Below are 110,439 nucleotides of genomic sequence, written 5' to 3'. Positions count from 1 at the left end.
GCGCACGCGCTGAACGACCAGACCCCGGCTCGAATCGAACGAGGTGCGGAGGGCCTCGTGACGATGCTCGATGGTCTCCAGCGCCAGCCGCAGCGCGCGCGTGTCCAGCGCCCCTTCCATGCGGAACGCGACAGGCAGGTGGTACGCAGTGCCCCCGGGATTGGCCTGGTCCAGGTACCACAGGCGCTCCTGCGCGAACGACGCGCGCGTGCCTCCCTGGCGCGTGCCGCGCACCAGCGGTGGCGCGGCGGAGCGCAGGGCGTGCAGCCGCTGGAAGGCCCTCCAGACGTCGGCTTGCATCAGCATTGCTCCGCGCAGGCCCTGGCGCGCAGCCGGGCGAGGGTGAAGACGCGGATAGCCTGCAGGCTGCGGAAGTTGTCCATGACGATGTCCGGCGGGCTGACGCAGATGGCGAAGCGCCGCTCCAGGAAGTTCACGAGCCGGAACAGCCCCATCGAGTCGATGACCCCGCGAGAGATGAGGCTGTCCTCCTCGGTCAGCCCCGCGTCGCGCGAGCGGAAGAGGAACTCCTGGTCGATGTGGTCGCGGATGATTCGAGCGACCTGCTCCTCGGTAAAGTCCCCGATTGTCTGATTCACTGGCGTTCACTCCGGCTTCTGGGCATGGCACGCCCGTCGGGTCATCGACCCGTGAGTTGAACCTGCGTCATCGGGGCGGACTCACCCGAGCTCGCGCGCCCGCTCCTGGAGCCGTACCCGGTCCTTCTTCCCCGTCGTCGTCTTCGGCAAGGCGCGACATGGGTCGATGCGGGCGGGGACCATGTAGCGGGGCAGGTACTCCGCGCAGTGCATCCTGAGTTCTTGCGGGCTGATGGCGGACGCGGCACGGAGCACGACGAAGGCCCGCAGCTCGTTGCCGGTGAGCTCGTCGGGCAGCGTCACCGCCGCGCTCTCCTCCACGTCCGGATGCCGCAGCAGCACCTCCTCCACCGCGCTCAGCTCCACGCGGTGTCCTCGTACTTTCACCAGGTCGTCACGGCGCCCCAGGAAGTGGAGGACGCCCGCCTCGTCGCGCCGGGCGCGGTCGCCCGTCCGGTACGCGCGCGCCCGTCCCAGGAGTGGCCCCAGCACGGCCCGCGTGCGCTCCGGCATGCCCCAGTAGCCGCTCATCACGGTGGGGCCCGCCACGCACAGCTCCCCTTCGTCCCCCGGCCGCGCCTCCGCGCCGTCATCGCCGAGGAGGAACACCTCGTCCCCGCAGCACGCTTGTCCAATGGGCAGGCTCTCGGTGCCCGCCAGCTCGCGCGGCCCCACCGGCTGGAACGTGCACACGTTCGTCTCGGTGGGCCCGTAGAGGTTGAGGCAGCGCACGTGCGGCAGTGTCTGGACGAAGCGGCGCAAGTACTTCAGCGGGAAGACCTCGCCCGCGAAGAGCACGGTGCGCAGGGCTCGGAAGCCGTGGCGCCCCAGCTCGCCTCGCGCCACCAACTGCGTGAGCACCGAGGGCACGGAGTACCAGACGCTGATGTGCTGGGCCTCGATGAAGTCCGCCAGCTCGCGAGGAAAGACAGACAGCGCCGGCGGCACCAGGACGATGGCCGCGCCCCCCTTCACCGCCGCGAAGAGGTCGAGGATGGACAGGTCGAAGTGGAGGGGCGCGTGGCTCGACACGCGGTCCCCGGGCCGGATGTCCGCCTCGGCGTGGGCCCAGTCCACGAACGCGCGCGCGGCGCGGTGGCTGAGCATCACCCCCTTGGGCTGCCCGGTGGAGCCCGAGGTGTAGAGGATGTACGCCAGGTCCTCGGGCGAGCCTTCCACTGGGGAGGGCTCGCTTGTGTCGGGACCCGCGAGCGCCGCGTCCCACGAGAGGGTCGGCGGGCCGCCTGGCTCGGCGCGCCACTCCTGGGGCGTGGCCCCAACGAGGATGGCGCAGCGCAGGCTGCTCACGGAGCCCAGCGTGTCCATCCAGGCGGGCGTGGTGAGCACTCCGGACAGCTCGCAGTCGCGCGCGATGAACTCCAGCCGCCACGCGGGCGCGCTGCCATCCAAGGGCACGTAGGCGGCGCCAGCGCGCAGGATGCCCAACAGCCCCACCACGGCCTCCAGCGACTTGTCCAGGTGGAGGCCCACGCGATGGCCCCGTCCAATGCCGTGGGCTCTCAGCGTGCGCGCCAAGCGCCCGGCCGCCGCGTCCAACTCGCCGAACGTCAGGACGCGAAGGCCGTCGATGACGGCGGGCAGGTGGGCGAAAGCACGCGCGCTGTCTTCGAGCAACGGATACAGCATGCGTCCCCCTCTCGCCTCGTCAGAGGCCCATCATCCGAGCCACGAGGTCTCGCTGGATCTCCGAGGTGCCGGAGAAGATGCGACTCCCCAGCGCATCGCGCGCTTCCCGCTCCAACCCCGTCTCCGTGAGGTAGCCCTGGCCGCCGTGGACCTGCATCGCGTCCAGGCACGTCTGCACCCAGGCCTCGCTCACGTGGAGCTTCACCAGCGATGCTTCCAACATCGCGCTGCGGCCCTGCTGCTTGAGCCACGCGAAGCGGTACAGCAGCCCGCGCGCTGTCTCCAGGCGCAGCCGCATCTCCACCAGCTTGGTGGACACGGCCTGGAAGTCGCCGATGCGCCGCTCGAACTGCCGACGCTCGCGCGCGTGGCGCACGCAGCGCTCCAGGATTCGCTCCATCACGCCGAGCGCCGGGGCGAGGATGAGGCCGCGCTCGTACTCCATGAGCTGCGCGAACAAGGGCAGGCCCGCGCCCTCTTCACCCAGGCGCTGTGACACCGGAACCTCGCAGCCGTCCAGCCGCAGCTCGCCCATGCTCGCGGTCCTGAGCCCCATCTTCGAAACCGTGCGCTCCAGGTGGAGGCCCGGTTGCCCACGCTCCACCAGGAAGGCCGTCAGACCTTCGCGTCCCCGCGCGGGGTCCACCGTCGCGAAGACCACGGTCAGGTCCGCGACGGGCCCGTTGGTGACGAAGATTTTGCGGCCCTGGAGGACATAGCCCGCTCCGCGCCGGGTGGCCGTCGTGCGCAGCGCCGCCACGTCCGAGCCCGCCTCCGGCTCGGTCATCGCGTGGCTGCCCACGCGCACCCCGCGGGCCAGCGAGGGCAGGTAGCGCTCCTTCTGCTCCTCCGTGCCCACCAGGAGGATGGGCCACGCGCACGCCCACAGGTGCGCGCCCAACGCGAACCAGAGGCCGTTGTCTGTGCACCCCAGCCCCAAGCCCTCCATCGCCTGGACGGTGGTGAGCAGCGGCCGCTCGGCGCCTCCGTAGCGACGCGGGAGGGAAAGGCCGAGCACGCCGAACTCCGCGGCCCGCCGCCAGCCCTCGTGATTGAAGGTCCCGTCGCGGTCCAACGCCCCCACGTCGAAGGCGAGGCGCTCGCGGCCGAACGCGGCGGCGTCCGACTTCATCCGCGCGTCTTCGGGCGCCCACGCGAAGTCCATGGCTCAGCCTTCTCCTTGGGCGCGCGCCGCGTGGAAGGCCTTCCCTTGCAGCTGCGCCAGCATTGACGCGGGCACGGTGAAGTCGTCGAACCAGCGACCTCCGAAGGGGCGGGGGAGGGGCACGATCTGGTCGCTCGAGTGCGACAGGACGCGCCGGTTGTACGCGCGGATGTCGTCGCGCAGCGGAGCGGTCAGCGCACCATCCCGCGTCAGCGCTTGTTCCATCTCACCGAGCAGTGTCTCGGTTTCGGAGATGGCGGAGAGGATTCCCTGGCACACGCCGCGAGGGAGCACGCCCGCCTGTCCCTTGGCTTCCACGAGGCGAGCCACCGCGCCGTACGTGGCGTCCTGGAGCTGGCGCCGTGACAGCCAGCGCGTCTCGTAGTTCAGCCGCCGATGCCAGAGCGGCTCCACCAAGGCGCGCCGGTGCTCCTCCAGCGTGCGGTGGAAGAGGCGATAGCCATGGGGCTCGGGGTCCTCGAAGAAGCGCGAGCCCGGGTCCAGGAATGGCACCATGGGACACAGCAGGGGCAGCACACGCCGGCCCGGAAAGCGCTCCAGGAGGCCGATGCAGTAGTCCACTGTGTCGGAGATGGACTGCGGCGTCTGCTGGGGCATCCCGAGGAAGAACCAGATGAGGACGCCCGCGATACCCGCGTCGAGCGCGCGCGGAATCCACGCCTCCATCTGCTCCATCGTGTACGTCCCGCGCCCGGCCAGCTTGCTGATGACCGGGTCATGCGACTCGGGCGACAAGAGGATGTAGGTCTGACTGGCCTGACCCATCCGCCGCAGCGTGTCCTCGGGCGTGAGGTGGAACTGCTCGACGAAGAGCTGGCGGTAGCCGGCCTCGCGCACTGCATCCAGATACGCGTGGAAGCGCGGGCGCGTCTCCGAGTAGCACTGGAGCGCGTAGATGCCCGTCTGCGTGGCGGTGGGGCCCAGGGTGCGCAGCTCATCGACGACGCGCTGGTGGTGCTTCGGGATGAGCGTCTTCTTGACGCCCATGACCTGACGGAACGCCGAGCGCGATCCTCCACACCAACCACAGTCATACGCGCACCCGGTGTTGGGCAGCGTCATGATGAGCCGCGTCGCGGCCACGTCGCCGGGGGCGTCCCGGTAGAAGCCCCAGTCCACCGTGGCGTCGTTGGAGTCGCGGGCGGGCTTGTGCGCGAAGCCGGTGCGCTCGATGCGGCCCTGGCGCTTGAACAGGAGGTTGGGGATGCCCTCCAGGTTCCGCTCACCGCGCTGGATGCGCTCGACCAACCGCCGCGTGGGCTCCAGCGTGTCGTAGCCCTGCACCACGACGTCAATGGCCGGGTACTGGATGAGCTGCTCCGCGTAATACGTGGCGGAGATTCCTCCGCAGAGGATGATCGCCTCGGGATGGGCTCGCTTGATTCGGCCCGCCAGCTCGATGGCGCCGTGGCCGTGCGCCAGCCAGTGCAAGTCCACGCCGAAGACCGGGGCCTCCAGCCGCTCCAGGAGCCGGTCCACGTCCAGCGCCGGGTGCTGGAGCATCAGCGCCGCCACGTTGACGATGTCCACCGAGAGGCCGTGCGCGCGCAGGTGCTCCTTCAGCGCGAGGAAGCCAATCGGATACATCTCGTAGATGGACGTGACGTTGACGCTGTCGGAGTCGCTCAGATAGGCGAACAGCACGTCGTCCCGGTCGCGGAAATCATAGACACTCGGCGCGTGCAGCAGGAACAGGTCTGCTCGCAATGTGCTGAGTGGCTCGCTCATGAGCGGCGTTTCCGGCGCGGACCCAAAGGTATGTCTGGGAATGGTGGGGGTAGATACAGCCGGCGCCGAGAATGGCCGTGGAGCCCCGGAATGTCCTTCGTCCCCCGGTACTGGAATGGAGGGCTCTTCAGAACATAGGGGTATTTCTTATCTGTCTTGAATTTGCGACGTGGCGGCGCCGAGCGGGCTTCGCACGAAACACCACGGCCCGCCCCGGTTGAGTTCCGGAGGCGGGCCGCGGGGCTCGGCAGAGATAGCGCGCTCGGGTAGGCGCGCGTGGGGCTACTTGAAGGATGTCTCCAACTCACCTTCGGCACAGATGAGTTTCAGCCACTGCACGCCGGGCTTCGGGTCCTTCTTGAACAGACCGCCGCGGATGGAGTTCTGGTCGCCCGCCTCCAAGTTGCCCAGGACATAGTGGCTGCCGTCGGGCTTGCGCACGTCGCACTGGGTCCAGTCCTTCTCGCTCTGATTGAAGACCGTCACGCGGTCGCCATCGCCCACGGCGTACCCCTTGATCGCGGCGGGGCGAGCGGGCTCGGCGTAGAGGAACTCGGCCTCGCCCTGGACGCACTTGACGACGACGCGGTCACTGGCAGGCACCGGAGGGCTGGAGAACTTCACCTTCATCACGGTGTCGTCCGCGCCCGCGGCCACGCGGCCCACCTTGAAGAAGCGCTCGTCCGAGAAGCGCAGCATGCAGTCGGTCCACGCCTCCTCGGAGTTGTTGTGCATCGTGACGCGGACGAGTCCGGACGCCAGGGTTCCGCGCAGGCGCGGGGCGGGCTCCACGGCCTCGGCAGGCGGCGTGGGCGGGGCGGGCGGCGGAGGCTCCACCGCCACGGGGGCGGGAGCGGGGGCCGGAGCAGGCGCGGCGGCCGGGGCGGGAGCCGCCACGGGGGCGGGCTTGATGGCGCGCGCGAACTTCGCGCCGCTCTTGGTTGCGTCGGCGTTGAGGCGGACGAGGGCGCCCTTCACTTCCATGACGACCGCGGTGCCCACGGCCTTCGAGCCATTCGCATCGGCGAACAGCGTGACCTCGTCGCCCACGGTGGGGGCGTCCTTCGCGTCGACGTGCAGGAAGGGATTGCCCCCGTCGATGAAGAGCTTGACCGGCTTGGACTCCGCTTGGGCGGCGGTCGTGAACAACAGCAATGCGGCAAACAGTGCTTTCATCACACTCCCTGGAAGAGACGGTTGATCTGGCTCGGTTAGAAGAAACCGCCCGGCGAATCAAGAGGTCGGGTGGCCGCTTGCGTGGGCCTATCCCTCTCAGGAATTGGGGGCTGAGAAAATGGGCGCCCCGAAGGTGACTCCGTAGGGCAACCGCGCTCTCCACTGTCAGCAGATGCCAGACCCCGGGTGTTGCCGCAAGCCCCCCTGCCCGTGCTCCACCCTTGCCCGTTTCGTTCCAAGCGCGGGAGGACTGAGGCATGCACGCGGACGACGTGACGCAGCACGCGGTGGTGATCTCGGGAGGGGGCCCGACCGGGCTGATGCTGGCGGCGGAGCTGGCGTTGGCGCGGGTGGACGTGCTCATCGTCGAGCGGCGCGCCGGTCAGGAGGTCGTCGGCACCCGCTCGCGTGGGCTGCACGCGCGCAGCCTGGAGGTGCTCGACCAGCGCGGGGTCGTCGAGCGCTTCACCTCGCAAGGACAAACGGTCCAGAACGTCGCGTTCGGGCAGGCGCCGCTGGACCTCAGCGACTTTCCAACGCGTCACAACCACGGGCTCGCGCTCGTGCAGGAGCGCTTCGAGCGCATCCTGGCGGAGTGGGTGGGCGAGCTGGCGGTGCCCATGGCGCGAGGGTGCGAAGTGACGGGCTTCGCGCAGGATGACACCGGCGTCGACGTGACGTTGTCCGATGGCCGCGTGGTGCGTGCGAAGTACCTCGTCGGATGCGATGGGGGCCGCAGCCTCATCCGCAAGGCGGCAGGCATTGCGTTCCCGGGGTGGGACGCGTCGATCAGCTACCTCATCGCCGAGGTCGAGATGACCGGCACGCCGACCTTCGGCATTCGTCGGGACGAGAAGGGCACCTTCGCGATGGGCAAGCTGGAGGACGGGCGCGTGGGCGTGGTGCTGCGAGAGGAGCAGGTCTGCACGGCAGACGCGCCGACGCTCGAGACGTTGCGCCAGGGGCTCATCGCGCTCTACGGGACGGACTACGGCCTGCAACGCGCCACGTACCTCTCGCGCTTCACCGACATGACCCGGCAGGCGGCGTCCTACCGCAACGGGCGGGTGCTCCTGGCCGGCGACGCGGCCCACGTGCATTCTCCGATGGGCGGACAGGGGCTCAACCTCGGTGTGCAGGATGCCGTGAACCTGGGATGGAAGCTGGCCCAGGTGGTGCGCGGTGTCTCGCCGGACGACCTGCTCGACACGTACCAAGCCGAGCGACACCCCATCGCGGCCCGTGCGCTGCGGAAGACCCTGGCGCAGACCGCGCTGAGCCGCGGTGACGCGCGGATGGACGCCGTGCGGGAGACGCTGGCGGAGTTGCTGCGGATGGACGGGCCACGCAAGCAGTACGCGGCGATGATGTCGGGTCTGGACATCCACTACGACCTGGGCAACGGACATCCGTTGCTCGGGCGGCGCATGCCGGACCTCGACCTGATGACGGCCGAGGGGCCCCGGCGTGTGTTCCACCTGTTGCATGACGCGCGGCCGGTGCTGCTCGACTTCGACGAGCGTGGCCCACTCGATGTCGCGCCCTGGGCGGACCGGGTTCGCCGAGTCGCGGCGCGCTGCACGGGGGCGTGGGAACTCCCGGTGTTGGGGCTCGTGACGGCGCCGGCCGCGGTGCTGATTCGTCCGGACGGACACGTCGCGTGGGTCGGGGAGGGCACGGACCAGGGACTGCGTGCGGCCCTCACGCAATGGTTCGGGCCCCCGCGTTCAGCCGAGGCAACCTAGAGAGTGTCGTGGAGGTGGCGCATCACCCGCTCCCACAGGTGTGTGTTGAGGAGCGGGTCCACCACGTGATGGGGGGCGCCGCTGATGGCGAGCAGCTCGTGGTGCTTGCCCGCGCGGAAGAGCGCGTCCGACAGCTTGGAGTTGCCGCCGTCAAATCGGACCTGGTTGGAGGGGTGATGCCGCGTCGGGCGTTGTGCGGCCTCTGGCGTGAGCGCGCGGACTCAGTGCCCAGCCCCTGCTGGCTCGCTGAAGGCGATGTGCGGGCGCCTGCCCAAAGACGAACGGACGACGCCCAAGAAGTCCACGCGCTGGCGGACGTGCTGGCCGCCGGCGCGCTTGAGGCGCAGGCTCTACGGGGTACGGTTGAGTCTGGCGCGGATGAACGCGTCCACGGAGAACCGGCCGGGGCCGATGAGCAGCATCACCACGGAGATGGACAGGTACACCAGGGCCAGCTCGTAGCTCGCGCCGTGGCCCACGAACGGATCGCCGTTCGCCACCGCGTGGGTGAACACCGCGACGAGCATCGTGAAGAACAGCCCAAGGGACGCGAGCGGCACCAGCGCGCCGAGAATCCACGCCAGCCCGCCACCGAACTCGGAGAGCGCGGCCAGTGCCTGGAACAGCCCGGGCACCGGTGCCGTGGGCCCCATCCAGTGGAAGGGGTCCTGAATCTTGGACGAGCCATGCAGCACGAACGCGAGCCCGGCGACGACGCGCAACATCAGCAGCGCCACGCTCGCGGCATTGGATGGAGGAGCAGGGAAGACGGATGAGAGCTTCATGATGGGACCCAAAGGAGAGCTGTGTGGGGAGAAGTGAAACGCCCCGCCTCCATGTCACGCCATTGCAGTGCGCGCCAGGGGGCTGGAGCGATGTGTCAATCCGTTGGAAGGATTCCATCGAGTCGACGGTGCGGACAACGCGAGGCCTGCTTCCCGGCGTGCGAGGGGGCGTGCGTATACTCCGCCGCCATGACACGCGGCAGCTCCTGGCGCTGGTGGGTGGCCTCGTTCGTCTATTGGACGTTGTCGGGGTTGGCTGCCGCGAGCGAGGCGCACTCCGTGGGCGGCGGCGCCTGGAGCGATGTGTTGCGCACGTCGCTCGTGGCCCACGGTCTCTGGGCCCCGCTCACCTTGGTCGTCATCCAGTTGGGGCTGCGCTTCCCGTTCGAGCGCTCGCACCTCGTCCCCCGGCTCGTGCTGCACGCGGTGGGGGCGTTGCTTGCCTCGGTGGCGCGAGCCGCCGCCATCTACGCGCTCGATCCTTGGATTGGCTGGTACGCCCAGCGCCCGGACTTCTGGGACGTGCTGGAGCACTCGCTGCTCTACAACCCGTTCACCTACTTCACGGTGCTCGGCGTGGCGAACGCGCTCTACTACGCCGAGCAGGTGCGGCTGCGAGAAGGTCAGCTCGCTCGCGCGCAGCTCCATGTCCTCAAGGCGCAGCTGCACCCTCACTTCTTGTTCAACACGCTGCACTCCATCTCCGCGCTGGTTCATCGCAACCCCGATGGCAGTGAGCGGATGATTGCGCGGCTGAGCGACTTGCTGCGCAGCACGCTGGACGCCGCGACGCGTGAGGAGGTTCCGCTGCGCGAGGAGCTGCGCTCGCTCCAGCTCTACCTGGACATCCAAGGCGTGCGCTTCGCGGATCGGCTCACGGTGCATCGGGACATCGACCCGGACACACTGGGCGCGCATGTGCCTCACTTCCTGCTGCAACCGCTCGTGGAGAACGCCATTCAGCACGGCATCGCGCCGGGCTCCGAGCCGGGGACGGTGACGCTGGTTGCTCGCCGTGAAGGCTCCGAGCTGCGCCTCGAAGTGCGCGATGACGGCCTGGGGCTCAAGTCGCCGCCCGAAGCGCTCACCCGGTCTGGTGGTGGCAAGGGCCTGTGGCTCACCCGCGAGCGGCTCACGCAGTTGTACGGCCGAGACCACCGGCTGGAGCTGCGAGACGCCGAAGGGGGTGGCACCGAGGTTCTGCTCGCGTTGCCGTTCCGCGCGGAGACCTCCGCGTGAGCACGCCGATTCGCGTGGTCGTGGTGGACGACGAGCCCCTCGCGAGGGAGCGCCTGCGGGACCTCCTGGCGGAGACCTCGGACATGCAGGTCGTCGCGGAGTGCCGTGACGGCCACGAGGCCATCACGGCACTGGAGGATGAGCGACCGGACCTCGTCTTCCTGGACGTGCAGATGCCCGAGCCGGATGGCTTCGGAGTCATTCGAGCGGTCGCGCCGGAGCGGCTCCCTGAAATCATTTTCGTGACGGCGCATCGGGACTTCGCGGTCCAGGCCTTCGAGGCCAACGCGCTCGACTATCTGCTCAAGCCGTTCGACCGGGAGCGCTTCCAGCAGAGCCTCGCTCGGGCGCGAGAGCGACTGCGAGCCCGCGCCACCCAGCCGGACGCGGAGCTGCTCGCGCGCCTGGAGTCGTTGTCCCAACGGATGGCGCCGCCCGCCGAGCGGTACGTGAGCCGACTGGTGGCGAGGGTAGGGTGGCGGTTGCGCTTCGTCCGGGTCGAGGACATCGACTACCTGTCCTCCGAGGGGAACTACGTCTCGCTGCATGTGGGGAAGGAGTCCTACCTCGCACGGGAGACGCTCAACGCGTTGGAGTCGAAGCTGGACCCGAAGCGCTTCGTGCGCGCGCATCGCTCGTTCATCGTCCAGCTCGACCGGATTGAAGAAGTGGAGCCGCTGCCGCCCGGGGAGTTCGTGTTCGTCCTGCGGGATGGAACGAAGCTCACCTCGGGGCGCAGCTACCGTGCGCGCCTGCAGCGGGCGCTCGACCTGGCGCCCTGACGCAACGTCATCCCGTCCGGTCCACCGTCCATCCCGGACCCTCCACGGCTCATCACATCCTCATGGGGCTGCTCGCGCGTTCGAGCGACCTTGGTCGCGGCAAAGGAGCCGCGCATGAACGTGATTCGTGGAATGGGAGCGAAGGGGTCGTCCGTGGGTGCCCTGCTGGCCGGGGTGTTGATGAGCGTGTCGGGGGCCGCCTGGGCGCAGGGGCCATGGGACGAGGCCTGGGCGTCCGGCGAGGGCGTGGAGGCGCTGTCGCGCGGAGCATGCGAGCCGGGTGGTTCGCTTTTCGCGCCAGGGGAGATCTCCTTGCCGGAGCGCTCCGAGTATCGGCTGTCGCTCTCCGCGGACGGCCAGACGGCCTACTACCACGTGGACACGGCGGAGGCGCCCTATGGGACCATCTACGTCACGCACAAGGTGAATGGGCACTTCGGTCCGGGCGAGGTCGTGTCCTTCTCGGGCACCTTCCACGACTCGGATCCCTTCCTCTCGCCGGATGGGCAGTCGCTCTATTTCTCCTCCATGCGGCCGGTGGACGGCGTGGAGCGCGAGGACTTCGACCTCTGGGTGGTGCACCGCTCCGGCAAGGGGTGGGGCGCGCCTCAGCACCTGGGCAACACCGTGAACTCGCCTCGGCACGAGCTCTTCCCGAGCGTGACCGCGGACGGGACGGTGTACTTCGCGAGCGGCACCTTCGAGACGGACTTCGACATCTACCGCGCGCGCCGCCAGGGCACTGGGTACGCCGCGCCGGAGAACCTGGGCATGGGGGTGAACAGCCCGGACTTCTGGGAGTACAACCCGTGGGTCTCTCCGGACGGGAAGCTGCTCATCTTCGCGTCGCTGAATCGGCCGGGTGGGTATGGCCTGGGTGACCTCTACGTGAGCTTCAACCTCGCGGGCACGTGGACGCGGGCGCTGAACATGGGGCCGGCGGTGAACACGGAGAAGGACGAGTTCCACCCGACGCTGAGCCGCGACCTGCGTCGCCTCTACTTCGTGCGGCAGACGTGGAACCCGTTCACGCCCTCGGACTTCTACAGCCTCGACACGCGCTGCCTCCTGCGCTGAGCGCAGGAGGGGCTGCGGCGCTCTCGTCACCCAGGCCGGAGGGAGCGCCGCGAGAGGCGCGGGAAAGTCGCCTGCCATGCCTCACCTGGGACTGCTTCGCTTCTGAGGGGCAGTCCGAGCGTTCGTGTCCCGGCGGATGGCGCGAGCCTCGGCGGCGTACTCGCCGGGCGACTGTCCCACGACGGACTTGAAGTCTCGGATGAAGTGCGATTGGTCGAAGTAACCCAGGTGCAACGCGAGGCTCGCCATGTCCGGAGCGTCCTCGGCCTCGAGTCGCAGGGCGGCTTCATGGAGGCGGTAGCGTTGCAGGACCCACTTGGGGCTCACACCCACCGCTGCCTTGAACCGTCGCTGGAGCTGGCGCACCGGCAGGCCCGCGAGCGCGGCGACCTGCTCCATGCGCGTGATGTCCGGGTCTCTCGCCAGCCGCTCCACCAGGTCGCGCAGCAGGAGGATCTCCGCGGGCAGGTCGGGGATGCGCGCGAGGAGGAACTCCTCCGCCAGCGCCACGCATCGAAGGACCTCGGACTCCGCGAGGATGGCGTCGCGCAGTGCCTCTCCGGCCGGTCCGAACACGGGCCTCGCGCTGACGGTGCGATCGGTCAGGCGCGACAGCGGAGCCCCCAGGAACGGCTGGAACGCGGCGGGGCGGAACTTGATGCCGAAGACGCGATCCTGCCCGCTCAGCCGTCGGCGGAAGCGCCGCGTCTGCACGCCGGTGAGCTGGCCGCGACCTCGCTCGAAAATCCAATGGATGCACGGGTGCGGCAGCGTCTCGGCCTGGATGGCGGGCAGGCCCCGAAGGTCCCACCGGACGCTCCAGAAGTGCTCGATGAAGGGCGCCAGCGCGGGCGCGGGGTGGAAGCGCTCGTGGGAGATACGGTTCGCGGGCGCACGGCGCTGGAGGACGCCGCGCGGGGCGTCGAGGCGGGAACGACTCACTGCGCCGCATGGTAGGGAGGTGTCGTGTTTTTGCAATCCAGGTCGAGGACGCTCACCTATGTCCCGGCCCACGATTTCCAGCCCGCGTACGGTGTGGGCGGCGACTTTCTCCGCGAGGAAGGACTTCACGATGATGCAGCGAGCCACCGGCCCTTTTGACGTCAAGCTGACCCCGATGCCCCCCGAGGCGCAGGCCAGCGACTCGCCCGTGGGACGGCTGTGGCTCGACAAGCGCTTCCACGGTGAGCTGGACGCGACGAGCGTGGGACAGATGCTCGCGGTGCGCTCCGCCGTGGAGGGCTCGGCGGGCTATGTGGCGATGGAGTGCGTGACGGGAACGCTGAAGGGCCGCACCGGCACATTCTGTCTCCAGCACTCCGGGACGGCGGTGCGTGGCGAGACGTCGCTCATCATCACGGTGGTGCCGGACTCGGGCACGGGGGAACTGCGCGGGCTCTCGGGCTCGGTGAAGATCATCATCGAGAGCGGCGGCAAGCACTTCTACGACTTCGAGTACTCGCTGCCCGAGGTGCCCTGAGCGCGGTGACCCGGCTGCAACCCGTCATGGCGCCGCGCCAGCGAAGGGGGCGCGGCGCCACGGTGGGGAGGCGCGAGACTCCGCTACCGCCGTGAGTCGCGCCGGGCCTGCTGTCGTCGCCCCTGCGCGGTGCGGTGCGCCACCGTGTTGACCGAGCTGAAGCGCCGCTGCTTCTGCGCGCCACCCCGAGACTTCTGTCGCCGCACGTAGCCTGCCGGAGCGGCGGCCTTCTTGGCGCCGCGGACCCGTGAGGTCTTGGCCACCGAGGCCCGCCGGGTCGCCGTGGCCTTGCGCGCTGGAGCCTGCTTGCGCGCGGTCGCGGCTCGCTTGCCAGTCGCGCTCTTGCGGACCCGCGCCGCGGGCTTCGTGCTCGGTGCCGCGCGCTCCAGGAGCGCGAGCCTTGCCTCGAATCGTCCCAGGGCTTGTTGGAACAGCACCGCCTTGCGCCGGGTGTTCGCATTGCCCTGGGCCCTGCGGCCGCGTGTGGCGGGACGCTTGCCGCGCGCCTCCCCCATCAATCGCCGCGCCCGCAGCGCATAGCGGTCCTTCAGTCCCCGCGCCCGCTTCACCAGGGATTTGAGTTCCCGCTGCGTCAGTGCCGCCAGATTGCGTGGAGCGCTGGCGAGCACCAGCCGCATCTCCCGCTCGTTCATCAACGCCGTCGCCGAATCCCTCACGCCGCTCATGGGTGCCCCCCCTCCGAGACCTGCCTGTCCTCGCGAACGGTTGCCCCCACGCCCCAACCCGGCAAGGCGCTCCACCCAGCCGCCCGCTCCGTCGCCCCACCCCCGGGTGCGGGCCGCTGTGCCCTCCTGGGCAAATGTTTCCAAGGGCTTGCCCTGTCTCCGGGCCTCATCTCGATTTCTAAATCAGCGGGACACAACTGTTTGTCGGATATTTCGAGAATAGGAGTACCTCTCCCCACTTTGGGTGCGCCGCCATGAAAGTTCGCAACGACCTTCCGAAGCCCACCGTCTCCCGCTCCCCCGACACGAAGCCCGCGAGCGCCTCGGGGCAGGGGTCGTCCAAGGGCGTGGGATTCACCCAGGCGTCCAGCTTCGCGCCCCAGGCGCGCCCGGCCCCGGTGGCGCTGAAGAACACGCTCGCCGCGCCCCCGAAGCCGGGCCCCATCGCGCTCGACAGCGCGCAGGGCAAGGCGGCCATCCAGACGACGGTGGACTTCCTCCAGACGCAGAGCGCGCAGTCCGCGGGCCGGGGCATCGTCCCCACGCCCGTCCTCAGCGGGGCGGACTTCTCGCCGCGCACGGTGGAGCAGGACACGCTGGGCATGACGCACGTGCGGATGGACCGCGTCAGCGAGGGCACGCCTGTCTTCGGTGAGCAGGTCATCGGGCACCTGGCCAACGATGGCCGCGTGGAGAGCGTCACCGGAGACCTCTCCGCCATCCCGCCCGGGCTGGGCTCGTCCAAGACGAAGCTGTCCGCCGAGCAGGCGCTGGCCGTCGCACAGCGGGACTTCGCGGGCAAGACGGACCGCGCGCCGACCACCGAGCGCGTCCTCTTCAAGGCGAACGACGGCGCGTACCACGTCGCGTACCACGTGGAGCTGAGCAACACGACGGACGTGGGCCAGGGCAAGGACCCGCGCAAGATGAACTACCTGGTCGACGCCAACACCGGGAAGGTGCTGGAGCAGTTCAACCAGCTCGGCGGCTTCGAGGGCGTGCGCGGCAAGAAGGGCAAGCCCACCACGACCCCGACGACCCCGACGACCCCGTCGCAGCCCACGACGACGGGCAAGGCCGACGACACCACGCAGTACAGCGGCAAGGTGCGGATCGGCAGCACGAAGAACGCGGATGGCACGTACAGCCTGGAGGACAAGTCGCGTGGCCAGGGCGTGGTGACGCGCGACGCGCTCAACCGAGACCCGGAGTCCACCTCGACGAAGAACGCGCCCATCACCGACAACAACGACGTCTGGGGCGAGAAGACGGATCCCGCTCGCAACAAGGACGCGGTGGATGCGCAGTACGGAGCGCAGGCCACGTATGACTTCTACAAGGACGTGCTCGGCCGCGACTCCATCGACGGCAAGGGCGAGAAGCTCATCTCTGACGTGCACGTGGGCGACAAGTTCAACAACGCCTACTGGGACGGCGAGAAGATGAACTACGGCGATGGCGACGGCCAGACGTTCGGGTCGCTCACTACGCTGGACATCGCGGGCCACGAAATCACCCACGGCCTCACCGAGCGCACCGCCGGCCTCAAGTACCGGGGCGAGTCTGGCGCGCTCAACGAGGCGATGAGCGACATCCTCGGCACGGGCGTGGAGTGGCACGAGAGCAAGACGAACAGCGCGGTGAAGTTCGATTGGACGGTGGGCGAGGACACCTTCACGCCGAACAACGGCGACCCCACCGACGGCCTGCGTGACCTGAGCGACCCCACGAAGGACGGCCAGTCCCGCGACAACTACTCCAAGCTCTACACCGGCATGCAGGACAACGGCGGCGTGCACCTCAACTCGGGCATCGCGAACAACGCCTTCTATCTGCTGTCCGAGGGCGGGAAGAACCGCACCTCCGGCGTCGAGGTGAAGGACGGCATCGGCATCGAGAAGAGCCTGAAGGTCTTCTCTCGCGCGCTGACGTTCTACATGACGCCGAACACCAACTTCGCCCAGGCGAAGGAGGCCACCTTCAAGGCGGCCCAGGACCTCTACGGCAAGGACTCCCCGGAGGCGAAGAAGGTGCTGGAGAGCTGGAACGCGGTGGGCGTGAAGTAGTCGCCCCTCGGGGACGCGGCGAAGCTGGGCTCAGACGTCTTGCTCCCAGCTTGGCCGGACGCCATCGAGCCACGGGCGGAGCATCTGCCCCACGACCTCGATGGCGAGCCCCGTGCCCGTCCGCCGGAAGATGGCGTAGGGCGTGAACGACTCAAGGGGCGTCATGTCCTGGTGGCAGTCTTCGCGGGTGAACGCGGCGAAGAGCGGGATGGCCTCGCGGTTGTCGGGCCAGCTGAAGACATACCGCTGCGCCTCGGCCTCCCAGCGCTCCTCGCCCGGAGGCGTGGCGAAGTTGACGCCATCGTTCTCTTGGTCCCGAAACGCGGCGTCCGTGTCGGGCGTCTCGAGCTCGGAGAAGAGGAGCCGGTGGTGGACCGCGTCGTCTGCCTCGTCATTCCAATACTGCGCGACGAGGAGCGCGGCGGAGCGCAGGTGGGGATGCCTTTGAAAGTGGTCGAGCACCACCGGCTCGACCTGCGCCTTCAAGAGGTGCTCGCGCAGGGCCGCGGCCTTCGCGGGGGAGTACTTGAGGTGGTTCATGTCGTGCCCAGGCAGAGCGCCACCTGCTCGCGGCGTGCGTCGTCGGAGAGCCGGTGCATGTAGCACTCGAGGATGAGGGGTGTACCGTCCGCGCCGCGCTCTCGGGCCCAGGCGAGCCCGAAGGTGTCACGCGTCAGGGGATGATGCGCGTCCCGGTCCCCGGGATTGGCGGACACGTGCACCTCGTGGATGGAGGGATAGTCCTGGAGCCGCCGCCACACCGAATCTGGCAGCAGGCCACCGGCGCGTTGGATGTGCAGATGCGAGACATCCACCGCCAACCGCAGGCCCAGTGACATGGCCCGGTCAATCGCGGCCCCCGTGCCCAGCGCATAGCCTGGGTACATGGTCTCCACCGTCAGCGTTTGATACGCGCCGGCTTCCACCCGGTGCGCCCAGGGCTCGCGCGCGGGGTCCACGTCGCGCGGAGGGTGGACGGAGTCCGAGTCGACGCGGCACGCGGCATCAGAGGCCCAGACCTGCCGCCGCATCGCGCTCGGCGTGAAGCCATGGTGCGTGCGAAAGGGCACGCCCCGCTGGCGCAGGTCCTCCACGAATCCGTCGGTGGGGGCATTGCCGGGCGTGAGCTGGAGTCCGTCCGCGCCGAGCGCGAGCAGCGTCTCGGCGGCGTCATGCATGGGGCGACCTTGAAGACAACTCAACGCGAGGAGGAGCATGGTGCGCGGTGTCCGGTGGGCACGGCTTCGGAGCGAAGTGTCTCCGAAGTCGTGTCTCTTGCCCACGGCCTTCGCGCGGGGCGAACGCGACGCGTGCGGGCTCAGTGGGGCGAGGTTCCGGGGGCCTCGTCCGCGTGCTCGCCATGGGTGTACAGGGTCTGGAGCGCGTGGAGCAGCACGCGCGGGTCTCGCTCACCGGGGTAGACGGGAGGCGGCTCCTTCTCCAGCCCCAAGAGTGAGAACACCGCGGCCTGCGCGGAGCGCACCGAGTACTCCACGGTGAACACGACGTCCTTGGGCTGCTCGCAGAAGTTGCCGATGAAGGCGAGGTTCTCCCAGCCCTCCGGCACGACGTGCGGCCGGTCGGTGGGGCCGCGTGTGAGGAATTGGCTGGTGATGAAAGGCATCATGCAGGGGATGCTGTTCGCGCCGCGCAGAAGGGTGGGCAGCTCCTTCTGGAAGCCCAGGTGGTTGCACAGCTCGATGAACAGCTCCGCTCCCGAGCACTCCGACATGGCCTTCTGCACGAAGTTGCCCACGCGGTCCGGGAACAATCCGTAGCCCCAGAACACGGTGACGCCCGGTGGCTGGTGCCGGTAGTAGGGCTGGTGCGCGAGCACCACGGACATGAGCCAGTTCGAGTCCTTGACCGTCACCAGGCCGCCCTCGCCCGCGACGTTGCCGGTGAAGTCCTCCATGAGGCGGAAGAACAGCGGGTCCTGAAGTGTCACGGTGAACGAGGGCCACTTCGACTCGTCCACCCGCTCATCGAACACCGAGGGCCGGCCGAACTCGGGGCGCCCCTTCGCGATGCGCTCCCACAGCATCCACGAGCCGCCGTCGCGCCGGGTGCCCTCGCCCTGGGGCGGCGCGTTCATGGAACCGTAGCGCGTGCCCGAGGTCATCGACCCGTTGGTGACGAAGACGAGGTCGGACGCGTTGAGCGCGATGGTCCCGTCGCGTTGACCGCGGTGGAAGTGAATGCCGCTGACGCGCTGGCGGTCCCCCGCGGGCTGGAAGTCCAGGTCGCGCACCTCCATGCCCAGCTCGAAGTGCACGCCTTGCTGCTGGAGCCACGCCTGGAGCGGCAGCACGACCGAGTCGTACTGGTTGAACGGCGTGCGGTCCACGCCCGCCAGCGTGTTGATGCGGGGGAACTCGTGGACGAAGCGGTGCAGGTAGCGCCGGAACTCGACGGCGCTGTGCCACGGCTGGAACGCGAACATCGTGGCCCACATGAACCAGAACGTCGTCTGGAAGAAGCCGGGCGAGAAGCACTCGTCCACGCGCTTGCGGCCCAGGGACGCCTCGCTGCGCGCGATGATTTCAATGAGGTCCAGCCGGTCCTTGCGAGAGAACCCCATCTGCGTCACGTCGAGCTTGCGGCCGTGCTCCACGAGCCGGCAGTGGGACTCGGTGGGGTGCGCCTCGTTGAACTGGTCGATGTCGTCCTTCACCGATTGGCCAGGGCGGTCCAGGGATGGGATGAACGACAGCAGGTCGTAGGTGCACCGGTAGGAGAAGTTGAACATCCGGCCGCCGCGCAGGATGTAGCCGTTCTCGGGGGTGCCGCCGCCGTCCAGGCTGCCTCCCAGGATGGGGCTCTCTTCCAGGACGAAGACCTGCGCGCCGGGGAGCCCGCCCTCGCGAATCAGATAGGCCGCCGTGGCCATGCCCGCGATGCCGCCGCCGATGATGTAGGCCCTGCGCCCCGCCGCTGTCTTCCCCGCCATGTCGCACCCCCGTGTCCGATTGCCAGGAAAGGGTAGGGCTCCCATTCCTCGCGGGGCCTGTCCGGGCGAGCGGCGGAACAGGCGGTCGCTGTTATGGGAGCGGAAGACGCGGTGGACATCGACTCGGATTCCAGAGCAAGAGCCGGAGTGCCGGGCTCCCTGCTCACGATTACCGTCGTGTCATGAGCCTCACAGAGCCAATGCGGGAGACCCACACCATGCGAGCCAAGCGACAGGCGACCGCCGCCGCCGTCGAGCAGGACCCCCGTTGGGCGGCGGTCCGCGCCCGGGACGAGCACGCGGACGGGTCGTTCTTCTATTCCGTCCGGACCACGGGGGTGTACTGCCGCCCCTCGTGCGCCTCGCGTTCCGCGCATCCGCGGAACGTCGCGTTCCACGCCAGCGCGGCGGAGGCGGAGCGGGCCGGCTTCCGGCCCTGCAAGCGCTGCAAGCCGGACCAGCCTCCGCTCGCCGAGCGACAGGCGGCCCAGGTGGCCGAGCTGTGTCGGATGTTGGAGCGGAGCGAGGACACGCCTTCGCTGGAGTCGCTGGCCCAGCACGTGGGCCTGAGCGTCTTTCACACGCACCGCCTCTTCAAGGCGCTCACCGGCGTGACGCCCAAGGCGTATGCGCAGGCCTTCCGTGCGCGGCGCGTGCAGGAGGAGCTCCAGTCGCGCGACTCGGTGACGGAGGCCATCTATGGCGCGGGCTATGCCTCCTCGGGGCGCTTCTACGCTGATGCCCCCGCGATGCTCGGCATGACGCCCTCGCGGTATCGGACCGGTGGCGTGGACCTGGAGATCCGCTTCGCGATGGGGCGCTGCTCGCTGGGAGACGTGCTGGTCGCCGCCACCGAGCGCGGCGTCTGCGCCATCCTCCTGGGCGACGACCCCGAGGCCTTGCTCCATGACCTGGAGCAGCGCTTCCCTCGCGCTCGGCTCGTGGGCGCCGATGCCGCGTTCGAGGCGTGGGTCGCCACGGTGGTCGGCCTGGTGGAGAACCCGCGCGTGGGCGTCACGCTCCCGCTCGACATCCAGGGCACCGCGTTCCAGCGGCGCGTCTGGGAGGCGCTGCGGGCCATCCCCGTGGGGGAGACGGTGAGCTACGCGGACATCGCGAACGCCATCGGCGCCCCCAAGGCGGTCCGCGCCGTGGCCCGCGCCTGCGCGTCCAATGCGCTGGCGGTCGCCATTCCCTGCCACCGCGTCGTGCGCGCGGACGGAGACGTGTCGGGCTACCGCTGGGGGGTCGAGCGCAAGCGCGTGTTGCTCGCCCGCGAGGCCCGGTCATGAGCGCGCTGGCTTCACGCCTCACGCCCGCCCGAGACCTCTCGCACCGGGTCGCCGCGCTGGACTGGGCTCGCATCACCGCGGACCTGGATGCCCAGGGCGCCGCGCAGGTGGAGCGGTTGCTGGCACCCGCCGAGTGCGAGGCCCTCGCGGGGCTGTATCCGCGTGAGGACGTCTTCCGCAGCCGCGTGGTGATGGGGCGTCATGGCTTTGGCCGCGGCGAATACCAGTACTTCGCCCACCCGCTGCCGGACACCGTCGCACGGCTGCGCGAGAGCTTCTATCCGCGCCTCGTGCCCATCGCGAACCGCTGGCACACCGCGATGGGCGTGGACGTCCACTTCCCCGAATCCCACGCGGACTTCCTCGCGCGCTGCCACGCCGCGGGACAGCTCCGCCCGACGCCGCTGCTCCTGCGCTACGGCGAAGGGGATTACAACTGCCTGCACCAGGACCTCTACGGCGAGCACGTCTTCCCGCTCCAGGTGGCCGTGCTCCTCTCCGAGCCCGGGCGCGACTTCACCGGCGGGGAGTTCGTGATGACGGAGCAGCGCCCGCGCATGCAGTCGCGGCCCATGGTGCTCTCGCTCCGCCAGGGGGACGCCGTCGTCTTCGCCGTGCACCAGCGCCCCGTCCAGGGCACGCGCGGCGTCTACCGCGTGAACCTCCGTCACGGCGTCAGCCGCCTGCATTCGGGCGCGCGCCACACGGTGGGCATCATCTTCCACGACGCGACCTGACCGGCGTGCCGCCCTCCCTCCGCGCCGGTGGACTTGCGTGCTTATATTAGTGCTTATATATGTCCGTGACGGGAGCGGGGCTCCGCCCGCCTTCCGCACAGGAGCGCACGAAGATGCGTGGAGACCGAAGCGCGACGTGGTGGGTGGGAGTGCTCTCGCTGTCTGCCAGTGTCGCCTGGGGGCAGCCGGGGCCTCGGGCCGCGCAGCCAGGCGCGCGGGCGGAGCGCGCCGGGCCTCGGCCGCTCTCCGTCGCGGAGCGGAGTGCCGCGCTGGATGCCATTGTCGCGTCGCTGCGCGCGTCGTACGTCTTCCCGGAGAAGGTGCCCGGGCTCGTGGAGCGGCTGACCCAGGCGCGCAAGGCGGGGCGCTATGACGGCACGGACCCCGTGCGCTTGGGCGAGCTTGTCACCGAGGACCTCGTGGCGGCCTCGGGTGATCATCACCTGTACCTGGGCTTCGAGCCGCCGCGGTACGAGGACCTCCGAAAGGAGGCCGCTCGGGGCGAGAGCGCTGACGCGGAGTTCGCGTTCTGGCGTGAGCGGGCCGCGCGCGACCATCACGGTCTGGCCGAGCAGCGCATCCTCCCGGGCAACATCCGCTACCTGCGCATCTCCGCGTTCGAGTGGGTGCGCGACCAGACGGGCGCCGTCTATGACGAGGCCCTGCGCTTCTTGAAGGACGGCGACGCCGTCATCATCGACCTGCGCGGCAATGGCGGTGGCTCACACGGGGCGGTGCGCTACCTCGTCAGCCACTTCCTGGACGAGGACACGCTGGAGATGACGTTCCTCGAACGCTCGAAGCCGGACGAGCAGTCGCGCGCCTTGGGACACCTGCCGGCCGGACGGCTCAAGGGCAAGCCGCTGTATGTGTTGATTGACGGAGACGTCGCCTCGGCGGCGGAGGCCTTCGCCTACGACGTGCAGCAGTTCAAGCTGGGCGAGCTGGTGGGCGCGAAGACCATGGGCGCGGCCAACAACAACCAGTTCGTGCCCATCGCGCCGGGCTTCGTCTTGAGCGTGTCCATGGGGCGCCCGGTCCACGCCGTCAGCCACACCAACTGGGAAGGCGTGGGCATCACCCCGACCGTCGAGGCGATTCCCTTCCAGGCCCTGGAGGTGGCGCAGTCACTCGCGCTGAAGCGGCTGGCCCAGACCCCGGGTCTGTCCCCCGAGGTTCGCGCCGGGTACGCGTGGGCCCAGGCGGGCGCGGAGGCCCGGCTGCATCCCGTGGAGCTGACGACGGCGCGCATCCAGGAGCTCACCGGCCAGTACGGCGACATGGAGGTGAAGTGGCGCGAGGGCGCGATGTGGATGTCGCGTCCTGACCGCCCCCTGCGCCGGCTGGCGCCCATGACGGCGGACGGGTGGTTCACGGTGGATGGCGTGGACGCGCTGCGCGTGCACATCACGCCCAAGGCCGTGGAGACGCAGTGGCTGGGAGCGCCTGCTCCGCGCGTCTATCCGAGGACCTGACGGACGCGGCTCACGAGGCGGGGCGGAAGCGCATCACGCTCCACACGGCGTCGAGCGAGATGAGGCGCACGCCCTCGATGGAGTGCTTGGCGAGGTGGTTCCAGAGCACGTCCCGGTTGAGGTCCGTGTCGAGCTGCCCCGCCTTCGGATAGGCCGCCCAGGCGAGGCGGTCCGCCTTCGCGGCCTCGACGAGGGGCGCGCACTTCGCGTCGACCTCGGCCAGGGACTTGAAGAACACCAGGAGGCCCTCCGCCTTCGCGGACGGGGTGACGGCGACATCGCCCAGGTCGACGTTCGCGGGCTTGCCCACGACGCGCAGCTTCATGCCGTCCTTCAGGTTCAACTTCTTCGCGAGGCTCAAGGGACTCTCCTTCGCGCTACCGAGGCGCTCGCGCGCCATCATGCCGCGAAGCGCTCCTGGCGCGAGGAGATGTGCGAGGCCTCACGCCTCGCGCGGGAGGAGCAGGGACCACAGGCGCGTGTCGCGCAGGAGCAAGCCGCCCCACATGAAGGCCGCCAGGTAGAGGGGGAAGAGGGTGTGGCTGAACAGGGGATTGCTCAGCCTCACGTGGGTGGCGATGGCGCCCCCCAGAAATCCCGTGAGGTAGATGGCGCCGAGCACCGAGGTGCGAGGGAGGCAGTACAGCACCGTCCCCACGAGCACGAGCACGCCAATGGGTACCACCGCGCTCGCGTCGTAGCCCAGCTGCGTGGTGGCCGCGACGACGGGCGTCAGCTGGATGAGCTTGGTGATGCCGTCCATGAGAAGGAACGCCACCGCGAGTCCGCTCAGGACGCGCCCCGCCCACAGCTGCTTCTTCGAGTGGGTCTGCATGTACCGCTCCGTGTGTTGGGCCGGGAGTCATTCCCCGCCTTCATCACGGCAACGAGTGACCTGTCCGTGGATCGACACGCCCCGTGTCTTTTCTTCGAGTGGGCCCAAGTGCCTGGATTTCGAGGCCGGGGGTGATGCAGGGGCTACAGCGACCTGGGCTTGCGTGACGGGGGCGGCGGGGCGGGCGGGGTGAAGCCGCGCTCGCGCATCAAGGCATCGAGCGTCGCGTCATGGCCTCGGAAGGCGCGGTAGCCGTCGAAGGGGTCCACCGTGTTGCCCACGGCCAGGACGTGCGCGCGCAGTCGCTCCGCGACCTGGGGCACCTGGGCGCGGGGGGCCTTGAGGAACGCCTCGAAGGCATCGGCTGCCAGCACGTCCGCCCACAGGTAGCGGTAGTAGCCCGCCGCGTAGGCGTCACTGGAGAACACGTGCCCGAAGTGGGGCATGCGAAAGCGCATGCTGACCTCCGAGGGCGCGCCGAGCTGCTCGAGCGTCTCCCGCTCGAAGGCGGCGGGATTAATGGGGTCTCGGGTGTCCAGGTGCAGCTTCATCTCCACGAGCGCCGAGAGGAGGAAGTCGACCATGGCGCAGCCCTGGTTGAACGTGGCGGCCTTCTTGATTTTCGCCATCAGCGCCGCGGGCATCGGCTGGCCCGTGGTGGCGTGTCGCGCGAAGCGGTTGAGCACCTCGGGCGCGCCCACCCAGTGCTCGAAGAGCTTGGCGGGGAACTCGCTGTAGTCGCGCACCACGCGCGTGCCCGCGAGCGAGGGATAGGCCACGTCCGAGCTGAGCTCCTGCACCGCGTGACCGAACTCGTGGAAGAGCGTCTGGGCGTCGCGCCAGGCCAGGAGCGCGGGCGTGCCGGGCGCGGGCTTCACGAAGGGCATGCTGCTGGCCACGATGGACGTCACCTCGCCCCGGAAGCGCTCCTGGGTGCGAAAGGGCGTCGTCTGGCCTCCGTTGTATTTGCCCGGTCGGGCGTACGGGTCGAAGAAGAAGAGGCCCGCGGGCCGACCCGTCGCGCGGCGTGTCACGGTGAAGACGCGCACGTCCGGGTGATAGACGGGCACGCCCACCGCGGGCGCGAAGTCGAGCCCGAAGTACTCACCGGCCAGCCAGAACATCCCCTCGCGCAGCGTCTCCAACTGGAGATAGGGCTGAATCTCGGCCTCGTTCAGGTCGTACTTCTGCTTGCGCACCTTCTCCGCGTAATAGCGGGAGTCCCACGGGGCGATGGGCTCCTTCTGGCCCGAGCGCTCGGCGATGGCGCGCATGTCCGCCACCTCTTCGTGGACCCGCGCCACCGCGGGCTTCCACATCGTCTCCATCAGGTCGAGGGCCTTCTCGGGTGTCTTCACCATCGTCGGCGCGAGCTGCCGATGCGCGAAGGTCGGGTACCCCATGAGCCGTGCCTGCTCGGCGCGCAGGGAGAGCATCTCGGTGATGATCGCGTTGTTGTCATGCGCGTCGCCGTGGTCGCCGCGGTCGTTGTACGCGCGCCAGACCTTCTCGCGGAGGTCCCGTCGGTCCGAGTACGTGAGGAAGTCCGCCACCGAGGAGCGCGTGTTGGCGACGACCCACTGGCCCTTCTTGCCCTGGGACTCGGCCTCGGACGCCAGGCCCTTGCGCACGGAGTCCGGCAACCCGGCGAGGTCGTCCTCGCGGGTGAGCACCACGGACCGGGCCTCGTCCGCGAGCATGTTCTGGGTGAAGGTCGTGGAGAGCTGCGCGCGGCGCTGGTTGATGGCGGCCAGCCGCTGTCCGCTCGCCGAGTCGAGCAGGGCGCCCGAGTTCACGAAGTCCCGGTAGTAGACATCGACGAGCCGTTGCTGCTCCCGAGACAGCTCTGTCTTCTGGGCCGAGTCGTGGACCGCCTTCACGCGGGCAAAGAGCTGCGCGTTCCGCGACGGCTCATCCCAGAACGCCGAGAGCCTGGGCGCCATCTCTCGCTCCACGGCCTGGAACTCCGGCGTGGCCACGAACGAGGACCACGCATTGTAGACGCGGTACACCCGGTTGAACGCGCGGCCGGAGTCCTCCAGCGGGACGATGGTGTTCTCGAACGTGGGCGCCTCCGTCGAGTTCGCGATGGCATCCACCTCGCGGCGGTGGTCGTCCATCGCCACCTCGAACGCGGGACGGAACAGCTCCATCTTCACGCGGTCGAAGGGAGGCACCCCGTCCTGGGGCCCCGTCCAGGGCTCCAGCAGGGGATTCGACTCGGCCCGCGCGCTCAGCCCCAGGCCCAGCACCCAAAGACAGACGATTCTGTGAAAGGTCATGTTGACAGAATAGAAAGTGATATTGTTTCACAGCCATCGAATTGAATTCGGCAAGGAGCCCCGGGTGAGCACGCTGGACCGAATCGATCGTGAAATTCTGGCCGCCCTTCAGAACAATGCGCGGCTGTCCAACAAGGAGCTGGCGGCGCAGGTGGGGTTGGCGCCCTCGTCGTGCCTCACGCGCGTGCGCCGCCTGGAGACGGAGGGCGTCATCTCCGCGTACCGCGCGGACCTGGATGCGCGGAAGCTGGGGCTGGGGCTCCAGGCGCTCATCGCCGTGCAGCTCCGCCTCCACGTGGGCGAGGCGTTCGGGAGCATCGGGGACCACCTGCGCTCCCTGCCGGAGACCGTCGCCGTCTACTGCCTTGGCGGGACGACCGACTTCCTCGTGCACGTGGTGTGTCGGGATACCGAGCACCTGCGCATCCTGACCATCCAGTCCTTCACCAGCCGGCCCGAGGTGAGCCGCATCGAGACCTCGCTGGTGTTCTCGTTCTCGCGCTCGGGGCTGCCCGTGGAGCGCGGAGGCTGAGCCTCCACCTTCAGCGCCGGGAAGGCTTCTCGGGTGTCTGGGGAAACAGCCGCTCCGCCATGTGCGTCACGAAGGCCCGCACCTTGGGCGAGGGGTGCCGGCTGGCCGGCCAGAGGATGCGGTACGTGCCCACGTCTCGCGTGAAGTCCTCCAGCACGGAGACGAGCGTGCCCGCGCGGAGCTGGTCGCTCACGTTGTAGAGGGGCACGCATGTGACGCCCAGCCCCTGCTCGGCCATGAAGATCAACGGGTCGATCGTGGTCGCCACGATGGTGGTGGGCAGCTCCAGCTCGAGCCGCGTGCGTCCGCGCTTCAGGGGCCAGCGCGCCAGCTTGCCCGTGGAGGGGAAGCGGTGGAGCAGGCACGCGTGGGACTTCAGGTCGTCTGGCGTGCGTGGCGTGCCCTGCCGCGCGAAGTACGCTGGAGCCCCGACCACGCGATAGCCGAAGGTCCCCAGCGTGCGCATCATCAGCCGCGAGTCATCCGTGCCGCCGCTGCGGATGACGGCGTCGAAGCCCTCCTCGATGACGTCCACCAGCCGGTCGGTGAAGTCGAGCTCCAGCTCGATGTCGGGATAGGCGCGCATGAACTGGGTGATGGCGGAGAGCATCAGCGTGCCCGCCAGGGGCAGGCTGACGCGCAGCTTGCCGCGCGGCGCGGCGGTGGCCTGGGCCAGCTCCAACTCGGCGGCCTCTATCTCTCCGAAGATGCGCCGGCATCGATCCAGGAACAGCGCGCCCTCCGCGGTGAGCGTGATGCTCCGCGTGCTGCGATGAAACAGCCGCACCCCCAGGCGCTCCTCCAGCCGCGCCACGGCCTTGCCCACCGCCGAGGACGACACGCCCAGCTTGCGCCCCGCGACCGTGAAGCTCCGTGCCTCCGCCACCTGAACGAAGGCGCTCAGCGCCCCGAGGCTGTCCATTTGCCTGTGCTCCATTGCGGACATCTGTGTCCGATGTATTCGGAACCTTAATCGGATTCTCCAAAATGAGCGGGGCCTTAGGTTGTGTCGCGGCGGTCCTCTCCGGCCGCGCCTTCCTCGTGGAGACATCCGTGCATCCATCATCCGAGCGCTTCCCCTGGTCCGGGCTGTTGGCCCTGGCGATGGCGGGCTTCATCGTCATCCTCACCGAGGCCCTGCCCGCGGGCCTGCTCCCCCTCATGAGCGCGGACCTCGGCGTCCCCGAGTCCCTGGTGGGGCAGCTCGTCACGTCCTACGCGCTCGGCTCGCTGGTGACCGCCATCCCCGTGACGGCCGCGACCTCGGGCTGGCGGCGCAGGCCGTTGCTGCTCGCGGTCCTCGTGGGCTTCATCATCGTGAACACCGCCACCGCGCTGTCGCGGCACTTCGTCCTGACGCTCGTCACGCGGTTCGTCGCGGGCATGTTCGCGGGGCTCCTGTGGGCGCTGCTCGCGGGCTACGCGAGCCGCATGGTGTCCGAGCACCTGCGAGGCCGGGCCATCGCCGTGGCCATGGTGGGCGCGCCCATCGCCCTGTCGATGGGCATCCCCGCTGGAACGCTGCTGGGCGCGGTGATGGGGTGGCGCTCCACCTTCGGCGTGATGAGCGCGCTCACCGTGGGGCTCCTGGTCTGGGTGCTGGGCTCGGTCCCCGACTTCGCGGGGCAGGCGGCCGAGGCGCGGCTCCCCTTGCGCCGGGTGGCGGCCACGCCGGGGCTGAAGGCCGTGCTCTTCGTCACCTTCAGCTTCGTGCTCGCGCACAACATGCTCTACACGTACATCGCTCCGTTCCTGGCACCCTCCGGGCTCGCGGGACGGGTGGACGCCGTGCTGTTTGTCTTTGGACTCGCGGGCCTGCTGGGCATCTGGGGCGTGGGCGTGCTGATTGACCGTTGGCTGCGGGCGCTGGTGCTGGGCAGCACGCTGCTCTTCCTGGGCGCGGCCGTGTCGCTGGGCGTGAGCGGGGCCGTGGCGGTGGTGGCGTATGTCGCGGTGGCGGTGTGGGGCCTCGCGTTCGGCGGCGCGGCGACGTTGTTCCAGACGGCCTCGGCGAACACGGCGGGCAACGCCTCGGATGTGGCGCAGTCCATGGTGGTCACCGTGTGGGGGATGGCCATGGCGGGAGGTGGGCTGGTGGGGGGCGTGCTGATGGAGACCCTGGGCGTGGCCTCGCTCTCCTGGGGCGTGAGCGTCCTCCTGGTGTCCACGTTCCTGGTGACCTGGCGGGCCCGCGCCCACGGCTTCCCCGCCGCGTCGCGAGGGTGAGCGCCCCGCGCGCGGAGGGGCGTGTCACGGGGCCGCGAATTCGACCAGGATGGCGCGATGGTTCGAGCGGCCTTCGTTCAGGAGTACGGCCCAGGGCGCATGGCGCCCGAGATGCGGGCCGTGCTCGACGTCCTCCGCGCGCGCGATGTGCCCGTGGAGCCGTTCACCGCCAAGCGGCTGGAGCGCCGGCGGCTTCCGCTGTCGCGGGACACGTTGGTCGCGGGGGACGTGCCCACCGTGCTGTGCGCGCTGAAGCTCTTGGGCCTCGAGCCGCCGCCCACCCGGGACTATCCCTCCAGCCTGACGGCCCTGCTGTGTCGACGCGTGTGGCCGAGCACCGTCCGACAGCTGAAGGCCCAGGTGCTTCAAGGCTCGGCGGGGCCGGTTTTCGCGAAGCCCGGTGAGCGGCGCAAGCGCTTCACGGGCCACGTCTTCCGCGACGTGGACGACCTGCTCGCGCTGGAGAGCGCCTCGGCGAGCACGCCACTGTGGTGCTCCGAGGTGGTCGAGTGGCGCAGCGAGTTCCGTGTGTTCGTCATCCACGGCGTCATCGTGGGGGTGCGCCACTACGCGGGAGACCCCACCGTGCGCTTGGATGACGCGCGGGTGGCGGAGGCTGTCGCGACCCTGGCGTCGGCGGGGGAGGGCACGGCGGGGTACGCGGTGGACTTCGGTGTCCTGTCCACGGGCGAGACGGCGCTGGTGGAGTGGAACGATGGCTTCTCGCTCGGGGCCTATGGGCTGCCTCCAGAGGAGTACACCCGGCTCACGGTCGCGCGGTGGTGTGAGTTGATGGGTGCCTGACGCCGCGCGGGCGTGAAGGGATAGGCTGCGGCGCGTGGACCTGTTCCAGAACCGCATCTGGCTTCGCGAGGCACGCCGCCGCGCCCTGCATGCCTCGGGCTTCGGTTACTTTCGCGCGTGGATGAAGGGCGTGGTCGCGTTGGAGTCCCTGCGGTCCGAGCAGGACCTCGAACCGCTGGATGTCCTCCTCTCGTTCGGTCGGTATGCGCGGGCGCTCGCGCTCTTGCGCCGCGCGGGGCCGGAGGTTCCCTTCGAGGAGCGCATCGTTCGCGAGGCGGCCTGTCTCTGCCTGCTCGGGCAGGGCGCCGAGGCGCGAGACACCTTGGGACGCCTGCCGCGCCCGTGGGGCCTCGCGGCGAGCTGGCTCGCGCGACTGCGGGGATGGGAGGCGTTCGGCTCGGAGGACTTCGCGTGGTTGCTCTCCGCGCGCTTCGCGGTCCGGTGGCCTCTGGTGCCGGACGCTCGGCTCGAGGCGTGGCGCCGCGCCAACGTGTTGTGCGAGTGGGATGACGCGACGCCATCGGCTGAATGGCAAACGCGCTACTTCCCCCACGCACCGGACGTGGCCTTGTGGGCCGCGCTCCAGGAGGTCCGTGAGGGCCGAGCGGAGTGGGCTCGCGTGGTGCCCGCGTTGGAGCGGGCCACGCGCGCCTGGCCGGAGCTGTGGAGCGTTCTCGTGGTGGACCCCTGGTTCCAGCCCTTCGTCACCCCCCCGCGTCCCTTGCCCCCCGCCTTGCCCGCGCCGCTGCTGGAGACGCTGGGCCCCTGGCAGCTCCTGTCCGTGACGCCGGTCCGGGATGACGGCGGTGTGAGCATCCCGCTGGGGACGCACTGTCCGGAGCCGGCGGACTTCGAGGGGCACGGCTTGTTCACGCTGGAGGACGGCCAGGGGCCGCTGGACGCGCTCGACGCACGTGCGCGGTTGCCGCCCTGCCAGCTGCTGCTGGGGCGGCACGCGGACCGCTTCGACGGGCGCTATGACGAGGACGTGCTCGGCCCGCTGCGCGCACTGGCGCCTCGGGCCGAGCCCTCCTGGTTCTTCATTCACGACCTCCCGCACGACTTCGCGGACGAACTCGTGCTGGGGCAGGGCCGCTATGGCTTCCGCCGTTGGTCGCTCGACGGCGATGACCTCTCGGCCCTGCTGCGGCGCTTGGGCCGCCGGTCCGAGCCGCGCTTCCGGGCGCCGGAGTTCCAAGCGCGACTGCGGGGCCTGGACTGACGCGGCGCCGCGCGCTCAGAGGTACTCGTCCAGCCAGTCGAACATGCGCTGGTTGGCCACGGCCGAGGCGCCCTCCTGGCAGTGCAGAAGCCCCGTGTCCTCCTCGGTGAACAGCAGGTAGTCCTTGGGGCACGTCAGGGCGTCGAAGAGCTGCTTGGCCTGTCCGCGCGAGAAGGCCTCCGCGGTGCCGTCCATCACGAGCGTGCGGCAGCGGATGCGGTCCACGACGGGGACGTTGGTGAAGTCTCGCAGCTTGAAGAGCAGCTCCGATGGCGTGCGCGCGCCGTGCTTGTTCATCGAGTCCCGCATGTACCAGCGATACAGGAACACCGCGTCCATGAGCTGCGCCATCTTCGCATCGAAGGCCGCGGGGTCGCTGTCGAGCAGGGGGAGCAGGTCCGGGAACAGCTCACCGAACTGCGTGAACATCGCCTGGCCCCAATTGAGGACGCCGGGGTTGGGAATGAGAATCTTGATGCGCCGCTCGAAGGCCGCCGCGCGGGGCACGAGCGCGCCGCCCATGCTCCAGCCCAGGAGCGCGATGCGCCGAGGATCCACGCCCGCGATGCGCACGGCGAAGTCGATGACGGGCGTGATGACCTTCTCCCAGTCCGGACGGAAGGGCAGGCCCAGCTCGCGGATGGCCATGCCCTGGCCGGGCGCATGGACAATCAAGCAGTGGTAGCCGCGCGCCAGCGCCGCGTCGATGACGTACTTGGACTCCTCGGGCCACGCGTCCCGTCCCTGCTGGAAGACGAGCAGCGGCGCCATGGCGTGCGCGCACGGTGAGCGGAAGAAGTAGCCGGGCAGCCTGGTGCCTTCGTAGGGGATGCGCACCGCCACCGCCGGCAGCTTCAGCAGGGTGATGGCCTTGTTGTACGCCTCCACCGCCTTGCGCCCCGTCTCCACCACGCTGGGATGGCTCGGCTCGGGGTGGTGGATGAGCGCGGCGCGGTAGTAGTTGGCGGCGCGCAGGTACGCCTGCCCGGCGCTCAGCGGGTGACGGCCGGCGAGGCTCGCGTCGCCCATGGCGCGGATGCGGTCCGCGGTGCTGCTCCATTCCGTGGGCCAGCTCCAGTCGTCGCCGGCGTTGATGCGGTGGGCCGTGTCGAGCACCTCGCCCACGTCCGCCTGCGCGCTGTACGTCGCGGCCAGGAAGTGGAGGAGCTGGCTCTCCATGATGGGGTCCGCCAGCAATCCCAGCTCATACCAGGGCTGAGATGACGGGTCGGGCGCGTCGGCCGCGGACTGGGCGGGCGCGGCGCTGGCGGGCGCGCCTCGCAGCAGCGCGAGCCCTCCGGTGATGCCCAGGCCCGCGTGGAGCAGGGAACGGCGATTCATCGAGATACCCATGTGCTTCAACCTCCGACCACGGATGTTGGATTGTCAGGCACAAGCCATGTCTGTCTTGTGGCCGCTGACTCGAAAACCGCGCGCGCCCGCTTGTGTCACCGGCGGCTTCGCGGACGGGGCAGGAAATTCAGACATATGAATGTCTTGGATTGTTCGTGCAAAGGCATGCCCGAGCCGGTCCCGGCCTCACTCGAGCACGTCTGAGTTCAATCAGTTGATTTAATCATGTGGTTGAGGTGGTGGGATGTCAAGGCGGGGAGGGAGCATGGACTGGCCAACAGTCCGGCGACGCGTGGGGGGATGCAGGGGAGGGGAAAGGTCTAGCGTCCGACTTCGCGGGTCAGTCTCTGGCCTGGAGTCAACCGGAGGGAGGGAGTCCATGAGGGTGTCTGGGAGCCGTTCGGCCGTATTGACCGTCGTGGCGTGCCTGGGGTTGTGGGCGGGAGGGGCCGCCGGGCAGGAGGTCTCCCCCCGAGGGAAGACGAGCTACATGCCCGTGGACCAGACCGAGCCGTTCTCGGAGGTCATGGCGCGCATGAAGGCGGACAAGCCCAAGGTGGAGGCGCGCCACCAGCAGCTCCTGGTGCAGCGCTATGACCTGGGGAACAAGCCCGCCTCGGGTGTCACGATGTCGAAAGGCAAGCCCGTGCAAGAGGGCGTGCGGGTGAAGCTGCCGCCGGGCGTCACGTGGGACTCGCTCGCGGCGATGTCCCCCGAGGCCATCCGGGACAAGGGCGTGTTCCCGCCCGGGCTGATGCCCCTGCCGCATCCGAATCACCCGGAAGGCGGCATGCTCTTCCCCAAGTTCCACATCAACGAAATCAAGCAGCAGGAGGGCCGCGACCTGACGCGGTTCGACCTGGACTTTGACCTGCCGGACCACTTCCTGCCGGAGTTCCCGCCGCCCATCTTCCTCACCACGCGGCCGGACCTGGGGGACGTCTCGCAGGGCAAGCTCGTGACCCTCATGAACGTTCAGGACCTGTTCAATGGCATCCTGAATCCCAAGCAGTTGGAAGGACTCCGGCTGCTCGTCACGCCGTTTCCCCAACAGCAGTTCAACCAGACGGCGGACCGCCGCTCGGAGCTACCCAGCCGGGGCGTGTCGTGCTTCGACTGCCACGTGAATGGCCATACCAACGGGGCCACGCACCTGGTGGGGGACATCCGCCCGCAGGAGTTCCGGCACCGCATCGAGACGCCCACGCTGCGCGGGGTGAACATCCAGCGGCTGTTCGGCTCGCAGCGCGCGTTGAAGACGGTGGAGGACTTCACCGAGTTCGAGCAGCGCGCGGCCTACTTCGACGGCGACCCGGTCATCGCCACGAAGAAGGGCGTGAACATCCTGGAGCGCGGCAGCCAGGTGCACTTCATGGCCGAGGTGGAGGAGTTGTTCGACTTCCCGCCCGCGCCCAAGCTGCGCTTCGACGGGAAGTTGGATCCGAAGAAGGCCACGCCCGCGGAGGCGCGCGGCCAGGAGCTGTTCTTCGGCAAGGCCCAGTGCTCCGTGTGCCACACGGCGCCGTATTACACCGACAACCTGATGCACAACCTCCGGGCCGAGCGCTTCTACAAGCCGGTGCTCATCAACGGCGAGGTGATGGGCGCCGATGGCCCCATCAAGACGTTCCCGCTGCGCGGCATCCGCGACTCGCCGCCCTACCTGCATGACGGCCGCCTGTTGACGCTGGAGGACACGGTCGAGTTCTTCAACCTCATCCTGGAGACGCGGCTGACGGCGCAGGAGAAGAAGGACCTGGTGGCGTTCATGCGCGTGCTGTGAGCGCCGCCGCGCATCGCGCCGGTTGGTGCTTCCGGCGCGATGCCGCTTGCTGGGTGGAGCGCACACCCGCGTGGCCATCCCAGGTCGTGCACGGCCTGCCGGGATGTGCTCGTGGTTCACCCTCTCTTTGATGCCGTGGTGCGTGGAGATGTCGCCGCGGTCCGCACGTTGGCCGCTTCGTCCGTGGGAACCCCGCGGGTCCTCGACGCGCGCGACGAGAGCGGCGCCACCGCGCTGTTCCTCGCGTCGTGGACGGGGAAGCTCAAGAGCGTCGCGGCCCTGCTGGCGCGCGGCGCGAACCCGGACCTGACGGACTCCGGGGGCAACACCCCGCTGCACACGGCGGCGCGCAATGGGCATGACGACGGGGTCGCGGCGCGGCTCGCGGGCGGTGCCAATCCGCGCTTGCTCAACCAGGCGAAGGAGTCACCAGCGGACCGGGCTCGGAAGCAGGGCCACGCGTCCCTCGCCGCGAAGCTCAGTTGAGCTCGGCGCGCAGCCACGCCTTGAACGCGGTCACGTCCTCGCGCGCCGTCAGCGGGCGAGGGTGGACCACCCAGTAGCCGAAGTCATTCGGCACGGCCTGCTCGAAGGGTTGGATCAGCCGTCCACCCCGCAGGTCCTCCGACGCGAGCGTGAGGCGGCCCAGGGCCACGCCCAGTCCGGCCCGCGCCGCCTGGAGCACGAGGCTCGCGTCGTCGAAGCTCAGCCCCGGGCGGACCTCCACGCCCTCCGCTCCCGAGGCGTCCAGCCAGCGTCGCCAGCCGTCCTTTGGCGTGTCGTGCAGGAGCGGCAGGCGCGCGAGGTCCGAGGGCTTGCGCAGTCGCCGCGCGAGCGCGGGGCTGCACAGGGGACTGAGCGTCTCCTGTGACAGCAGCTCGGCCTTGAGGCCCGTCCATCGTCCCAGGCCGGAGCGGATGCCCAGGTCGAACCGCTCGTCGAGGAAGTCCCACAACTCGGCGGAGCTGCTCACGTGCAGCGTGATGTCGGGGTGGGCGCGGCGGAAGGACTCCAGGCGCGGCAGGAGCCAGCAGGTGGCGAAGGAGGGCAGGACGGTGAGGCGCAGCGGGCCTTGGTCGCGCTCGTGGAGGCGCGCGGTCGCCTCGGACATGCGGTCGAACGCGGGCGTCAGCTCGCGCAGGTACGCCGCGCCTCGGGCGGTGAGGCGCAGCGCGTGGCCTCGCCGCTCGAACAGCGTGACGCCGAGCCAGTCCTCCAACTGCCGCACCTGATGGCTGATGGCGGCCTGGGTGACGCACAGCTCGGCGGCGGCACGCGTGAAGCTGAGGTGCCGCGCTCCCGCCTCGAAGGCTCGGAGCGCGCCGAGTGGTGGCATGCGGCGCATGGTCGATGAACCCCGTTTATCGAGCGCGCGAGGATAGCTCGCTGGGGCTCCGCTCCGAAATGAGGTCTGTCTCTCGCGACGAAACGACGCACGTGCGCCGAGGGTACGCGGACATGATCTCCCCCGAAGGCTGGTTGCTGTTCATGGGCTACACGGTCCCCATGGTGTTCAGTCCCGGTCCGGGCAACACCGTGCTCGCCACGGCGGGTGGGCGCTTCGGCGTCCGGGGGACCCTGGCATTCTGGCTGGGCTTCGAGGTCGCCAACGTCGCCCTCTGCGTCCTCTACGGCCTGGGGCTGGGGCGCGTGCTGCACGGGGTGCCGTGGCTGTACCCGGTGCTGCACTGGGGCGGCGTGGTGTACCTGCTGTACCTCGCGTGGGGCTTCTTCCGCTCGTCAGCGGCGCCCGCGGAGGCGCGCGAGGCGCTCGGTCCGCCGGGCTTGGGCGAAGGGCTGCTCGCGGTGGCGCTCAACCCGAAGATCCACTCGATGGTCCTGGTGATGTTCTCGCAGTTCCTGGACCCCGCGCAGTCCCTGGGCGCGCAGGTGGCGCAGCTCACGGGGGCGTTCCTGGTCGTCTGCGTGGTGTGCCACTTCCCGTGGATCTACGGCGGCAAGCTCATCCTGGGGCGCTTCCACGGCGAGCGGGCCGTACGCCTCCAGGGCTGGACGTTCGGCGCGTGCATGCTGGCGGTCGCGGGCTACGTGGCGCTCGCGTGAGGGCGCGTCACCCGTGGGGGCCGAGGTTCGTCGGAACCTCCACCTGGCGGGTCCACACGTAGCGCTGGGCGAAGTCGCAGCCCAGTCCCGCGTGGGGACCCAGGTGGGCGTCATCCGCCACGAACATGGGCGCGAGTTCCGCCTCCGCCGCGCGGGCCCGAGCGGGCGTGGCCTGGGGCAGGCTGGTGACCTCGTACTCGAGCGTGGCCACACCGGTCTCCAGGTCCACGCTCACGCACGTCACCTTCGTGGTGTGCGAGCCGAGGAACCACTCGACCGCCGAGTAGCGGCCGGTCGCGGAGCCCTCGCCCGTGAACGAGAACGACGCCGCGAGGACGTCGCCCGGCTGGGGGCTGGGGTGCTCCAGGAAGAACGCCTGGGTGGCCTCGTGCGTGTGCGGCCGACTCGCGAGGTCTTCCAGGTAGCGCTCGTCCAGGACGGTGAAGCGGTCGGTTCCATCCGGCAGCGTGTCCCACTGGCCGAGCGTGGCCGGCTTCTGCTCCCGGAGCCACGGGCCCCAGAGCTTCAACCAATCCCCTCGCAGTCCGTCATGGCGCGGCAGCCCCCCGAAGTCGGCCCGGGACAAATCCTGGAGCACGGTGGCCGCGCGCGAGTCCTTGCCCGCCACCGCCGACACGCCCTTGTCGAGCAGGCTCAAGCCCCGCTCCGCCCCCGTGAAGGCCAGCGCCACCGTCGCCTGCGTCACCTGCTCGATGGACGGAAGCTGGAGGTCCGTCTTCGGGAGCGCGAGCTTCGGCGCGACCGCATCCTTGACTCGGGTAAACCATGACATGGGCGACCTCAGTGAAGTTCGGAGCGTCCAGCGGGCCTCCAATCAGTTATCGCGCCTTCGCGCCACGGGTTGCTTCCGACACAGTTGAACCGTTTCTGAGTCTGGAATGACCCGCCTCGCGGGTCGGGTATGGGGCTCGGATGAGAGGGAAAGGGGCCTCGCGAGGGGGCGCGTCGTGACCCTCAGCGCTGGGAGCTGAGGCACGCGGTGACCGCCGCGGCGAGGTTCGAGGCGCGCGGCTCCCCGACTCGAAATGACCAGAGGTTCGTGACGTACCCGAAGCCGACCCTGGCATCGGGGTCTGCGAAGGCAACGGAGCCGCCGGAGCCGGGGTGGCCAAACGACCCGGGCCCGACCCAAGGCATCGGTGGGCACGCTCGCCAGAACCCGAGCGCCATGTAGAAGGACCGGTTGGCCGGAACGTCGAGTCCGGGCGGCAGGCCATTCATCCGCGTCCTATCGGTCTGGACGACGGTCATCCGCTCGACGGTCGCCGGAGTCAGCAGTCGCACGCCATCGACGCTGCTCACGGTGGCCGCGTACATCCGGGCCAGCGAGCGCGCGTCCGAGAACATGTTCCCAAAGGGGAACTCCGCGGCGCGGAAGGCGCGCGTGTTCGCGTAGCCGGTGGAATGGTCGAACGCGCCGCCGAGCTGTCCGGCGCGGGCTTGCACGGAGTCGGGCCCCCACACGGCATTCATCCAGGCGATGACCGTGTCCCTGTCGAGGCCGGTGGTCTCGATCATCCCAGCGGTCATCTCCTCGAGGGTGAACGGCGCGGCGTACTCAATCCGAGCCACCCGTTCCTCTTGCTCCGCGGGGAGCCCAATCCATGCGCTCAGCCCGAGGGGGGCCGCGACCTCCTCGGCGAAGAAGGCGCCGAGCGAGTTGCCCGTGATGCGCCGCACGACCTCTCCGACGAGGAACCCGAAGGTCATGCTGTGGTAGACGTGTTCGGTTCCCGGCCGCCATTCCGGCTTCTGCGCTTCGAGTGCGCGGATGACCGGATGCCAGGCGCAGGCGTCCTCGAAGGTCAGCGGACCGTCGACGATGGGGAGGCCGGCTTGATGGGAGAGGAGCCAGCGCACGGGAATCTGCTCCTTGCCCGCAGCGCCGAACTCAGGCCAGTACTTGACCACCGGAGCATCCAGGTCGAGTTCGCCGCGCTGGGCGAGCAGATGGGCGCAGAGCGCTGTGGCACCCTTGGTCGTGGAGGCGACCAACGCGAGGGTGTCCGGGCTCCACGCGCGGTGGGCCTCGCGGTCCGCGAAGCCTCCCCACACATCGACGACGGGCCGGCCGTCCCTGTAGACACAGCACGCCGCGCCGACCTCGCCCGGGGAGCCCGCGAAGTTCGCGCGGAAGGCATCGGCCACGCGTCCCCAGCCATCCTCGACGTGACCCTGCATGACGGTCCCACTTGCCGTGTTCAGCATGCTGTCTGTCCTTTCGGATGAGATGAAAACGAAATGCTCGCGCCATGCCGCGGCATGGTGGGCGGTGCCTGACGAACGGGTGGAGTCCCCGTGCGGATGTTCGTGATGGAGGTGAGGGGTGCTGCCGCCATCGCCGGCCCGAGCGTCGCGTTGGCTCGGTGCGGGTGCGTGATGGGCCTGGCTTGACGGGCGAGTGCTGCCTGGGAACGACGTGCGGGCGCGCTATCCGGCCTGTCTCGAGTCGGCTTCGGCGGCGCGAGAGATGGCGAGGGTCAGCCGCTCTCGCTCCCGGAGGATCCATGCCCCCTTGGGGTAGTTCCGGACGAACGCCTCGATGAACTCCACCGGATCCTCCCCGACGATGTGTCGGATGGGGGTGTGGTTCGCCGCGCTCTGTTCGAACAGGTCGACGAGGTCCGCGTACATCGCGGTGCCGTCTCCACCCGTTCCAAAGTAGGTCAGGTATCGCTCCAGGGCGTCGACAGCCAGGCGGTAGCTCTCAGGGAGCTGCTTCACGCGCGCCTTGTATTCTCGCCATGGCTTCTTGTCGCCAATCACAGTCGCGATGAATTCTGAGATGAGCATGTCATTGACCTCCTGGATGGAGTTGTTGGAGCCGCGCCGCGAGGAAGCCCCAGGTCTTCCAGAACTCCTCGAGGTATTCCTGTCCCTGCGTGTTGAGCGAGTAGACCTTGCGAGGGGGGCCCTTCTCCGAGGGGACCTTCTCCACATCGACCAGGCCGCGCTGTTCGACTCGGACGAGCAGGGCGTAGACGGTGCCCTCCGCGATGTCGGAGAAGCCCAGCTCCTTCAGCCGCGCCGTGATCTCGTAGCCATACGCGGGCCGCAGGGACAGGAGCGCGAGGACGATGCCCTCCAGGATTCCCTTCAGCATCTCTGTCATCTGCTTGCCCACAGCTCGCTCCCCATCTACTTAGCGCTGCTTAGTACTCGGTACTTAGTAGCACCGAGTACTGGGGATGGCAAGTGGGCCTGCCGGGGGGGCTAGACCTTGTCTGTCGAGCGCCTCGCCCAAGGACCCTTTTCGCTCAGCATCTCGGGCTTGAGAATGACCGTGAGCAAGCGCAGCGGTGCTGCCCATCGATGCGGCATGCGGTGTCCCCCCGGCACGTGGCCCGCAAGAGCGCAGGCCGAGTCGGAAATGCCAGAGGGCACCGCGGTCCATCACGTCCACTGCTCGACGTCCGTGGGGAGACCGACGTCGAGCGCTGGGATGATGCTCAGCCCGGGATGGAGCCGGCCACCTGGCGCGTGGTGACGTTGATGCGGTTCCACACGTTGATGGTGGCGATGGCCAGGACGATGCCCGACAGCGCGGTCGCATCGAAGTGGCGGGCGGCCTCGTCCCAGACCTCGTCGGACACCGGATCCGCTCGGTCGCTCAGCCGGGTGGCGGCCTCGGTGAGGGCCAGCGCGGCGCGCTCGGCGTCGGTGAAGTAGGGGGCTTCACGCCACGCGGCCACGGTGAAGATGCGCTCGTCGGTCTCGCCCTCCTTCTTGAGGAAGCGCGCGTGCATCTCCACGCAGAGGCTGCATCCGTTGATTTGACTGGCTCGCAGTGAAAGCAACTCGCTCAACCGGCGTGAGATGCCGGCCTTCTCGACGGTGGCGGACAGGGACAGCAGGGCCTTCATGGCCTCGGGGTGCATGAAAACCGGGTTCTTCATTCGCGCGTTCATGAGGTGTTTCCTCCTGGGTTCAAGTGGCTTCGGGTGTATGACGCGCGGCCAAAAAGGAGTGTGACCGGTGACTGCACATCTGGCTCTGGCGACTCGATTCGAGGAGCAGCGAGGACACCTTCGGTCCGTGGCGTTCCGCATGCTTGGCGGGATGAGCGAGGCGGATGACGCCGTCCAGGAGGCGTGGCTCCACGCGAGCCGCGCGGACACCCAGGACGTGCAGAACCTGGGGGGCTGGCTGACGACGGTGGTCGCGCGCGTGTGCCTGGACCAGCTCCGTGCGCGCAAGTCGCGGCCGGAGGATCCGGTGGGCGCGCAGGTGCCCGTGACGGTCGCGGGGGCGTCCAACCGCGCCGGCCCCGAGGAAGAGGCGCTCCAGGCGGATGCCGTGGGGCTCGCGCTGCTGGTGGTCCTGGAGACGCTGGAGCCCGCCGAGCGCGTGGCCTTCGTGCTCCACGACATGTTCGATGTCTCCTTCGATGACATCGCCACCATTGTCGGGCGCTCGGTGGTGGCCACGCGCCAGCTCGCGAGTCGCGCACGGCGGCGCGTGAAAGGGGCGGAGGATATTTCCGCGGACGACCTCGCGAGCCAGCGAAGCGTGGTGGACGCGTTCCTCGCCGCACTGCGAGCCAACGACCTCGATGGCGTGCTCGCCGTGTTGGATCCCGAGGTCGTCGTGTGCGCGGACCGCGAGTCGTTGCCGCCGGGGGCGGCGCTGGAGCTGCGCGGGGCGCGTGCCGCCGCGATGCAGTCCATTGCCCTGTCGCGTGGGGCGAAGGCCGCGCGGGTGGCGCTCATCGAGGGCGCCGTGGGCCTCGTCGTGGCGCCGCTCGGCCGGCTGTACCGGATCCTCCGCTTCACTCAGTCGGGCGGACGCATCACGCGCATCGACGTCATCGGAGAGGTTGCGGACCTGCACGCGCTCACCGTGTCGACGCTGGACGCCTGAGCCCTCGGCTCAGCGTGAAGTGGGCCGGAGGAAGGACTGGGCGTGTCGCGCGCACCAGTCCGCGAAGGGGCGAGGTTTGCGGCCCAGCAGGCGCTCCACCGTGTCCGTGCGGACGCCGACGCGGTCCGAGCGCATCCGCGTAAAGGTGTCGAGGATGGCCTCGGCCAGTGCCGGCGGCGCGCCCTGGGGGAAGCGGGACCTCACGGCGTCCTCGGGGGAGGCCGCCTCGCGCACCTCGATGTCGCGGCCAAGCGCCCGGGCGAGGATGCGGACCTGCTCGGCGACGGTGAGCACCTCGTCACCCGTGAGGACGTACGCCTGGCCGTCATGTCCATCCTCGGTCAGCACGCGCGCGGCGACGGCCGCGACGTCCGCGGGGTCGATGAGCGCGTATCGGCCTGGGCCAATCGGATCGAACACGAAGCCCGCCTCGCGGATGGACGGCGCCCACTCGAAGGCGTTGGTCATGAATCCCCCCGGCCGGAGAATCGTGGCGGGCAGGCCCGCGTCGCGCACGAGCTGCTCGCGCGCGTGGTGCCAGCGCCCCATGGCGGGCACTGGGTCTCCGAGGACGTTGATGGAGGACATGAACACCACACGCCGCACGCCCACGGCCTTCGCGGCACGCAGCGCGTTCGCGGCCAGCTCGACCCCGATTCCCTGCGTGAGCAGGAACAGCGTGTCGACGCCGGCGAAGGCGGGCGGCAGGCTCTCGGGGAGACCCAGGTCCCCCACCACGCGCGCGGCCCGCTCGGGCAGCCCCGCCGCGCGGACAGGGTCTCTCACCAGGAGGCGTTGCCGCGCGCCGCGCGCATCGAGTTCCCGAACCAACTCCCGTCCAACATTGCCCGTGGCCCCAGTGACCAGAATCATCGAGGACGCTCTCGTTCGTTAGCTGGCTAGCGAGGAAAATGGTAGCCGGCTATTGAATGGCCGTCAATCGGCGTGCCTGCGGTACGCTCGCGCCGGTTCCCCACCGTGAGTCGCGATGTCCGAGTTCCTCGACCTGCACAGCAAGACGACGAAGGCGCTCCGGGCCGTGGCCGAGGTGGCCATGCGGCGCCACGGCCTGCACCTGGGACAGAACCTGTTGCTCGCGATGCTGTGGGAGCAGGACGGCCGGACGCCGGGGGAGGTGGCCTCGGCGCTGCATGTCGCGACGCCCACGGTGGTGAAGATGGCCACGCGCATGGCGGCGGCCGGGCTGCTCACCCGGCGCCCGGATGCGAGGGATCAACGCCTCGTCCGCCTCTGGCTCACCGAAGCGGGGCGTGAGCTGAAGGAGCCCGTGGAGGCCGAGCGTCAGCGCCTGGAGGCCCTCGTCACCCAGGGCCTCACCGCGACCGAGCGCAAGCACCTGTTGAGCGCGCTCGCGAAGATTCATCGGTCCGCGAGCGCCCTGCTGGAGTCGCCCCCCGCGGCCTCGGACGACGACGAGGACGCCTGACGCCCCGCTGTGTTCGCGAGCGCTTCTCAGGCGCTGCGCGGAGGCCGGCCGTTCCCACTGCTTTCGTTCGCGGGCGCGATCGACGCGAACTTCGCGCCCGGCTTGCACCCCTTCGGAAGCAGGGCCTTGGGCATGAGGAGCAGGTAGCGGACCTCGCCTGCCGCCGCGCCTCTTCGCAGGGTGCGCTGAGGCTCTTGCGCGAAGCTCAGCGGCGCGATGCGCTCCGCCACGTCGAAACCTCGCGAGCCGCAGAAGCGGAGATGATCCGCGTTGACGTGGCGATGCCGCGCCTGGGCGCCCGGCGCGTCGAGCAGGAGCTGGAGCCCCAGCAAGGGCACGGAGTATCGCGAGGTGCGGTGATAGGCCGCTCCCAGCCGGGGGGCGCGCAGCCTCACGGCGCACAGCCCCTTGGGCAGGGCATCGACGAAGAACGCCTCGCGCCAGTCGTCCACGGCGGCGACCCTCTTCAGTCGCGCCTCCCACTTCGCTCAGGCCGTGGCCTTGCCGGATTCGAGCACCGTTTCCACCGAGAACCTGGGCGTCTTGCGCAAGGGCTGGGCGTCCACCCACTTGCGGACGGCCATCGCCTCCTTGGGCTGGAGGAACCAGTACGACGCGAACCGCGCCTCGACCGCCTTGCGGACATACTCGGTCATGCTGCGCGCCACGGTGACCGCGGAGCCCTCTTCGCCCGCGCTCGCGGCCACGACGCGCGCCTCGTCGACGCCCTGGCTTGCGGCTCCTCGCCTGGCCTCATCCAGAAGAGGAGATGGCGAGCGTGGCGCCCCAGGCAGCGGTCGGCAAAGACCGGCGGGAGGCGAGGAGGCCGCGAGTGGACTGAGCGGGGTTACCCTCTACGGGGCTCCCTGGCTCTCCCGCTCCAGCCTGTCCAGCATCTTCGCCTTGGACTCCTCCAGGGTGGCGGTGAAGCTTTCGAGCCCCGGGTTCGAGAGGGCATGTCAGACCGGTGATGTGCAATCTCCTCGGCGGGGGCGAGCGGCTCTGGGGAAGGCGGACCCCTCCGACCCGCAGCGCCACGACATGACGCCTTGGAGGCTTGGGACTTGGAAACCCCTGGACGCAGATTCGGAAGCGCCGTGGTCATCGGCAGCAGCATGGCGGGGCTCCTGAGCGCGCGGGCGCTCGCGGACCACTTCGACAAGGTGACGCTGGTGGAGCGTGATGTCCGGGTGGAGGGGCCCGCCGCGCGCAAAGGTGTTCCCCAAGGGCCGCACATCCATGTGCTGCTGGACACGGGCCGGCGCATCCTCGACAAGTACTTCCCGGACCTGTTCGAGCAACTCCAGGTCCAGGGCGCCGAGTTCATCGACTCGAGTGGAGACCTCGCCTGGCACCACTTCGGGGTGTGGAAGCTGCGCCGCACCAGCGGCATCCCCGGGCTGCTGTGCAGCCGGCCCCTGCTCGAGTGGAACGTCCTTCGCCGGGTGAAGACGCAGCCCAACGTCGCGGTGCGCGAGGGCTGCTCCATCGAAGGGCTCATCTCCGACGAGAAGGGCACGGGGCGCATCACGGGCGTCCGGGTCAAGACACCCCAGGGCGAGGAGTCGTGGGAGGCGGACCTCGTCGTGGATGCCAGTGGCCGGGGCTCGCGGATGCCTCAGTGGTTGGAAGCCATCGGCTACGCGCGCCCGGAGGAAGAGCAGGTCATCGTGGACCTTTCCTACACGACGTGCCTGCACGAGCCGCCGCCCCACTTCCAAAAGGAATGGAAGGCGCTCTTCCTCTATCCAAGTCCTCCCAAGGCCTGGCGCGCGGGTTTCATTTCACACGTCGAAGGAGGCCGGTGGCTCGTCACCCTCAATGGCTACTTCGGGGAGCACGCGCCCACCGAGTACGCGGGGTTCCTCGAGTACGCGCGCTCACTGACGCGTCCGGACCTGTACAACTACCTGAAAGAGGCCACGCCGATAGGGCCCATCTCTCAGCACAAGGTGAAGGACTGCCGGTGGCGGCACTACGAGAAGCTGCCCCGCTTTCCCGAGGGGCTGGTCATCCTGGGAGACGCCGCGTGTGCCTTCAACCCCCTCTACGGGCAAGGCATGTCGGTGGCGGGGCTTGGCGCCGAGCTGCTGGACACCTGCCTCCGCGAGCAGGCGGAACGAGGCGATCTCTCGGGCCTGGCGCAGCGCTTCCGCGAGCAGCTGCCTGAAGTCATCCGGCTCCCGTGGCTGTTGGGCACGAGCATGGACTTGCTGTATCCGCAGGCCGTCGGGAAGCGGACCTTCGGGCTGGGCTTGCTGCACTGGTACATCCTGCGGCTGATGGAGCGCACGTCGACCGACGCACACGTCCATCGCCAGTTCTACCGGATACTGCACCTGCACGCGGGGATGGAGGCGGTTCTCCAGCCCTCCGTGGCCTTGCCCGTGTTGGGCCATGGCGTCATGTCGCTCCTCCGCCCTCTCGAGCGGCTGGCGAATACCGAGACACGGCCTCCCCCTCTCACGCGCCCAAGCCCTGTCCCGGTCCAGAGGTCCACGGGGTAGCTGCCACGGCCCGGGCCCTCGATGCGTCAGGGGGCGCGGGGCCATGGCGGCAGCGCGGGCGCGCTCGCGCGCTTCGGGACGTGGCACCCAGGAACTCGTTGCTGGCCTCGGCCAAGTCGACCGCGCGGGCGTCCACCCAGCGCTGCAAGGAGTTGCAGGCCATCACGGCGGGAACGGCGACGAGCAGACCGAAGGCCGCGCGGGTGGCGCTGGCGGCGGGCGCCGTGGGCCTCGTGGTTGCTCCGCGCGGACGGCTGTATCGGATCCTGCGCTTCACGCTGGCGGCCGGGCGCATCACGCGCATCGACGTCATCGGAGAGACCGCGGACCTGCACGCGCTCACCGTGTCCACGCTGGACGCCTGAGCGCGAGCCCGGCGGGTCAGCCTGGAGTGGGCGCGCGGAGCGCCTGGGCGTTTCGCGCGCACCAGTCCGCGAGTGCCCTGCTGGAGTGCGCCCCCGCCGCCTCGGACGACGACGAGGACTCCTGACGCTCGGCTGCGTCAGCGTGGCCTCAGACGCTGCGCGGCGGTCGGCAATACCAGCTGATATCGTCCGCGGGGGCTATCGAGTCGAACTTCGCGCCTGGCGTGCACCCCGCGGGCACCAGGGCCTTGGGCATGAGGAGCTGGTAGCGGACCTCACCGGGAGCTGTGTCCTTTCGCAAGGTGTGTTCGGGCTCTTGCGCGAAGCTCAGCGGCGCGATGTCGTCCGCCAGGTCGAATCCTCGCGAGCGACAGAAGCGGAGATGATCCGCGTTGACGTGGTGATGCAGCGCCTGGGCACCCGGAGCGTCGAGCAGGAGCTGGAGCCCGAGCAAGGGCACGCCATTGCGAGTGGTGGAGTGAAATGCCACTCCCAGGCGGGTTGCACGCAGCCTCACGGCGCACAGTCCAGAGGGCAGCGCATCGAGGAAGAACGCCTCCCGCCAGTCATCCCATCCGGCCATCTCCCGCAGTCTGGCTTCTAACTTGGCCTGAGCGGCGGGCTTGCCTGTGGCGAGCACGGTCGCGATGGCGCGCGCCAACGCTGCGCAATCCGTGGTTGGCGCGCCCGCCGCGGTGGCGAGGAGCCTGCGGCGCTTCGGAGGGAGCCACTCGATGAGCTGCGTGCGCAACGCCTCCTCGCTCGGGGCCATCTCCACGGCCTCGATCTCCACCGAGAACTTGGGCGTCTTGCGCAGTGGCTGGGCATCCACCCATTGGCGGACGGCTTGCGCCTCTTCGGGATGCGTGAACCAGTGCGACGCGAACCGCGCCTCGACCGCCTTGCGGGTGTACTCGGCCATGCTTTGCGCCACGGTGACCGCGGAGTCCTCCTCTCCGGCGCTGGCGGCCACCACGCGGGCCTCGTCGATTCCCTGGCTCGCCTCGTGGAGGAGGAAGGCCATGGCATGGTCGTTGTGCACGTCCACAATCATCGCGCGTGCTTCCGGCGCGAAGGTGTAGCTGTCGCTGTCCTGGAACCATGAGCCTTGGATGACGGCGACTGCGCCGCTGTGGTCGGAGCCGTCAGTGGCGCGCCAGGTGATGTTCTGTTCCGAGAGGTGATTGAAGAAGTTCTTGCTGTGGGCAGGGCGCTTGGAGTTGGAGCCCCGAGACAGTCTCCCCCGCGGCTCCACCGTGATGTTCTCCAGATTCCGCAGCTTGGTGATCCACATCGACAGGTCGCGCAATGCCTCCTCGTCGTGGTCGGGCGGCGAGGCTGGGGGAGACTCGGACATGGTGGGCCTCTTCCTGGTTCTCGGAGAAGTCCGAGAGGCGTCTGGGAAGACAGCACAAGTGCACATGTGGCACCAACCACCGCCCGCTTTGGCCTTATGCTGCGCGCCTCCTCCGCGCGTCGTCCCTCGTTCCACTCGAGTCCCGCATGCCGCCTCCTTCCCTGACCCTCGCTGCCCTCGCCGAGTTCTCCACCCTGGAGCGTTTGCTTCTGGACTCGGGCCTGGAGGCGCTCGAGGAGGCCCTGGACACGCTGCTCGCGCGCGTCCTCCCGGACGATGACCCTTGGGTCAGCCCTCGTGCCGCGAGCGTCCTTCGCCGCGCCCTCGCGCTCGATGCCGACTTCGTCCGCGACCATCCGGAGGCGCTGTTCCAATGTCTCTACAATCGTCTGCGCTGGTTCGATGCTCCCGAGGCCGCTTCACACTTTGAAGAAGGCGCGGTGGGGCCGTGGAGCGATCCAGGTGCGCGCGTCTGGAAGCTCGCGGAGCACTGGCGACAGCAATGGGAGGCCCCGTCCGAAGTGAAGCCCTGGTTGGAGGCCCTGCGGCCCCTGCCCGGACGTCTGGAGGGACATGAGCGGGATCTCCGCCACGAGGCCCACGTGCTGTGCGTGGCCTTCAATCCCTCCGGGACGCGGTTGGCGACGGGCTCGTGGGAGGACACTCAGAACGTCCATCTCTGGGACGTCGCCACGGGCACCTGCGTGCGCACGCTGGCGGGCCACGAGGCCGAGGTGCGCAGCGTGGCCTGGAGTCCGGATGGAACGCGGCTGGCATCCGGCTCGCGTGACCACGACGCGCGCATCTGGGACGTGGAGACCGGCGCCCTGCTGCATTCCCTGACGCGGCAAGAGGGGCAGGTGACCTCGGTCGCCTTCAGCCCGGATGGCCGCTGGCTCGCCGTGGCGAACCTCGGGTGGCGGGTGCGCCTGGTCGAGGTGGCCACGGGCAGGGTGGCGCACACGCTGTCGGGGCATGAGCAGTCCGTGCTGACCGTGGCGTTCCATCCGTCCGGGCGTTGGCTGGCCTCGGGCGGCTCGGATGACACCGCGCGCATCTGGGATGTGGAGACCGGCGCGCAGGTGGCGCGCATCTCCGTGGGCACCATCGTGCGGGACGCGGCCTTCAGTCCGGACGGAGCGTGGCTCGCGCTCAGCACCGTGGACGGAGTCACCCGGGTGGAGACGCAGGGGTGGACGCATCAGCCTCTGGGGCAGGGGCTCGGCCCGGCGTCCTCGGCCTCGTGGCTCGACGCGAAGCGCTTGGGCGTGTTCGTCCATGGCCGGCTGGACGAGGTCGATGCGCTGAGCGGCGAGGTGCTGCGGACCCAAGCGGTTCCCCCGCAAAAGGTCGAGCGTCATGCCGCGTTCCATCCAGATGGCGAGCGCTTCGCGTTGACCTCGGCCGACTTCCGGGTGGTGCTCAGCGATTGGAATGCGCGCGCCGCTCCCCGTCTGCTGGCCGAACAGGAGCCGGTGCAGGAGTTGTCGGGGCGCGCCGGCGCGCCCTATGGCATCGCGCGGTTGCGCAGGTCCACGCATGTCTTTGATTCACGAGGGCAGAGCAGGCCCCTTCCTCTGGATGCGCGGACCGCGTTCATGCTGCCCTGGGATGTGAGCCCGGATGGCCGCTATCTGGCGTGTCCGCTCTCCACCGTGAGCAAGCCGCCCCCCTTCCGGCCTGGGGTGCGGCTCCTCGATGCGCGGACGCTGGAGCCCGCGCAGGTCCTCTCCGCGCCGCCCGTGGCCCGCGAGGACAGAGGCCCGGTGCTCGATTCGCTCCCCATGGCCTTCTCTCCGGACGGCAAGCTCTTCGTGGCCGCGGTCGAGGAGGAGCGCGCGCGGGTGTGGCGGGTGTCGGACGGCGCGCTGGTGCTCACGCTGCGTGGCCCGCCAGGGAACATCCAGCGCGTGAGCTTCACGCCCGACGGCACCCGCGTGGTGGTGCTCCATGACGAGAGCGGACATGTGTCGCTGCACGAGCTTCGGCATGGCACGACCCTCCTCGACACCGAGGCCGTGGTGGAGCCGGATCCGGTGTATGCCATCGCGGCGCGGTCGCCCAGCTTCGCGGTGGGCCGCGAGTCAGGGGAGCTCGTCCTGCTCGATGCGGCCACGGGCACCCAGCGGACCCTCGCCGTATCGGACGAGGCCCTCACGGGCCTGGCCCTGTCTCCGGATGGCACGCGTGGGGTGTTTGCTTGCGCGGATGCCTCGGTGCGCGTCTTCGACGTCGCGACGGGCGCGGTGCTCCACGCTTTGCCCCATCCTGACGTCGTCTTCGGGGTGGCTGTGGTGGACTCGCGCGTCATCACCGTGTCGCAGGACCAGCACACGCGCTTCTTCGACCTGGCGAGCGGTGCGCTGCTCGCCGAGCTGCCGGGCCTGGCCACGCTCGAGGATGTGGTGGCCCAGCGCTACTGGGAGACGTTGGGCGATGCGCCCGTCGCGCTCCATCGGCCGATGGATGCCACGCCGCTCGTCCACTTCCCCGACGTCATGGAGGAGACGCTGCTCCTCCAGGATGGCTTGCTGCTCGCGCGGGGCCACACCCAGAAGGACTTCCTCTACGTGCTGCGGCTCCACGACCCGGCGATGTCGCGCGGGTGAGCCGCCTAGGCCTGGGCGCGGCGGGCCGAGCCTCTCGGGGCGCCGAGAGGAATCCCGGCGCGCTCTCGCAGCCGGCCGCCCACTCGGACGATGGCGTCAATGACAGGCAACAGCTCTCGCCCCAGCTCGGACAGGGAGTACTCGACCGAGGGGGGCGAGGTGGGGAGCACCGCCCGCTCGATGACGCACTTGGTCTCGAGCGCGCGCAGGCGCGAGGTCAGCACCTTGGGCGAGATGCCCGGGACATCCTTGAGCAGCTCACCGAAGCGGCGCGGCCCGCCGGAGAGCTGCCAGATGACGTTGGGTGTCCACAACCCACCGAGCAGGTCCATGCACGCACGCATGGGACAGCCCAAGGGCGGTGGTGGGGCATTGCTCTTGCGCACCTTGAGGGCCACGTCGACGCTCCGCGTACTTACCAAGTGGTGAGTGGATTCTGCGCCTTACCTTAGCATTGCAGCTATCCGTTGGTAACTCGTGGCGTTAGCTTCCCGCGCGCTGTTTTTGACCAACCACGAGGAATCGCGATGAAGCTCTATTTCGCTCCGGGTGCCTGTTCGCTCTCTCCGCACATCGTTGCTCGGGAGGCGGGCATCCCGCTCCAGCTCGAGAAGGTTGATACGAGGACCAAGACCATCAAGACCGAGGGGGACTTCTGGAAGGTGAACCCCAAGGGCTATGTGCCGGCGTTGGAGATCGAGCCCGGTCTGGTGCTCACCGAGGGACCGGCCATTGTTCAGTACCTGGCGGACCAGAAGCCCCAGGCGGGCCTCGTTCCCGCCGCGGGCACGCTCGAGCGCTATCGCGTCCAGGAGATGCTGGGCTACATCAACTCCGAGCTGCACAAGACGTACACCCCGCTGTTCTATCCGAACACGCCCGAGGCCCTGCGTGAGGAGCGCAAGGAATACCTGCGCAAGCGCTACTCGCTCATCGAGGAGCAGCTCGCGGGCAAGAACTTCCTGTTCGGCGACACGTTCACCATCGCGGACGCCTATCTCTTCGTCGTGACGACCTGGGCGGGTCACGTGAAGCTGAGCCTGGATGGCTTCCCCAACCTTCAGGCGTTCCAGGCGCGCGTCGCGGCGCGTCCCGCCGTGCGCGAGGCCCTGAAGGCCGAGGGGCTGGCGTAGTCCTTCGCTGCCCTCGGATAGGGGCCGCGTGTGGAGCGCGGCCCCTGTCAGCGCCGCCCGAAGAAGGCGGCTTGCAGGAAGCGCATCCCGGCGAAAATCTGCTCGACGCGCGGCTCGGAGAGCGAGCCGATGTAGGCCCCGAGCTGGGCCTTGTCGATGGCGGAGACCTGCGAGACCACCACCACGCTGGGCTTGGGCAGGTTGGCCTCACCCGGCTCGAGCAGGACGTTGCCGGGCTCGCTGGCGCGCTTGAGATTGGACGTCAGCGCGCAGACGACCACGCTGTGGATGCGCGAGTGATTGAGCACGTCGTCCTGAATCACCACGTGCGGATGCGCGATGCCGGGAATCGACCCGCGCGTCTCGTCGGATTCGACCCAGAAGACATCGCCGCGAAAGATGTCTCCGGGAACTCGCTCGGCTGACAGGGTGGGCTCCTCACGTCCGTTGCGCCGCATCAGAGCGGAGCCCCTGGGGCAGAGCAACCCACGATTGCGTCAGCGGGGCTCCCCGAGGTGTCGGAGGAAGAAGAGGCCCACGTCGTCGGCGTAGTAGCGGTCTGCGGGCGGCAGGGGCGAGTGTGGCTGGCCCGGCATGACGAGCAGGTCGAAGTGCTTGTCCGCTCGAATCAGCGCGTCCGCCATGCGCATCGTCGTGGAGAGCGAGGCGTTCACATCGCTCGTCCCGTGCATGAGCTTCAGCGGCCCCAGGAGCTTCCCCGCCAGCGCGAGGTTGGAGGCCGCCGCGTAGCCCTGGGGGTTGGCGCTTGGCAGGTTCATGTACGGCTCATTGATGATGGCCTCTTCCTCCATGGAACCTGGAGCGCCCGCGTAGCCCGCCTTGAAGAACTCCGGCGCCGTCAGCATGCCTCGCAGCGCGAAGTAGCCGCCCCAGGAGTGGCCATGGATGCCCACATGGTCCAGGTCCATCCAGGGGCGCGAGGCGGCGAGTTGCTTCAGTGCCGCCACGTAGTCTGGAATCTCGGTCTGGCCCACGCGACCGTAGTTCGCGTCTTGGAAGGCCTTGTCTCGGCCCGTGCCGCCGCGTGGATCCACCATCACCACGACGAAGCCCAGTTGGGCGAATCCCGCGCAGGACATCGTCATGGCGTTGCCCACGTACGTCCAGGGCAGCGAGAACATGAACGGGCCACCGTAGATGTACGCGAGCACGGGGTAGTGGCGCGAAGGGTCGAAGTCGCGTGGCTTGTAGATGACGCCGTGGAGTGGGGTGTGGCCATCGGCGGCCTCGACGATGACGCCCTCGGGCGGGCGGTACCCCAACGCCTCCACGTCGCTCGCGTCCGTCGTCGTGAGCCGGACGCGGACCCGTCCATCCGAGGTGGAGGCCAGCTCGCGCACGCGCGGCATCGTCCGGGTGGACCACGCGTCCAGGTAGAACTGGCGCGAGGGGGACAGCCAGACGAAGTGAGAGCCCTCGCCAGAAGACAGCCGCTTCAGCGCGCCGCCCTGCAGGCTGCCCCGGTAGAGCAGCTGCTCATACGTGGGGCCGGACAGCGAGGGGGCCAGCAGAAAGAGCGCGTCCGTCTTGGAATCCACGCCCACCACTTCGTGAACGGGGAACGCGCCGCGCGTCACCTGACGGAGCCTCCGGCCGTCGCTGTCGTGCCAATAGACGTGTCGCCAGCCGTCCTGCTCGGAGATCCACAGGAAGCCCTTGCCTCCGGGGAGGGGCGTCACGCGCTTCGCCCATCCGCCCACGGCGAGATCCAACCCCGCCACGAAGGTCTCCGGGCGCTCCTCGCGAACGAGCAGGCGGCGCTTGCCCGACACGGGGTTCACCGCCGTGAGGTCCAGTCGCTTCCCATCGCGGGACAGGTGGAGGAACAGCGCCTCGTTCCGGTCGGGCCACCAGCCCGCGAACCAATCGTAGGTCTCGCCCTCGACTGGCGGGATGTGGATGACCTGGCCCGAGCTGACGTCCACGACGTGCAGCTCCGACTTGAGCAGCGGCGTGCCCACCTTCGAGTAGGGCACCCAGGTGACCTTCTCCACCGCCGACGTGTAGTCCACCACCGGCAGCTTGTGGACCTCTCGCTGGTCCTCGCGCCACACGACCAGGAAGCGGCCGTCCTGCGACCACGGGGCCTCGGGGATGCGCCAAGCGAGGACCTCCTCTCCCGTCCGCTCCACCACGGCGTGCCCCGCGGCGTTGACCACGGCGAAGCCATTGCCGCGCTGGATGGCCGCCGCTCCGCCCTGAGCCGCGAGGAAGTGCTCGCGTGACAGCGCCCACGCACGCCGGTCCTCGGGGGCGAGCGGGGTCACCTGTCCGTTGGCCAGTGCCAACACGAAGCGCTGTTCGCCCAGGGCGAAGACGATGCCTTGCTCATCCGGTGTCAGCGCCACCTCGCGGAAGCGAAGCTCTGGGACGGGCTTGCCCAGAAGTCGGCCGAGCTGCGCGCGCAGCGACGCGGCTGACACGAGGGGGGTGACCTTGCCCGTCGTCGCGGACGCGAGCGCCCAGGTGCCCCCCGTCTTGCCCTCTCGCTCCCAGAAGACGACGCGCTCTCCGTCTCGGAGCCAGCGCGGTGTCACCAGGCTGTCGTGCAACTTCAGGGGGAACCGGCTCACCGCGAACGCGGTGTCCAGGCGCTCCTGAACGCTTGCGTCGGGCACGGCCGCGGAGGGCTCGGTGGTTCCCAAGAGCAGGAGCAGGAGCGAGACGGAGAGGGGGAGCATGCGATGAAGCTAGGAAGCCGAATCCTGAACCTCCAATATATTCTTCGCCGCTCATCCAGACGGAGAACGTCTCGATATGGAGTTTCGCCAACTTCAGCTCTTCGTCGCCGTGGCGGAGGAGCTGCACTTCGGACGGGCCGCCGCGCGCGTGGGCATGGCGCAGCCTCCCTTCAGCCAGCAGATTCGCCGCCTGGAGGCCGAGCTGGGCGTCACGCTGTTGGCGCGCACGAGCCGCCGCGTGGCGCTCACACCCGCGGGCAGTCGCCTGCTCGAGGAGGCGCGCACGTTGCTGGCGCGTCGCGCGGACGTCGTCGCCACCGTGCGCCGGGCCGCCCAGGGCGAGACGGGCACGCTGCGGGTGGGGTTCGCCGCGTCCTCCGCCTTCGGCATCCTGCCTGCCATCGTGTCCCGCTTCCGGCGCCGCTTCCCGGAAGTGAAGCTGGAGCTGGATGACCGCGAGAGCCTGAACGTGGGCATCGCGCTCCTCACGGGCGAGCTGGACGTGGCCATCGTCCGGACGCCCTTCCGCCACGAGGGCATCACGGTGGAGCGGCTGCTCAAGGAGCCGTTCTCGCTCGCGCTCCCTTCGGGCCATCCGCGCGCGCAACAGCAGGTCGTCACGCTCGCCTCGCTGGCCAACGAGCCCTTCGTCCTCTTTCCTCGCCACGCGGCCCCAGGACTGCACGACACCGTGACGAGCATGTGCCTGGCCGCGGGCTTCTCTCCGCGCATCGTCCAGGAGGCCAGCTCATGGCCCTCGGTCATCGGCATGGTGGAGGCGGGGCTGGGGCTCACGCTCGCGCCCCTGTCCGCCGAGGCCCTGCGTCCTCGGGGCGTGGTGTTCCGGCGACTGCGCGGCGCCACGGGCTTCGCGGAGCTCTCCGTGGCCTTCATGGGCACTCGGCCCACGCCCGCCGTGGCGAACTTCCGGGCCCTGGCCCATGAGTCCATCGCCCGACGCTCCCACCAAACATGACAGGAGGCTGACACTTCGTTGCGGCAGTCTCCGGCGCATGAAGAAACCAGCGGAAGTGGTGGAGGCGTACTTCGAGGCGTGGCGGACGCAAGACGAGCGGATGCTGCGAGAGACGCTCGCGCCCGAGGTGAACTTTGTGGGGGTGTTGGGGACCGCGGACGGCGCCGACGCGTGCGTGAAGGGGCTCGTCCACGGAATGTGGAAGCTGTCGCCCCAGGTGTCGGTGCTGCACCGCTTCGTGGATGGCGCCGAGGTGCTGACCTGGTTCGAGATCCATCCGGGCGGCGGAGCGCCGTTGCAGGTGGCGAACTGGAGTCACGTGGAGGAAGGCCGCATCACCCGCATTCGCGTCACCTTCGACCCGCGCTCTCTTCTGGAGAAGCGCTGACGGATGCGCTACGCGGGAGGCTCCACCGGTCCCCTTCCGGTGGCCGCCCCGAGGAGGCAGCGCATGCGCATCACGGTGACGAGCGTGATGGTGGACGACCAGGCCAAGGCCCTGAAGTTCTACACGGAGAAGCTGGGCTTCGTGCTGAAGGTGGACGTCCCCACGGGGGAGTACCGGTGGCTGACCGTCGTGTCCCCGGACGCGAGCGAGGGCACCCAGCTCCTCCTGGAGCCCATGGGCTTCGCGCCCGCGCGCGTGTACCAGAAGGCGCTGTTCGACGCGGGCATCCCGCTCACGCAGTTCGGCGTGGAGGACTGTCAGGCGGAGTACGAGCGGTTGGTGAAGCTCGGCGTGGTCTTCCGCGGTCCGCCTGTGTCCATGGGGCCGGTGGTCATCGCTTTGTTCGAGGACACCTGCGGCAATCTCATCCAGATGGCGCAGTTCCGCGGCTGAGCGGTGCGTCACATGTGAGGGATTGTCGTCGCGCGTCGCGGCTGGACGGGTTTTTCTGGGATGGATAGGGTTTGGCCTCCCTCGTCATCCCATGGAGTCTCCGCGATGAGCCTCGGCAGAAGAGGTTGTGAGAGTCGCTGGCTGGGTGCTGCTCTGGGCCTGTTGCTCCTGGGGGCCTGTGGCGCGCCGGAGTCTCGGCCCGCCACCCCAGCCGAGGTCGCGCGAGACGCGGTCGCGGGCGAGGTGGCGGTGGCCTTGTCGGTGCCACACGCCGCGCTGGCGAGCCGCGAGTCCGCGTGGGTGACGGTGACGCTCACCAACGTGTCCGGTTCACCGGTGCGCGTGTTGAAGCGGCACACCGTGGCGGGAGGGCTTCGCGAGGACCTGCTCTCCGTGACGGTGGACGGCGTGAGCGTGCCGTATCAGGGACGGCGCTACCACTGGGCTCCGCCTCGTGAGACGGACTTCCTGCGCCTGGAGCCGGGCGAGCAGGTGTCGCACGTCGTGGATATCGGCGCGGTCTATGACCTGTCCCGCACGGGGCACTACCGGCTGCGCTACCAGGCTCCTGCCGTGGAGCGCGCGAACGTCGCGGCCCTTCGCTCGGACGACCTGGAGGTAGACATCGCGGGACGCCCCTTCGTGGCGCCCTGGCGCGAGGCCCCTGGCACCGTCTCCGCGCAGGCGCTCACCACCAGCCACTGCGTGGAGCCGACGCATCCGGCCGCCACGCTCAATGCGGCGTTCTCCGCGGCGCGCGCCATGGCGGCGGATGGCCTTCAGTACTTCAACCTCTTCATCCCTCCCTCGCGTTACACGAACTGGTTTGGAACCACCACCAGCGCTCGGGTCGCGACCGTGAAGCGCCACTTCCAGTCCATCTCGGGCGCCTTCGAGACCCAGTCGGTGGTCATCGATTGCAGCTGCACCGACGCCGACTCCTATTCCTACGTCTACCCGAGCGACCCGTTTCGCATCTTCGTGTGTGGGCTCTTCTGGGCCGCGCCGACGTATGGCACGGACTCCAAGGGCGGGTTGCTCGTCCACGAGATGAGTCACTTCACCGCCGTCGCGGGGACCGATGAGTGGGCCACCGGGCAGACCGCCTGCAGGGCCTTGGCGACGTCCAACCCCACCAAGGCCATCGACAACGCGGACAGCCACGAGTACTTCGCGGAAGACCTCTCGCAGTAGCGCCGCGCGGGACCGGCGCGCTCACGGGTCGAATTGGAACGCGGTCTCCGCGATGGAGGCGCGCGTTCCGAACCGCTGGCAGAACGCGTTCAGCGCCGCATAGGGCGCCATGGACAGGACGCCGCGGAACTCCAGGTGCATCACCAGACAGTAGAGCGAGACCTCCAGGAAGCTCAGGTCTCGCTCCCGCGGCAGTGCGGCCAGCGCCGCGGGCGTGTTCTCTTCCAGCCACGCCAGCATGTTGAGCAGGGACTGGCGCTGCTTGGCGGGATGGGCTCCGCCCTCGCTCGCGCCTCCGGCCTTGGCCATCACGAGGGACACCTCGGTGGACATGGCCTGGAGGATCAGCTCCTGCGCATTGGCGGGGAGGGGCTCGGTGAGGTCCTCGGGCCAGACCACGCGCGGCGGGTTGCTCGCGCGCCGGCACAGCTCGCGGCAGATGTTGAGCGCGCCGAACCAGCTGCCCTGCTCCGTCTTCCAGGTGGGAATGCGCAGGGCCGGGTTGCCGCCGTAGTCCTTGACGTCCGAGGACATCAGGTCTCGCACCACATGGAGGGTGTGCGCGGTGCGTGTCTCCGCGGCGAAGACGCGAACGATGCGCGTGAAGTGGGAGCTGGAGCGGCCCATGAGGGTGGGCACCGCGGTGTCCGGGGATTGGAGCGTCATGGCGTGTGGGTCCGGGGTCAGGGGGCGGAAGGGCGGGGAGGGGGCTGACACTCGCCGGTGGTGTAGGGCCGCGTTCGGATGCACCAGGCCGGACGGCCCTCGTCGGTCCATGAGAGCTGGAGGTCCGTGGCGTCGCCCGCGGTCAGGGCTCCCGGCCAGTCCTCCACCCGCTGGAGTCCCCGGGCCTCGCTCCAGTGGTACAGCCCCACCGGGGCCCCGGGCTTCGCGCTGGCCAGCACGAGCGCGAGCGTGTGCTGGGGGCCGCAGGAGAGCTTCGCCACGTTGCGCTCGCCCGCGTAGACCGTGGTGGAGCGCAGGGCCTCGCCTTGCTCCAGCCAGTAGAACTCCAACTCGGAGTTCGCGTCCTCGGTGCGGGGTGTGCTGAGCAGGAACGCGGTCTCGTCGCACCACGGCTCCATCCAGCGGCGGCCCGGCAGGGACTGCGCGGCGCCCGTGCGCGTGTCCACGAGGAGCAGCTCCCCGGTCCGCTTCTGCACGCGCACCCGCTCGGCGCGAGGGCTGGCGGAAATCTCCCGGATGCCCGTGATGCGCGCGCCGCCCGCCACCAGCTCTCCGTCCTCGCCGCAGGAGGTGTTTTCCCAGTCGGCCCAGTCGCACGTGCGCTGAGAGAGATAGGTCGCGGGACCGACGGCGACGGTCCGTTTGGATTCGTGGCGGCGACATCCTCCCACCGCGAGGACTCCGCACGACACGAGGGCCCAGAGTCCCAGGGACGAACGCCATCGCTCGGTAGAATGCATGCGGCGCAGTCTAAGAGGGCGGCTGAGCGAAAGTCAGGGCGGGTCGCATTGACCCGCTCCACGCCCTGCGTCCTCAGCGCGTGGGCGAGGCGCGAAGCGCGGCGCGGGTCCGGCGTGCACGAGGCGTCTCACCCGTCTCTCGGCGGAAGACGCGCCGGAAGGCCGCGGGGTCCGCGTAGCCGACCTGGGCCGCGACTTCGTCCACCGAGCGCCGCGTGGTCTCCAGCAAGTGCACGGCCTGGGCGATGCGCAGGCGCTGCGCGAAGTGCTGCGGCGTGGTGCCCAGCGCGGAGCCGACCCTCCGTGCGAGCGTGCGCGGTGACGTGGCCGTGGCCCGTGCCATGTCGTGGACCGTCACCTGGCGCGCCAGGTTGGAGGTGACGAAGGACTCGAGCTGGCGCACCACGGGGTCCGCGCTGCGCAGGTGCTCCAGCACCATGTAGTGCGACTGCGACGCGCGCTCGTCCAGGACGAGGTACCGCGCCACCATGTGCGCGAGCGAGGGGCTCACCCGTCGAGCCAGGAGCGCGAGCAGGAGGTCGGAGTGCGCGAACGCCGAGCCCGCGGTGAGCACGTCGCCGGACTCGACCACCATGCGGTCCGTGCGCAGCGTCACGCGAGGGAAGCGCTGGGTGAACGTGGAGCCCAGCCACCACGTCGTCGTCGCCTGCTGCCCGTCGAGCACGCCCGCGGCCCCGAGCACGAAGGTCGCCGAGCACGACGCCGCGACGCGCACGCCCTTCGCCGCCGCGCGCGCGACGGACTCAACGCCGCGCACGATGTCGGGCCGCTCCAGCGCGGCGGTGATGGCCGGCGGGGTCGCCATCCCCAGGCCCGGCAGCACGAGCACGTCGTCCGAGTCCAGCGTGCGCGGGCTGAGCGCGCCATCCACCTCCAGCACTCGCTTCGTCGCGGTCCGGACCGGCTTGCCATCCATGGACACCAGCCGATGCCGAGGCGCCTGTCGGCCCTTGGGCAGGGCGACCAGCCCCGCGCGGGCGATGCGCGCCGCCGCGCCGACGATGTCGAGCGCGACGCCCACCGGACCATCGGCGACGCCGTCGAAGACGAGCTGTGTGAGGGTTCCGCCCATGTGGCAAGAATAGACCGAACAATGTCATTCCCGCCACTTGGCCAAAGTGCGCCGCGTGGCCACCATGGCGTGCATGACCGACGCGATGCGAGATGATCCACTCGATGACTTCGAGCGCCGTTCCATCACCCTGGAGGGCGCGACCCGGAATGTCTACGTCATGGGGACCGGGCCCGCGGTGATTGTCATGGCCGAGATGCCCGGCATCAGTCCCCACGTCGCGCGCTTCAGCCGCTGGGTGCGGGACGCGGGCTTCACCGTGTACATGCCGTCACTCTTCGGAAAGGACGGGGCCTATCCCCAGGCGGAGGAGGGCCTGGCGGTGATGCAGCGCGCGTGCGTGAGCGCCGAGTTCCGCGCCTTCGCGGCGAACGCGTCGAGCCCGGTGACGACGTGGCTCCGCGCGCTCGCGGCCCACGCGCATGCCGAGTGCGGTGGCCCGGGCGTGGGCGCCATCGGGATGTGCTTCACCGGCAACTTCGCGCTCTCCATGATGCTGGAGGCCCCGACGCTCGCCCCGGTGTTGTGCCAGCCCGCGCTGCCGATGAATGACCCGGGCGCGCTGGAGAGCCCACCCGAGGAGCTGGCGGCGGTGCGGTCTCGGCTCGAGCGAGAGAACCTGACGGTCCTCGCCTATCGCTTCGCGGGAGACCGTTTCTGCACGGCGCAGCGGTTCGCGGCGTATTCCGAGGCGCTCGGTGAGCGCTTCGTCGCGCGCGTGCTCCCCGACGAGGCCGCCCATCCCGAGCCGCCCCCCTTCTTCGCGCGGGTGGTGAAGAGCCCGCACAGCGTGGTCACCGCGCACCTGATTGATGCGGCCGGACAGCCGACCGTCGCCGCGCGGGATGAAATCCTCGCGTTCTTCGCCTCCCGGCTGAAGCCCTGAGCGCCTGTCGTGCAGGCGGCGGCGATGCGCGAGGCCTCGACGGATTCTCAGGCGCCTGCTCAAGCCGCCTGCCCAGAGCCCGCTGAGGGGGTCTGCTGACTCCCTTCAGGAGTGGGTTGGGCCCGGACGGCCCTTGAGCGTCGGGCGCGAGCGCCGCCTGGGAGATGGGGGACGCTGATGCGTGGGCGACACAAGGGGGCTCCCCTGTTGGGGGCCGTCGCGGTGCTGGTCCTGACGACGGGGTGCGGTGGTCCGTCGTCGGGGCAGCGAAGCGAAGAGCAAGAGGTCGCCGCGATGTACACCCTGCCGGATCCACTGGGCGAGCACGAGGGGACCTGGCTGGCCTGGCCTCACCCCTTCGAGTTCGGGGTGGACTATCGCGATGGGCTGGACCCGAGCTGGGTGGCCATGACGCGGGCCTTGGTGGCCAGCGAGAACGTCCACATCCTCGCCCATGACGCGGGGGAGGTCAGCCGCATCCAGGCGCTCCTGACCGCGCAGGGGGTGTCGCTCGCGCGGATCGATTTCACGACCCACGCCTTCGAGGATGTGTGGATCCGCGACTTCGGCCCCATCTACGTGCGTGACTCCGCGGGCAAGCCCACCATCGAGGGTTGGGGCTTCAATGGCTGGGGCGAGAAGCAGAACTTCGCGCTCAGCGCGGAGGTTCCGAAGGCGATTGCCCAGCAGCAGGCGTTGCCTTACGTCGACTTGCAGCGCGACATCGTGAATGAGGGCGGGGCCGTCGAGCTGGACGGGCACGGAACCCTCATGGCGACCCGCAGCTCGACGCTGAATCCGAACCGGAACCCGGGAATGACCCAGGAGCAGATGGAGGGCTTCTTCCGAAAGTACCTCGGAGTGACGCACTTCATCTGGCTGGATGGCGTCGCGGGGCTCGACATCACGGACATGCACATCGACGGGTTCGCCGTCTTCGCTCGCGACAACACGCTCGTCACGATGAGCGATGACGACCTCGCGGAGTGGGGCGTGCCCGACCAGGACATCGACACCCTTCATGCCGCGACGAGCGCCTCGGGCCAGCCGTACACGTTCGTGACGCTGCCCCTCACCGCGAAGAATGTGACGACCACGTGGGGGAAGCTGCTCGGGTACAAAGGGTCCTATGTGAACTACTACGTCGCCAACGCGGTGGTGTTGGTTCCGAACTACGCGGACCCCAATGATGGCGTCGCCAATGCCATCATCCAGAAGCTGTTCCCGGACAAGAAGGTCGTCGGCATCGACGTCCGAAATCTCTATGCCGAGGGCGGCATGGTGCATTGTGTGACGCAGCAGCAGCCTCGGTAGCGCCGCGAGCGCGGTTCGGCGGCTCCTTTCAACAGGCGCCGCGCGTTCGTGAGGGGGCCACGGCGAGCGGTGTGCCCTGTCCCGGTCGGTGTAGGCTGGCGAGCCGGCGCGAGCCTCCGTGGCTCGGGTCCCTCTCCCCCAGCGGTTCATCCGAGTCGAGGCATCCGTGACGACCGAATCCCCATTACGAACTGGTCGCGACCCTGACCGTCCATGATGGGCGGGAGAAGGTCCGGGATTACTACCGCGCCACCCGCGTCGCGTTTCCGGACCAGCACCACGAAATCATCGCGCTCCGGCACAGCGATGACGCCGTCATCGTGGAGTTCTGGCTGATGGGCACGCACCTGGGGCCGCTGGGCGCCATCCCTCCCACGGGCAGTCAGTTCCGGGTGCGGATGACCGCGTACTTCATCTTCGATGCGGCGGAGACGCTGGTGTGCGAGCGCGTCTATTTCGACTCGCTCAGCATGCTCAAGCAGCTCGTGGGCGGACTCGACATGAAGAACCCCAAGAACTGGGTCCTCGCGGCCCGGTGCCTCAAGGGACTCTTGTCCATGTCCGGCGAAGGCCCCGCCGAGTCGCTGCTGCGCACGACCCCACCCACGTTCGAGGACTGAGCGCGGGGCCCGGCGACACGCGGGGCGCTCGTCACTTGGGATACGACTCCGACGCGGCCTCCTTGCGCTCGCGCTCCGTGTCCGCTCGCTGCCTGCGCTCCAGGTCCCACCGCGCGCGGTCGTCGATGTCCTTCTGCTGCTGCGCGGGAAACTCCGTCAGGAGGAGCGGAGCGAGCTGCTCGAGCGTCTGCTTGAGCACGGGGAAGGACACCTCGTCCTTCACCACGAAGACCTTCCACGGGGCCGCCGTGCTGCTCCGGCTCAGATCGAACGCGACGTGGCCCGAGGGCTGCATCTCGGCCGGGACGCGGACGTAGACCGCCCTGCGCGCCGAGTCGAACCCGCAGGGCATGACCTTCACGCTCGCGTAGGAATACGGGCTGGGGCGCCGGCTGTGCGGCCCATACTCGAGCTCACACGCATTCAACGGCCGGAGCTGCTCCTGGAACGAAGCCAGCTCCGCCAGGTCCCCCACGTTCGTGGTGCGCAAGAAGCCCATCGGCGAGAGCCCAATCGACAGGCCGAGGGTGAGTGACACGGTGGCGCTGATGACTCCGAAGCCAATCAGGGCGCGCACGGCCCCGGAGGATTGGGGTGGGGGAGGAGTCGGTGATGACATGGTGCGCCGACGCTAGCGGAGCGCCTCGCGCTCGAACAATCCGCCCGCCGCTGGAGGGTGGGTGAAATTCATGTTTTATAGGTTAAATTTGACTTCGTGGACTTTTCGTCTTTTCTGTTCTAAGGATTCGAGAGTCCGTTCTGGCGATCCCGCGCCGGACGGATTGGATCCGCTTCAGGACAAGAGGAAGACACGCATGTTCAAGAGAGCAGCAGTGCTCGCGGTGAGCTGTGGTGTGCTTTTGACCGGTTGTGGCAAGGACGTGGAGCAGGAGAACCAGGAGATTGTTTCGAACCTGGTCAAGGCTGGCTTCCCGTCGGATGACGTCACGGTGGTGGATGGCGCGGTCTATGTGGGCGGTGACGCCCATGTGACGCTCGAGGCGTCTCGCGAGATGCTCCAGTCCGGCAAGGAGAGCCAGGAGCAATATCGGACCACCAACCTGGTGAGCAGCACCAAGACGAAGATTTGCGTCACCCCCACGGCCGCGTTCGCGAACATCAGCCTGTTCAGCACCGGCCTCAACCAGGCCATCAGCAGGTACAACGCGCTGGGGCTCACGTTCCAGTTGGCGCTCGGCCCGACCACGGGTTGCAGCGCGACCATCACGGCCCAGACCACAACGGGCGTGGGTGGCTCCTCCGGCTTCCCGTCGGGTGGCAACCCCTACGGGGCCATCAACATCGGCACCGGCCTGACGAGCTACAGCCAGGGCGTGAGCACGCACGTCATCATGCACGAGATTGGCCACACCATCGGCTTCCGCCACTCGGACTACTACAACCGCGCCATCAGCTGCGGCGGCACGGCGTCCAACGAGGGCACCGCGGGCGTCGGCGCCGTCCTCATCAATGGCACGCCGGCCACCGCCACGGTGGGCGGCTCGGTGATGAACTCCTGCTTCCGGAGCTCCGAGACGGGGACGTGGACCGGCACGGACATCACCGCGCTGACCACCCTGTACTGAGCCATGGTCGCCCGGCCCCCCAGTTCCCTGTTGGCACTGAGGGGGCCGCTCGTCGTGGGCGCCGCGTGGCTGGGCATCCTGGCCTGTGGTCACGCGGAGCCCGAGGAGCCAGCGGTCTGTTCGGAGGAGCCGCCCGCCGAAGTGAGCAGTCTGTGGCAGTGCGGCCCCACCCTCGACTTCACGCCCGTCAATCATTACGAGGGCGAGTTCGCTGACGTGGTGCAGGAGCGCGAGGACGCGGTCGTCTTGATTGATGGCCGCTGCACCGGGACGCTCATCGCCGCCGAGGCGGGCCCCGTGGTGTTGACCGCGGGGCACTGCGCGGGGCTCGGAGACAGGACGTTTCTTGTCTTCAACTTCGAGGATGACCCCGATGGCGACGCGCTGATGACAGGCGGAACCGTCATCGAGCAGTCGTCCGAGCCGGACTACGCACTCATCCAACCGGACACGCTGCCCGCGGCCACTCCAACTCCCCTGACGACACGCATCACCGAAGCGCTGGCCATCATCCAGCACCCGCGCGGCATGCCGAAGGTCATCGCCGAGGGCCGATTCCTCGGCGCGTGTCATCGCCAGCTCTATTACGGGGACCTGGACACCTTGGTCGGCAGCTCGGGCGCGGGTGTCCTCAACCGGCAGGGGTATGTGCTGGGCGTCCACACCGACGGCGACTGCGACGAGAAAGGCCACGGCTCCAATCGAGGCTGGACCGCGGAGGCCATCGTCGAGGCCTCGCCCTACCTCGTGCCCGGCGACCTCGCCGACCGCTGACCCCACGGCCGCTCCGCGCTGTGCCGGAGTTTGAAACACGAGCAAACATTGGATTCAGCGTGAAATTGACTTTCAAATCAACGCCTGGATAGCGTGCGCGCCGCCACCCTTGCCGGAGGAGTGCATGTCCACGTTGCGAGCCTTTGCCGCATGTGTCGCCGTGTCGTTGTGCGTTGTTGCTGCTCCCGCCTCGGCCGCCGCGTCCTTCCGAACCCTGTCTGTCACCACCCGCGATGGCGTGACGTTGCAGGGAAACGTCTTCACGCCGGACACGGCAGGACTGCATCCGGTCATCCTGTTCGTCACGAGCTGGGCGCTGCCCAACCTGGAGTATCTGGCGCAGGCGCAGCAGCTCGCGGACGCAGGCTACGTGGTGGCGTCGTATACGCCGCGCGGCTTCTACACCTCCGGGGGCGCCATCGACACGGCGGGGCCCAAGGACATCGGTGACCTGTCGGAGGTCATCGACTGGGTGCTCGCCAACACGCCGGCGGATGCCACGCGCCTTGGCGCGGCGGGGGTCTCGTATGGCGCGGGGCTGACCTTGATTGGCTCGGCGTTCGACTCGCGCATCCGGGCCGTGGCCGCGCTGAGCGCCTGGACCGACCTCTCGTACTCATTGTTCGCCAACCAGACGCGGCATCTGCAGAGCGCCGGCTTGCTGTGGTTGTCGGCGGAGCTGACGGGCCGCCCCTCGGCGGAGATGCGCCAGGTGTTGACGGACTTCTTCGCCAACGAGGCGCTGGACGGCGTGGTCGCGTATGCCCAGGTGCGTGGCGCCGCGACCTACCTGCCGCGCATCAACGCCAACCGCCCCGCCATCCTCATCGGGAACGCATACGGCGACAGCTTCTTCGCGCCGAACCAGCTCGGTGACTTCTTCACCCAGCTCACGGGGCCGAAGCGGCTGGAGCTGCGCCCGGGCGACCACGCCATCCCCGAGCTGACGGGCATCCTGGGCTTGCCCAACGACGCGTGGCTCAGCGTGCGCCGCTGGTTCGACCAGTACCTGCGCGGCGTGAACACGGGCATCGCGACCGAGCCTCCCGTGCAGCTGCTGGTGCGCGGGCAGGGCGCGTATGAGGCCTACCCGTCGTGGAGCGCCATCACGTCGAGCGCCGCGCGTTATCACCTGAGCGAGGTCCACTGGTGGAACCGCGAGGGCGACCTGCAGGCGGGGGCGCAGACGGGCTGGAGCGCGACCATCCTGGGCGGCGGTGACACGGTGGCCAACGGCGGCGTGGTGCTGCTGACCAACGGCGCCGAGGCCCTCACGGGCGAGCCGCCCAGCGCGTGGATTCCCGCGGTGGACCGCACGAACGCGGGCGTGTGGCAGTCGGACTGGCTGTCGAGCGCGCGCCGGGTTCGAGGCGCGGCGCACCTGCACCTGACCGTGACGCCGGGGCGCTCCGGACAGACGACGGTGGTGGCCTACCTCTACGACACGAACTGGGCGGGCACCGGCAGCCTCGTCACGCACGTGGCCGTCACCCTGCGCGACGTGGTGGCGGGCCAGCCGTACACCGTGGACGCGGACTTCCCGGCCACGGCCTATGACGTGCCGAGCGGCGACCGGCTCTCGCTGGTCATCGACACGGTGGATCCGCTCTACGCGGACAAGGCGCCGGCCCTCACCTCGGTGAAGTTCTCGTCGCCCGCGGGCAATCCGTCCTACGTGTCCGTGCCGCTGAAGTAGCGCGGCGCCTCTCCGGCGTGGGTGACCCTGCGGATGAACGCGAGCATCTGGTCGCACGTCGTCCGCAGGTCCATCCGCTCCTCCGCCATGCGCCGGGCCGCGCAGCCCATCTCCCGCAGCGTGTCCGGCCGCGCCACCAGGTCATCCAGCGCGCTGGCGAGCGCGGCGTAGTCGCCCACCGGCACGAGCCGACCATCGACTCCGTCGCGCACCAGCTCGCCCACGCCGCCCGTGGCGGTGGTGACGACCGCGAGGCCCGCGGCCTTCGCCTCGGCGATGGCCCACGAGGACATGTCCGCCAGCGTGGGGAGCACGAAGAGGTCCGCGGCCTGGGCCAGCTCGATGAGCTCCGGTGAGTTGGGCCGCACGCCCACGTGGAGGTGCACGCCCGGAGGTGTCGAGATGTCCGAGGACGTCACCAGGTCCAAGCGCCAGCCTCGCTGACGCGTCTCTCGGGCCCAACGCAAGAGCAGTTGCCCGCCTTTGCGTCCCAGGTCTCCTCCCACGAAGAGCAGCCGCACCACGCCGTCGCGCGGCTTGCGCTCGGGCGCGGGCCTCCACAGCGTGGTGTCGACGCTGGGCCAGAGCACGTGGACGCGCGTGTCGGGCACGCCGTACTCCTCCACCAGCGAGCGCTTGGTGAACGCCGAGAACGACAGCATGCCCTTGGCCACCGAGTACGTGCGGCGATGCAACGCGTGCTTCGCCGCGCCGAGCCAGCCGCCGTGCTGCGAGCGCATCCCGTAGTACCGAAGATAGTCCTCCAGGCCGCTCGGGGTGGCGTCCGTCGAGATGACGCTGGGCACGCGGCTCATGAAGTCGTGGGCCAGGTGCGCCATGCGCTGCGTGTGGACGACGGCGGCCCACACCGGCTCTTCGGCGGCGATGCGGTGGAGCGCGGCGCGGGCCCGAAGTCCACCTCTCAACGACAGGCGGGAGCGCACGAGGGGCAAGCGCTCCCACACGTCATCGACATGCTCGTCGATGGGCAGCCACACCGGGGTGATGTCGGTGCGCTCCGCCAAGGCGCGCTGGAGGTTCTGGAGGAAGACCGCGTTGCCGAGAGTCGTCTCGATGGCGAACACGATGCGCGGGGGCGATGTCGTCATGTGTCCGAGCCCCTCCCTGGGTGGGAATGGCGTGGTGAGTGCCCGCGGGGGCGCGGGCGGCGAGCGGAACGGTGACCGCGGTGCGTGGTGTCACCGGGGTGTTCGTATGGCCGGCACCGCGCGTGTGCGACAGGGGGTACGGGCGCGGTGGCGGGAACATAGGGATGCTTCGTTCGTGCCGCCGCCTAGGGGGTGGCGGAGCCGGTGAGCGGCGCGAGGGGCTCTGTCGTGGGCAGGACGTCCGAAGCGTGTCCCGCCAGAGGCGGCGCGAGGAGCCGGTAGAAGACAGGCGACGCGAGGTGGGTGAGGAGTGTCGAAGCGGACAGTCCCCAGATGATGACCGTCGCGAGCGGGCGCTGGACGTCCGAGCCCAGCCCTGTCGCGAGCGAGGCGGGGACGAGCCCCAGGATGGGGATGACGGAGGCCATCAGGATGGGGCGGAAGCGCTGGAGCCGGCCCTGGATGATGGCCTCGTCCAGAGGCACGCCCGTCATGCGCAGCGGGTGGATGGCGGACACCATCAGCAGTCCGTCCAGCAGGGCCACCGCGAAGAGCGTGGCGAAGCCGACGCCCGTGGAGACGTTGAGGTTCATGCCTCGCACGTACAGCGCGGTTGTCGCCCCCATGAAGGCGAAGGGAATGGGCATCAGGAGCACCAGGGCTGTTCGCGCCGAGCGGAAGGCCCACACCAGCACGACCAGGATGAGGCCCAGCGTGAGCGGGAAGAGCACGGCGAAGTGCTGCTTCGCGCGGGCGAGGTTCTCGAACATTCCGAGCCAGCCCACGCGGTAACCGGATGGCAACGGAATCTCCGTGGCGAAACGCGCTTGGGCCTCCGCCACGAAGCCGCCCTGGTCCCGCCCCACGATGTCGGTCCTCAGGGTGAGCCTCCGCCGCCCGTTCTCGCGCGCGATGAGGGTCTGCCCATCCACCACCTCGATGCGGGCCACCTGCGCCAGGGGAATGGCCACCCCCTCGCGCGTGTGGACGGGGAGGCGCCCCAGTGCCTCGGGGGAGTCGAGGTGCTCGCGCCAGAAGCGCGCGGTGATGTCGAAGCGGCGGTCCCCTTCGTAGAGCGCCCCCACCGGCTGTCCGCCGAGCCCCACGTCGATCATCCGCGTGACGTCCTCGATGCGCACGTTGTAGCGAGCGCAGAGGGCGCGGTCCGGCTCGATGATGACCTGGGGCTGGGGGCCTTCCTGTTCGATGCTCACATCGGTGGCGCCCGCGATGGACCGGAGCATCGCGCGGGTGCGCTCCGCCAGGGCTTGGAGCGTCCGTGGATCCTCCCCGCTCAACTCCACGGCGAGGTTGGCGGAGGTCCCGTTGGTGTCCTCCGTCACCGAGTCGATGATGGGCTGCGTGAAGTTGAACCGGGTGGAGGGGAACTCCGTCCGGAAGCGCCGGCCCAGCTCCGCCACCAGCGCCTGCTTCGAGGCGAACTGGTGGCGCCGCTCGGCGGGCTGGGGCCCCACCATGATTTCCAGTCGGCTGGGGGGGAAGGGGTCCGTGCCGCTGTCGTTGCGTCCCGCCTGCACGGAGATGAAGTCCACGTCCTCCAGCTCCAGCGCGAGGCTGCGCAGCCGCTTGCCGAACGCGGCGGATTGCTCCAGCGAGGTTCCCTCGGGGAAGTTGGCGCGAACCCAGATGACGCCTTCGTCCATGGGCGGCAGGAACTCCGTGCCGAGCCGGGGCACGACGAAGCCGACGCACAGCACGAACAGGCCGAGGGTCGCCGTCGCCACCTGCCAGCGATACCGCAGGAGCACCGCCAGGACGCGGCCATAGCCTCGCCGGAGTCGCTCGACGAGCGGGTTCTCCCACTCCGCATAGCCGTCCCGGAAGACGAAGGTGGCGAGCGTGGGGACCAGGAACAGGGCGAAGAGGAGCGCCCCGCAGAGGGTGAAGATCATCGTCAGCGCCATGGGGCGGAACAGCAGCCCCTCGATGCTCCCCAGGGTCAGCAGCGGCAGGTAGGCCGCGACGATGAGGATGACGGACAGGAGCAGGGGCCGTTCGACCTCCGCCGCGGCGTCGAGGACCGCGCGCAGGAGCGCCTCGGGTGGGCGCTCGCCCCGGAGGGCTGCCACGCGGCGGGCGATGCTCTCCGCCATGATGACCGTTCCGTCCACGACGATGCCGAAGTCGATGGCGCCCACCGACAGCAGCCCGATGGGAATGTGCGTGACGTGCATGAGCAGCAGCGCCACCAGCAGGGCGAACGGGATGGTGGCCGCGACGAGCAGCGCCATGGCGGGCCGGCCCAGGAAGAAGAGCAGCGCGAGGATGACGAAGGTGACCCCCAACAGGACGCTGTGCGTGACGGTGTAGAGCGTGCTGCGGACCAGGAAGGTCCGGTCGTAGAACGGTTGGAGGCGCACGCCCGCGGGCAGGCCGCCCTCGTTGAGCTCGGCGACCGCGCGCTGGACCTCCTCGAGCACCCGGGTCGTGTTCTCTCCGCGCCGCATGAGCACGATGCCCTCGACGCCCGAGTCGACCTGGTTGCGGCTGAAGATTCCGGAGGGCGCCCGGTGGTCGACCTGGACGGTCGCGACGTCCTTGAGCAGGACGGGCGTGCCGCCCACGTTCTTGATGAAGATGCCCTCCAGGTCCGAAAGCCCTTGAAGGGAGCCGCGCCCTCGCACGACGAACGCCATGCTGCCGCGGCGGATGACACTGCCGCCCGCGCTGGCGTTGTTCGCCTGGAGCGCCTCCACGACCTCCGCGATGGACACGTCATGGCGCCGAAGCTGCTCGGGCTCGAAGATGACCGCGTACTCCTTGGCGAGCCCTCCGAAGTTCGACACCTCGGCCACGCCGGGGGCTCGCAGCAGTCGCGGAATCACCACCCAGTCGTTGAGCGTGCGCAGGTCGACGAGGTCCTGGGGCCCCTCCCTCGCCAACTCGTAGCGGAACACCTCGCCGTAGGCCGTCGCGAGCGCGCCAAGCTCCGCGCTCGCGGACTCCGGCAAGGCCACGGCGGACAGGCGCTCCTGCACCCGCTGCCGGGCCCAGTAGCTCTCCGTCCCCTCCTCGAAGATGAGCTGCACGACCGACAGCCCGAAGATGGTGCGCGAGCGGAGGGTCTCCACCTGGGGGACGTTGCGCATCGCGGTCTCCATCGGAATCGTCACCTGGCGCTCCACCTCCTCGGGGGCGCGTCCCGGATACACGGTGACGATTTGAACCATCTGCGAAGAGATGTCGGGGTAGGCATCCACGCGTTGGTGCAGCAGGGCCCAGATGCCCAGCGACACGAGCACGAACGCCAGCGCCAACACCTGGGTGCGGAAGCGAAGGGCGAGCCGAAGCGCGAGCTGCATCATCGCTCGCCTCCGCGCACGGCCAGACTCTCCACGAGCGCGGGCTTGAGCAGGATGGCCCCGTCGCCCAGGAGGGACGTCCCCGGGCTCAACCCCGAGAGGATCTCCGTCTCCTCTCCTCGCGACTCTCCGAGGACCACGGGCGTGGGGGTCAGCTCTGCTCCCGGGCCGACCAGCACGTAGTCTGAGCGGTCCACGTGCAGCACGGCCGACGAAGGGATGAGCAGCGCCTCCCGCTGCTGGGTCCCCAGCCCGACTCGGGCGAACATCCCGGGCCTGAGCGAGGCCTCCGCGTCCAGGCCAATCACCACCCGCGCCGTCCGCTGCGTCGCCGAGACGGTGGGCAGGATGCGGCGCACGTTGGCGGTGATGGGGGGCTCGGGCCGCGCGAAGAAGCGAACCGTGGTCGTCTGGCCCTCGCGAACCTGGGCCAGTCGCAGCTCGGGCACCTCGGCGACGAGCCAGGCTCGTCCGGGCTCGCCCTGTCGCAAGAGTTCGGGCGCCAGCCCCACCTGCTCGAGTTGCCGCGTCAGGACCGCTTGTCGCCGCCGCGCCGTCTGGAGCGCGCCGCGTGCTTCGTGCAGCGCGCGCTCGGATTCGAGCTGGTGCTCGCGAAGGCTCGCCTCCTCGCCCGCCAACTCCCGAGCGGAGTCGGCGCCAACCTCCACGAGCCCTCGGAGCCGCGCGACGCTCTCGGTCTGGGCGCGCAGCCGGGCCGCTTCCAATTGCTCGCGGGCCTGGACCTGTCGCTCCTGGAACGCGACGTCGGCGTCTGCCTGGAGCAGCTCTCCGTAGGAGGACAACAGCTCGCTGGAGGCGAACTGCCAGGGCGTCTCCGCGCCCTCGCTCGGGAGGGGGAGGGAGGTCGCGAGCAGCGTCCCCGTGGCCTCGACGAGCGGCGCGGCGAGGGGCCGTGACCGCGCGGTGATTCGGCTCAGGTGTTGGACGAAGGGCCCGGTCGTCGGCACGCTCAGCGTCCCGCGCGCGGTGACCTGGACACCTGCCTGGGGCAGGGGGGCGGAGGAGGCCGCGGCGGGGGGCTTCGAGCCGAGCAAGAAGACGAACAAGGCGCCGAGCCCGCCCAGGGTGACGGCCCAGCTCACCGCGTCGCGCCTGCGGCCTCGCGCGGGGGAGGAGGGCGCGAGCCCGCGGGGATTGAACTCCGTTTCAGGTGTCGTCACGGTGGCCACTCCGTTCCCAGGAGGAAATGAAGTTGATGGAGCGCGCGCAGCAGCTCGGCGTTCGCGCTGATGTGCTCGCGCAGGGCGTCGCGGTAGGCCGCTTGGGCGTCGAGGACCTCGAGCAACGTCCTGCCGCCCAACTCGTACGCGCGCTCGACGCGCTGGTTCGCGCTCGCGGCGGACTCCAGGGCTTGCGCGTCCAGGGTCAGCACCACCTGTCGCGCCGTGGCGTAGGTGGCGAGCGCCTGCTCGACCTCCGCGCGCGCCTCGACGCGCGTGGACTCCAGGAGCAGCTCCGACTGGCGAACGGTGGCGCGCCCGCGCGCGATGGCGCCTTGATTGCGGTCGAGCAGCGGGAGCGACACCTCGAGCCCCGCGCCCCAGGCGTTCACGTCGGGAAAGCCGATGGCCTGTTGCTGAAACTGTCGCGTGTAGCCGGCGGTCACGCTGAGCGTGGGCCACGCGGCACGCTGCTCCCGGGTCAGCTCCGCGCGAGCCAGGGCGGACCGCCTCCGGGCCACGAGGAGAGCCGGGCGATGGGCCTCCGCCAACCGCAACGCGGTGTCGAGGTCCGGAGGGGGTGGCGCCTCGACGACCTCCAGGTTGCCCGAGGGCTCCACCTGGGCCGTGCTCCCCGTCGCACCCAACCGCGAGCGGAAGCGACTGAGCGCCGTCTCACGGGCCAGCTCCGCGAGGACGGCCCGGCGACTGCCGGCGAGCCGCGCCACGCGCGCGCGATCGACCTCGATGGCGCCTGCTCCGCCGAGCGCCACGCGCCGCTCGGTCACCGCCTCCAGCCGCTCCAACTGCGCGACCTCCGAGCGGGCCAGCTCGACGAGCTGCGCGGCTTGGAGCACGTCGTAGTACGCGGTGAGGGCTTCCTGGACGCGCTGTCGGGTGACGTCGTCGTACTCGGCGCGCGCGACGTCCACCCCGAGCCGCCCCGCCTCCTGCGCCGCCGCGCGCTTGCCGAAGAGGAGCGCATCGAGCGGATAGCTGACCTGGAGGTCGAGCTGGGGAGGCCCGCCTTGATGTGATTGCGCATCGAAGGGACTCCCAGGGAAGGGCAGCAGGGATTGGGTCACCGCGAGCGAGGGATTGGGCAGCAGGCCCGCTGTCACGGCCTCCCCCTGGGCCTGCTCGATGCCCTGCAAGGCGGCCTGGGTCTTCGGGTCGGCTTGCACGTAGGCGGGAAGGTCTCGGGGCGAGTCGATGCGAGAGGCCAGGGCTGGCGTCGCGCCCGTCTGCATCAAGAGCGGCGGTGCGCGCCCGAGCGACGTGGGCGTGGCCGCGGGATGCGGTGGAACGCAGCCAGTCCCCAGCAGGACGAGGCCGAGCCATCCCGCGAGGGCGTGGTGCGAGTCAGGCGGAGCGCCGGGGGGGCGCGGAGGTCGTCGGGTATCCACGGCCGCGCCTTGAGCAAGTCCCGCGCCGCCTCGCGACGCGCGGCTTCACGAGCGCGTGCGGGCGCACCCGTGCGTGGCATCCCCGCGAGACGCGGGACAGGGTTGCGTAGGGAACCGGCGGAATGCCTGGACGGCGAGGAGCGCTCGCCTCCGGCTCAGGCGCGGGCCTCCGCCGCGGGCAGCGACACGAGGAACATGGCCCCGGTGCCGCCGTCGCCCTGCTGACAGTGGATGCTGCCCCCGTGCAGCTCCACGATTTGTCGACAGAGGTACAGCCCGATCCCCGAGCCCCGGGTGCCCGTCTCCGTTCCGGGGCGGTGGTGCTCGACGCGAAAGAACTTGTCGAAGATGCGCTCGCGGAACTCTTCGGGGACGCCGGGGCCGCTGTCGGTGACGGTGATGCGCACGGTCCGTTGCCCACCCTGGCCCGGCGTGTCCACGCTCAGCACGACCTGACCCGAGGGGGGCGTGTACTTGAGGGCATTGGTCAGCAGGTTGTCCAACACCACGCGCAAGCGGACCGGATCCGCCCAGAACGTGGAGGGCGCTCCCGCCACGGTGAGCTCCACGCGGGGGCCGGCGTCCTCGGTCCGCGCGCGACAGCGGCGGACGCACTCGGTGGCCAGGTCCACGGGGGAGATTCGCTCCCGCGAGAGCTTGAGCTGTCCCGCCTCGATGCGAGTCAGGTCGAGGAACTCGTCCACCGTCTCCGCGAGCTGCTCCACGCCACCCAGCGAGGTCCGCACGAGCTCCTGGTTCCGGGGCGAGAGGGACGCGGCGGACTCCTGGAGCATGAGCAGCGTCATCCGCAAGGTGGTGAGCGGAGTGCCCAGCTCGTGCGAGGCCACGGCCACAAACTCGGCGCGCATCTCGTCCAGGCGCACGAGCTCGGTCACGTCATAGAGGAGCAGCAGCGCCGCGTCGCGCTCCGCGGAGAGTCCCGGCACGGGCACCACGCGCGGGAGCAGGCGGTGGACGCGCTCCTCCCGGGTGATGCGCAGGGCTCGGCCCAGGTCCGTCAGCGGCGCCGCGCCGCGAGGCGACGAGGCCAACGCCAGCACGGCGCGCGGATCGAAGCCGCTGAGCGTGAGCTCGTGGATGCTCGCGAGCGAGGGGATGCCCGAGGCGATGAGCAGCTCGCGCGCGCTGCGGTTCGTGGAGAGCACGCGGCCGGAGACGTCCAGCAGCACGACCGCGTCGGGCAGTGCCTCGAGCGTGGCCTCCAGGGCGGCCTTGGCGTGGAGGACCTCGCCCAGGTTCGAGCGGCGGAACTCCGCGAGGTCGGTCGCCATCTGGTTGAAGGCGCTCGCGAGCTGCCCCAGCTCATCGCCGGACTCCACGGGGATGGGCTCGCCAAACTCGCCGCGGCGGATGGTGTTCGCCCCGCGCGTCAATCGCCGCAGGGGGAGGATGACCGAGCGGGCCAGGTGGAGCGCCAACAGGGCGGAGGTGAGCAGCGCCACCACGGTGATGGTCAGCATCACGCGCCGCGCACGGATGGACTCTTCATGGGCGAAGCGGGCCACCTGCCGGGTCGCCTCGAAGTGGTGGTCGCGGATGCTCAGGGTCGTCGCGGCGGCATGTCGCAGCAGCGGGTTCGCCTCGCGGTGGTATCGGCCGAGCGCATCCGGGGCGCCGGCCCCGGCCGCGATGCGATTCGCCGCGGCGCGATAGGCCTCGACTTCTTCTCGCAAGAGGGTGGCGGCCTGTCGCTCGGGCCGCGTGGTGAGCAGCGCGGTCAGGCGCTCCAGGGCCCTGTCCGTGCTTTGGCGCTCGGGGCCCAGCGCGTGGTCGTCGCCGGTGAGTGCCAACAGGAGCGCGTCGTCCTCGCGCTCCAGCGCGCTGCCCATCCTCGCGGTGGCGGCGGTGGCCTCGTCGCTGTCCTTCACCGTGGCGCCCACCTCGCCGCTGAGTCGGGAGAGCGTGGCGAGCGTCCAGACGCTCGCGCTCACCGTGGTGAGCACGAGCAGGCCACACGCGACGAGGAACCGGGCGCGAAGGCCCCAGTGGCGAGGCATGGGCATGCGGTCCTCCTCAGACGAGCCCGTAGCGCTTGCGCTTGCGCTGAAGGGTGGTGGCGTCGATGCCCAGGACCCGCGCCGCGGCCTCCAGCGTGGGGACCTGCGCGATGATGGAGGCGATGTGCTCGCGCTCGAGCTCGTCGAGGCTCACCTTGTCCCCCACGCGCACGCGCGCCCCTCCGCCGCTCGCACGCGAGGCGACGAGCCCCAGGTCCCCGGGCCCCAGGGGGGCAGAGGCGCCGAGGATGGCGGCGCGCTCCACCGCGTTGCGCAGCTCGCGCAGGTTTCCCGGCCACGGGTGGCTCGCGATGGCCGCCTCGGCCTCCGGTGAGAACGCGAGCCCCGGCCGGCGCTGCTGCCGCGCGAAGAACGCCAGGTAGTGGCGCGCGAGCGGCACGACGTCCTCGGGGCGCTCGCGCAGGGCCGGCAGCGTGAGCATCAGCACGTTGATGCGATAGAGGAGGTCTTCCCGGAACCTCCCCGTGCGCGCCTCCTCCTCCAGCGGGCGATGCGTCGCGGCGAGGATGCGGACATGGGCCCTGCGCTCGCGCGCCTCGCCGAGCCGCTCATAGGTCCGGTCATTGAGGAAGCGCAGCAGGCGGGCCTGGGCGTCCGGCGACAGGTCGCCAATTTCATCCAGGAAGAGGGTGCCCCCTTCCGCCTCCTGCACCTTGCCCGCCACATCCGAGACGGCCCCCGTGAAGGCGCCGCGCCGGTGGCCGAACAGCACGCTGCTCATCAAGTCATTGGAGAGCGCCGGACAGTTCACGCTCACGAAGGGCGCCCCCGCGCGGGGGCTGTGCTCGTGAATCCAGCGGGCGAACACGTTCTTGCCCGTGCCGCTCTCCCCGCGAAGCAGGACCACCGAGTCCGCGGACGCCGCGCGCGCGGCGGTCTCCATGAAGCCGTGGAAGGGCGCGCTCTGCGAGGAGAAGACATGCCCGACGTCGCTGTCATCGAGCTGTTGCTCCAGCTCGACCACGCGCCGTCGCAGGCGCTGCGTGCGCAGCAGGCGGTCCGCCGCGAGCCGCACCTGCTCCGGCGTGAAGGGCTTGGGCAGGTAGTCCGCCGCGCCGCGCTTCATCGCCTCCACCGCGCTCTCGAAGGTCGCGAACGCGGTGATGACCACGATCCCCGCGTCGGGCTGCCGGCGCAGCAACTCGGGGAGCACGTCGAGCCCGGACTCGGCGCCCAGCCACAGGTCGAGGAAGATGACGTCGAACCGCCCTCGCTCCATCGCTTCGAGCGCGGCGCCGGTGGTGCCGACCCCGAGCACCCGCCCGCCCGCTGCCTCGAGGCACAGCCGGAGGGACTGACGGACACCCGTGTCGTCGTCCACCACCAGCGCGGTCCAGGGAACATCGTGTCGCTCGGGAGGGGACATGGGCGGCCAGCCTAGCGTGGGGGGACAGGCGTCAGAAGCAACGCGGAGGACGAGGCCTGGGCGGGCCTCGTGATTCTCGCAAGCCCTGCGCCAGCGGGACACGGCCCGCGCCGCCACCCGTGAGGCGTCGACGCGCGGCAGACCTCGGCCCCGGGTCGAGCCTGCATTTTGCCGGCTCCGGCGCGGCGCGAATGCGGCGGAATGCCTGGACGCGCGGAGGCCGCACCCAAGGGGAGGCGCTGGCACGTGCATCGCAAGGCGGGGCGGCGTGAGTCGCTCTTCGTCCAACACCTTCGGCGAGTCGAACGCCGCGCTCGAGTCGAGCCGGGCTCCGGGCTGGGTGGATCTGCTCATCGTCGCGGGCCTGGTGGGGGCCTTGTACGGTCTGACGCGGACCGTTCAGGAGTGGACGGGCGCGCTGCGTCCGACGGTGGACATCGACCTGTCCCCCACGGCCCTGCCTCGCTACGCCTTCTTCTCGCTGTGCCGGGGGCTCATCGCCTACGTCTTCTCGCTGGGGTTCACCCTCGCGTATGGCTACTGGGCCGCGAAGGACGCGCGGGCCGAGCGCGTGCTGTTGCCGCTGCTCGACATCCTCCAAAGCATCCCCGTGCTCGGCTTCATGCCGGGGCTCGTGCTGGCCCTCGTCGCCGCCTTTCCTCGGAGCAACGTGGGGCTGGAGCTTGCCGCGGTGGTGATGATCTTCACCGGGCAGGCGTGGAACATGACGTTCAGCTACTACCACTCGCTGCGCTCGGTGCCGCAGGAGCAGCGCGAGGCCGCCACCGTCTATCGCTTCAATGGCTGGCAACGCCTGCGCTGGGTGGAGCTGCCCTTCGCGACCATCGGCCTCGTGTGGAACAGCATGATGAGCATGGCGGGGGGCTGGTTCTTCCTGATGATCAACGAGGCCTTCGTCCTGGGGGACCGGGATTTCCGCCTGCCTGGGCTGGGCTCGTACATGAGCGTGGCCGTCGCGCGCGGGGACTCGGCGGCCATGGCGTGGGCGGTCCTCGCCATGACCGCGATGATTGTCTTGTTGGATCAACTCCTCTGGCGCCCGGTGGTCGTCTGGGCGCAGAAGTTTCGCACGGAGGAGGGCGGCGAGGTGGCCCAGATGGGCTCCTGGTTCCTCACCCTCTTGCGCCGCTCGACGCTGGTCGCGGCGCTGAAGCAGGCCGGGCGGCGGCGCGCGCAGGACTCCGCTCCCGCGCGCCCGAGCGTGATGCTCCGGGCCGGCCGGCGGTTGTCTCCCCGCCTGCCGAGGCAAGTGTCCCACGTGCTGCTCGTCGTCCTCGTGCTCGCTCTCCTCGTGGGAGCGGGGCGCCTGATGCTCATCCTCCGGGATGTCCCGCTGGCGCATTGGGGGGACACGTTGGGCAAGGCGCTGCTCACGCTGGGCCGCGTGCTGCTGGCCACCTGCCTGGGGACGGTGTGGGCGGTGCCCGCGGGGCTGGCCATTGGCCTGTCACCGAGACTGTCTCGGCTGCTCCAGCCCGTGATTCAGGTGGTGGCGTCCTTCCCAGCGCCCATGCTCTTCCCCATGGTCATCGCGGCCCTCACGGTGCTGGGCGTGGGCCTGGGGTGGGGGAGCATGTGGCTCATGCTGCTGGGGACCCAGTGGTACATCCTGTTCAACGTCGTGGCGGGCGCGACGGCCATTCCCGCGGACCTGCGCGAGATGGCGGCGAGCTACCGGCTCGGCGTCTGGCGCCGCTTCTGGAGCCTCTATCTGCCCGCGGTCTTCCCGTACCTGGTGACGGGCTGGGTGACGGCCGCCGGCGGCGCGTGGAACGCGAGCATCGTGTCCGAGTACGTGACCTTCCGAGGGCACGTCCTCACGGCCCCGGGGCTGGGTTCACAAATCAGCGAAGCCGCGGCGTCCGCGAACTTCCCCCTGCTGAGCGCGAGTGTCGTGGTCATGTCTGTGATGGTCGTGACCTTCAACCGCCTGGTGTGGAGACGCCTCCATCGCCTGGCCGAGACGCGCTTCTCCCTGAGCAAATGAGCATCGATCGCGTCATCGCCGCCCAACCCCTGGATGCGCAGGTCGCATCCGCCTCTGTCCCCCTGTGCGAGCTGCGCGGGGTGAGCCACTCCTTCGCCCAGCCGCATGGGGCGCCGCTCCTCGTCCTGGAGGACGTCTCGTTGCAGGTCCACCCCAACGAGGTGGTGTGTCTGCTCGGGCCGTCCGGGTGTGGCAAGTCCACGGTCCTGCGCATCCTCGCGGGGCTGGTGCGGCCCACGCGTGGAGAGGTGCTGTACCGCGGACGTCCCCTCCAGGGCCTCAACCCGGGGGTGGCCATCGTCTTCCAGTCCTTCGCCCTCTACCCGTGGATGACGGTCGCGCAGAACGTGGAGGTCGTGCTCAAGGCGGCGGGGCTCGGGCGCGAGGAGATCTCCGCGCGCGCCTCGCAGGCCATCCGCAAGGTGGGGCTGGAGGGATTCGAGCGGGCCTATCCGCGCGAGCTGTCGGGCGGGATGAAGCAGCGCGTGGGCATGGCGCGCGCGTTCTCGCTCAACCCCGAGCTGCTCTTCATGGATGAGCCCTTCAGCCAGGTGGACGCGCTGACCGCCGAGAGCCTCCGCGCCGAGGTGCTCGACATCTGGGCCGCCAAGGACAAGCAGGCCTCGTCCATCCTCATGGTCAGCCACGACATCAAGGAAGTCGTCTACATGGCCGACCGCATCGTGGTGCTCGGCGCGCACCCGGGCGTGGTGCGCACCGTGGTGGAGAACCGGCTGCCGCGTCCTCGGGACTACCGCTCACCCGAGCTGCTTCAGATGGTGGACCGCCTGCACGACATCATCACGGGCCACGAGCTGCCGGATACGGTGGAGCCAGCTGCTTCGGTGTCCACGCCCGTGACGCCGGTGGAGCCGCTGCCGGATGCGTCCGGCGGAGAGCTCGTGGGCCTGCTGGAGTACCTGGACGCGCGCGGCGGACGCGAGGAGCTGTTCCGCATCGCGGCGGACACGGACCAGGAGTTCGGCAAGGTCATCAACGTGGTGAAGGCCGCGGAGATGCTCGACTTCGTGGACACGCCCAAGCGCCAGGTGGTGCTGTCTCCCTGCGGCGTCCGCTTTCTCAAGGGGGATGCCACGGAGCGCAAGCGCTTGTGGCGCGAGCAGCTCCTGCAACTGGGCCTCTTCCGCAAGGTGTGGACCGCGCTGGAGCAGCAGCCGCGAAAGGAGCTGAGCCGCGAGCTCGTCCTGGACCTCATCGTCCTGAGCATGCCGTCCGAGGACTACGAGCGCATCTTCGACACCCTCGCCCGGTGGGCCCGGTTCGGGGAGCTGTTCACCTACGACGAGAACCGGGGTGTCCTCCAGGAGTCGGAGTAGCCCCGGCCTCATGGGCCGCGGTGCTCAGCGCTCGCAGCGCAGGGCGACCGCGTGGGGATTGTCCAGGTAGTCCTGCCAGAACGCCTGTCCCCGTGCGCGCACTCCGGCGGGGGAACACTCGGGGCGCGTCCAGGTGAAGGCGTGGAAGCCCGCCTCGCGCAACACCCGCTCATGCGTCGCGCGGCTCCAATAGGAGAAGTGGATGGTGAAGGGCGTCTTCGTGTGCAGCACCGCGCGGATGGGGTGTCCGTCCCGCGGCTCCAGGGGGAAGTCCAGCATCGTGATGCCATAGCGCGTGCTGTTGGGGCCCCGCGCGCTGAACTCGGGGTTGAAGGCATACGTGACGAAGCTGCCCCCGGGCTTCAGGTGCGCATGGATGTTCCGGCACATGCGCAGCATGTGCTCGGGCGAGTTCGCGTAGTGCAAGAGATAGACGGCCGTCACGCGGTCGAAGCGGCCCAGGGGCGCCATGTCCGCCACGTCGGCCACGTGGTACTCGAGGCCCGCCGGCTCGGCCTCCTCGGCGCGCTGCGCGCCGCGAATCATCTCCTCGGAGATGTCCACGCCCACCACGCGGTTCGCCCCGCGCGCCTTGAGCTGCCGCGTGTAGAGGCCATCTCCACACGCGAGGTCGAGGACGTCCAGGCCCTTCACGGAGCCGAGCGCGTTGAAGAAGGTGTGTCCTTCGAGGACGTCCGAGCGCACCGGCAAGACATCCCAGTCCGCGACCTTCTCCCCAATCTGGTCATATTGCGCCGACATCTCTCACGCCCCTTCCAGGTGAGGCCCGGCGCGCGCTCGCACGGGTCGCGCGTCAGGCGAAGTGAGAAGGCATACCGCACCCCTCCGCACCTGACGTGTCCGATGCTCGGGCAGTGGAGGCTCGACAGGTGTCGCTAGCGACCGCTCACGGGGGGGCGGAAGGGCGTCCAACTCGCCCAACCGAGACACCTTGCGCGTCCCTGGGATGGGGATGACGTTGGGCGCTTGGTGGAGCAGCCACGCCAGGGCCGTCTGCCCCGCGGTCGCCTCGTGCCGTCGAGCGACCTCTTTCACCCGGTCCACCCAGGCGCGGTTGGCGCGCATGGTCGCCTCGTCCTGGAAGTGGGGGAGGTTGCGGCGCCAGTCATCGGCGTCGAGGTCCGAGGGCTTCTCGATGCGGCCCGTGAGGAGGCCGTGGCCCAAGGGCGAGGAGGTGAGGAAGGCGATGCCCAGCTCCTGGCACCGGCGCATGACGTCGAGGCTGCCCCGCGTCCACAGGGACAGCTCGTTCTGCACGGAGGCGACAGGGAAGATGCGGTGCGCGCGCTCCAGCTCTTCCACGGTGACTTCGGAGAGGCCGAGGGCCTTGGCCTTTCCCGCCCGGACGTCGTCCGCCATGGCGGCCCAGCTCTCCTCCAGCGGCACCTTCGGGTCGATGCGATGCAATTGGTAGAGGTCCGCCGCGCGGTGTTGCTCAGGACCTCGTCACTTCCCTGTCCGAGCGCGCGCGTCACTTCCATCCCATGGCAGCGCGAGCTCGGTCATCCAGGAGGTGCCGTCGGCGGTCCCCACGCGCAGAGAGGTCTCTCTCAGCGGGAGTGACGGGGCGCGGTCCTTCGCGTGAAGGTGGGCAAACAGTCGCGCCCAGGAGGGGCCGACGGACTCGGGCGGCCCGGTGTGGACGAGCGTCGCGGCCTGGACCTCGGGCAGCTCCTCAACGTGGAGGCCCTCCGGCGTGGCGCCTGGAATCAGGGGGACGCACCACGACAGGTCCGCGTCGTCCTCGCGGTACTCCGCCTCGTGCAGGAGGCAGGCCGGGACCGCCATGCACGACGACGACGTCGCGGCCCTCACCCACGACTTCAGGGTGGAGCCGCACGTCCGAGGTCACCTGCCAGAAGGGCGCATCCGCCTGTTGTCCCGGAGGCACGTCGAGCGATTCGCCCCGAGCGATGAGTCGCTGCTCCACCGTGCCGGGGGCGAACATCGCGCGCCCCATCCACCACCCCCCGAGGCCCGCGGCGATGAGCGCCAGCAGGGGGAGGGTTCCCAAGACCGCGGCCATGCGTTTTCTCCACGTCGTGTTGCGGGATGACATGGGCGGACGTTGGCGGTCTCCCCCAGGGACAGCGTCAAGCGGGGGAGCGCGCTGGCCCGATTGCGCGGGGAAGGCGAGGCGCGGACGTGTGGCGGTCCGACCTCACGGGTTGCTGGGGCGAGGTCAGGTTCTGGGACCTTGCGCAAGGCAGGGGCTGTTCTTATGTTCAGTCCCATGCCTGGGCTCAGCTCGATTCAGCTCGATGCGGCGCATGAGGTCCTGGTGGGAGCGCTGCCGCGCGAGCTGGTGCCGGACGCCGCGGGATTCGAGGCCCTGTGGGCGCTGCATCCCGCCGAGTTCCATGAGATCAAGATTCACGGCCGGCAGGTGCGCACGCCGCGGTGGCAGCAGGCCTACGGCGCGGACTACCACTACACCGGCCGAGTCAACCGAGCGTTGCCCCTGGTTCCGCCGATGGACGCGTGGCTGGCGTGGGCGCGCGAGGGCTTTGACGCACGCCTCAACGGGCTCCTCTTGAATTGGTACGACGGTACGGTGGGCCACTACATCGGCAAGCACCGCGACAGCGACGTCCACCGCATCGACGGGACGCCCATCGTGACGCTCTCCTTTGGGGAGCAGCGCTCGTTTCGGATGAGGCCGTGGCGGGGCGAGGGCTTCATCGATGTCCCCGCGGTGCACGGCGGCGTCATCGTGGTGCCGTGGTCGACGAACCGCGCCTTCACGCACGAGGTCCCGCCGTCCGCACTCGCTCGCGGTCGGCGGGTCTCGGTGACGCTGCGCGCGTTCAGCGCCTGAGGTCCTGTGGTTGGTGGCGTTGTCGCCCGCGCGGGTTACGGCGCGGCGGCCTTCGCGCCAGCCGTGGGGGGCGCGAAAGAGGGCACGGCGAAGCTGGGCAGCGGCAACGTCACTTCGTGCGGGAGGCCGGCCATCTTGCCGGTCTTGAGGAACTCATAGACCGCGCGCTTCGCGGCGGGTTCACCTCGGAGCAGATAGAACGTGCCGTCATGGCCACCGCGGTGCACGAGGATGGCGTGGCCATGGGGGAAGTACGGCAACAGGCCCAGGGTGTTGTCGATGGGCGTCGAGGTGTCCCAATCCCCATGGACGAACACGACGGGAATCGAGGTGGGGATGGGCTTGCGCAGCGTGTCACCCACATCGCGGGTGGGCCAGTCGGGCGCCGAGGCGATGTTCGATTCGAAGTTCCAGGTCCCCATCAGCTCGATCGCGGGGTCGGTTCGCAGCAGGTGCTCGCGCTCGGCGGTGACTCCGAGGCTGCTGTCAATCAACGGGCCAATGAGCTTGGTCGTGCCGGCGGACCGCTCGGCGATGACCTCGCGCGCCCAGTCTTCGTAATGCCCGTGGTAGAGCGCGAGGAGGAAGGCCGGCCACTGCTCGCCTTCTTGTGTATGTGAATTCAGGGCGAGCTGGAGGTCCTCGGCGCCGAGGACGACGGTCTGGGTTTGTCCCGCGGGGTCGCGAACCTGGACGCGCATGGGTCCCTCGGCGAAGCGGTGGTGCAAGGCGCGCACGACCTCCATCATCCCTCCCTTGGGCAGGTACGGGGCGAGGCCGGGGTCGCGGTCGGCGTCGAAGGCGATGCGCTGGAGCGACGCGAAGACGTGCGAGGGCATGTCGTAGCCATTGTTCAGCGGCTCCACGCCCGACAGCACCGCGCGCGCGACAATCTCCGGGTGGAGTCGCATGACGGCGAGGCTCCATTGAGAGCCGAAGCTGCCACCGAACAGGCTGATCTTCGGATAGCCGAGCGCGCGTCGCACGGCGTCCACGTCGGCGGCGAACTCGATGACGTCGTAGCCGGACAGGTCCTTGTCTGGGTTCTCCGCGACAGCCCGCCTGGCCAGGGCGCGCATGGCCTCGGCATCGGCCTGGACGGAGGCGGGGCGCTCCAGGGGGCTGGCGTCGCTGGGGGATTCGAGCATCTCGCCCCGCCGCGTGAATCCTCGCTGCTCGACGACGACCAGGTCGCCCACGGCGCCGAAGGTCAGCCAGGAGCGCAGTCGGCTCTTGCCGGACGCGTCATTGTCGATGAGTGAGCCGAGGACGCTCAGGCCCGGGCCGCCCGGGAGCCAGAACACCGGCGGGGCTCCGGTGGGCCGAGGCGCCTTGATGCGAGCGAACCCCACGCTGATGAGGCGGCTCTGCGGCTTCTGCCGGTTCTCGGGCACATAGAGGGTGCCCAGCTCATAGGCCACGCGGGTCCCGGGTTCGAGCTCGACGGTGGCGCGCTCGATGACCACGTCGCCCGGCTTGTGCTGGGCCCAGCTGCGAGCGGGCACCGCGAGCAGGAGGCACCCCAAGGCACACCACGGCCACGACGACATCAGCGAGCGCACGCGCATAGGTTGGCTCAGTCCCGGAGATGGCACATCGCTACAGGCTGCCGGCGGAAGAAATCGCGAGCCCCGAGATTATTCCGAACCTACTGGGGCCACGCGAGCAGCGCGCGTGAAGTGACGCAGAGCCCTGAGCCGATGGCTCCAACGCTTCGTGTGTTGCTCCGAGGTGGAACGGGTCAGAGCAACTGGCGCGCGCGTGCGCCAGGAACACTCAGCTGGATGAGGGGCATGTGCGCGCTGTCGCCGTGCCCGTTGCCCTGGCTCCATTGGGGCTCGCCGGAGGCCGCCGCGAGGGCCACGAGCACGTCGTTGTAGGCCACGATGACCTGGCCGCCCTCCACGAGCATGGAGGCGCCGGCGAACACCGGGATGTGGCTGCCCTCGATGCGCTGGGCCCACCGCTGTCGTCCGCTCGAGGCGTCGAGCGCGTACACCTCGACAAAGACCCGCTTCGTCCAGGTCCCCTCGGAGGCACCCGCGAGTACGAACACCGCGTCGTCGTGCACCTCGGCAAGTGTCGGACGCGGACGCGCTCCGGGGACGGATTGGCTCGGCACGGTGAACGCCCACCGCCGGGCGCCGTCGGTGCGGTCGTGGGCCACGACCCATCCATTGAACGCCGTGATGAGCAGGGGACTCGCAGGTGCAGGTGCGTGCATGGTCCGGTGAGTGAACTATCCCGGCGCCTGCGATGGAAGGACCGCGCGAACACGGGCCCTCCTGGGGAAAGGAGAGCCCGTGTCGGGCGCCGTGGATGAGGCGCCGTGCTTCGCTGCGTGCTGCTACGGGCCCTGGTTCGGGGCGAACATCGGGCGGACCTCCGATTCACCCTCGAAGCCCGGCCAGTGCTTGCGGTGCAGCTCCATGAACTCGACCGAGACGCGGACGGCCTCTTCCTTGGTCTTGCACTCGAGGATGGCCCATCCGCCGATGATCTCCTTGCTCTCGGTGAAGGGACCGTCGGTCACGGTCAACTGGCCGTTGGCGAGCCGCACGCGCAGCCCCTCCTTGCTCGGCAAGAGTCCACCCGTGTCCACGAGGGTCCCATCCTGGAACGACTGGGTGATGTACTTGCCCATCGCCTCCATCAAGGCGGGGGGCGGGGTCACATTGTTCTTCTCGGCGCTGCGGATGAAGGTCAGGAAACGCATGGGGCTCCTTGGGTTCTGCCCAGGCAACGAATGAGCCCACCGCGGATCGACACGCCATTTAATTTTTCTTTCGCGACACCGGCGACAACTTCCCGGCCCAGAAGAACGCGGACGCACGGCCTGTCGTGGATGGCGCCATGGGGACGGAGTTGGTACCTTGGCCGTCCCCCGCGCCACGCGCCTCCCCACGGAGAGTCCGCCTGCGACGTCGCGGTGCTGTCGCGCCCGCTGCGACCGGCGGGCTCATCGACGCGAATGGAGTTGAGTCGGTCGGGTCGTGCAGCACCCTCAACTGGCACGTCGCCGTCACGCTCCCTCGCAACCCGGGGCAGCAGCCCATCGCCTTCTTCATCCTGGCGAAATGAAAAAGCCCCTGCTCCAAAGGAGGGCAGGGGCTTCCGAGGCGCGGCCTGGTGCGAGCGCGCTCAGTTGATGGGCATGAAGACCTTGAATCCCGTGCGACCGTTGTTGGTCGTGTTGCGCTCGATGAAGTCGCTCGCGGACGAGTGCCCGTCGCCCAGCGTGACCGCCGTGTGGCCGTAGATGCTGCCCAGCCGCGAGGACGTGCTCTCCCACGTGAGGATGAGGCCCGGCGTCTTCAGCGCCTCTTCCAGAGACATGTTGACCTGCTTGAACTTGTCGCGCGGCAGGTTGTTGTCAATCTGGTTGCCATTGCCCGACACGCTGATGCCCAGCGCGTTGCGCAGCGAGCGGCTCACGCCCGTGGCGCACAATCCCTGGCTGTTGTAGCCACCCATGCCCATCGCGGTCGAGCGCGCCGCGTCCGCCAGCCGGCGCATCGAAGCGCTCGCGTTGCTGGGGCCTGCGGCCGTCGGGCCGCCCACGTCCTGCCCACCGCCCGTCGGACGCACGCCATTGCGCGTCCCGTGCTTGCCCCCGCCCGCGTCGAAGCTATCGCGGCTCGAATGCCCGACGCGCAGCGTGGCGCCGGCATAGATGAGATCGGGGTTCTTGATGTGGTTGTCGCGGGCCAGCTTCGCCACGGTCGTGCCGAAGCGGGCAGCCAGACCAGAGAGGGTATCGCCAGGGCGGATGCGGTAGTTTGACATGGTAGCTCCTGCCCCAATTCTCGGACCTTCCTATTTTGGGTTGCGCATTCCTTCCAAGTTTCTAGGAATGTTTGCAAAACTGTAAGAATTCACTCTCAGGTGAATGCAGTGGCGCCATGCGTGGAGTCCTGACGCGACGCATTGCAATGCCTCGCGTCAGGAAGAGCGCGGGGGCGCCCAGAGCGCGCTGTGGGGCTCGGGTGCGTGAGGGGATTCCTCGGCGGTGTAGAAGTAGGCCGCGACCGCGGCGCGTCCCCGTCCCTCGGGGCACTCCAGGGGCGAGGGGTGGCCGTGCCAGAAGTCGTCACCGTGGGCCATGACGACCAGGCGATCGAGCAGGGGAGCAATCCGAGCCTCGCAGCGCGACAGGTCCGCGCTCCACAGCTCCAGGTCACCGCCCCAGGCGGCCTCCCACCCAGGGTTCAGGTAGTACAGGACGGTGAGGCGCCGCGTGAGCGCGCGGAAGCGGTCGCGATTGAAGTCGGCGTGCAGCGCCAGATGGCCGCCCTTGAGCGTGAGGTGCAGCCCGGCCCCGCGGAAGTGGGGATCCGCGATGAGGCCTTGAACGCCCGTGAGCGTCTCCAGGAAGTCGATGAACGACATGCTGGAGAGCTCGGAGAGCAGGTGTCGGAGCACTCCGGGCACGTCCTCGAAGGCCTTGCGCTGAAGCTGTCCCAGGCGCGCCGCCTGTTCGACATGGTCCCGGCGCTTCCAGCTCGCCTCGGTGGCGCCGGGGAAACGCTCGGCCAGCTCGGTGGCGAGGGGCTGGCCCAGGAACCCATCGATGACGACGTGAGGGTAGGGCTTCGCCGGGCCGTAGCGGTCGCGATGCGCGAGCGCGAGGGCTCGCAGGGCCGTGCGGCTGAGAAAGAAGCTGGGGCCCCGCAGGGGGCCTTCTTCGAGAGTCGCGGCGCTCACCCTTCCTCCTCCGAGGCTGCTGGTCGCGGACGGCGACATAGCACCTGTCCGCCACCCGGGGGCGCGCGGGCTCGACCTGGGAGGCTGTGACTCGGTGTCGCTGGCGTCAGTCCGCTGTTAGAAGCCCGGGGATGCGAATCGCTGTCTCCGGCACGCATCGCGTGGGGAAGAGCACCCTCGTCGATGAGCTGTCCGAGCTTCTTCCCACCCACGTCTCGGTGGAGGAGCCGTATGCCCAGATGGAGGAAGAGGGCTACGCGTTCGCGTTGCCACCGACCGTCGAGGACTTCGAGGCGCAGCTCGCGCGGTCCTTGAATGACGTGGCGGAGGCCGGACCCGACGTGGTGTTCGATCGGTGTCCGGTGGACTTCCTCGGCTACGCGCTGGCCCATGAAGACGCGGACGCCTTCGCGCTGGAGTCGTGGCTCCCTCGTGTGCGCGAGGCCCTCCAGACGCTCGACCTGGTCGTACTCGTGGGCATCGAGGCGCCGGATCGAATCCGCCTGCCGGCCTCGGAGAAGGCGCCGCGCCGCGCGGTGGACGAGAAGATGAAGGAGCTTCTCCTGGAGGACCCTTACGGGTTCGGCGTGGAGGTGCTCGAAGTGGAGGGCGCTCCAATGGAGCGAGCGAAGCAAGTGCTCGCGCACCTCGGGACGCGGCGCTCGCTCAACGCTCCTTCCACCACCAGGCGTTGACGGGGCTGCATTCGAGCAGCGCTTCCGAGGGCCGCGAGTCGTAGGCGAGCGGCGTGGCGGCGGTCACGATGCCGCGACCAGCTCCTCGCCGATGGCGCGCAGATGCGCCAGCAGGCCGCGCGTCTCTTTCTCCGTGGTGCGGTGATTGACCAGACACGCGCGGAGGGCGGTGCGGCCGCTCAGCTTCGTTCCCGTCAGGAAGAAGACCCCGCGCCGCTCGCATTCCTCCAGGATGCGGTCGTTCAGCAAATCCAAGGCCTCGTCGCTGAGCGCGGGGCCCTGGGCCGGGACGTAGCGGAAGCACGCGATGGAGAGGGGGACGGGCGCCATCAGCTCGAAGTCCCGCGCGTGGGAAATCTCCTCGCCGAGCTGCTGCATGAGCCGCACGTTCCCTTCGATGACCGACTGGAGCGCGTGGCTGCCGTAGACCTGGAGCTGCATCCAGACCTTCAGGGCCCGGAAGCTGCGCGACAACTGGAACGTGTGCCCCATCCAGTCCCAGCGCTCCGCGCTGTCGCTGCGGGCCTTCAGATAGGGCGTGTCATAGCCGAACGCGTGGCGGAGGCTCTTCCAGTCGCGCACCAGGGCGCAGCCTGCCTCGAACGGCACCTGGAGCCACTTGTGCGGATCCAACGCGATGGAGTCCGCGCGCTGTAGCCCGCGAAACAGCTCGCGCGTGAGGTCCACCGAGGCCGCGGCGGCCCCATAGGCACCATCGACATGGAACCAGAGACCCTGCCGCGCGGCCACGTCCGCCAGCGCGTCCAGGTCGTCCACGCTCCCCGTGTTCACCGTCCCCGCGTTGCCCACGATGCAGAACGGCCGCAGGCCCGCGCGCTGGTCCTCCAGGAGCTGTTGCTCCAGCTTCGCCACATCGACCCGGAAGCGAGAGTCGACGGGAATCTTCCGCAGGTAGCGACTCCCGATGCCGAGCATCTCCACGGACTTCATCACGCAGGAGTGCGTCTCCGCGGAGGCGTAGAGGCTCAAGGGGCGCTCGGTGCGGCACCCCTCCTCGCGTGACTCCGGCGCCTGGACATCTCGGGCGACGCGGAGGCAGTACAGGTTCGCCTCGCTGCCGCCGCTCACCAGCGCGCCGCCCGCGTCCGCGCGATAGCCGATGAACTCCGACAGCCAGCGGATGACCACGCGCTCCATCTCGGCGCCAGCCGAGGCGAGGTGCCACTTCGCGGAGTTCACATTCAGCGCCGCGCCGAGCAGCTCGGCGAGGATGCCCACCTGCGTGCCCCCCGACATCACGTACGCGAAGAACCGGGGGCTGATGTTGAGGGTGGAGTGCTCGAAGATGAAGGGGATGTCCCGAGCGAGGACCTCCTCCGGGGGGCGCCCGGACGTCGGCAAGGGCCCCGCGAACCGGTCCGCGATGCGTGCCGGTGGGCTCGCATGGGTGATGCGCCGAGCCTCCAGTCCGTCATAGAGGCCGAGCACGTGCTCACAGGCCTGCGTCAGGAGCTGGCGAAAGCGGGGAAGGTCGAGGTCGAGCGTCACGGTGCCTCCAATGGGGCTGAAGCGAGCCCCCAAGCTAGGGGCAGCTCGCGCATGGATACAGATGCAGAATCACGAATCTCATGGGGTACAGTTGTGCGCCCATGGCACTGAAGAAGTACGAGCGGCTGGCCGCCGAGCTCGAGCGGCAGATCTCCAGCAACCTCGTGAAGCCCGGGGAGCGACTGAGTTCGGTGCGCGAGCTCAGTCGCACCCGGCGGGTAGGGCTGAACACCGTGGTCCACGCGCTCTCGCTCCTCGAGGAGCGAGGGCTCATCGTGTCGAGGCCGCAGTCCGGCTTCTATGTGCTGGGGCCTCGGGTGCCCTCTGGCGTCAAGCCGCCCGCCGCGCGGCTGACGCTCCCCAAGGAGGTTCAGGTCTCCGAGCTGGTCTCCACCGTCTTCGAGTCCGTGCACCATCGCGAGGTGCTCCCGCTCGGCGCGGCGTGCCTCGATGAGGCGCTGTATCCGTGCGAGGACATCAACCGCCTGGTGCGCGGGGTGGTCCGCGAGCAGCCAGAGTTGGTGGGGCGCTATGCGCTGCCTCCTGGAGACTTCGAGTACCGCCGACAAATCTCCCGCCGGCTGGAGAAGTTCGGCACCTTCGTGGCGCCCGATGAGTTGGTCGCCACGGGGGGCGCGATGGATGCGCTGTCGCTGGCGCTCCGGGTGACTTGCTCCCCGGGCGACACGGTGCTCATCGCCTCGCCCCAGTACTTCGGAATCCTTCAAGCCCTTCAAGGACTGCGGCTCAAGGTCGTGGAGGTGCCCGCGCACCCCATCGAGGACATCCGGTTGGAGCAGGTCGAGGAGGCGCTGCGGCGCTCCCCCATCACCGCGGGAATCTTCACGCCGAACTTCAGCAACCCGCTGGGCACGCTGATGGGTGACGAAAAGAAGGCCGCGCTCGTCGAGTTGTTCGCGCGGCACGAGGTCCCCCTCATCGAAGACGACATCTACGCGGAGCTGTCGTACCAGGGACTCCAGCCTCGACCGCTGAAGGCGTTCGACACGCGGGGCGCGGTGCTGACGTGCTCCTCGTTCGCCAAGACCGTTTCTCCGGGGCTCAAGGTGGGGTGGCTCGCGCCGGGGCGCTACCTGGAGAAGGTCAAGGCGCTCCAATTGGCGTCCACGATGGGCGGCGGGCCCCTGGGGCAGCAGGTCATGGCCCGCTACCTGGCCTCGAAGGACTACGAGCGGCACCTCCGAGTGCTGCGCCTGCATTGCTCGGTGCAGGTGGAGCGCTTCTCGCGGCACGTCCTGGCGCACTTCCCCGAGGGCACGCGGACCTCTCAGCCCAAGGGCGGCTTCGTGCTCTGGGTGGAGCTGCCTCGCGGCGTGGACTCCGTGGAGTTGTACCGCCGGGCCTTGGACAGCGGCATCTCCATCTCACCCGGGACGTTGTTCTCGACCCGGGACCTCTTTCGTCACTTCATTCGCCTCAACTGCGGCAATGTCTGGAGTGAGGCGCTCGAACAGGGATTGCTCCGACTGGCGCGGCTCGCGACCCAGCTCCACAAGGCCAGCGCTCGGTAGCGACCCGGATGGGTGGTTTTGAACCTCCGAGTTGACGGGATGGCAAAGTGGGGAGTCCGATTTTTGTGTTTGGGATTGGGTCGCTATAGGGCGTGGTGTTGTCCCAACCCTGGAGGAGATGCCATGCATTGCTGGAAGGCAGTCGCGTACCTGGTCGCGCTCGGCTCGATGACCGCGTGCGGGGGAGTGGAAGCAGAGGGCGGCCTGGGCGCGCAGAAGGCCGCGCTGACGACGGGGACGTCGCTGGGATGCACCTTCACGGCGGCGGTCGTGGCGAAGCCCGGCCCATTCCCTCCCATCTACGACGTCAAGGTCACCCGTGACGCGAGCCCCACGTGTCCTTGGGGGGCGAGCACCGTGGTGGTGGGCTCCGGCACGGGGGCGGTCCCGACCGCGTGGCTGGTCGCCAACGATTTGGGCGTGGCCGTGAGCTACACGTTCCGGACGGGTGGCCCGTCGGCGCAGCAAGTGGGGCTCAAGAACCTGGCGCCGGATACCCTGGCCGTCGTTCGCTCCACGGGGCTGCGCACCAACGCGTTGAGCACGTACATCTACTCGGGGGACCTGGCCATCGCGCCGGATGGGACGACGCTGACCGTGAGCGGCACCAAGAACGCTCCGCTCGTGGGGGAGACGGGCTCGGGTAGCAACTACGTGGCCACCTTCCCGGATTTCTTCACCACCGAGACCGCGCCGTCCATCGTCGCGTTCTGACGGTGTGGGGCCGCTGCTCCCGAGGCGTCGCGGGGGCAGCGGTTCTCGCCCGTGGCGGAAGCGGGCTCAGTCCAGGCGGAGGGTGGGTGAGGCAGGGCTCGGGACCGCTGCCTCCTTGGGGGCGAAAGGGGGCCTGGGCAGCCTCGCCTCGCTGCCGGTGAGTTCGACGGTGGTGGACCTCAGCCAGCCGATGACGCGGAGGCTTTCGGCGCCTCCCGCGGGGCACGTTCGTGGATCGCTGAACATGTAGACGTTCGCGGAGTCCTCGCTGCCGTCGCGGACGTCCACGGTCGAGTTCCCGTCGTACACCAGCTGCCCTTGGCTGTTGTAGGCCTTCACATACACGAGGTGCTGTTGGGCCACGGGCATCCCGAAGAGCGCCCCATCGATGGCGTTGGCCCCGACCGTCAGGGCCTTGGGCGGAATCCTGAGCGCGGGTCCTTCCAGGGACGCTGTCGCGCTCGTGACGCCACATGGGTCCCCCTCCAACGAGACGTGTACCTTGATGGCGTTCGTGGTGACGCCCGAAGGCAGGGGCAGGGTGGCCTCTTCGCCACCGCAAGCCCCGAGCAGCGCACAGCTCGTGCTCAGTACGACGCTCCACACGACTCGCTTCATGTGTCCTCTGGCTCGAACGGAAGGTGTCTTGGCACCCGGGTGAGTGCGGCGCATAGGCGGTGGGCCCGCATTCAAGCCGTTGCCGCTCGGGAGGACAAGGCGAAGGCCCGCGGTGGGAGCCATGTCTGGGATTGTCGTGAAGCGCGGAACTCGAGCAGGTCGCTGCGCTGCCCGACGCCCGCGAGTCGATGGGTGCCTCAGTACCCCACGTGGAGGCGACCGGGAGGCAGGGCCGCTCGCAGCCGTTTCACTTCGGGCTCGGGGACGTGCTCGAGGCCGAGCTTGAACTGCTCGAGGCGCGCGAGCCGCGAGAGGTTCCCCGGCAGCGCGAGCAGCTGCCCCTGGAGGAATCCGGCGTGGGTCAGCGCGGGAAGTCGCGCCATCCCGGAGACGAGCGCCTCTACCTGATTCATCGGCATCGTGTCGAAGCGCCACCACCACAGCTTCTTGAGTCGCGGAAGCTGGAGCAGGACCTCGGGGAAGCCCTCCAGGGCCGTTGCCTCGAGGAGCAGCTCCTGACGGAGAAGACCTCCTCGGGAATGGCGGTGAGCCTCTTCAGCGCGAGGCCAGAGTTCCTGCTCGGAGACCGCGCGTGCGCCGGGGAGTGGGGTTCCAGTCATCGGGGGCACCATGTTCCGAGCGACTCCGGTCGCGTTGGCTTCGTCATGGGACCCACGTCCGAGGCAAGGTCGCCACTGGCGTCGCGGACTGCTCCTTGTCCCGCTCGCTGGAGAAAGGTGGCCGGCCTGGCGATGGAGCGTGCCGCGGCTCGGTGGCCCGCGGCATTCCGAGTGACGGGTGCCCGACGAATGCGCTCCATCGCATCTCGGACGCTTCCCGAGGTGGGGATGCTGCGGCACTCGGGGCGCTGGGTCGCGTAAGGTGACGGACACCATGGTGTCCATCCGGCCCCTCGCGCTCTCCTTCCTCGTTGTGCTCGGCCTCGTGGCTGCTTGCGGCGGTGATCCTCCTCACCCGACCGAGACACCCGATGGCTCCGTGCCGCTCGTGTGCACCGATGGGGGCACCACGGCCTGTGGTGACGCCTGTGTCGCCATCGCGAGCGACCCGGCCCACTGCGGCGGTTGCGACACGGTATGCGCCACGGGCGAGTCCTGCGTGCTGGGCGTCTGCCTCGCTCCCTGTTCAAGCCGCGAGACGCTGTGTGGAATGGCCTGCGTGGACACCGCGAGCGACGCAGCCCACTGTGGCGGTTGCGACACGGAATGCGCCACGGGCGAGTCCTGCGTGCAGGGCGTCTGTCTCGTTCCCTGTTCATGGGGCGAGACGCTGTGTGGAGTGTCCTGCGTGGACACCGCGAGCGACGCAGCCCACTGTGGCGGTTGCGACACGGAATGCGCCACGGGCGAGTCTTGCGTGCAGGGCGTCTGCAGTGCCGCGTGCTCGACGAGTGAGACACGTTGTGGCGCCGCCTGCGTGAACACGACGAGCGACTCCGCGAACTGCGGCGCCTGTGGCGTGGCGTGCTCGGCGGGGCAGTCCTGTGTGAGCGGGAGCTGTGCCGTGGTTTGTGTGATTGGAGGCCAGCAGGTCACTTCGGGGACGGTGAACGCGGCGAATGCGTGTGAGCAGTGCATGCCCGCGACGTCCGCGACCGCGTGGACGCCTCGCGCGGACGGAACGCAGTGTGGTTCGGGGCAGTTCTGCTCCGCGGGCGCCTGCGCCTCTGGCTGCTTCATTGGAGGCAAGGTCTTCACGGCCGGGACGCCGAACCCCGCGAACGCCTGCGAGGTCTGCGCTCCGGCGACGTCGACGACGGCGTGGACAGCGCGTGCCCGAATCCCGCTGCTGGTGGGCGGCGCCGACATCGCGCCCCAGGGTTGGACGCGCATTGAGCAGTCGCCGAGCTCGCTCACGTACGGCGCGGACTATGTCCGCCTCGAGACGTCGACGGCCAGCAAAGCCCCGACGAGCGGGCAGTTGCTCATCGTGCGATCGAATGCCTTCGACCCGACGAAGCCTTACGCGATCCGAGTGACGATGCAGGTCGAGTCCGTGAACAAGCACAACAGCCTCGACAGCGGCGCGGCCCTCCTGGCGGGCTTCACTCCCGCGGTGGGCAACACCACGGAGCGCTCTCAGATGGTCTACCTGGACAGCAGCGCGATTGGCTGGGCGGATGATACCCAGGCGGCGGCGTTCCCCGTGACGGATGGCCTGTTCCACGTCTACGAACTCTCGGTGAACGCCGCGAAGGTGGCGACGCTGAGCGTCGACGGCATCGCGAAGCTCACGCGCAACAACTTCACGTCGAACGGCACCCTCGCCATCGGGGACCAGACCAACGATCCGAACGTCGACGGCGTGATGCGGATCCAGTCGGTCGAGCTGCGCTGTCAGTGAGGTGGCGCGCTCGGCGCGGAGGTCAGCGCAGATACGCGGTCGCTTGAAAGGCCGCGATCTGCCGCTCCTCCGCGTCGACCACGCGGACCTCGTAGGTGGCCAGCTTCCGCCCGCGAGACAGCTCGCGGGCCCGCGCCTCCAAGGGCCCGTCGTTCGCGCCCGTCAGATACGAGATGTTGGCCTGGACGCCGATGGCCACTTGCCCATGGGAGTTGCAGGCAGTGGCGAAGGCGATGTCGGCCAGCGCGAAGATGAGCGCGCCGTGCGTCGTCCCGAGCCCGTTCAGCCGGCGGGAAGCCGCGGGCATGCGAACGCGAGCGACGCCCTGGCCGCGCTCCAACAACTCGCAGCCCAGCTCTCGCGCGAAGAGGTCCTTCTCGAAATAATCGTTGTCATCTGGCTTGGCTTCCATGTCCCGCAGGATGGGCCGCGCGGTGGAACCTGCCCAGGGCCACAGCGGACAAAGACCATGGCAAAACGGCCAACCTCCGAGCACCGCACCCGCGTCGGCATCTGCCTCTACCCCGGAGTCTGGGGCTCGAGCGCGAGCCTGGCCCGCGATGTCCTGCACATCGCGACCGCCATCGCGCGGGCCCGGCTCGGAAGCAGGGACTTGGACGTGCGGTTCCTGGGCGCGCGGCCCGGCGAGGTGCGGACCGCGAGTGGGATGGCCCTCGTCGCGGACGCGAGCTGGGAGCGCACGGAGGCGGACGTGGTCATCCTCCCCTCGCGGGCCGTCCACTTCCTGGAGCCCGAGGCGCATCCTCCCGAACTGGCCGAGTGGACCCGTCAGCAGTACGCCCGAGGGGCCTTGGTGCTCGCGATGGCCACGGGGAGCTGGCTGCTCGCGGAGACCGGGCTGCTTCATGGCCACGCGGCCACGACCCACTGGGCCAGCTTGGAGCGGTGTCGGCGTCAGTATCCCGGGGTGGATTGGACGAGCGAGCTTCGCCTCGCGGTGGCGGGGCGGCTCGTCACGGCGCGCGACATGAGCGCGTCCGCGGTGGCCCTGTGTCACGTGGTGGGACGGACGCTGTCTACGGCCATCGCCGAGCGTACCTATCAGTACTCCCTCATCCACGAGCCCGGCTCCGAGGCCCTGCCGCTGCTCCACACGGTTCCGCTTCGCGACCACGGGGACGCGCAGGTGCTCCAGGTCCAGGAATGGCTCGAAGCGAGCTACGACCAACCGCTCTCCGCGACGGAGGCCGCGCGGCGGGTGCACATGAGTCCGCGCAACCTGCGCCGGCGCTTCCAGGCCGCGACCGGGCGCGGACTCCTGACGTACCTCACCGAGGTCCGGTTGGCCCGGGCTCGCGCGCTGCTGCACTCCACTGATGAGCCTGTGTCTCAGGTCGCGCAGCGCGTGGGGTACGAGGACGCCTCGACCTTCACCGCGCTCTTCAAGGCGCACCATCGGCTGACGCCCACCGCATACCGACGGGCCTCCCTGGGCGGACCGGGCTGAGACGCGAGACGCGCGTCAGGCCTGTGCTCGCGCCGCCGTGCGGGCGCTGGAGCCAGGGGCCGCCGTGGTAGCGTCAGCGCATGGCCTCGCTCATCGTGGTGTTTGTCATCCTGGGCGTACTCCTCCTCGGCGGCATCGCGCTCCTGCTCCGGGCAACCGTGGGGGCGGACATGCGACGCGAGAAGGTGCTCTCGCAGGGTGAAGCCGCGACGGCTCACATCCTGGGATGGGAGCGGACCGGCATCAGCCACGGGCACCACGACATCCTCCGCTTCTCGATCCGCATTCGCTTTGCCGCAGGTGGCGCTCCGGTCGAGGCCACGGCGGATCGCCTCATCCGGCCCATGGATGCGCCGCTCTTCCAGAAGGGAATGGAGCGTCCGGTGCGCGTCCTGCGCGAGGGCGCGCGCCTCCAGGTGGAGTTCGAGTAGGCGCTCGAACGCGCGGGGCCTGTCGCCTGGCGGACGCGATGGCCGCGGTGGGCACGCTCGACATCGCCATCAACACCGTCGGGAAGGTCCTGAAGCAACCCATCCTCGAAACCAGCGAGGAGGAGTTCGACGAGATGCGCGCGGTGAATGCGAAGACCGCGTTCTTCTTCCTCAAGGAGGCGGGGAAGCACCTCAACGACCAGGGGAAGCTCTGCACGGTGGTGACGTCGCTGCTCGGGGCCTTCACGCCGTTCTACGCGACCTATGCCGGGATGAAGGCGCCCGTCGAGCACTTCACCCGAGCGGCTTCCAAGGAGTTTGGTGAGCGAGGCCTCTCCGTGACGGCGATAGGGCCGGGCCCCATGGACACGCCGTTCTTCTATCCCGCGGAGGGGGCGGACGCCGTTGCCTATCACAAGGCCGCGGCGGCGCTCTCGAAGTTCACCAAGACGGGCCTGACGGACATCCAGGACATCGTCCCGTTCATCCGCTTCCTCGTCACGGAGGGTTGGTGGATGACGGGACAAACCATCCTGGTCAGCGGGGGCTACACCACGAAGTAGGCGGTAAGACCCGCCACGAGGACTCGAATCCGGCCCTCGTGGCGGACGCGCCGCGAGGGCGGCCGTGGGTTAGCGAGTCTCCGCCGCGCGCCCGCGGGGACGGCTGCTGCGTCCCGGTGGCGGGCCGCCCTGAGACTTCACGCCGACGTAGTCCGCGAGGTGCTGACCCGTCAGCGTGGACCGCGCGGCGACGAGGGCCGCGGGGGTCCCTTCGAATACGACCTTCCCGCCGTCATGGCCCGCGCCGGGCCCCAGGTCGATGATCCAATCGGCGTGCGCCATCACTGCTTGGTGGTGCTCGATGACGATGACCGACTTGCCCGAGTCAACGAGCCGATCCAACAAGCCGAGGAGCTGCGCGACGTCCGCCAGATGCAGGCCCGTGGTGGGCTCGTCGAGCACGTAGATGCCGCCGTCCTCGCCCATGTGCGTCGCGAGCTTCAGCCGCTGTCGCTCGCCACCCGACAGCGTGGTGAGCGGCTGCCCGAGCCTCACGTAACCGAGCCCGACATCCGCCATGCGCTGGAGGATGGCCCGCGCGGACGGAAGCTCCGCCTTCTTGCTCCCGAAGAAGCGGAGCGCATCCTCGACGGCGAGGTCGAGCACCTCGGCGATGTTGAGCCCGCCCAGCCGATAGTTCAGCACCGCGGCCTGGAACCGGCGGCCCGCGCACTCCTCACAGACCGTGGTGACCGTGGCCATCATCGCCAGGTCCGTGTAGATGACCCCGGCGCCGTTGCACGCGGGACAGGCCCCCTCGGAGTTGGCGCTGAACAGCGCGGGCTTCACTCCGTTCTCCTTGGCGAACGCCTTGCGGATCGGCTCCAACAGGTCCGTGTACGTCGCCGGGTTGCTTCGCCGCGAGCCGCGAATGGCGCTCTGGTCGATCGACACCACGCCCTCGCGCCCCGACACCGAGCCGTGGATCAGCGAACTCTTGCCCGACCCGGCCACGCCCGTCACCACCACGAGCACGCCGAGCGGAATGTCCACGTCGACCTTCTTCACGTTGTGCGCGGTGGCGCCACGCACCTTCAGCGCCCCTGACGGCGTGCGCACCGACGGCTTCACCGCGGCCCGGTCATCCAGGTGCCGACCCGTGAGCGTGCCGCTGGCCCGCAGTCCTTCGACGGTGCCCTCGAACACCACCTGCCCACCCGCGGTGCCCGCGCCCGGGCCGATGTCGACCACGTGGTCCGCGATGGCGATCACCTCGGGCTTGTGCTCGACGACCAGCACCGTGTTGCCCTTGTCGCGCAGCCGCAGCAGCACGTTGTTCATCCGCTGGATGTCGTGCGGGTGCAGTCCCACCGTCGGCTCATCGAACACGTACGTGACGTCGGTGAGGGCCGAGCCGAGGTGCCGAATCATCTGCGTGCGCTGCGCCTCGCCACCCGACAGCGTCCCCGCCGGACGGTCGAGGCTGAGATAGCCCAGGCCAATCTCCACGAACGAATCGAGCGTCCGCTGGAGCGTCGCGAGCAGCGGCGCGACGGTGGGGGCGTCCAGGCCGCGCATCCAGTCCGCCAGGTCGCTGATTTGCATCGCGCACGCCTCGGCGATGTTGATGCCCTTGATCTTGCAGGCCCGCGCCGCCTCATTGAGTCGGGTGCCTTGGCATTCGGGACAGGCGGAGTAGGTGACCGCTCGCTCGACGAAGGCGCGGATGTGCGGCTGCATCGCCTCCTTGTCCTTGGACAGGATGGACTTCTGGATGCGCGGAACCAACCCTTCGTAGGTCAGGTTCATGCGCTCGATCTTCACCTTGGTCTGCTCTCGATAGAGGAAGTCGTGGCGCTCCTTCTGGGTGTACTTGCGGATCGGCTTGTTCGGATCCAGGAACCCCGACTCCGAGAAGATGCGGACGTGCCATCCCTCGGCGGTGTATCCCGGGATGGTGAGGGCGCCCTCGGCGAGCGACTTCGTGTCGTCGAAGAGCTGGGACAGGTCGATGTCCGTCGCCGAGCCCGTGCCCTCGCAGCGCGGGCACATGCCTCCGTTGACCGTGAACGAGTGCTGCTCGGTCTCGGTCTTCCCCTCGCCCTTGTCGACGGAGATCTGCCCAGCCCCCGTGACGGACGGGACATTGAAGGAGAGGGCGTTGGACGAGCCGACGCTCGGCTTTCCGAGCCGGCTGAAGAGCACCCGCAGCATCGCGTTGGCGTCGGTCGCGGTGCCCACCGTCGAGCGGACATTGGCGCCCATGCGCTCCTGGTCGACGATGATCGCGGTCGTGAGTCCGTCGAGCACATCGACCTCGGGCCGCGCCAGCGTGGGCATGAAGCCCTGCACGAACGTGCTGTAGGTCTCGTTGATCATCCGCTGCGACTCCGCCGCGATGGTGCCGAACACGAGCGAGGACTTGCCCGAGCCCGACACGCCGGTGAACACCGTCAGCCGTCGCTTGGGCAGCTCGAGGTTCACGTCCTTCAGGTTGTTCTCCCGTGCACCTCGGACGCGAATCATGTCGTGGCGGTCCGCGAGATGCGGGGGCGGGGCATTCTTGGGCTCGGTCATGGCGTGGGCACCAATGGAAGGCGTGGAGAGAGGCCTGCCGCCGCTGCTTTAGCCCGGCAGGGCGGCTTCGGGGCGATGAAGGTGGTGCCCCGTTGACGCCACCCCAGTTCGGACGCTGGCCGCCCGCCAGGCTCGTTATATTCCTTGACGGTTATATGCCCGTTGGTTCATATATCGGGCATGGACTCCTCATTCGCGATCGTCGCGGAGCCGAATCGCCGGGCCATCCTCAGCCTGCTGGCCACGTCGGAGCATTCCGTCGGCGAGCTCGAGACGCAGCTCCAGATGCCTCAGCCCTCGGTGTCCAAGCACCTGCGGGTGCTTCGAGAGGCGGGCTTCGTCGAGTCACGCGTCGAGGCGCAGCGGCGTGTCTACCGGATCCGCCCTGAACCGCTGAAGGAGGTCGATGCCTGGCTCGCCCCCTTCCGCCGGTTCTGGAACGACCACCTCGACGCACTCGAACGCCACCTGGACCGGATGGGGCAAACCCCTACAGAAGGAAAGAATCGATGATGCAGCGTGAGAAAGAATCGATGATGCAGCGTGAGAAGTACGTTCCTGGCCGCGCGGCAGGCGCCAAGGTTCAGAAGATGGGTGATGCCTGGACGCTGGTCCTCGTGCGTGACCTTCGTCACCCCCCGGAGAAGGTCTGGGAGGCGCTGACCGAGCCCGAGCACCTGTCCGAGTGGGCGCCGTTCGATGCGAGCCGGAGCATGGCGGCGGTGGGCCCGGTGCGGCTCACGGCCGTGGGCGCGCCGACCCCGCAGGTCTCGGAGACGACGGTGAAGCGGGCCGAGGCCCTGCGGCTCCTCGAGTTCACCTGGGGAGGCGGAGACCTCCGCTGGGAGCTGGAGCCCCTCGCCAGCGGCACGCGCCTGACGCTCTGGCACAACATCAACCGCGGCTTCATCACCTGGGGCGCGGCGGGCTGGCACATCTGCTTCGACGTGCTGGAGTACTTCCTCGCGGGCGAGTCAATTGGCCGCATCGTCGGCGGCGACGCGATGAAGTTCGAAGGCTGGCAGCGGCTGCTCGGTGAGTACGCGGAGCAGTTTGGCGTGGAGTCCCCCGGCTTCTCCTCCAACACCTCGAAGCGCTGACGCGCGGAGCAATCTTTCATGGAATCGACCCTGCAGAACCCGGCCCTCGTCGCCGCGAAGACCTCGTCCAAGGCCATGACCGCGCTCTACTGGAGCGTCACCGTTCTCTTCTGCTTGCAGATGGGCTTCACCGCCTACGCGCAGTTGACGCTGCCGCAGGTGTCGGAGGCGTTCACGCACCTGGGCTTTCCCAACTACTTCCGGCTGGAGCTGTCGTGGGCCAAGTTGGTGGGCGTGGTGCTGATGCTCGCGCCCGTGCCGGCACGGCTCAAGGAGTGGGTGTACGCGGGCTTCGCCATCAACCTCTTCTCCGCGGTGCTCGCGCACGTCGCGGTGGGGGATGGCGCATCGGCGTGGGGCTGGGCCGTGGCCACGAGCGTGCTCTGGGGGCTCTCGTACTTCGCGTGGCGCCGCCTGCAGGCCGCGTCGTCGCGGGCCTGACCTCGCGTCACCCGCCGCGAGCGTGAAGCCGCGCCGGCTGTGCGCGTGCATTGCCGGCGCGGCGGTCGCGTGCGAAGGCCGGGTTGAGACAGACAGGGCTGGGACCCTGTCTGTCATTCGTGCAGGGCTGTCTCCGAAGCAGCCTTTAGCTGTACCGGAGTTGAACGTGACCCAGAACGCCCCCCTCCCGCCGGCCGCCGTGGCCGCCATGATTGATGAGAAGGTTCAGGAGCTTGGGGGCTGGCGTGCGAAGGTGTTCGCGCGGGTGCGTGAACTCATTCACGAGGCGGACCCGGAGGTCGTCGAGGAGTTGAAGTGGATGGGAACGCCCGTGTGGTCGCACGAGGGCATTCTCTGCACGGGCGAGACATACAAGACCGCCGTCAAGCTGACCTTCCTCAAGGGCGCTGCGTTGAGTGACCCCGCTGGACTGTTCAACTCCAGCCTCGACGGGAACGCGCGGCGAGCCATTGATATCCGCGAGGGAGACAGACTCAACGAGAAGGCCTTCAAGGACCTCATCCGCGCGGCGGTGGTTCACAATCTTTCGAGCAAGAGCCCGCCGAAGGCTCGGGGACCGGCGCGCAAGCGAACGAAATAGCGCGGCGTCAGAGGGCACCGGCGTCCTCGCGCCGCTGCTTCGTGGCGGGGCGAGGTGCTGCGAACCTTCAGCGCGACGAGTGGCGGCAGACGAGCCGTCTTCTGATGAGCGACATCCTCGCGGACGGCCAGCAGCCACCCCTGGAGCGGCTCCGCATCCTGGTCCACGCTTTTCTCCGCTCGACATGTCGCGCCGCTGAGCCCTCCCGGGTGAGGGGCTGTTGGGAGCGCGGGTCCGGGGAGCCAGTTCCCGGTCACGCTCATGGGCGGGCGGCAGGTGTCGCGGTGCCCCAGCCCTCCAGGAGCCAGTCGCGCACGGCGAGGAAGCGCGCCGTGGGGGCTGCGGTGCGGCGCCAGGCCACCCAGAGGGTTCCCCATGGGCGGCGGGGGGAGCGCCGGCTCACCTCGGGCGTGAGGGCCACGACGCGGCCCTCGCGCAGCGCGGGGCCCACGAGATAGTCGGGCAGCACCGTCATGCCCACGCCGGCTTCGGTCAGCGCCAGCATCTCGTCGAGGTTGGCGATGCGGCAGACCACCTGGGCGGGCAGCGGTTCCTTGGGGCCGAGGGAGGCATGCCACCAAGGCGCGAGCATGGCGAGGTCCGCGTCGAACGCGATGAAGCGGTGGGCGCCAAAGTCCCGCGCGCTGCGTGGGGTGCCCCAGCGCCTCAAGTAGGCGGGTGAGGCCACCGCGACGAAGCGCTCCTGCGCCACGGGTCGCACCTCCAGGCCGGGGGCTTCGGGAAGGAGCCCGACGATGCCCAGGTCCAACTCGCCATCGAGCAGGCGACGGGCCACGCGGCTCGGCACATCGAAGCGAACCTCGAGCCGCAGCTCCGGGTGTCGCGCGAGCAGCGCCGGCAGGCGTGGCCTCAGCCAATGACGGAAGAAGGGCCAGGGCCCTCCGAGGGACACCTCGCCGCGCACCGTGCGCTGGGCCTCGGCTGCTTCCTCCAGGGCGGCGTCCAGGAAGGGCAGGTGCTCGCCCAGTCGGGCGACGAGCGCGATGCCCGCGGGCGTGAGGCGGGCGCGGCGGCCCACACGCTCGAACAGGGCCACGCCCACCTGGTGCTCCAGCGCCTTGAGTTGCTGTCCCACGGCGGAGGCGGTGATGCCCAGGCGGGAGGCGGCGGCCGCCTGGGTGCCCGCCCGGCTGACTTCCCACAGCGTCCACAAGGCGTCGTGATTGCCAAGCATCGCTTGAGTTTATGCGAAGACCCTCTCGGTATTCTTGCGGCTGGTCGGGGAGTACTCCTGCCTGACGACATCGCCCCCATCGAGGGGCAGGAGACGCCGCGACATGGGTGCCATGACCACCGTGAAGGTCCTGTTGATTGTCACCAGCCATTCGCAGTTCGGAAGCACGGGCGAGCGCACGGGCTTCTGGCTCGAGGAGCTGGCCGCGCCGTACGAGCAGTTCGCCCAGGCGGGGGCCCAGGTGGACATCGCCTCGCCGCAGGGCGGAGCGGCGCCGGTGGATCCGCGCAGCGAGAAGGAGTCCTCGGAGGCGACGCGGGCCTTCCTCGCCGATACGCAGGCGACGAAGAAGCTGGCCCACACGCTCACGCTCGCGGAGGTGAAGGACACCTATGACGCGTACTTCGTGGTGGGCGGGCACGGCGTGATGTGGGACCTGTCCAAGCAGGCGCCGCTGCACACGCTGCTCTCCACGGGCTACTCCCGGGGCGCGGTGGTCGCGGCGGTCTGCCACGGGCCGGCGGCGTTGGTGGGCGTGAAGGGGGCGGATGGCAAGCCGCTGGTGGCGGGCAAGCGCGTGGCGGCCTTCAGCAACGCGGAGGAGAAGGCGGCGAAGTTCGACGCCATCGTCCCGTTCCCGCTGGAGACCCGGCTGCGCGAGCTTGGCGCGAAGTACGAGTCGGGGCCCTTGTGGCAGAGCTTCGTGGTGCGAGACGCCCGGCTCGTCACGGGGCAGAACCCCGCCTCCTCCGCCGAGACGGCGCGCGAGGTGCTCAAGGTCCTGCGCGAGAAGTAACCGCGCTCGCGCGTGCGACGGGGGCTGCTGCCGCGTTCTTGGCTGGACGAGCGCCCTTGCGCCACCTGGAGGTCCAGATGGCGCAGGGGCGAGGCGGGCTGCTCGGGAATGGCGTGCCGAAGCGAAGGCTGCCTCGACAGCCATTGCAGGTACCGCCGCCTCAACGCGCCGCGCGGCTCAGTACATCTTCAGGTCGTACTTCGGCGTCGGAGTCCAGTCGCTCCCCGAGGGCAAGCCGCGCATGTCCGTCACCTTGATGGCATACACGTTGTTCGCCTGGGCGTTGGCGGAGACGCGGTAGACAAAGCAGGACGAGACGGGGAGCCGGCAGATGTAGTCCTGGGTGCTGCCCAGCAGCGCCCCCAGCGTGCGCGTGGCGTAGTTGTAGGCATAGATCTCGAGCTTCATCGCCGGGCCATTGCGCAGGTTGTAGGTCTCCACGTTCAGGACCTGCGTCGTCGGGACGAACACGATGACCCAGTCGACATCGCCCTGCCGGTGGAACGAGTGGTTGAGCTGGGGCGAGCCTGGGTAGGACGACGCAGTGGTGTGCGTGTTGTCGTTCTCATAGGAATCCGCCGGGGCCAGCAGGCAGTTCGCGGGCGGGCTGAAGCCGCTGTCGACGCAGGCGCCGCTCACGCAGTTGCATCCGGTGATGCAGTCCGCACCGCTGCTGCACTCGCGGACGGGCGCGACGTTACAGAACGCCTGGGAGACCGGGGGGCCGAAGTCATCCGGCACGCAGGTTCCCGCCACGCAAGTACAGGCGGCGCGGCAGCTCAGAGTGTTCACACAGGTGCGGTCCGCGAGCGACGCTTCCTCCGTCGCCAGCTCGGGGGACGCCACAGCTTCTTCCTGCGCCACATTGCCGCAACCCACGGCGACCAGCAGCAGCGCCGTCAGGCTCCAATGCATCTTCATCTCCAGACATCCTCTGGGTGAGCTTCGATGAGCGCTTCATTGCGCCAAGTGGAGAGCCTTTCACCCAGGGCGATAGTGCATGGGAGCCCATGATTGGGCAAAGAGATGCAGTCGAGGCGTGGCTTTGTGGTGTGAGTGAAAGCGCTTCCCGAGTCGTCACCGATGACGATGACATGACAGTGCTTGAGCGTTCGCCGGGAGTGCACGGCGCGTTCGCGCAAGCGGGTCGGGTCCGGCGGTCGCGCCTCGACAACCCCGTCGCGTGCTGGCTCTCGCAGGAAGCGCCACGCGACGAGGGGCTCTGCTACCTCGTCGGGCCAGGAGGGTGAGTTGCCGCTACGGGGAATGCGTCGGCATCGAGCGCGGCTTCAGCACGTGCTCGTGCACGCCTGGCAATAGAGGCTGTTGCAGGCGCTTTCACCGCGGTCCGCCGCGCACGCGTTGGTGCATGTGCGGACTGGCGTCGGCGTGCAGAACTCCATTCACCGCTCCGGACGCCGCCACGTTCTTCACGGGCGAGGCGAAAGGCTACACGGACTACCCGGCGCTGCGCTGAGCGCGGGCCTGCCGCCCATTCCTGAACGGGCAGACACGCTCGACACCCGAGGTGGACGACTACTCCTTCGCCTCGTTCAGGAACTCGTGAATCATCGCCGCGGTCAGCTCGGGCACTCGGCTCCCCGCCTTGTTGTCCCCGCTCTCGGCCGCGCGGATGTACCCGCCGTGGATGGCGCCAGGGAAGAGCGCGAGCTGGGCGTGGGGGAAGACGCGCAGCATCTCGACGGCGTGCTCGGGGCGAATCACGTCCCCGTCCGCCGAGAGGACGAGGACGGGCGCGGAGATTGCCCGGAGCGCGCCCTCATCCAGGTCCTTGAAGGACATCATCATGGCCACCGTCTTGTGGAACTGCGACATCAGCCCCGCCTCTCCCTGTGGCGAGACCTGGAGGTACGCGTCGCGCAAGGCCTTCGGCATGACGTCGAGGGTGGCGGTCGGGAAGCCCTCCCACATGTACGAATAGCAGCCGTCATGCTTGAAGTATGTCGACGCGAGGATGAGCGAGTGCACCAACGGGCGATGCCGCAGCGCGATCTGCATGGCGATGACGCCGCCGTTGCTGAAGCCCATGATGTCCGCGTCCTGCACGTGGAGCTGTTGCAGCAGGGCCGCCGTGTCGTCCGCCATCTGCTCGAACGACAGCGGGCGGTCCACGTCCGCCGTATGGCCGTGGGCCTGCTGCTCGACGGCGATGAGCCGATGGTCCCTGGCCAGCATGGGAATCAGGCGTCCAAAGGACGTGTCAATCGTCGAGCCGCCGCCGTGCAGGAGCACCAACGGCCGGCCGGACGCGGGGCCATGGACCTCGTAGTACATGTTGAGCCCATTGACCTGCGCATAGGCGCCCGAGGCGGCGCGGACTTGGGCCTCGGTGGAGGCGCAGCCCGTGGTGACCTGCGCGAAGAGGAGGGCGGAGAGAAGCAGTGCGGCGAGGTTCGGTTGCATGCCCGAGAAACGGGCGAGGCCGCGCGAAGGATACGGGGCCTCGCCCGTTTCCTTCACCGCGTCACGCCCCCTCGTCTCCCAGCTCGCAGCGCGCGGTCGCCCCGCATGACCTCATGCTGAAGTAGCCATTGATGCGGAACGGAACGCCCAGCTCGCGGCACACCTCGGTGATGAACTCCGGGGTGTAGAAGTAGTTCCGGAGGTGAGTCACGAGCCCGCCCTCGTCGAACACGAGGCGCGTGACGGCGCGCACCGCGTCGCCGTCGTCATGGGCGTACCAGGAGAGCAGGAGTGGCTCGCCGCGATGGATGCGAACCTCGCCGCGCGGATACGTCGCGTGCGCGCCATGCCGATAGCGCACCTCGACGCCGCAGAAGGCCGAGAGGTCGGCCAGGAGCTTGCTGCCGAACAGCATGCCGGGGAGGACGCGCTGCCGGCCGACCTCGCGACCGTACCCCGTGGAGGCACCGACGACCTCGATGGTGGCGGTCTCCAGGAGCATCGCGGCGAGCCGGTCGATGTCGCGCGCGTTGAAGGCCTCGCAGAAGGCATCGAGCCGGCTCGGTGTCGTCGCGGGGCCTTCGAGCCTGTCGGGGGCCTGGACCAGCTTGGTGCGCCCGCGATGCAGCGCGGCCTTGATGGCGCCCACCGTGGTGGACAGTGCCTCCGCGGTCTCCTCGAGGCTCAAGTCAAAGGCATCCTTGAGCACCACGGCCGCGCGCTCCTGGGGGGACAGCTGGGAGAGCAACGTCCCCATGGCCTCGCGGGGGCCCCGGGGCTCCGGCGTCTCGGTGAACTCCGGCACGGAGCTCGGGGACTCGCGCCTGCGCCGCTGTTGATCGATCCACAGGTTCGAGGCGACGCGGAACAGCCAGGCGCGCGGGTTGGGTGGCGAGTCGATGATGCACCCCAAGGTGGCGAACGCGCGCGCCATGGCGTCCTGGACCAGGTCCTCCGCGTCCCACGGCGTCCGGGTGAGGTGGCGGCAGTAGCGGTACAGCTCGGGCCGCAGGGGCTCATAGACGTCCAGGAAGCGGTGCCAGGAGCTGGCGACTGCTTGAGGGAGCGGCGGGATGGGGTCGGTCATGGCGGGAGACGCAGGGGGCCGGCGAAAGGATACGGCCCCCGCGTCACGCGCGGACGATTTCCGCCACGGGACGGCCGCTCCGCCCCACCGGAGTCTCTGGGATGGGGACCGAGATGCCCGAAGTCGAGGGGCTTCTTACTCCGGCGCCGCGAACATTCCCTTCGGCGCGATGCCCTTCAAGAAGGGTTCGATGAAGGCGTGCAGCAGCTCGGGTTGAGCGATGACCGCGGTGTGCGAAGTCGCCGGGAGGATCGCGAGGCGTGACGCCGGCAGCGGCTTGCCCATGTCTCCCGCGCCGCCACCCCCGAGGAGCCGAAACATGGCCACCGAGTGCTCCAGGGTCGATACATCCGCGTCGCCCGTGATGAGAAGGACCGGCGTCTTCATCGCCTTGACGTCCTCCGCCCACGCCATGGGCTCCTTTTCGAGGGCGATCAGCTTCCGGACCAGCTCCGGGAATCCCTCGGGGTTGGCCGCGAGCTTTCGATATTCCTTCGCGAAGGGCATCTCGAGGAACATCTCCACCTTCATCTGAGGGATGAACGCCCTGAACTCGGGCTGCATGCCCTCGACGTCATAGGTGACAGATGCGACAGCCAGCTTGTTCACCTTCTCTGGGTGGCGAATGGCGAGCTGCAACCCCGCGCCCGCCCCCATCGAATAGCCAAACACGTCTGCCTTGGAGAGTCCCACCGCGCCCATGAAGGCCGCGACGTCATCCGCGAGGTTGGGGTAGGTGATGGGCCGTTGAATGTCCGTGGTGCGGCCGTGGCCCTGAAACTCGAGGGCGTAGACTTGATGGGTCTTGGCGAGCTTGGAGATGATGGCGCCCATCTGCGGAATGTTCATGTAGGCGCCGTGCAGGACGACCAGCGGGTCGCCCTTGCCAGAGACCTCGTAGTACATCTGCATCCCGTTCACGTTGACGCGGGCACCCTTCGGTTTGGCTTGGGCACGGGCCGGTGCTGGAGCGGCGAGCAGCAGCACGACCGCGAGAAGCATGCGAAACATGGAGTCATCCTTCCTGGAGCTTGGGAGGTTCGTCATCGAAGGACTTCGGTCCTTCCTGCCGACGACGAACGTCGCGACGGTCGATCGACATCGCCGCGTTCCCGTGTTCGCACTCGCTGGGCTCACGGAGGGCGGTGACGGCGTAGCCGGCCACACCCGCGTGCATCCTCTTGGGACCCGCCTCGGGGGCCGCGTGCGATGGCCCCCGGCGGCCACTTCGTGAGGAGCCTGGTGTCGCACCTTCAATTGCAACTGGCTGGAATTGCACAGGTTTTTTGGAATTCGAAAGCCCCTGTCGATTTGCCGCTCAATTCTTCGTTGCCTGAGGGAAGGGCAGGAAATCTCCTGCCTCCCAACAAGGAGACGAACATGCGCGTGATGGTCATTGTGAAGGCGAGCCCGAACTCCGAGAAGGGCATCATGCCCAAGGCAGAGATGCTCGCGGCCATGGGCAAGTACAACGAGGAGCTGGTGAAGGCGGGCATCATGCTCGCCGGCGAAGGCCTGCATCCCAGCATCCGGGCCAAGCGGGTGGCCTTCGCGGACGGGAAGAAGCCGAAGGTCATCGATGGGCCGTTCTCGGAGACGAAGGAGCTGATCGCCGGCTACTGGATGTGGCAGGTGCGCGACATGGAGGAGGCGGTGGAGTGGGCGCGCCGCTGCCCGAACCCGATGCCGGGCGAGGACGGCATGCTGGAGCTTCGCCCGGTCTTCGAGGCGGAGGACTTCGGCCAGGAGCTCACCCCCGAGCTGCGCGCGCAGGACGAGCGTCTGCGCGCGGAGCTGGAGCGTCAGCAGGGAAAGTAGCCCCCGCTGGTGGAACGCGTCCCCTCCTGTCTCGGGAGGGGCGCGCTACGCCGCGCCGCGCGACGCCTCTGCGCCTCCGTACATCGATTCAATCAACGCCGCGTGCTTCTGCATGACCGCGTGGCGCTTGACCTTGAGTGACGCCGTCAGCTCGCCGCCATCCACCGTGAACGGCCCGGGAGACACGCGGAACGTCTTGATGCGCTCGAAGGACGCCAGGCCCGCGTTGGTCTCCGCGACCAGGCTCTCCAGCACGGTGATGACTCGCGGATGCGAGGGCTCCGCGGGGAACCCCTCGCGGCGCGCCACCGTGGCGAGGATCTCCGTGTCGAGCGCGAACAAGGCGGTGCAGTAATTGCGGCCCTCGCCAATCACGATGGCCTCTTGGACGAGCGGGTGTCGCTTGAGCTGCGCCTCAATCTTCAGCGGCGCGATGTACTTGCCGCCGCTCGTCTTGAGCAGCTCCTTCTTGCGCCCGGTGATCCGGACGAATCCTTCCGCGTCGATGGAGCCCAGGTCTCCGGTCCGGAACCAGCCGTCGGCATCGAAGGCGTCCGCCGTGGCCTCCGGACGATTCAAGTAGCCGCGGGAGATGTTGGGCCCGCGCGCGAGGAGCTCCCCGTCGGGGGCCACCTTGAGTTCGCAGTGCTTGAACGGACGGCCCACGGTCCCGGGATGGACGTTGTCCTTGCGATTGACCGTCAGGCCCGGGCACGTCTCCGTCAGGCCATAGGCCTCCAGGATGTTCAGGCCCAAGCCGAGGAAGAACATCTGGACATCGAGCCGAAGCGCCGCGGCTCCCGAGAGCAGCACAGAGGCGTGGTCCAATCCCAGACGCGCGCGCAGCTTCGACAACACGAGGCGGTCCGCCAAGGCGCGTTGGGCCTCCAGCCAGATGGGGGGCGAGCTGCCCTGGGCGTGGCGGTCCGCGACCTGACGCCCCACGCCCAGGGCCCAATCCATCAGCCACCGGCGAAGGCCGTGCTCGTTCTCGATGGCGCTGGTGATTTTCGCCATCATCTTCTCGAAGACGCGCGGCGCCGCCGGAAAGAACCCCGGGCGGCCGATGACGAGATCCGCTGCCAGCGTGGGCACGGACGACATGACCAGCGGCGCTCCGAAGAACGGACCCGCGAACTCCACCATGCGCCCGAAGGAGTGCGCGGCGGGGAGGAAGAGGAACAGGCCGTGCTGGATGACGGTCTCATCCATGAGCCCTGCGTCCGCGACGTCTTCGAGCATCGCCAGCATGTTGTCGTGGGTTTGAATCACCGCCTTCGGTGCCCCCGTCGTGCCGGAGGTGTACGTGAAGGTCGCGACGTGCTCGCGCCGAAGCAAAGACACCCTCCGATGCAGCTCTTGCTCCAAGGCCGCGCGCTGGGCGCGGCCTCGGGCCTCCAGCGTCTCCAGGCTTTCCCAATCGTCGGCGGGCGCAAGCCCGGCGGGGTGGATGACCACCACCTTCGCGCGGACTCGCAGCTCGGCGGGGGCGTAAGGCCGCTCGTGGAACGTGAAGCCCTCCCGAAAGGCTCGCACCTTCGCCAGCTGGCTCCCGTCTTCCACGACGATGAGCTGTGCCGCCGTGTCCACGTGCATGTAGCCCACTTCTTCTGGCAGCAGGCTCGCGTAGACCGGGACCGTCTTGAGCCCCGCGCTCAGGGCGGCGAAGTCGACGAGACACGACTCCATCGTGGTGTTGCCAACGATGGAGATGCACGCGCCATCATCGAGCGGGCCGGCGCTCAACACCCCCGCCGCGATGGCTTCGATGCGCGGAGCGGCCTCCGACCAGGGGACGTCGACATAGGTTTCACCCCGGCGGACTCGAAATGCGACGCGCTGCGGCGATGTGCGCGCCCGGTCGAGAATCATCTGGGGGAGGGACGGGAGTGCCTCGGCCACGAGGCCTCCGCTGTTTGAGCGAGGTGTCATCGGTAGGAATGGGGCAGGGTTCAACGCAGCAGGCTAAGAACCTATTTCGGTAGGAGCGCGTGGAACCAAGTGATGATGCCCAGCGCAAAGTGCAGCATTGCGACGTAGGTGTCCTCTCGCTTCTCCCAGCGCACCAGCAGACGTCGGAAGCGGTTGAGCCAGG

At 69.2% G+C, this 110,439-nt stretch carries 105 protein-coding genes and 4 pseudogenes (1 of these 109 only partly in view); 48 read left to right on the top strand and 61 right to left on the bottom strand.

The genetic code is table 11. From position 1 onward, the window contains the following. The 6 genes from KRR26_RS00540 to KRR26_RS00515 form a co-directional block, all read right to left on the bottom strand. Window positions 1-300 carry the start of a condensation domain-containing protein gene (locus KRR26_RS00540; protein ID WP_217078863.1) on the bottom strand. The gene continues 1,509 nt to the left of window position 1, outside the view, so the window shows 300 of its 1,809 coding nt (coding positions 1-300); the start codon lies at window positions 298-300; its stop codon lies beyond the left edge, outside the window. Continuing rightward, a complete protein-coding gene (locus KRR26_RS00535) occupies window positions 300-599 on the bottom strand; it encodes an acyl carrier protein (RefSeq protein ID WP_120205389.1) in 300 nt (99 codons plus the stop codon). The genes KRR26_RS00540 and KRR26_RS00535 overlap by 1 nt, the downstream gene beginning before the upstream one ends. Before the next feature lie 81 nt (window positions 600-680). Next, window positions 681-2,246 carry an amino acid adenylation domain-containing protein gene (locus tag KRR26_RS00530; RefSeq protein ID WP_120205391.1) on the bottom strand — a complete coding sequence of 522 codons (1,566 nt, stop codon included), beginning with the start codon at window positions 2,244-2,246 and terminating at the stop codon, window positions 681-683. Between the two features lie 19 nt (window positions 2,247-2,265). Next, window positions 2,266-3,411, bottom strand: a complete 1,146-nt coding sequence (locus tag KRR26_RS00525) for an acyl-CoA dehydrogenase family protein (protein ID WP_217078862.1) — start codon at window positions 3,409-3,411, stop codon at window positions 2,266-2,268. 3 nt (window positions 3,412-3,414) lie between these two features. Then, window positions 3,415-5,160, bottom strand: a complete 1,746-nt coding sequence (locus tag KRR26_RS00520; protein ID WP_217078861.1) for a B12-binding domain-containing radical SAM protein — start codon at window positions 5,158-5,160, stop codon at window positions 3,415-3,417. Window positions 5,161-5,442: 282 nt separating this feature from the next. Next, entirely contained in the window at window positions 5,443-6,336 is an 894-nt protein-coding gene (locus tag KRR26_RS00515) for a hypothetical protein (protein ID WP_217078860.1), read from the bottom strand. 257 nt (window positions 6,337-6,593) lie between these two features. Here KRR26_RS00515 and KRR26_RS00510 point away from each other — a divergent pair, with 257 nt between their 5' ends. After that, complete coding sequence (locus KRR26_RS00510) at window positions 6,594-8,081, top strand: FAD-dependent monooxygenase (protein WP_217078859.1); 1,488 nt, start codon at window positions 6,594-6,596, stop codon at window positions 8,079-8,081. Window positions 8,082-8,431: 350 nt separating this feature from the next. Here the strand turns inward: KRR26_RS00510 and KRR26_RS00505 are convergent, their stop codons facing one another. Beyond that, window positions 8,432-8,866: a DoxX family protein gene (locus KRR26_RS00505; protein WP_120205631.1), complete on the bottom strand. Its 435-nt coding sequence runs from the start codon at window positions 8,864-8,866 to the stop codon at window positions 8,432-8,434. 189 nt (window positions 8,867-9,055) lie between these two features. Here KRR26_RS00505 and KRR26_RS00500 point away from each other — a divergent pair, with 189 nt between their 5' ends. From KRR26_RS00500 to KRR26_RS00490, 3 genes are all read left to right on the top strand, one after another. Continuing rightward, window positions 9,056-10,105 carry a sensor histidine kinase gene (locus KRR26_RS00500; protein ID WP_217078858.1) on the top strand — a complete coding sequence of 350 codons (1,050 nt, stop codon included), beginning with the start codon at window positions 9,056-9,058 and terminating at the stop codon, window positions 10,103-10,105. Beyond that, a complete protein-coding gene (locus KRR26_RS37550) occupies window positions 10,102-10,887 on the top strand; it encodes a LytR/AlgR family response regulator transcription factor (protein WP_217078857.1) in 786 nt (261 codons plus the stop codon). Before KRR26_RS00500 ends, KRR26_RS37550 begins: the two co-directional genes overlap by 4 nt. Window positions 10,888-11,001: 114 nt before the next feature. Next, window positions 11,002-11,964, top strand: a complete 963-nt coding sequence (locus tag KRR26_RS00490) for a TolB family protein (protein WP_233576837.1) — start codon at window positions 11,002-11,004, stop codon at window positions 11,962-11,964. 81 nt (window positions 11,965-12,045) lie between these two features. Here KRR26_RS00490 and KRR26_RS37545 read toward each other — a convergent pair whose 3' ends face one another. Continuing rightward, a complete protein-coding gene (locus KRR26_RS37545) occupies window positions 12,046-12,906 on the bottom strand; it encodes a DUF6597 domain-containing transcriptional factor (RefSeq protein ID WP_217078856.1) in 861 nt (286 codons plus the stop codon). Between the two features lie 130 nt (window positions 12,907-13,036). Here KRR26_RS37545 and KRR26_RS00480 point away from each other — a divergent pair, with 130 nt between their 5' ends. Beyond that, complete coding sequence (locus tag KRR26_RS00480; protein ID WP_217078855.1) at window positions 13,037-13,444, top strand: DUF3224 domain-containing protein; 408 nt, start codon at window positions 13,037-13,039, stop codon at window positions 13,442-13,444. A gap of 83 nt (window positions 13,445-13,527) precedes the next feature. On the opposite strand, the gene KRR26_RS00475 is transcribed toward KRR26_RS00480, so the two are convergent. Further along, window positions 13,528-14,130, bottom strand: a complete 603-nt coding sequence (locus tag KRR26_RS00475; RefSeq protein WP_120205404.1) for a hypothetical protein — start codon at window positions 14,128-14,130, stop codon at window positions 13,528-13,530. A gap of 254 nt (window positions 14,131-14,384) precedes the next feature. Between KRR26_RS00475 and KRR26_RS00470 the strand changes: the two genes are divergently transcribed. Further along, the gene (locus tag KRR26_RS00470; protein WP_217078854.1) at window positions 14,385-16,196 is read left to right on the top strand and encodes a M4 family metallopeptidase; all 1,812 of its coding nucleotides are present in this window, start codon (window positions 14,385-14,387) and stop codon (window positions 16,194-16,196) included. 30 nt (window positions 16,197-16,226) lie between these two features. On the opposite strand, the gene KRR26_RS00465 is transcribed toward KRR26_RS00470, so the two are convergent. From KRR26_RS00465 to KRR26_RS00455, 3 genes are all read right to left on the bottom strand, one after another. Continuing rightward, window positions 16,227-16,736: a hypothetical protein gene (locus KRR26_RS00465; RefSeq protein WP_217078853.1), complete on the bottom strand. Its 510-nt coding sequence runs from the start codon at window positions 16,734-16,736 to the stop codon at window positions 16,227-16,229. Continuing rightward, window positions 16,733-17,374: a hypothetical protein gene (locus KRR26_RS00460; RefSeq protein WP_217078852.1), complete on the bottom strand. Its 642-nt coding sequence runs from the start codon at window positions 17,372-17,374 to the stop codon at window positions 16,733-16,735. Before KRR26_RS00460 ends, KRR26_RS00465 begins: the two co-directional genes overlap by 4 nt. Before the next feature lie 140 nt (window positions 17,375-17,514). Next, complete coding sequence (locus KRR26_RS00455; protein WP_217078851.1) at window positions 17,515-19,146, bottom strand: oleate hydratase; 1,632 nt, start codon at window positions 19,144-19,146, stop codon at window positions 17,515-17,517. 218 nt (window positions 19,147-19,364) lie between these two features. Between KRR26_RS00455 and ada the strand changes: the two genes are divergently transcribed. The 3 genes from ada (at window position 19,365) to KRR26_RS00440 (ending at window position 22,650) form a co-directional block, all read left to right on the top strand. Next, window positions 19,365-20,438, top strand: a complete 1,074-nt coding sequence (gene ada, locus KRR26_RS00450; RefSeq protein ID WP_120205635.1) for a bifunctional DNA-binding transcriptional regulator/O6-methylguanine-DNA methyltransferase Ada — start codon at window positions 19,365-19,367, stop codon at window positions 20,436-20,438. Further along, window positions 20,435-21,175, top strand: a complete 741-nt coding sequence (locus tag KRR26_RS00445; protein WP_120205413.1) for a 2OG-Fe(II) oxygenase — start codon at window positions 20,435-20,437, stop codon at window positions 21,173-21,175. Before ada ends, KRR26_RS00445 begins: the two co-directional genes overlap by 4 nt. Before the next feature lie 113 nt (window positions 21,176-21,288). Further along, the gene (locus KRR26_RS00440) at window positions 21,289-22,650 is read left to right on the top strand and encodes a S41 family peptidase (RefSeq protein ID WP_217078850.1); all 1,362 of its coding nucleotides are present in this window, start codon (window positions 21,289-21,291) and stop codon (window positions 22,648-22,650) included. Window positions 22,651-22,660: 10 nt separating this feature from the next. On the opposite strand, the gene KRR26_RS00435 is transcribed toward KRR26_RS00440, so the two are convergent. The 3 genes from KRR26_RS00435 to KRR26_RS00425 form a co-directional block, all read right to left on the bottom strand. After that, a complete protein-coding gene (locus KRR26_RS00435) occupies window positions 22,661-23,011 on the bottom strand; it encodes a hypothetical protein (RefSeq protein WP_233576838.1) in 351 nt (116 codons plus the stop codon). A gap of 81 nt (window positions 23,012-23,092) precedes the next feature. Then, the gene (locus KRR26_RS00430; protein ID WP_120205416.1) at window positions 23,093-23,485 is read right to left on the bottom strand and encodes a DoxX family protein; all 393 of its coding nucleotides are present in this window, start codon (window positions 23,483-23,485) and stop codon (window positions 23,093-23,095) included. Between the two features lie 143 nt (window positions 23,486-23,628). Then, the gene (locus tag KRR26_RS00425) at window positions 23,629-25,767 is read right to left on the bottom strand and encodes a M3 family metallopeptidase (RefSeq protein ID WP_217078849.1); all 2,139 of its coding nucleotides are present in this window, start codon (window positions 25,765-25,767) and stop codon (window positions 23,629-23,631) included. 64 nt (window positions 25,768-25,831) lie between these two features. Between KRR26_RS00425 and KRR26_RS00420 the strand changes: the two genes are divergently transcribed. Continuing rightward, window positions 25,832-26,299: an Lrp/AsnC family transcriptional regulator gene (locus KRR26_RS00420; protein WP_120205419.1), complete on the top strand. Its 468-nt coding sequence runs from the start codon at window positions 25,832-25,834 to the stop codon at window positions 26,297-26,299. A 10-nt stretch (window positions 26,300-26,309) separates the two neighbouring features. Here KRR26_RS00420 and KRR26_RS00415 read toward each other — a convergent pair whose 3' ends face one another. Beyond that, complete coding sequence (locus KRR26_RS00415) at window positions 26,310-27,221, bottom strand: LysR family transcriptional regulator (RefSeq protein WP_120205421.1); 912 nt, start codon at window positions 27,219-27,221, stop codon at window positions 26,310-26,312. A 131-nt stretch (window positions 27,222-27,352) separates the two neighbouring features. Here KRR26_RS00415 and KRR26_RS00410 point away from each other — a divergent pair, with 131 nt between their 5' ends. The 3 genes from KRR26_RS00410 to KRR26_RS00400 are packed head-to-tail and all read left to right on the top strand — an operon-like array spanning window position 27,353 to window position 30,551. Continuing rightward, window positions 27,353-28,525: an MFS transporter gene (locus tag KRR26_RS00410; RefSeq protein ID WP_233576839.1), complete on the top strand. Its 1,173-nt coding sequence runs from the start codon at window positions 27,353-27,355 to the stop codon at window positions 28,523-28,525. 57 nt (window positions 28,526-28,582) lie between these two features. Then, on the top strand, window positions 28,583-29,329 hold the full coding sequence (locus KRR26_RS00405) for an ATP-grasp domain-containing protein (protein ID WP_217078848.1): 747 nt from the start codon (window positions 28,583-28,585) through the stop codon (window positions 29,327-29,329). Between the two features lie 34 nt (window positions 29,330-29,363). Continuing rightward, window positions 29,364-30,551 carry a hypothetical protein gene (locus KRR26_RS00400; RefSeq protein ID WP_217078847.1) on the top strand — a complete coding sequence of 396 codons (1,188 nt, stop codon included), beginning with the start codon at window positions 29,364-29,366 and terminating at the stop codon, window positions 30,549-30,551. 15 nt (window positions 30,552-30,566) lie between these two features. Here the strand turns inward: KRR26_RS00400 and KRR26_RS00395 are convergent, their stop codons facing one another. Further along, window positions 30,567-31,892 (bottom strand): alpha/beta hydrolase family protein, encoded by a 1,326-nt coding sequence (locus tag KRR26_RS00395; RefSeq protein ID WP_233576840.1) that lies wholly within the window; start codon window positions 31,890-31,892, stop codon window positions 30,567-30,569. A gap of 391 nt (window positions 31,893-32,283) precedes the next feature. Here KRR26_RS00395 and KRR26_RS00390 point away from each other — a divergent pair, with 391 nt between their 5' ends. Both KRR26_RS00390 and KRR26_RS00385 read left to right on the top strand, forming a co-directional pair. After that, on the top strand, window positions 32,284-33,687 hold the full coding sequence (locus KRR26_RS00390) for a cytochrome B6 (protein WP_120205429.1): 1,404 nt from the start codon (window positions 32,284-32,286) through the stop codon (window positions 33,685-33,687). Window positions 33,688-33,798: 111 nt separating this feature from the next. Beyond that, complete coding sequence (locus KRR26_RS00385) at window positions 33,799-34,173, top strand: ankyrin repeat domain-containing protein (protein WP_233576841.1); 375 nt, start codon at window positions 33,799-33,801, stop codon at window positions 34,171-34,173. On the opposite strand, the gene gcvA is transcribed toward KRR26_RS00385, so the two are convergent. After that, window positions 34,166-35,023: a transcriptional regulator GcvA gene (gene gcvA, locus KRR26_RS00380; RefSeq protein WP_236068165.1), complete on the bottom strand. Its 858-nt coding sequence runs from the start codon at window positions 35,021-35,023 to the stop codon at window positions 34,166-34,168. The two genes, KRR26_RS00385 and gcvA, sit on opposite strands and share 8 nt — an antisense overlap. A 122-nt stretch (window positions 35,024-35,145) precedes the next feature. Between gcvA and KRR26_RS00375 the strand changes: the two genes are divergently transcribed. Next, the gene (locus KRR26_RS00375) at window positions 35,146-35,751 is read left to right on the top strand and encodes a LysE family translocator (protein WP_120205433.1); all 606 of its coding nucleotides are present in this window, start codon (window positions 35,146-35,148) and stop codon (window positions 35,749-35,751) included. A 7-nt stretch (window positions 35,752-35,758) separates the two neighbouring features. Here KRR26_RS00375 and KRR26_RS00370 read toward each other — a convergent pair whose 3' ends face one another. The 5 genes from KRR26_RS00370 to KRR26_RS00350 form a co-directional block, all read right to left on the bottom strand. Continuing rightward, window positions 35,759-36,544 (bottom strand): hypothetical protein, encoded by a 786-nt coding sequence (locus tag KRR26_RS00370; RefSeq protein ID WP_120205435.1) that lies wholly within the window; start codon window positions 36,542-36,544, stop codon window positions 35,759-35,761. Between the two features lie 182 nt (window positions 36,545-36,726). Then, window positions 36,727-37,953 (bottom strand): serine hydrolase domain-containing protein, encoded by a 1,227-nt coding sequence (locus KRR26_RS00365; protein ID WP_236068188.1) that lies wholly within the window; start codon window positions 37,951-37,953, stop codon window positions 36,727-36,729. A 249-nt stretch (window positions 37,954-38,202) separates the two neighbouring features. Continuing rightward, on the bottom strand, window positions 38,203-38,565 hold the full coding sequence (locus tag KRR26_RS00360) for a DUF1048 domain-containing protein (RefSeq protein WP_217078843.1): 363 nt from the start codon (window positions 38,563-38,565) through the stop codon (window positions 38,203-38,205). A 1-nt stretch (window position 38,566) separates the two neighbouring features. Further along, a complete protein-coding gene (locus tag KRR26_RS00355; protein ID WP_233576843.1) occupies window positions 38,567-38,875 on the bottom strand; it encodes a PadR family transcriptional regulator in 309 nt (102 codons plus the stop codon). A gap of 346 nt (window positions 38,876-39,221) precedes the next feature. Beyond that, window positions 39,222-39,680 carry a carboxymuconolactone decarboxylase family protein gene (locus tag KRR26_RS00350; RefSeq protein ID WP_217078842.1) on the bottom strand — a complete coding sequence of 153 codons (459 nt, stop codon included), beginning with the start codon at window positions 39,678-39,680 and terminating at the stop codon, window positions 39,222-39,224. Between the two features lie 67 nt (window positions 39,681-39,747). On the opposite strand from KRR26_RS00350, the gene KRR26_RS00345 reads away from it, so the two are divergent. After that, a complete protein-coding gene (locus tag KRR26_RS00345) occupies window positions 39,748-40,632 on the top strand; it encodes a sigma-70 family RNA polymerase sigma factor (protein ID WP_120205443.1) in 885 nt (294 codons plus the stop codon). 9 nt (window positions 40,633-40,641) lie between these two features. Here KRR26_RS00345 and KRR26_RS00340 read toward each other — a convergent pair whose 3' ends face one another. Next, window positions 40,642-41,505, bottom strand: a complete 864-nt coding sequence (locus KRR26_RS00340) for an NAD(P)H-binding protein (protein ID WP_217078841.1) — start codon at window positions 41,503-41,505, stop codon at window positions 40,642-40,644. A 115-nt stretch (window positions 41,506-41,620) separates the two neighbouring features. Between KRR26_RS00340 and KRR26_RS00335 the strand changes: the two genes are divergently transcribed. Beyond that, window positions 41,621-42,079, top strand: a complete 459-nt coding sequence (locus KRR26_RS00335) for a MarR family winged helix-turn-helix transcriptional regulator (protein ID WP_120205446.1) — start codon at window positions 41,621-41,623, stop codon at window positions 42,077-42,079. A 26-nt stretch (window positions 42,080-42,105) separates the two neighbouring features. Here the strand turns inward: KRR26_RS00335 and KRR26_RS00330 are convergent, their stop codons facing one another. After that, window positions 42,106-42,531: a hypothetical protein gene (locus KRR26_RS00330; RefSeq protein WP_217078840.1), complete on the bottom strand. Its 426-nt coding sequence runs from the start codon at window positions 42,529-42,531 to the stop codon at window positions 42,106-42,108. A gap of 36 nt (window positions 42,532-42,567) precedes the next feature. After that, window positions 42,568-42,786 (bottom strand): hypothetical protein, encoded by a 219-nt coding sequence (locus KRR26_RS00325; RefSeq protein ID WP_120205450.1) that lies wholly within the window; start codon window positions 42,784-42,786, stop codon window positions 42,568-42,570. 357 nt (window positions 42,787-43,143) lie between these two features. Here KRR26_RS00325 and KRR26_RS00320 point away from each other — a divergent pair, with 357 nt between their 5' ends. Beyond that, window positions 43,144-44,586: an FAD-dependent oxidoreductase gene (locus tag KRR26_RS00320; RefSeq protein ID WP_236068164.1), complete on the top strand. Its 1,443-nt coding sequence runs from the start codon at window positions 43,144-43,146 to the stop codon at window positions 44,584-44,586. Between the two features lie 73 nt (window positions 44,587-44,659). Here KRR26_RS00320 and KRR26_RS36550 read toward each other — a convergent pair. Together KRR26_RS36550 and KRR26_RS00310 are read right to left on the bottom strand one after the other, a co-directional pair. Continuing rightward, window positions 44,660-44,785 (bottom strand): annotated as a pseudogene (locus KRR26_RS36550) (MotA/TolQ/ExbB proton channel family protein); the annotation flags it as partial. Between the two features lie 314 nt (window positions 44,786-45,099). Next, the gene (locus KRR26_RS00310; protein ID WP_217078838.1) at window positions 45,100-46,308 is read right to left on the bottom strand and encodes a hypothetical protein; all 1,209 of its coding nucleotides are present in this window, start codon (window positions 46,306-46,308) and stop codon (window positions 45,100-45,102) included. Window positions 46,309-46,454: 146 nt separating this feature from the next. Here KRR26_RS00310 and KRR26_RS00305 point away from each other — a divergent pair, with 146 nt between their 5' ends. Next, complete coding sequence (locus tag KRR26_RS00305; protein ID WP_120205455.1) at window positions 46,455-48,917, top strand: WD40 repeat domain-containing protein; 2,463 nt, start codon at window positions 46,455-46,457, stop codon at window positions 48,915-48,917. Between the two features lie 5 nt (window positions 48,918-48,922). Here KRR26_RS00305 and KRR26_RS00300 read toward each other — a convergent pair whose 3' ends face one another. Beyond that, window positions 48,923-49,315 carry a winged helix-turn-helix transcriptional regulator gene (locus KRR26_RS00300; RefSeq protein WP_120205456.1) on the bottom strand — a complete coding sequence of 131 codons (393 nt, stop codon included), beginning with the start codon at window positions 49,313-49,315 and terminating at the stop codon, window positions 48,923-48,925. A gap of 129 nt (window positions 49,316-49,444) precedes the next feature. Here KRR26_RS00300 and gstA point away from each other — a divergent pair, with 129 nt between their 5' ends. After that, on the top strand, window positions 49,445-50,050 hold the full coding sequence (gene gstA / locus KRR26_RS00295) for a glutathione transferase GstA (protein ID WP_120205458.1): 606 nt from the start codon (window positions 49,445-49,447) through the stop codon (window positions 50,048-50,050). 47 nt (window positions 50,051-50,097) lie between these two features. On the opposite strand, the gene KRR26_RS00290 is transcribed toward gstA, so the two are convergent. Beyond that, window positions 50,098-50,508 (bottom strand): type II toxin-antitoxin system PemK/MazF family toxin, encoded by a 411-nt coding sequence (locus tag KRR26_RS00290; RefSeq protein WP_120205460.1) that lies wholly within the window; start codon window positions 50,506-50,508, stop codon window positions 50,098-50,100. Window positions 50,509-50,547: 39 nt separating this feature from the next. Beyond that, window positions 50,548-52,752: a S9 family peptidase gene (locus KRR26_RS00285; protein ID WP_217078837.1), complete on the bottom strand. Its 2,205-nt coding sequence runs from the start codon at window positions 52,750-52,752 to the stop codon at window positions 50,548-50,550. A gap of 76 nt (window positions 52,753-52,828) precedes the next feature. Here KRR26_RS00285 and KRR26_RS00280 point away from each other — a divergent pair, with 76 nt between their 5' ends. The 4 genes from KRR26_RS00280 to KRR26_RS00265 all read left to right on the top strand — a co-directional run bounded on the left by KRR26_RS00280 (window position 52,829) and on the right by KRR26_RS00265 (window position 55,763). Beyond that, complete coding sequence (locus KRR26_RS00280) at window positions 52,829-53,728, top strand: LysR family transcriptional regulator (protein ID WP_120205463.1); 900 nt, start codon at window positions 52,829-52,831, stop codon at window positions 53,726-53,728. Window positions 53,729-53,765: 37 nt separating this feature from the next. Further along, entirely contained in the window at window positions 53,766-54,116 is a 351-nt protein-coding gene (locus tag KRR26_RS00275; RefSeq protein WP_120205465.1) for a nuclear transport factor 2 family protein, read from the top strand. Between the two features lie 63 nt (window positions 54,117-54,179). Further along, window positions 54,180-54,569: a VOC family protein gene (locus tag KRR26_RS00270; RefSeq protein ID WP_120205467.1), complete on the top strand. Its 390-nt coding sequence runs from the start codon at window positions 54,180-54,182 to the stop codon at window positions 54,567-54,569. A 105-nt stretch (window positions 54,570-54,674) separates the two neighbouring features. Beyond that, window positions 54,675-55,763, top strand: coding sequence for a M35 family metallo-endopeptidase (locus tag KRR26_RS00265; RefSeq protein WP_217078836.1), 1,089 nt, complete (start codon window positions 54,675-54,677; stop codon window positions 55,761-55,763). 21 nt (window positions 55,764-55,784) lie between these two features. On the opposite strand, the gene KRR26_RS00260 is transcribed toward KRR26_RS00265, so the two are convergent. From KRR26_RS00260 to KRR26_RS00250, 3 genes are all read right to left on the bottom strand, one after another. Then, on the bottom strand, window positions 55,785-56,429 hold the full coding sequence (locus tag KRR26_RS00260) for a glutathione S-transferase domain-containing protein (RefSeq protein WP_120205470.1): 645 nt from the start codon (window positions 56,427-56,429) through the stop codon (window positions 55,785-55,787). 17 nt (window positions 56,430-56,446) lie between these two features. Further along, the gene (locus KRR26_RS00255) at window positions 56,447-57,190 is read right to left on the bottom strand and encodes a hypothetical protein (protein ID WP_217078835.1); all 744 of its coding nucleotides are present in this window, start codon (window positions 57,188-57,190) and stop codon (window positions 56,447-56,449) included. Between the two features lie 73 nt (window positions 57,191-57,263). Then, on the bottom strand, window positions 57,264-58,283 hold the full coding sequence (locus tag KRR26_RS00250; RefSeq protein ID WP_233576844.1) for a GlxA family transcriptional regulator: 1,020 nt from the start codon (window positions 58,281-58,283) through the stop codon (window positions 57,264-57,266). 64 nt (window positions 58,284-58,347) lie between these two features. On the opposite strand from KRR26_RS00250, the gene KRR26_RS00245 reads away from it, so the two are divergent. The 3 genes from KRR26_RS00245 to KRR26_RS00235 all read left to right on the top strand — a co-directional run bounded on the left by KRR26_RS00245 (window position 58,348) and on the right by KRR26_RS00235 (window position 61,103). After that, a complete protein-coding gene (locus KRR26_RS00245) occupies window positions 58,348-59,169 on the top strand; it encodes a dienelactone hydrolase family protein (protein WP_199723751.1) in 822 nt (273 codons plus the stop codon). A gap of 177 nt (window positions 59,170-59,346) precedes the next feature. Further along, the gene (locus KRR26_RS00240; RefSeq protein ID WP_217078834.1) at window positions 59,347-60,483 is read left to right on the top strand and encodes an agmatine deiminase family protein; all 1,137 of its coding nucleotides are present in this window, start codon (window positions 59,347-59,349) and stop codon (window positions 60,481-60,483) included. A 191-nt stretch (window positions 60,484-60,674) separates the two neighbouring features. Next, window positions 60,675-61,103 carry an ester cyclase gene (locus KRR26_RS00235; protein ID WP_120205475.1) on the top strand — a complete coding sequence of 143 codons (429 nt, stop codon included), beginning with the start codon at window positions 60,675-60,677 and terminating at the stop codon, window positions 61,101-61,103. A 31-nt stretch (window positions 61,104-61,134) separates the two neighbouring features. Here KRR26_RS00235 and KRR26_RS00230 read toward each other — a convergent pair whose 3' ends face one another. Beyond that, on the bottom strand, window positions 61,135-61,680 hold the full coding sequence (locus tag KRR26_RS00230; RefSeq protein WP_328707032.1) for a hypothetical protein: 546 nt from the start codon (window positions 61,678-61,680) through the stop codon (window positions 61,135-61,137). Window positions 61,681-61,918: 238 nt separating this feature from the next. Here KRR26_RS00230 and KRR26_RS00225 point away from each other — a divergent pair, with 238 nt between their 5' ends. The 3 genes from KRR26_RS00225 to KRR26_RS00215 all read left to right on the top strand — a co-directional run bounded on the left by KRR26_RS00225 (window position 61,919) and on the right by KRR26_RS00215 (window position 65,159). After that, entirely contained in the window at window positions 61,919-62,689 is a 771-nt protein-coding gene (locus KRR26_RS00225) for a M57 family metalloprotease (RefSeq protein ID WP_217078832.1), read from the top strand. Window positions 62,690-62,692: 3 nt separating this feature from the next. Next, a complete protein-coding gene (locus tag KRR26_RS00220) occupies window positions 62,693-63,463 on the top strand; it encodes a trypsin-like serine peptidase (protein ID WP_120205480.1) in 771 nt (256 codons plus the stop codon). 124 nt (window positions 63,464-63,587) lie between these two features. Further along, the gene (locus KRR26_RS00215) at window positions 63,588-65,159 is read left to right on the top strand and encodes a CocE/NonD family hydrolase (protein ID WP_120205482.1); all 1,572 of its coding nucleotides are present in this window, start codon (window positions 63,588-63,590) and stop codon (window positions 65,157-65,159) included. Here the strand turns inward: KRR26_RS00215 and KRR26_RS00210 are convergent. The 6 genes from KRR26_RS00210 to KRR26_RS00185 form a co-directional block, all read right to left on the bottom strand. Then, window positions 65,135-66,268: a glycosyltransferase family 4 protein gene (locus KRR26_RS00210; protein ID WP_120205483.1), complete on the bottom strand. Its 1,134-nt coding sequence runs from the start codon at window positions 66,266-66,268 to the stop codon at window positions 65,135-65,137. The two genes, KRR26_RS00215 and KRR26_RS00210, sit on opposite strands and share 25 nt — an antisense overlap. Before the next feature lie 185 nt (window positions 66,269-66,453). Continuing rightward, on the bottom strand, window positions 66,454-69,594 hold the full coding sequence (locus KRR26_RS00205; protein ID WP_217078831.1) for an efflux RND transporter permease subunit: 3,141 nt from the start codon (window positions 69,592-69,594) through the stop codon (window positions 66,454-66,456). Next, window positions 69,591-70,772, bottom strand: a complete 1,182-nt coding sequence (locus tag KRR26_RS37540; RefSeq protein WP_217078830.1) for an efflux RND transporter periplasmic adaptor subunit — start codon at window positions 70,770-70,772, stop codon at window positions 69,591-69,593. The genes KRR26_RS00205 and KRR26_RS37540 overlap by 4 nt, the downstream gene beginning before the upstream one ends. Then, entirely contained in the window at window positions 70,769-72,178 is a 1,410-nt protein-coding gene (locus KRR26_RS00195; protein WP_217078829.1) for a TolC family protein, read from the bottom strand. The genes KRR26_RS37540 and KRR26_RS00195 overlap by 4 nt, the downstream gene beginning before the upstream one ends. A gap of 155 nt (window positions 72,179-72,333) precedes the next feature. Further along, window positions 72,334-74,202, bottom strand: a complete 1,869-nt coding sequence (locus tag KRR26_RS00190; RefSeq protein WP_217078828.1) for a HAMP domain-containing sensor histidine kinase — start codon at window positions 74,200-74,202, stop codon at window positions 72,334-72,336. Between the two features lie 10 nt (window positions 74,203-74,212). After that, window positions 74,213-75,583: a sigma-54-dependent transcriptional regulator gene (locus KRR26_RS00185; RefSeq protein ID WP_120205491.1), complete on the bottom strand. Its 1,371-nt coding sequence runs from the start codon at window positions 75,581-75,583 to the stop codon at window positions 74,213-74,215. 268 nt (window positions 75,584-75,851) lie between these two features. Between KRR26_RS00185 and KRR26_RS00180 the strand changes: the two genes are divergently transcribed. After that, a complete protein-coding gene (locus KRR26_RS00180) occupies window positions 75,852-77,591 on the top strand; it encodes an ABC transporter permease (RefSeq protein ID WP_120205492.1) in 1,740 nt (579 codons plus the stop codon). Next, a complete protein-coding gene (locus KRR26_RS00175; protein WP_236068163.1) occupies window positions 77,588-78,928 on the top strand; it encodes an ABC transporter ATP-binding protein in 1,341 nt (446 codons plus the stop codon). The genes KRR26_RS00180 and KRR26_RS00175 overlap by 4 nt, the downstream gene beginning before the upstream one ends. Window positions 78,929-78,952: 24 nt before the next feature. On the opposite strand, the gene KRR26_RS00170 is transcribed toward KRR26_RS00175, so the two are convergent. From KRR26_RS00170 to KRR26_RS00160, 3 genes and pseudogenes are all read right to left on the bottom strand, one after another. Then, window positions 78,953-79,690: a class I SAM-dependent methyltransferase gene (locus KRR26_RS00170; protein ID WP_120205494.1), complete on the bottom strand. Its 738-nt coding sequence runs from the start codon at window positions 79,688-79,690 to the stop codon at window positions 78,953-78,955. 3 nt (window positions 79,691-79,693) lie between these two features. Further along, a pseudogene (locus KRR26_RS00165) lies at window positions 79,694-80,362 on the bottom strand (aldo/keto reductase); the annotation flags it as partial. A gap of 33 nt (window positions 80,363-80,395) precedes the next feature. Next, the gene (locus KRR26_RS00160; RefSeq protein ID WP_217078826.1) at window positions 80,396-80,764 is read right to left on the bottom strand and encodes a hypothetical protein; all 369 of its coding nucleotides are present in this window, start codon (window positions 80,762-80,764) and stop codon (window positions 80,396-80,398) included. A gap of 418 nt (window positions 80,765-81,182) precedes the next feature. Between KRR26_RS00160 and KRR26_RS00155 the strand changes: the two genes are divergently transcribed. Next, window positions 81,183-81,767: an alpha-ketoglutarate-dependent dioxygenase AlkB gene (locus tag KRR26_RS00155; RefSeq protein WP_120205642.1), complete on the top strand. Its 585-nt coding sequence runs from the start codon at window positions 81,183-81,185 to the stop codon at window positions 81,765-81,767. Window positions 81,768-81,802: 35 nt separating this feature from the next. Here the strand turns inward: KRR26_RS00155 and KRR26_RS00150 are convergent, their stop codons facing one another. From KRR26_RS00150 to KRR26_RS00130, 5 genes are all read right to left on the bottom strand, one after another. After that, complete coding sequence (locus KRR26_RS00150) at window positions 81,803-83,335, bottom strand: alpha/beta hydrolase (RefSeq protein WP_236068162.1); 1,533 nt, start codon at window positions 83,333-83,335, stop codon at window positions 81,803-81,805. A 173-nt stretch (window positions 83,336-83,508) separates the two neighbouring features. Next, window positions 83,509-83,934: an outer membrane protein assembly factor BamB family protein gene (locus KRR26_RS00145; RefSeq protein ID WP_158611445.1), complete on the bottom strand. Its 426-nt coding sequence runs from the start codon at window positions 83,932-83,934 to the stop codon at window positions 83,509-83,511. 180 nt (window positions 83,935-84,114) lie between these two features. Further along, window positions 84,115-84,483 (bottom strand): YciI family protein, encoded by a 369-nt coding sequence (locus tag KRR26_RS00140; RefSeq protein ID WP_120205498.1) that lies wholly within the window; start codon window positions 84,481-84,483, stop codon window positions 84,115-84,117. 425 nt (window positions 84,484-84,908) lie between these two features. Next, on the bottom strand, window positions 84,909-85,553 hold the full coding sequence (locus tag KRR26_RS00135) for a LysM peptidoglycan-binding domain-containing protein (RefSeq protein ID WP_199723752.1): 645 nt from the start codon (window positions 85,551-85,553) through the stop codon (window positions 84,909-84,911). Between the two features lie 156 nt (window positions 85,554-85,709). Further along, window positions 85,710-86,471, bottom strand: a complete 762-nt coding sequence (locus KRR26_RS00130) for a 2OG-Fe(II) oxygenase (RefSeq protein WP_120205502.1) — start codon at window positions 86,469-86,471, stop codon at window positions 85,710-85,712. Between the two features lie 131 nt (window positions 86,472-86,602). Here KRR26_RS00130 and KRR26_RS00125 point away from each other — a divergent pair, with 131 nt between their 5' ends. Next, window positions 86,603-87,166, top strand: coding sequence for an AAA family ATPase (locus KRR26_RS00125; protein ID WP_217078825.1), 564 nt, complete (start codon window positions 86,603-86,605; stop codon window positions 87,164-87,166). Between the two features lie 63 nt (window positions 87,167-87,229). On the opposite strand, the gene KRR26_RS00120 is transcribed toward KRR26_RS00125, so the two are convergent. Beyond that, entirely contained in the window at window positions 87,230-88,675 is a 1,446-nt protein-coding gene (locus KRR26_RS00120; protein ID WP_217078824.1) for a pyridoxal phosphate-dependent decarboxylase family protein, read from the bottom strand. A 101-nt stretch (window positions 88,676-88,776) separates the two neighbouring features. Here KRR26_RS00120 and KRR26_RS00115 point away from each other — a divergent pair, with 101 nt between their 5' ends. Both KRR26_RS00115 and KRR26_RS00110 read left to right on the top strand, forming a co-directional pair. Next, complete coding sequence (locus tag KRR26_RS00115) at window positions 88,777-90,207, top strand: aminotransferase-like domain-containing protein (protein ID WP_217078823.1); 1,431 nt, start codon at window positions 88,777-88,779, stop codon at window positions 90,205-90,207. A gap of 123 nt (window positions 90,208-90,330) precedes the next feature. Beyond that, complete coding sequence (locus KRR26_RS00110) at window positions 90,331-90,921, top strand: hypothetical protein (protein WP_120205508.1); 591 nt, start codon at window positions 90,331-90,333, stop codon at window positions 90,919-90,921. 66 nt (window positions 90,922-90,987) lie between these two features. On the opposite strand, the gene KRR26_RS00105 is transcribed toward KRR26_RS00110, so the two are convergent. Both KRR26_RS00105 and KRR26_RS00100 read right to left on the bottom strand, forming a co-directional pair. Next, a complete protein-coding gene (locus tag KRR26_RS00105; RefSeq protein WP_120205510.1) occupies window positions 90,988-91,539 on the bottom strand; it encodes a hypothetical protein in 552 nt (183 codons plus the stop codon). 197 nt (window positions 91,540-91,736) lie between these two features. Beyond that, window positions 91,737-92,159 (bottom strand): hypothetical protein, encoded by a 423-nt coding sequence (locus KRR26_RS00100; RefSeq protein WP_217078822.1) that lies wholly within the window; start codon window positions 92,157-92,159, stop codon window positions 91,737-91,739. A gap of 274 nt (window positions 92,160-92,433) precedes the next feature. Between KRR26_RS00100 and KRR26_RS37780 the strand changes: the two are divergent. Both KRR26_RS37780 and KRR26_RS36535 read left to right on the top strand, forming a co-directional pair. Next, a pseudogene (locus KRR26_RS37780) lies at window positions 92,434-92,919 on the top strand (MXAN_6577-like cysteine-rich protein); the annotation flags it as partial. Window positions 92,920-93,135: 216 nt separating this feature from the next. Beyond that, the gene (locus KRR26_RS36535) at window positions 93,136-93,903 is read left to right on the top strand and encodes a hypothetical protein (protein ID WP_233576862.1); all 768 of its coding nucleotides are present in this window, start codon (window positions 93,136-93,138) and stop codon (window positions 93,901-93,903) included. A gap of 22 nt (window positions 93,904-93,925) precedes the next feature. Here KRR26_RS36535 and KRR26_RS00090 read toward each other — a convergent pair whose 3' ends face one another. After that, a complete protein-coding gene (locus KRR26_RS00090) occupies window positions 93,926-94,315 on the bottom strand; it encodes a PaaI family thioesterase (RefSeq protein WP_120205511.1) in 390 nt (129 codons plus the stop codon). A 57-nt stretch (window positions 94,316-94,372) separates the two neighbouring features. Here KRR26_RS00090 and KRR26_RS00085 point away from each other — a divergent pair, with 57 nt between their 5' ends. The 3 genes from KRR26_RS00085 (at window position 94,373) to KRR26_RS00075 (ending at window position 96,365) form a co-directional block, all read left to right on the top strand. Then, a complete protein-coding gene (locus KRR26_RS00085) occupies window positions 94,373-95,371 on the top strand; it encodes a GlxA family transcriptional regulator (protein WP_217078820.1) in 999 nt (332 codons plus the stop codon). Between the two features lie 80 nt (window positions 95,372-95,451). Beyond that, complete coding sequence (locus KRR26_RS00080; RefSeq protein WP_199723761.1) at window positions 95,452-95,802, top strand: hypothetical protein; 351 nt, start codon at window positions 95,452-95,454, stop codon at window positions 95,800-95,802. 38 nt (window positions 95,803-95,840) lie between these two features. Further along, entirely contained in the window at window positions 95,841-96,365 is a 525-nt protein-coding gene (locus tag KRR26_RS00075; protein WP_233576850.1) for an SDR family oxidoreductase, read from the top strand. A gap of 69 nt (window positions 96,366-96,434) precedes the next feature. Here KRR26_RS00075 and KRR26_RS00070 read toward each other — a convergent pair whose 3' ends face one another. Beyond that, on the bottom strand, window positions 96,435-98,882 hold the full coding sequence (locus KRR26_RS00070; protein ID WP_120205515.1) for an ATP-binding cassette domain-containing protein: 2,448 nt from the start codon (window positions 98,880-98,882) through the stop codon (window positions 96,435-96,437). A 180-nt stretch (window positions 98,883-99,062) separates the two neighbouring features. Here KRR26_RS00070 and KRR26_RS00065 point away from each other — a divergent pair, with 180 nt between their 5' ends. From KRR26_RS00065 to KRR26_RS00050, 4 genes are all read left to right on the top strand, one after another. Beyond that, complete coding sequence (locus KRR26_RS00065) at window positions 99,063-99,395, top strand: ArsR/SmtB family transcription factor (protein WP_120205516.1); 333 nt, start codon at window positions 99,063-99,065, stop codon at window positions 99,393-99,395. Beyond that, window positions 99,392-99,982, top strand: coding sequence for an SRPBCC family protein (locus tag KRR26_RS00060; protein WP_233576851.1), 591 nt, complete (start codon window positions 99,392-99,394; stop codon window positions 99,980-99,982). Before KRR26_RS00065 ends, KRR26_RS00060 begins: the two co-directional genes overlap by 4 nt. Window positions 99,983-100,000: 18 nt before the next feature. Continuing rightward, complete coding sequence (locus KRR26_RS00055; RefSeq protein ID WP_120205518.1) at window positions 100,001-100,423, top strand: DoxX family protein; 423 nt, start codon at window positions 100,001-100,003, stop codon at window positions 100,421-100,423. Window positions 100,424-100,631: 208 nt separating this feature from the next. Continuing rightward, the gene (locus tag KRR26_RS00050) at window positions 100,632-101,024 is read left to right on the top strand and encodes a DUF1801 domain-containing protein (protein ID WP_217079021.1); all 393 of its coding nucleotides are present in this window, start codon (window positions 100,632-100,634) and stop codon (window positions 101,022-101,024) included. A gap of 259 nt (window positions 101,025-101,283) precedes the next feature. Here KRR26_RS00050 and KRR26_RS00045 read toward each other — a convergent pair whose 3' ends face one another. Next, window positions 101,284-102,219, bottom strand: coding sequence for a LysR family transcriptional regulator (locus tag KRR26_RS00045; protein ID WP_120205521.1), 936 nt, complete (start codon window positions 102,217-102,219; stop codon window positions 101,284-101,286). 103 nt (window positions 102,220-102,322) lie between these two features. Here KRR26_RS00045 and KRR26_RS00040 point away from each other — a divergent pair, with 103 nt between their 5' ends. Next, the gene (locus KRR26_RS00040; protein WP_217078819.1) at window positions 102,323-103,015 is read left to right on the top strand and encodes a type 1 glutamine amidotransferase domain-containing protein; all 693 of its coding nucleotides are present in this window, start codon (window positions 102,323-102,325) and stop codon (window positions 103,013-103,015) included. Between the two features lie 177 nt (window positions 103,016-103,192). Here the strand turns inward: KRR26_RS00040 and KRR26_RS00035 are convergent, their stop codons facing one another. The 4 genes from KRR26_RS00035 to KRR26_RS00020 form a co-directional block, all read right to left on the bottom strand. Further along, the gene (locus KRR26_RS00035) at window positions 103,193-103,936 is read right to left on the bottom strand and encodes a hypothetical protein (protein WP_217078818.1); all 744 of its coding nucleotides are present in this window, start codon (window positions 103,934-103,936) and stop codon (window positions 103,193-103,195) included. A gap of 615 nt (window positions 103,937-104,551) precedes the next feature. Beyond that, window positions 104,552-105,439, bottom strand: coding sequence for an alpha/beta fold hydrolase (locus KRR26_RS00030; protein WP_217078817.1), 888 nt, complete (start codon window positions 105,437-105,439; stop codon window positions 104,552-104,554). Window positions 105,440-105,500: 61 nt separating this feature from the next. After that, window positions 105,501-106,526 carry a sigma-70 family RNA polymerase sigma factor gene (locus KRR26_RS00025; protein WP_217078816.1) on the bottom strand — a complete coding sequence of 342 codons (1,026 nt, stop codon included), beginning with the start codon at window positions 106,524-106,526 and terminating at the stop codon, window positions 105,501-105,503. A gap of 135 nt (window positions 106,527-106,661) precedes the next feature. Beyond that, the gene (locus KRR26_RS00020; protein ID WP_217078815.1) at window positions 106,662-107,537 is read right to left on the bottom strand and encodes an alpha/beta fold hydrolase; all 876 of its coding nucleotides are present in this window, start codon (window positions 107,535-107,537) and stop codon (window positions 106,662-106,664) included. Between the two features lie 369 nt (window positions 107,538-107,906). Between KRR26_RS00020 and KRR26_RS00015 the strand changes: the two genes are divergently transcribed. Next, window positions 107,907-108,344: a YciI family protein gene (locus KRR26_RS00015; protein ID WP_120205528.1), complete on the top strand. Its 438-nt coding sequence runs from the start codon at window positions 107,907-107,909 to the stop codon at window positions 108,342-108,344. 45 nt (window positions 108,345-108,389) lie between these two features. Here KRR26_RS00015 and KRR26_RS00010 read toward each other — a convergent pair whose 3' ends face one another. Together KRR26_RS00010 and KRR26_RS00005 are read right to left on the bottom strand one after the other, a co-directional pair. Next, a complete protein-coding gene (locus KRR26_RS00010) occupies window positions 108,390-110,246 on the bottom strand; it encodes an AMP-dependent synthetase/ligase (protein WP_217078814.1) in 1,857 nt (618 codons plus the stop codon). 71 nt (window positions 110,247-110,317) lie between these two features. Then, window positions 110,318-110,439, bottom strand: a pseudogene (locus tag KRR26_RS00005) (IS5/IS1182 family transposase); the annotation flags it as partial.

Origin of the sequence: Citreicoccus inhibens, assembly GCF_019039035.1 — a bacterium.
Taxonomy (GTDB): Bacteria; Myxococcota; Myxococcia; order Myxococcales; family Myxococcaceae; genus Citreicoccus; species Citreicoccus inhibens.
This window is presented reverse-complemented; position numbering and strand designations above follow the sequence as displayed.

What these genes read in the sequence shown, in the direction of transcription:
- KRR26_RS00340 (WP_217078841.1), bottom strand. Translation starts at nt 41,505, where the DNA reads ATGATTCTGGTCACTGGGGCCACGGGCAATGTTGGACGGGAGTTGGTT.
- KRR26_RS00055 (WP_120205518.1), top strand. Translation starts at nt 100,001, where the DNA reads ATGGAATCGACCCTGCAGAACCCGGCCCTCGTCGCCGCGAAGACCTCG.
- KRR26_RS00350 (WP_217078842.1), bottom strand. Translation starts at nt 39,680, where the DNA reads ATGAACGCGCGAATGAAGAACCCGGTTTTCATGCACCCCGAGGCCATG.
- KRR26_RS00030 (WP_217078817.1), bottom strand. Translation starts at nt 105,439, where the DNA reads ATGCAACCGAACCTCGCCGCACTGCTTCTCTCCGCCCTCCTCTTCGCG.
- KRR26_RS00125 (WP_217078825.1), top strand. Translation starts at nt 86,603, where the DNA reads ATGCGAATCGCTGTCTCCGGCACGCATCGCGTGGGGAAGAGCACCCTC.
- KRR26_RS00150 (WP_236068162.1), bottom strand. Translation starts at nt 83,335, where the DNA reads ATGCGCGTGCGCTCGCTGATGTCGTCGTGGCCGTGGTGTGCCTTGGGG.
- KRR26_RS00475 (WP_120205404.1), bottom strand. Translation starts at nt 14,130, where the DNA reads ATGAGCGGCGTGAGGGATTCGGCGACGGCGTTGATGAACGAGCGGGAG.
- KRR26_RS00515 (WP_217078860.1), bottom strand. Translation starts at nt 6,336, where the DNA reads ATGAAAGCACTGTTTGCCGCATTGCTGTTGTTCACGACCGCCGCCCAA.
- KRR26_RS00415 (WP_120205421.1), bottom strand. Translation starts at nt 27,221, where the DNA reads ATGGACAGCCTCGGGGCGCTGAGCGCCTTCGTTCAGGTGGCGGAGGCA.
- KRR26_RS00155 (WP_120205642.1), top strand. Translation starts at nt 81,183, where the DNA reads ATGCCTGGGCTCAGCTCGATTCAGCTCGATGCGGCGCATGAGGTCCTG.
- KRR26_RS00210 (WP_120205483.1), bottom strand. Translation starts at nt 66,268, where the DNA reads ATGACGACATCGCCCCCGCGCATCGTGTTCGCCATCGAGACGACTCTC.
- KRR26_RS00170 (WP_120205494.1), bottom strand. Translation starts at nt 79,690, where the DNA reads ATGTCGGCGCAATATGACCAGATTGGGGAGAAGGTCGCGGACTGGGAT.
- gstA (WP_120205458.1), top strand. Translation starts at nt 49,445, where the DNA reads ATGAAGCTCTATTTCGCTCCGGGTGCCTGTTCGCTCTCTCCGCACATC.
- KRR26_RS00100 (WP_217078822.1), bottom strand. Translation starts at nt 92,159, where the DNA reads ATGACTGGAACCCCACTCCCCGGCGCACGCGCGGTCTCCGAGCAGGAA.
- KRR26_RS00255 (WP_217078835.1), bottom strand. Translation starts at nt 57,190, where the DNA reads ATGCATTCTACCGAGCGATGGCGTTCGTCCCTGGGACTCTGGGCCCTC.
- KRR26_RS00460 (WP_217078852.1), bottom strand. Translation starts at nt 17,374, where the DNA reads ATGCATGACGCCGCCGAGACGCTGCTCGCGCTCGGCGCGGACGGACTC.
- KRR26_RS00140 (WP_120205498.1), bottom strand. Translation starts at nt 84,483, where the DNA reads ATGCGTTTCCTGACCTTCATCCGCAGCGCCGAGAAGAACAATGTGACC.
- KRR26_RS00455 (WP_217078851.1), bottom strand. Translation starts at nt 19,146, where the DNA reads ATGGCGGGGAAGACAGCGGCGGGGCGCAGGGCCTACATCATCGGCGGC.
- KRR26_RS00215 (WP_120205482.1), top strand. Translation starts at nt 63,588, where the DNA reads ATGTCCACGTTGCGAGCCTTTGCCGCATGTGTCGCCGTGTCGTTGTGC.
- KRR26_RS00490 (WP_233576837.1), top strand. Translation starts at nt 11,002, where the DNA reads ATGAACGTGATTCGTGGAATGGGAGCGAAGGGGTCGTCCGTGGGTGCC.
- KRR26_RS00530 (WP_120205391.1), bottom strand. Translation starts at nt 2,246, where the DNA reads ATGCTGTATCCGTTGCTCGAAGACAGCGCGCGTGCTTTCGCCCACCTG.
- KRR26_RS36535 (WP_233576862.1), top strand. Translation starts at nt 93,136, where the DNA reads ATGCCCGCGACGTCCGCGACCGCGTGGACGCCTCGCGCGGACGGAACG.
- KRR26_RS00360 (WP_217078843.1), bottom strand. Translation starts at nt 38,565, where the DNA reads ATGCTCATCTCAGAATTCATCGCGACTGTGATTGGCGACAAGAAGCCA.
- KRR26_RS00090 (WP_120205511.1), bottom strand. Translation starts at nt 94,315, where the DNA reads ATGGAAGCCAAGCCAGATGACAACGATTATTTCGAGAAGGACCTCTTC.
- KRR26_RS00080 (WP_199723761.1), top strand. Translation starts at nt 95,452, where the DNA reads ATGGCCTCGCTCATCGTGGTGTTTGTCATCCTGGGCGTACTCCTCCTC.
- KRR26_RS00035 (WP_217078818.1), bottom strand. Translation starts at nt 103,936, where the DNA reads ATGAAGATGCATTGGAGCCTGACGGCGCTGCTGCTGGTCGCCGTGGGT.
- KRR26_RS00220 (WP_120205480.1), top strand. Translation starts at nt 62,693, where the DNA reads ATGGTCGCCCGGCCCCCCAGTTCCCTGTTGGCACTGAGGGGGCCGCTC.
- KRR26_RS00335 (WP_120205446.1), top strand. Translation starts at nt 41,621, where the DNA reads ATGTCCGAGTTCCTCGACCTGCACAGCAAGACGACGAAGGCGCTCCGG.
- KRR26_RS00375 (WP_120205433.1), top strand. Translation starts at nt 35,146, where the DNA reads ATGATCTCCCCCGAAGGCTGGTTGCTGTTCATGGGCTACACGGTCCCC.
- KRR26_RS00510 (WP_217078859.1), top strand. Translation starts at nt 6,594, where the DNA reads ATGCACGCGGACGACGTGACGCAGCACGCGGTGGTGATCTCGGGAGGG.
- KRR26_RS00105 (WP_120205510.1), bottom strand. Translation starts at nt 91,539, where the DNA reads ATGAAGCGAGTCGTGTGGAGCGTCGTACTGAGCACGAGCTGTGCGCTG.
- KRR26_RS00175 (WP_236068163.1), top strand. Translation starts at nt 77,588, where the DNA reads ATGAGCATCGATCGCGTCATCGCCGCCCAACCCCTGGATGCGCAGGTC.
- KRR26_RS00085 (WP_217078820.1), top strand. Translation starts at nt 94,373, where the DNA reads ATGGCAAAACGGCCAACCTCCGAGCACCGCACCCGCGTCGGCATCTGC.
- KRR26_RS00500 (WP_217078858.1), top strand. Translation starts at nt 9,056, where the DNA reads ATGACACGCGGCAGCTCCTGGCGCTGGTGGGTGGCCTCGTTCGTCTAT.
- KRR26_RS00190 (WP_217078828.1), bottom strand. Translation starts at nt 74,202, where the DNA reads ATGCCCATGCCTCGCCACTGGGGCCTTCGCGCCCGGTTCCTCGTCGCG.
- KRR26_RS00060 (WP_233576851.1), top strand. Translation starts at nt 99,392, where the DNA reads ATGATGCAGCGTGAGAAAGAATCGATGATGCAGCGTGAGAAGTACGTT.
- KRR26_RS00505 (WP_120205631.1), bottom strand. Translation starts at nt 8,866, where the DNA reads ATGAAGCTCTCATCCGTCTTCCCTGCTCCTCCATCCAATGCCGCGAGC.
- KRR26_RS00395 (WP_233576840.1), bottom strand. Translation starts at nt 31,892, where the DNA reads ATGAATCGCCGTTCCCTGCTCCACGCGGGCCTGGGCATCACCGGAGGG.
- KRR26_RS00310 (WP_217078838.1), bottom strand. Translation starts at nt 46,308, where the DNA reads ATGTCCGAGTCTCCCCCAGCCTCGCCGCCCGACCACGACGAGGAGGCA.
- KRR26_RS00225 (WP_217078832.1), top strand. Translation starts at nt 61,919, where the DNA reads ATGTTCAAGAGAGCAGCAGTGCTCGCGGTGAGCTGTGGTGTGCTTTTG.
- KRR26_RS00430 (WP_120205416.1), bottom strand. Translation starts at nt 23,485, where the DNA reads ATGCAGACCCACTCGAAGAAGCAGCTGTGGGCGGGGCGCGTCCTGAGC.
- KRR26_RS00250 (WP_233576844.1), bottom strand. Translation starts at nt 58,283, where the DNA reads ATGGGCGGAACCCTCACACAGCTCGTCTTCGACGGCGTCGCCGATGGT.
- gcvA (WP_236068165.1), bottom strand. Translation starts at nt 35,023, where the DNA reads ATGCCACCACTCGGCGCGCTCCGAGCCTTCGAGGCGGGAGCGCGGCAC.
- KRR26_RS00280 (WP_120205463.1), top strand. Translation starts at nt 52,829, where the DNA reads ATGGAGTTTCGCCAACTTCAGCTCTTCGTCGCCGTGGCGGAGGAGCTG.
- KRR26_RS00270 (WP_120205467.1), top strand. Translation starts at nt 54,180, where the DNA reads ATGCGCATCACGGTGACGAGCGTGATGGTGGACGACCAGGCCAAGGCC.
- KRR26_RS00070 (WP_120205515.1), bottom strand. Translation starts at nt 98,882, where the DNA reads ATGACCGAGCCCAAGAATGCCCCGCCCCCGCATCTCGCGGACCGCCAC.
- KRR26_RS00445 (WP_120205413.1), top strand. Translation starts at nt 20,435, where the DNA reads ATGAGCGCGCTGGCTTCACGCCTCACGCCCGCCCGAGACCTCTCGCAC.
- KRR26_RS00110 (WP_120205508.1), top strand. Translation starts at nt 90,331, where the DNA reads ATGCATTGCTGGAAGGCAGTCGCGTACCTGGTCGCGCTCGGCTCGATG.
- KRR26_RS00405 (WP_217078848.1), top strand. Translation starts at nt 28,583, where the DNA reads ATGGTTCGAGCGGCCTTCGTTCAGGAGTACGGCCCAGGGCGCATGGCG.
- KRR26_RS00425 (WP_217078849.1), bottom strand. Translation starts at nt 25,767, where the DNA reads ATGACCTTTCACAGAATCGTCTGTCTTTGGGTGCTGGGCCTGGGGCTG.
- KRR26_RS00370 (WP_120205435.1), bottom strand. Translation starts at nt 36,544, where the DNA reads ATGTCATGGTTTACCCGAGTCAAGGATGCGGTCGCGCCGAAGCTCGCG.
- KRR26_RS00440 (WP_217078850.1), top strand. Translation starts at nt 21,289, where the DNA reads ATGCGTGGAGACCGAAGCGCGACGTGGTGGGTGGGAGTGCTCTCGCTG.
- KRR26_RS00260 (WP_120205470.1), bottom strand. Translation starts at nt 56,429, where the DNA reads ATGACGCTCCAATCCCCGGACACCGCGGTGCCCACCCTCATGGGCCGC.
- KRR26_RS00040 (WP_217078819.1), top strand. Translation starts at nt 102,323, where the DNA reads ATGGGTGCCATGACCACCGTGAAGGTCCTGTTGATTGTCACCAGCCAT.
- KRR26_RS00470 (WP_217078854.1), top strand. Translation starts at nt 14,385, where the DNA reads ATGAAAGTTCGCAACGACCTTCCGAAGCCCACCGTCTCCCGCTCCCCC.
- KRR26_RS00265 (WP_217078836.1), top strand. Translation starts at nt 54,675, where the DNA reads ATGAGCCTCGGCAGAAGAGGTTGTGAGAGTCGCTGGCTGGGTGCTGCT.
- KRR26_RS00015 (WP_120205528.1), top strand. Translation starts at nt 107,907, where the DNA reads ATGCGCGTGATGGTCATTGTGAAGGCGAGCCCGAACTCCGAGAAGGGC.
- ada (WP_120205635.1), top strand. Translation starts at nt 19,365, where the DNA reads ATGCGAGCCAAGCGACAGGCGACCGCCGCCGCCGTCGAGCAGGACCCC.
- KRR26_RS00305 (WP_120205455.1), top strand. Translation starts at nt 46,455, where the DNA reads ATGCCGCCTCCTTCCCTGACCCTCGCTGCCCTCGCCGAGTTCTCCACC.
- KRR26_RS00390 (WP_120205429.1), top strand. Translation starts at nt 32,284, where the DNA reads ATGAGGGTGTCTGGGAGCCGTTCGGCCGTATTGACCGTCGTGGCGTGC.
- KRR26_RS00025 (WP_217078816.1), bottom strand. Translation starts at nt 106,526, where the DNA reads ATGACCGACCCCATCCCGCCGCTCCCTCAAGCAGTCGCCAGCTCCTGG.
- KRR26_RS00365 (WP_236068188.1), bottom strand. Translation starts at nt 37,953, where the DNA reads ATGCAGGGTCACGTCGAGGATGGCTGGGGACGCGTGGCCGATGCCTTC.
- KRR26_RS00065 (WP_120205516.1), top strand. Translation starts at nt 99,063, where the DNA reads ATGGACTCCTCATTCGCGATCGTCGCGGAGCCGAATCGCCGGGCCATC.
- KRR26_RS00480 (WP_217078855.1), top strand. Translation starts at nt 13,037, where the DNA reads ATGATGCAGCGAGCCACCGGCCCTTTTGACGTCAAGCTGACCCCGATG.
- KRR26_RS00355 (WP_233576843.1), bottom strand. Translation starts at nt 38,875, where the DNA reads ATGCTGAAGGGAATCCTGGAGGGCATCGTCCTCGCGCTCCTGTCCCTG.
- KRR26_RS00525 (WP_217078862.1), bottom strand. Translation starts at nt 3,411, where the DNA reads ATGGACTTCGCGTGGGCGCCCGAAGACGCGCGGATGAAGTCGGACGCC.
- KRR26_RS00275 (WP_120205465.1), top strand. Translation starts at nt 53,766, where the DNA reads ATGAAGAAACCAGCGGAAGTGGTGGAGGCGTACTTCGAGGCGTGGCGG.
- KRR26_RS00285 (WP_217078837.1), bottom strand. Translation starts at nt 52,752, where the DNA reads ATGCTCCCCCTCTCCGTCTCGCTCCTGCTCCTGCTCTTGGGAACCACC.
- KRR26_RS00050 (WP_217079021.1), top strand. Translation starts at nt 100,632, where the DNA reads ATGATTGATGAGAAGGTTCAGGAGCTTGGGGGCTGGCGTGCGAAGGTG.
- KRR26_RS00185 (WP_120205491.1), bottom strand. Translation starts at nt 75,583, where the DNA reads ATGTCCCCTCCCGAGCGACACGATGTTCCCTGGACCGCGCTGGTGGTG.
- KRR26_RS00245 (WP_199723751.1), top strand. Translation starts at nt 58,348, where the DNA reads ATGGCGTGCATGACCGACGCGATGCGAGATGATCCACTCGATGACTTC.
- KRR26_RS00020 (WP_217078815.1), bottom strand. Translation starts at nt 107,537, where the DNA reads ATGTTTCGCATGCTTCTCGCGGTCGTGCTGCTGCTCGCCGCTCCAGCA.
- KRR26_RS00240 (WP_217078834.1), top strand. Translation starts at nt 59,347, where the DNA reads ATGCGTGGGCGACACAAGGGGGCTCCCCTGTTGGGGGCCGTCGCGGTG.
- KRR26_RS00135 (WP_199723752.1), bottom strand. Translation starts at nt 85,553, where the DNA reads ATGTCAAACTACCGCATCCGCCCTGGCGATACCCTCTCTGGTCTGGCT.
- KRR26_RS00115 (WP_217078823.1), top strand. Translation starts at nt 88,777, where the DNA reads ATGGCACTGAAGAAGTACGAGCGGCTGGCCGCCGAGCTCGAGCGGCAG.
- KRR26_RS00205 (WP_217078831.1), bottom strand. Translation starts at nt 69,594, where the DNA reads ATGATGCAGCTCGCGCTTCGGCTCGCCCTTCGCTTCCGCACCCAGGTG.
- KRR26_RS00075 (WP_233576850.1), top strand. Translation starts at nt 95,841, where the DNA reads ATGGCCGCGGTGGGCACGCTCGACATCGCCATCAACACCGTCGGGAAG.
- KRR26_RS00520 (WP_217078861.1), bottom strand. Translation starts at nt 5,160, where the DNA reads ATGAGCGAGCCACTCAGCACATTGCGAGCAGACCTGTTCCTGCTGCAC.
- KRR26_RS00465 (WP_217078853.1), bottom strand. Translation starts at nt 16,736, where the DNA reads ATGAACCACCTCAAGTACTCCCCCGCGAAGGCCGCGGCCCTGCGCGAG.
- KRR26_RS00290 (WP_120205460.1), bottom strand. Translation starts at nt 50,508, where the DNA reads ATGCGGCGCAACGGACGTGAGGAGCCCACCCTGTCAGCCGAGCGAGTT.
- KRR26_RS00045 (WP_120205521.1), bottom strand. Translation starts at nt 102,219, where the DNA reads ATGCTTGGCAATCACGACGCCTTGTGGACGCTGTGGGAAGTCAGCCGG.